At 67.7% G+C, this 115,343-nt stretch carries 92 protein-coding genes, 1 tRNA gene and 1 pseudogene (1 of these 94 cut by a window edge); 32 read left to right on the top strand and 62 right to left on the bottom strand.

All coding sequences use genetic code 11. From position 1 onward, the window contains the following. The 3 genes from ASE89_RS10260 to ASE89_RS10250 all read right to left on the bottom strand — a co-directional run. Nucleotides 1-388: the 5' end (the start) of an alpha/beta hydrolase family esterase gene (locus ASE89_RS10260; RefSeq protein WP_056677010.1), read on the bottom strand. Its footprint begins 482 nt before the window's first position; 388 of the gene's 870 nt are visible here — the first part of the coding sequence; the start codon lies at nt 386-388; its stop codon lies beyond the left edge, outside the window. Nucleotides 389-500: 112 nt separating this feature from the next. Then, nucleotides 501-782, bottom strand: a complete 282-nt coding sequence (locus ASE89_RS10255; protein ID WP_056677007.1) for a hypothetical protein — start codon at nt 780-782, stop codon at nt 501-503. Nucleotides 783-969: 187 nt separating this feature from the next. After that, complete coding sequence (locus tag ASE89_RS10250) at nt 970-1,605, bottom strand: TetR/AcrR family transcriptional regulator (protein ID WP_056677004.1); 636 nt, start codon at nt 1,603-1,605, stop codon at nt 970-972. 64 nt (nt 1,606-1,669) lie between these two features. Here ASE89_RS10250 and ASE89_RS21510 point away from each other — a divergent pair, with 64 nt between their 5' ends. Next, a complete protein-coding gene (locus ASE89_RS21510) occupies nt 1,670-4,138 on the top strand; it encodes an alpha/beta fold hydrolase (protein WP_082451387.1) in 2,469 nt (822 codons plus the stop codon). A gap of 28 nt (nt 4,139-4,166) precedes the next feature. On the opposite strand, the gene ASE89_RS10240 is transcribed toward ASE89_RS21510, so the two are convergent. The 9 genes from ASE89_RS10240 to ASE89_RS10200 all read right to left on the bottom strand — a co-directional run bounded on the left by ASE89_RS10240 (nt 4,167) and on the right by ASE89_RS10200 (nt 14,144). Beyond that, nucleotides 4,167-5,903, bottom strand: a complete 1,737-nt coding sequence (locus tag ASE89_RS10240) for a hypothetical protein (protein ID WP_156363407.1) — start codon at nt 5,901-5,903, stop codon at nt 4,167-4,169. An 11-nt stretch (nt 5,904-5,914) separates the two neighbouring features. After that, nucleotides 5,915-7,000: a protein-glutamate methylesterase/protein-glutamine glutaminase gene (locus ASE89_RS10235; RefSeq protein WP_056676997.1), complete on the bottom strand. Its 1,086-nt coding sequence runs from the start codon at nt 6,998-7,000 to the stop codon at nt 5,915-5,917. 3 nt (nt 7,001-7,003) lie between these two features. Then, nucleotides 7,004-7,858: a CheR family methyltransferase gene (locus ASE89_RS10230; protein WP_056677306.1), complete on the bottom strand. Its 855-nt coding sequence runs from the start codon at nt 7,856-7,858 to the stop codon at nt 7,004-7,006. A 91-nt stretch (nt 7,859-7,949) separates the two neighbouring features. Beyond that, on the bottom strand, nt 7,950-8,426 hold the full coding sequence (locus tag ASE89_RS10225; RefSeq protein WP_056676996.1) for a chemotaxis protein CheW: 477 nt from the start codon (nt 8,424-8,426) through the stop codon (nt 7,950-7,952). Between the two features lie 126 nt (nt 8,427-8,552). Beyond that, a complete protein-coding gene (locus ASE89_RS10220; protein ID WP_156363420.1) occupies nt 8,553-9,068 on the bottom strand; it encodes a chemotaxis protein CheW in 516 nt (171 codons plus the stop codon). A gap of 2 nt (nt 9,069-9,070) precedes the next feature. Further along, entirely contained in the window at nt 9,071-11,083 is a 2,013-nt protein-coding gene (locus ASE89_RS10215; RefSeq protein ID WP_056676990.1) for a chemotaxis protein CheA, read from the bottom strand. After that, the gene (locus ASE89_RS10210) at nt 11,080-11,448 is read right to left on the bottom strand and encodes a response regulator (protein WP_031439694.1); all 369 of its coding nucleotides are present in this window, start codon (nt 11,446-11,448) and stop codon (nt 11,080-11,082) included. Before ASE89_RS10210 ends, ASE89_RS10215 begins: the two co-directional genes overlap by 4 nt. After that, entirely contained in the window at nt 11,445-11,756 is a 312-nt protein-coding gene (locus tag ASE89_RS10205) for an STAS domain-containing protein (protein WP_082451385.1), read from the bottom strand. The genes ASE89_RS10210 and ASE89_RS10205 overlap by 4 nt, the downstream gene beginning before the upstream one ends. Nucleotides 11,757-11,975: 219 nt before the next feature. After that, nucleotides 11,976-14,144: a methyl-accepting chemotaxis protein gene (locus ASE89_RS10200; protein ID WP_056676988.1), complete on the bottom strand. Its 2,169-nt coding sequence runs from the start codon at nt 14,142-14,144 to the stop codon at nt 11,976-11,978. Nucleotides 14,145-14,444: 300 nt separating this feature from the next. Between ASE89_RS10200 and ASE89_RS20345 the strand changes: the two genes are divergently transcribed. Further along, nucleotides 14,445-14,642: a hypothetical protein gene (locus tag ASE89_RS20345; protein ID WP_043157026.1), complete on the top strand. Its 198-nt coding sequence runs from the start codon at nt 14,445-14,447 to the stop codon at nt 14,640-14,642. Then, complete coding sequence (locus ASE89_RS10195; RefSeq protein ID WP_056676984.1) at nt 14,639-15,298, top strand: UPF0149 family protein; 660 nt, start codon at nt 14,639-14,641, stop codon at nt 15,296-15,298. Before ASE89_RS20345 ends, ASE89_RS10195 begins: the two co-directional genes overlap by 4 nt. Nucleotides 15,299-15,368: 70 nt before the next feature. Here ASE89_RS10195 and ASE89_RS10190 read toward each other — a convergent pair whose 3' ends face one another. From ASE89_RS10190 to ASE89_RS10160, 7 genes are all read right to left on the bottom strand, one after another. After that, on the bottom strand, nt 15,369-16,481 hold the full coding sequence (locus ASE89_RS10190) for an alkene reductase (RefSeq protein ID WP_056676981.1): 1,113 nt from the start codon (nt 16,479-16,481) through the stop codon (nt 15,369-15,371). 333 nt (nt 16,482-16,814) lie between these two features. Next, nucleotides 16,815-19,157 carry a xanthine dehydrogenase family protein molybdopterin-binding subunit gene (locus ASE89_RS10185; protein ID WP_056676978.1) on the bottom strand — a complete coding sequence of 781 codons (2,343 nt, stop codon included), beginning with the start codon at nt 19,155-19,157 and terminating at the stop codon, nt 16,815-16,817. Then, nucleotides 19,154-20,143: an FAD binding domain-containing protein gene (locus ASE89_RS10180; protein ID WP_056676975.1), complete on the bottom strand. Its 990-nt coding sequence runs from the start codon at nt 20,141-20,143 to the stop codon at nt 19,154-19,156. The genes ASE89_RS10185 and ASE89_RS10180 overlap by 4 nt, the downstream gene beginning before the upstream one ends. Beyond that, nucleotides 20,140-20,670, bottom strand: a complete 531-nt coding sequence (locus ASE89_RS10175; RefSeq protein ID WP_056676972.1) for a 2Fe-2S iron-sulfur cluster-binding protein — start codon at nt 20,668-20,670, stop codon at nt 20,140-20,142. The genes ASE89_RS10180 and ASE89_RS10175 overlap by 4 nt, the downstream gene beginning before the upstream one ends. A 188-nt stretch (nt 20,671-20,858) precedes the next feature. After that, nucleotides 20,859-21,302, bottom strand: coding sequence for a VOC family protein (locus tag ASE89_RS10170; protein WP_168427624.1), 444 nt, complete (start codon nt 21,300-21,302; stop codon nt 20,859-20,861). Between the two features lie 189 nt (nt 21,303-21,491). Beyond that, nucleotides 21,492-24,527 carry a TonB-dependent receptor gene (locus ASE89_RS10165; protein ID WP_156363405.1) on the bottom strand — a complete coding sequence of 1,012 codons (3,036 nt, stop codon included), beginning with the start codon at nt 24,525-24,527 and terminating at the stop codon, nt 21,492-21,494. 212 nt (nt 24,528-24,739) lie between these two features. Further along, nucleotides 24,740-25,486, bottom strand: coding sequence for a FadR/GntR family transcriptional regulator (locus ASE89_RS10160; protein WP_031439703.1), 747 nt, complete (start codon nt 25,484-25,486; stop codon nt 24,740-24,742). A gap of 276 nt (nt 25,487-25,762) precedes the next feature. Here ASE89_RS10160 and ASE89_RS10155 point away from each other — a divergent pair, with 276 nt between their 5' ends. The 6 genes from ASE89_RS10155 to ASE89_RS10130 are packed head-to-tail and all read left to right on the top strand — an operon-like array spanning nt 25,763 to nt 34,014. Beyond that, nucleotides 25,763-27,160: a 3-keto-disaccharide hydrolase gene (locus ASE89_RS10155; RefSeq protein WP_082451383.1), complete on the top strand. Its 1,398-nt coding sequence runs from the start codon at nt 25,763-25,765 to the stop codon at nt 27,158-27,160. A 13-nt stretch (nt 27,161-27,173) separates the two neighbouring features. Further along, on the top strand, nt 27,174-28,484 hold the full coding sequence (locus ASE89_RS10150; RefSeq protein ID WP_056676961.1) for a Gfo/Idh/MocA family protein: 1,311 nt from the start codon (nt 27,174-27,176) through the stop codon (nt 28,482-28,484). Nucleotide 28,485: 1 nt separating this feature from the next. Then, on the top strand, nt 28,486-29,340 hold the full coding sequence (locus tag ASE89_RS10145) for an FAD:protein FMN transferase (RefSeq protein ID WP_236701699.1): 855 nt from the start codon (nt 28,486-28,488) through the stop codon (nt 29,338-29,340). Then, nucleotides 29,337-30,608 (top strand): Gfo/Idh/MocA family protein, encoded by a 1,272-nt coding sequence (locus ASE89_RS10140; protein ID WP_056676955.1) that lies wholly within the window; start codon nt 29,337-29,339, stop codon nt 30,606-30,608. The genes ASE89_RS10145 and ASE89_RS10140 overlap by 4 nt, the downstream gene beginning before the upstream one ends. A 14-nt stretch (nt 30,609-30,622) precedes the next feature. Beyond that, nucleotides 30,623-31,780: a Gfo/Idh/MocA family protein gene (locus ASE89_RS10135; RefSeq protein ID WP_056676952.1), complete on the top strand. Its 1,158-nt coding sequence runs from the start codon at nt 30,623-30,625 to the stop codon at nt 31,778-31,780. Further along, entirely contained in the window at nt 31,777-34,014 is a 2,238-nt protein-coding gene (locus ASE89_RS10130) for a GH92 family glycosyl hydrolase (protein WP_082451382.1), read from the top strand. The genes ASE89_RS10135 and ASE89_RS10130 overlap by 4 nt, the downstream gene beginning before the upstream one ends. Nucleotides 34,015-34,027: 13 nt before the next feature. Here ASE89_RS10130 and ASE89_RS10125 read toward each other — a convergent pair. After that, nucleotides 34,028-35,178, bottom strand: a pseudogene (locus ASE89_RS10125) (cellulase family glycosylhydrolase). Nucleotides 35,179-35,435: 257 nt separating this feature from the next. Here ASE89_RS10125 and ASE89_RS10120 point away from each other — a divergent pair. Continuing rightward, nucleotides 35,436-36,335, top strand: a complete 900-nt coding sequence (locus ASE89_RS10120) for a 2-dehydro-3-deoxygalactonokinase (protein ID WP_056676950.1) — start codon at nt 35,436-35,438, stop codon at nt 36,333-36,335. Beyond that, on the top strand, nt 36,332-36,967 hold the full coding sequence (locus tag ASE89_RS10115) for a 2-dehydro-3-deoxy-6-phosphogalactonate aldolase (RefSeq protein WP_056676947.1): 636 nt from the start codon (nt 36,332-36,334) through the stop codon (nt 36,965-36,967). The genes ASE89_RS10120 and ASE89_RS10115 overlap by 4 nt, the downstream gene beginning before the upstream one ends. Nucleotides 36,968-37,000: 33 nt before the next feature. Here the strand turns inward: ASE89_RS10115 and lldD are convergent, their stop codons facing one another. The 5 genes from lldD to fucP are packed head-to-tail and all read right to left on the bottom strand — an operon-like array spanning nt 37,001 to nt 42,391. Then, on the bottom strand, nt 37,001-38,134 hold the full coding sequence (gene lldD, locus ASE89_RS10110) for an FMN-dependent L-lactate dehydrogenase LldD (RefSeq protein ID WP_056676944.1): 1,134 nt from the start codon (nt 38,132-38,134) through the stop codon (nt 37,001-37,003). Nucleotides 38,135-38,141: 7 nt separating this feature from the next. Then, entirely contained in the window at nt 38,142-39,431 is a 1,290-nt protein-coding gene (locus ASE89_RS10105) for an L-fuconate dehydratase (RefSeq protein WP_056676941.1), read from the bottom strand. Continuing rightward, complete coding sequence (locus ASE89_RS10100) at nt 39,428-40,276, bottom strand: fumarylacetoacetate hydrolase family protein (protein ID WP_056676937.1); 849 nt, start codon at nt 40,274-40,276, stop codon at nt 39,428-39,430. Before ASE89_RS10100 ends, ASE89_RS10105 begins: the two co-directional genes overlap by 4 nt. A 43-nt stretch (nt 40,277-40,319) precedes the next feature. Further along, nucleotides 40,320-41,060, bottom strand: a complete 741-nt coding sequence (locus ASE89_RS10095) for an SDR family oxidoreductase (protein ID WP_056676935.1) — start codon at nt 41,058-41,060, stop codon at nt 40,320-40,322. Next, nucleotides 41,057-42,391 (bottom strand): L-fucose:H+ symporter permease, encoded by a 1,335-nt coding sequence (fucP, locus tag ASE89_RS10090; protein ID WP_236701698.1) that lies wholly within the window; start codon nt 42,389-42,391, stop codon nt 41,057-41,059. The genes ASE89_RS10095 and fucP overlap by 4 nt, the downstream gene beginning before the upstream one ends. Before the next feature lie 118 nt (nt 42,392-42,509). On the opposite strand from fucP, the gene ASE89_RS10085 reads away from it, so the two are divergent. Both ASE89_RS10085 and ASE89_RS10080 read left to right on the top strand, forming a co-directional pair. Next, nucleotides 42,510-43,364 (top strand): amidohydrolase family protein, encoded by an 855-nt coding sequence (locus ASE89_RS10085; protein ID WP_056676929.1) that lies wholly within the window; start codon nt 42,510-42,512, stop codon nt 43,362-43,364. Beyond that, complete coding sequence (locus tag ASE89_RS10080; RefSeq protein ID WP_056676926.1) at nt 43,361-44,137, top strand: SDR family oxidoreductase; 777 nt, start codon at nt 43,361-43,363, stop codon at nt 44,135-44,137. Before ASE89_RS10085 ends, ASE89_RS10080 begins: the two co-directional genes overlap by 4 nt. A gap of 4 nt (nt 44,138-44,141) precedes the next feature. On the opposite strand, the gene ASE89_RS10075 is transcribed toward ASE89_RS10080, so the two are convergent. Then, entirely contained in the window at nt 44,142-44,480 is a 339-nt protein-coding gene (locus ASE89_RS10075; protein WP_056677292.1) for an L-rhamnose mutarotase, read from the bottom strand. Nucleotides 44,481-44,530: 50 nt separating this feature from the next. Then, complete coding sequence (locus tag ASE89_RS10070; RefSeq protein WP_056676923.1) at nt 44,531-45,343, bottom strand: IclR family transcriptional regulator; 813 nt, start codon at nt 45,341-45,343, stop codon at nt 44,531-44,533. Between the two features lie 144 nt (nt 45,344-45,487). On the opposite strand from ASE89_RS10070, the gene ASE89_RS10065 reads away from it, so the two are divergent. Continuing rightward, on the top strand, nt 45,488-45,808 hold the full coding sequence (locus tag ASE89_RS10065; protein WP_056676920.1) for a hypothetical protein: 321 nt from the start codon (nt 45,488-45,490) through the stop codon (nt 45,806-45,808). 31 nt (nt 45,809-45,839) lie between these two features. Here ASE89_RS10065 and ASE89_RS10060 read toward each other — a convergent pair whose 3' ends face one another. From ASE89_RS10060 to ASE89_RS10025, 8 genes are all read right to left on the bottom strand, one after another. Continuing rightward, nucleotides 45,840-47,090 (bottom strand): histidine-type phosphatase, encoded by a 1,251-nt coding sequence (locus ASE89_RS10060; protein WP_056676917.1) that lies wholly within the window; start codon nt 47,088-47,090, stop codon nt 45,840-45,842. Further along, complete coding sequence (locus ASE89_RS10055) at nt 47,090-49,999, bottom strand: TonB-dependent receptor (RefSeq protein ID WP_056676914.1); 2,910 nt, start codon at nt 49,997-49,999, stop codon at nt 47,090-47,092. Before ASE89_RS10055 ends, ASE89_RS10060 begins: the two co-directional genes overlap by 1 nt. A gap of 80 nt (nt 50,000-50,079) precedes the next feature. Further along, nucleotides 50,080-51,006 (bottom strand): FecR family protein, encoded by a 927-nt coding sequence (locus tag ASE89_RS10050; protein ID WP_236701696.1) that lies wholly within the window; start codon nt 51,004-51,006, stop codon nt 50,080-50,082. A 7-nt stretch (nt 51,007-51,013) separates the two neighbouring features. Continuing rightward, the gene (locus ASE89_RS10045) at nt 51,014-51,520 is read right to left on the bottom strand and encodes an RNA polymerase sigma factor (protein ID WP_056676911.1); all 507 of its coding nucleotides are present in this window, start codon (nt 51,518-51,520) and stop codon (nt 51,014-51,016) included. An 84-nt stretch (nt 51,521-51,604) separates the two neighbouring features. Next, entirely contained in the window at nt 51,605-53,017 is a 1,413-nt protein-coding gene (locus ASE89_RS10040) for an efflux transporter outer membrane subunit (protein WP_056676905.1), read from the bottom strand. 10 nt (nt 53,018-53,027) lie between these two features. Beyond that, nucleotides 53,028-56,204 carry an efflux RND transporter permease subunit gene (locus ASE89_RS10035; RefSeq protein WP_056676903.1) on the bottom strand — a complete coding sequence of 1,059 codons (3,177 nt, stop codon included), beginning with the start codon at nt 56,202-56,204 and terminating at the stop codon, nt 53,028-53,030. 134 nt (nt 56,205-56,338) lie between these two features. Beyond that, on the bottom strand, nt 56,339-57,607 hold the full coding sequence (locus tag ASE89_RS10030; protein ID WP_056676900.1) for an efflux RND transporter periplasmic adaptor subunit: 1,269 nt from the start codon (nt 57,605-57,607) through the stop codon (nt 56,339-56,341). A gap of 370 nt (nt 57,608-57,977) precedes the next feature. Then, nucleotides 57,978-58,847, bottom strand: a complete 870-nt coding sequence (locus ASE89_RS10025; protein ID WP_156363419.1) for an oxygenase MpaB family protein — start codon at nt 58,845-58,847, stop codon at nt 57,978-57,980. 122 nt (nt 58,848-58,969) lie between these two features. On the opposite strand from ASE89_RS10025, the gene ASE89_RS10020 reads away from it, so the two are divergent. Both ASE89_RS10020 and ASE89_RS10015 read left to right on the top strand, forming a co-directional pair. Next, entirely contained in the window at nt 58,970-60,781 is a 1,812-nt protein-coding gene (locus ASE89_RS10020; RefSeq protein WP_056676892.1) for a DUF885 domain-containing protein, read from the top strand. Nucleotides 60,782-60,792: 11 nt separating this feature from the next. Further along, on the top strand, nt 60,793-63,435 hold the full coding sequence (locus ASE89_RS10015; protein WP_236701695.1) for a M1 family metallopeptidase: 2,643 nt from the start codon (nt 60,793-60,795) through the stop codon (nt 63,433-63,435). On the opposite strand, the gene ASE89_RS10005 is transcribed toward ASE89_RS10015, so the two are convergent. Continuing rightward, entirely contained in the window at nt 63,432-65,621 is a 2,190-nt protein-coding gene (locus tag ASE89_RS10005; protein ID WP_056676887.1) for a penicillin acylase family protein, read from the bottom strand. The genes ASE89_RS10015 and ASE89_RS10005 overlap by 4 nt on opposite strands. Before the next feature lie 82 nt (nt 65,622-65,703). After that, nucleotides 65,704-66,987, bottom strand: a complete 1,284-nt coding sequence (locus ASE89_RS10000) for a DEAD/DEAH box helicase (RefSeq protein ID WP_031396629.1) — start codon at nt 66,985-66,987, stop codon at nt 65,704-65,706. Between the two features lie 560 nt (nt 66,988-67,547). On the opposite strand from ASE89_RS10000, the gene ASE89_RS09995 reads away from it, so the two are divergent. Next, on the top strand, nt 67,548-70,694 hold the full coding sequence (locus tag ASE89_RS09995) for a TonB-dependent receptor (RefSeq protein WP_056676884.1): 3,147 nt from the start codon (nt 67,548-67,550) through the stop codon (nt 70,692-70,694). Nucleotides 70,695-70,799: 105 nt separating this feature from the next. After that, nucleotides 70,800-72,467: a glycoside hydrolase family 43 protein gene (locus ASE89_RS09990; protein ID WP_056676880.1), complete on the top strand. Its 1,668-nt coding sequence runs from the start codon at nt 70,800-70,802 to the stop codon at nt 72,465-72,467. A 95-nt stretch (nt 72,468-72,562) separates the two neighbouring features. Here the strand turns inward: ASE89_RS09990 and ASE89_RS09985 are convergent, their stop codons facing one another. From ASE89_RS09985 to ASE89_RS09965, 5 genes are all read right to left on the bottom strand, one after another. Next, a complete protein-coding gene (locus ASE89_RS09985; protein WP_031394795.1) occupies nt 72,563-72,943 on the bottom strand; it encodes a hypothetical protein in 381 nt (126 codons plus the stop codon). A 121-nt stretch (nt 72,944-73,064) separates the two neighbouring features. Then, a complete protein-coding gene (locus ASE89_RS09980; RefSeq protein WP_031440721.1) occupies nt 73,065-73,718 on the bottom strand; it encodes an alpha/beta fold hydrolase in 654 nt (217 codons plus the stop codon). A gap of 66 nt (nt 73,719-73,784) precedes the next feature. After that, a complete protein-coding gene (locus ASE89_RS09975; protein WP_056408458.1) occupies nt 73,785-75,086 on the bottom strand; it encodes a CitMHS family transporter in 1,302 nt (433 codons plus the stop codon). Between the two features lie 164 nt (nt 75,087-75,250). Beyond that, entirely contained in the window at nt 75,251-76,756 is a 1,506-nt protein-coding gene (locus ASE89_RS09970; RefSeq protein ID WP_056676877.1) for an OprO/OprP family phosphate-selective porin, read from the bottom strand. Then, nucleotides 76,753-77,841 (bottom strand): ABC transporter substrate-binding protein, encoded by a 1,089-nt coding sequence (locus tag ASE89_RS09965; RefSeq protein ID WP_056408451.1) that lies wholly within the window; start codon nt 77,839-77,841, stop codon nt 76,753-76,755. Before ASE89_RS09965 ends, ASE89_RS09970 begins: the two co-directional genes overlap by 4 nt. 113 nt (nt 77,842-77,954) lie before the next feature. Between ASE89_RS09965 and ASE89_RS09960 the strand changes: the two genes are divergently transcribed. Together ASE89_RS09960 and ASE89_RS09955 are read left to right on the top strand one after the other, a co-directional pair. Continuing rightward, nucleotides 77,955-78,620 carry a response regulator transcription factor gene (locus tag ASE89_RS09960; RefSeq protein ID WP_031439546.1) on the top strand — a complete coding sequence of 222 codons (666 nt, stop codon included), beginning with the start codon at nt 77,955-77,957 and terminating at the stop codon, nt 78,618-78,620. Continuing rightward, nucleotides 78,610-80,010 (top strand): sensor histidine kinase, encoded by a 1,401-nt coding sequence (locus ASE89_RS09955; RefSeq protein ID WP_056676873.1) that lies wholly within the window; start codon nt 78,610-78,612, stop codon nt 80,008-80,010. The genes ASE89_RS09960 and ASE89_RS09955 overlap by 11 nt, the downstream gene beginning before the upstream one ends. Before the next feature lie 11 nt (nt 80,011-80,021). Here ASE89_RS09955 and ASE89_RS09950 read toward each other — a convergent pair whose 3' ends face one another. From ASE89_RS09950 to madL, 14 genes are all read right to left on the bottom strand, one after another. Further along, nucleotides 80,022-80,480 carry a MarR family transcriptional regulator gene (locus tag ASE89_RS09950; protein ID WP_056676870.1) on the bottom strand — a complete coding sequence of 153 codons (459 nt, stop codon included), beginning with the start codon at nt 80,478-80,480 and terminating at the stop codon, nt 80,022-80,024. Then, a complete protein-coding gene (locus tag ASE89_RS09945) occupies nt 80,477-81,664 on the bottom strand; it encodes an HlyD family type I secretion periplasmic adaptor subunit (protein WP_056676868.1) in 1,188 nt (395 codons plus the stop codon). Before ASE89_RS09945 ends, ASE89_RS09950 begins: the two co-directional genes overlap by 4 nt. Beyond that, on the bottom strand, nt 81,661-83,823 hold the full coding sequence (locus tag ASE89_RS09940; protein WP_082451381.1) for a type I secretion system permease/ATPase: 2,163 nt from the start codon (nt 83,821-83,823) through the stop codon (nt 81,661-81,663). The genes ASE89_RS09945 and ASE89_RS09940 overlap by 4 nt, the downstream gene beginning before the upstream one ends. Beyond that, on the bottom strand, nt 83,820-85,148 hold the full coding sequence (locus ASE89_RS09935) for a TolC family protein (protein WP_236701694.1): 1,329 nt from the start codon (nt 85,146-85,148) through the stop codon (nt 83,820-83,822). Before ASE89_RS09935 ends, ASE89_RS09940 begins: the two co-directional genes overlap by 4 nt. 114 nt (nt 85,149-85,262) lie before the next feature. Beyond that, the gene (locus ASE89_RS09930; protein ID WP_056676863.1) at nt 85,263-92,759 is read right to left on the bottom strand and encodes a BapA/Bap/LapF family large adhesin; all 7,497 of its coding nucleotides are present in this window, start codon (nt 92,757-92,759) and stop codon (nt 85,263-85,265) included. Between the two features lie 241 nt (nt 92,760-93,000). Then, nucleotides 93,001-93,879 carry a hypothetical protein gene (locus ASE89_RS09925; protein WP_056676860.1) on the bottom strand — a complete coding sequence of 293 codons (879 nt, stop codon included), beginning with the start codon at nt 93,877-93,879 and terminating at the stop codon, nt 93,001-93,003. Between the two features lie 35 nt (nt 93,880-93,914). Then, nucleotides 93,915-94,127 (bottom strand): CsbD family protein, encoded by a 213-nt coding sequence (locus tag ASE89_RS09920; RefSeq protein WP_056676857.1) that lies wholly within the window; start codon nt 94,125-94,127, stop codon nt 93,915-93,917. Next, complete coding sequence (locus ASE89_RS09915; RefSeq protein ID WP_056677280.1) at nt 94,124-95,656, bottom strand: PAS domain S-box protein; 1,533 nt, start codon at nt 95,654-95,656, stop codon at nt 94,124-94,126. Before ASE89_RS09915 ends, ASE89_RS09920 begins: the two co-directional genes overlap by 4 nt. A gap of 4 nt (nt 95,657-95,660) precedes the next feature. Beyond that, nucleotides 95,661-96,026 carry a CsbD family protein gene (locus ASE89_RS09910; protein WP_056676854.1) on the bottom strand — a complete coding sequence of 122 codons (366 nt, stop codon included), beginning with the start codon at nt 96,024-96,026 and terminating at the stop codon, nt 95,661-95,663. A gap of 39 nt (nt 96,027-96,065) precedes the next feature. Further along, a complete protein-coding gene (locus tag ASE89_RS09905) occupies nt 96,066-96,395 on the bottom strand; it encodes a hypothetical protein (protein ID WP_056408426.1) in 330 nt (109 codons plus the stop codon). 94 nt (nt 96,396-96,489) lie between these two features. Further along, nucleotides 96,490-96,684, bottom strand: coding sequence for a hypothetical protein (locus ASE89_RS09900; RefSeq protein ID WP_056676852.1), 195 nt, complete (start codon nt 96,682-96,684; stop codon nt 96,490-96,492). A gap of 156 nt (nt 96,685-96,840) precedes the next feature. Next, the gene (locus ASE89_RS09895; protein ID WP_056676849.1) at nt 96,841-97,530 is read right to left on the bottom strand and encodes a GntR family transcriptional regulator; all 690 of its coding nucleotides are present in this window, start codon (nt 97,528-97,530) and stop codon (nt 96,841-96,843) included. Nucleotides 97,531-97,534: 4 nt separating this feature from the next. Continuing rightward, entirely contained in the window at nt 97,535-98,299 is a 765-nt protein-coding gene (madM, locus tag ASE89_RS09890) for a malonate transporter subunit MadM (protein WP_056676846.1), read from the bottom strand. A gap of 11 nt (nt 98,300-98,310) precedes the next feature. Further along, on the bottom strand, nt 98,311-98,754 hold the full coding sequence (gene madL / locus ASE89_RS09885; RefSeq protein WP_056676844.1) for a malonate transporter subunit MadL: 444 nt from the start codon (nt 98,752-98,754) through the stop codon (nt 98,311-98,313). 165 nt (nt 98,755-98,919) lie between these two features. Between madL and mdcA the strand changes: the two genes are divergently transcribed. From mdcA to ASE89_RS09840, 9 genes are all read left to right on the top strand, one after another. Then, nucleotides 98,920-100,566, top strand: a complete 1,647-nt coding sequence (gene mdcA, locus ASE89_RS09880; RefSeq protein ID WP_082451380.1) for a malonate decarboxylase subunit alpha — start codon at nt 98,920-98,922, stop codon at nt 100,564-100,566. A gap of 11 nt (nt 100,567-100,577) precedes the next feature. Next, nucleotides 100,578-100,895 (top strand): malonate decarboxylase acyl carrier protein, encoded by a 318-nt coding sequence (gene mdcC, locus ASE89_RS09875; RefSeq protein ID WP_056408413.1) that lies wholly within the window; start codon nt 100,578-100,580, stop codon nt 100,893-100,895. Next, the gene (locus ASE89_RS09870; protein ID WP_056676841.1) at nt 100,892-101,851 is read left to right on the top strand and encodes a biotin-independent malonate decarboxylase subunit beta; all 960 of its coding nucleotides are present in this window, start codon (nt 100,892-100,894) and stop codon (nt 101,849-101,851) included. The genes mdcC and ASE89_RS09870 overlap by 4 nt, the downstream gene beginning before the upstream one ends. After that, nucleotides 101,838-102,554, top strand: coding sequence for a biotin-independent malonate decarboxylase subunit gamma (gene mdcE, locus ASE89_RS09865; protein WP_056676838.1), 717 nt, complete (start codon nt 101,838-101,840; stop codon nt 102,552-102,554). The genes ASE89_RS09870 and mdcE overlap by 14 nt, the downstream gene beginning before the upstream one ends. Then, complete coding sequence (gene mdcG, locus ASE89_RS09860) at nt 102,554-103,183, top strand: malonate decarboxylase holo-[acyl-carrier-protein] synthase (RefSeq protein WP_056676835.1); 630 nt, start codon at nt 102,554-102,556, stop codon at nt 103,181-103,183. Before mdcE ends, mdcG begins: the two co-directional genes overlap by 1 nt. Then, nucleotides 103,180-104,016, top strand: a complete 837-nt coding sequence (mdcB, locus tag ASE89_RS09855; protein WP_056676832.1) for a triphosphoribosyl-dephospho-CoA synthase MdcB — start codon at nt 103,180-103,182, stop codon at nt 104,014-104,016. Before mdcG ends, mdcB begins: the two co-directional genes overlap by 4 nt. Further along, complete coding sequence (locus ASE89_RS09850) at nt 104,013-104,924, top strand: acyltransferase domain-containing protein (protein WP_056676830.1); 912 nt, start codon at nt 104,013-104,015, stop codon at nt 104,922-104,924. Before mdcB ends, ASE89_RS09850 begins: the two co-directional genes overlap by 4 nt. 152 nt (nt 104,925-105,076) lie before the next feature. Then, entirely contained in the window at nt 105,077-105,652 is a 576-nt protein-coding gene (locus tag ASE89_RS09845) for a GAF domain-containing protein (protein WP_056676828.1), read from the top strand. 52 nt (nt 105,653-105,704) lie between these two features. After that, nucleotides 105,705-106,043: a hypothetical protein gene (locus ASE89_RS09840; RefSeq protein WP_056676824.1), complete on the top strand. Its 339-nt coding sequence runs from the start codon at nt 105,705-105,707 to the stop codon at nt 106,041-106,043. A 128-nt stretch (nt 106,044-106,171) separates the two neighbouring features. Here ASE89_RS09840 and ASE89_RS21150 read toward each other — a convergent pair whose 3' ends face one another. The 4 genes from ASE89_RS21150 to ASE89_RS09820 all read right to left on the bottom strand — a co-directional run bounded on the left by ASE89_RS21150 (nt 106,172) and on the right by ASE89_RS09820 (nt 110,039). Beyond that, nucleotides 106,172-106,831 carry a PEPxxWA-CTERM sorting domain-containing protein gene (locus ASE89_RS21150; RefSeq protein WP_236701693.1) on the bottom strand — a complete coding sequence of 220 codons (660 nt, stop codon included), beginning with the start codon at nt 106,829-106,831 and terminating at the stop codon, nt 106,172-106,174. A gap of 1,187 nt (nt 106,832-108,018) precedes the next feature. Next, nucleotides 108,019-108,094, bottom strand: a tRNA-Ile gene (locus ASE89_RS09830). A 123-nt stretch (nt 108,095-108,217) separates the two neighbouring features. Further along, nucleotides 108,218-108,484 (bottom strand): hypothetical protein, encoded by a 267-nt coding sequence (locus tag ASE89_RS09825; protein WP_031393308.1) that lies wholly within the window; start codon nt 108,482-108,484, stop codon nt 108,218-108,220. Between the two features lie 154 nt (nt 108,485-108,638). Next, entirely contained in the window at nt 108,639-110,039 is a 1,401-nt protein-coding gene (locus ASE89_RS09820) for a M20/M25/M40 family metallo-hydrolase (protein ID WP_056676817.1), read from the bottom strand. 104 nt (nt 110,040-110,143) lie between these two features. On the opposite strand from ASE89_RS09820, the gene ettA reads away from it, so the two are divergent. The 3 genes from ettA (at nt 110,144) to ASE89_RS09805 (ending at nt 114,047) form a co-directional block, all read left to right on the top strand. Further along, nucleotides 110,144-111,823 (top strand): energy-dependent translational throttle protein EttA, encoded by a 1,680-nt coding sequence (gene ettA / locus ASE89_RS09815; RefSeq protein WP_056408757.1) that lies wholly within the window; start codon nt 110,144-110,146, stop codon nt 111,821-111,823. Between the two features lie 250 nt (nt 111,824-112,073). Beyond that, nucleotides 112,074-113,267, top strand: coding sequence for a sensor histidine kinase (locus ASE89_RS09810; protein ID WP_236701692.1), 1,194 nt, complete (start codon nt 112,074-112,076; stop codon nt 113,265-113,267). Nucleotides 113,268-113,333: 66 nt separating this feature from the next. Next, nucleotides 113,334-114,047, top strand: a complete 714-nt coding sequence (locus ASE89_RS09805) for a DUF3108 domain-containing protein (RefSeq protein WP_156363404.1) — start codon at nt 113,334-113,336, stop codon at nt 114,045-114,047. 17 nt (nt 114,048-114,064) lie between these two features. Here ASE89_RS09805 and ASE89_RS09800 read toward each other — a convergent pair whose 3' ends face one another. Both ASE89_RS09800 and ASE89_RS09795 read right to left on the bottom strand, forming a co-directional pair. Beyond that, nucleotides 114,065-114,835: an NYN domain-containing protein gene (locus ASE89_RS09800; protein ID WP_031439510.1), complete on the bottom strand. Its 771-nt coding sequence runs from the start codon at nt 114,833-114,835 to the stop codon at nt 114,065-114,067. A 10-nt stretch (nt 114,836-114,845) separates the two neighbouring features. Next, entirely contained in the window at nt 114,846-115,226 is a 381-nt protein-coding gene (locus ASE89_RS09795) for a DoxX family protein (protein WP_056676811.1), read from the bottom strand. Nucleotides 115,227-115,343: the final 117 nt, after the last annotated feature.

Raw genomic sequence — 115,343 nt, 5'->3', positions numbered from 1 at the left:
TTGCGACAAGCCGGTCGATCAGCCCCGTCAGATACCGGACATCGTCGCGCGCGCCGCGTGCGGGCATGCTGCCCGTGACGGTCGGCACGCCGGGGATGTTCCAGACAAAGCCGCGATCCGCGGCGATACCACCATCGGGCGCCGCGACGACGAAGCCGTGGCGATCCGCCGTGTCGGCGAGGTGGCTGTCGCGCAGCATCTCTGCGCCCGTGCCGGTGCTGCCGTGGAGCAGGACCACAAGCGGCACGGGCCCGGTCACACCCGCCGCGGGAAGGTGAAGCATCGCGCGTTCAGGCAGGGCCTCGATGCTGCCAGGACGGCACTCGGCGCGCGAGACACCCGCAACGAAGCAGAGGGCAAAGGTAATAAGCAGACGAAATACCACCATGTGTCCGATCCTCGACGTCAGCCATCCGCGCTGAAAAGTCCCTGTAATAGCAAAGGACGCGTGTCCAGACGCGCATTGCGTCCTGCGTCGTCGGTGGATCGAGGCCTTGGCGCTAGGATTGCGGCAGGTTGGCGAGGCGGCGTTCCACGCCGTTCCAGAACCGCTCGAGCCGATCGAGCGCGTGTCGCTTGATCCGGTTGACCTCGTCCTCGGTCATGACCTGTACCCCGGTTGCCTGAAGGCTGCCGAAATCCTCCAGCATGCGATGCGCAGTCGCCTGACAGGCCCTTACCGGATCAGCGTCGCTGGCGAGCAGCAAGGCATACAGGTTTTCCAGCACGAAGCCCTGTGCGGCCAGCGCGCCGGCCACGGCTTCGGCAAATTCGTCGTCCACTGGGCATCTCCGTCCGCCGTGCCGCGGTGTGTAGCGAAGCGCTAAGCGTTCGGAAACCGCGCAGATCGAGCGTGTTGCAGCGATGACGTCGTCGTCACGACCGCCGCGGAGGATCAGGTGGCTGATGTGGGCGGTGGAGAAGGACAGGGGGCCTCCTCAGATCGGGCGTTCCCGTGACATCGCGCCGCTAATCATCACCCGCGCGGCTGACCAGCATCCGGCAGAGTGGCTCGACCGTGCGCACGACCCTCGACACGGGTTCGTCGCAACCCCGGGCGACCCAGTCGCGCGCCACCGCAAGGAGCCCGTGCATGGCGCCGGCGCGGCACAGCGGCTCGATCGAGCCGGGGACATGAGTCGGCACCAGCGTGCCGGCGATCAAGTCGGCGAAGCTGGCCATCGAGCGTTCGAACAGCTCGTCGACCTGCGGGTCGATGCCGGACAATTCCGACAGGAAGACGCGCGCGCTGGCCGGTTCGTCGCGCAGCAGGTCGTAATAGGCGGTCAGCAGCGCGATCAGCCGATCCTGCGGCGTGCCTCCCGCCGCATCGGCGGCCGCGGCGACCCGCTGCGTCACGAACTGCGTGACCTCGCCGAACGTCGCGAGAAGCAGCGCGTCGCTATTGGCGAAGGCCTCGTAGAAATAGCGCGGGGTCAGCCCGGCCGCGCGGCAGACCGCGGTCACCGTCGTGTGACGATAGCCCTGCTCACCATAGAGCGCGATCGCGGCGCGGATCAGCCGGCTGCGCCGCTCGACGCGGCGCTCGCTCGCCGATGCACCGCCATAGCGCCGTCCGTCCTGGCTTGCCGCCCCTGATTTCAAGTGATAACTCCTGTTTCCAGATAACGGCGATTGCTGTCGCATCCTTCTATCGGAGCACTCCGGCATGGCAATTGAGACTGCGTCCATCCCCTCCGGCTCGGGCACCGCGGAAGAGCTCGACATCGTGATCGTCGGTGCGGGTCTGTCGGGGATCGACGCGGGCTATCGCTTCCAGACCGAATGCCCGGGCAAGAGCTACGCGATCCTCGAGGCGCGCGATGTGATCGGCGGCACCTGGGACCTGTTCCGCTATCCCGGCATCCGTTCAGATTCGGACATGTATACGCTCGGCTTCCCCTTCCGCCCCTGGCCGAGCGACCAGGCGATCGCCGGCGGCGACGCGATCCGCGACTATATCGCCGACACGGCGCGTGAATTCGGGATCGATGCACATATCCGCTTCGGCCGTCGGGTCGTTCGCGCCGCCTGGTCGTCCGCCGATGCGCGCTGGACGGTCGAGATCGAGCGGGATGGTGCCGCGTCGGAGCGGATCGTCTGCCGCTTCCTGTACATGGGCAGCGGCTATTATGATTATGACGCCGGCTTCACGCCGCCCTTCGAGGGGGTCGAGGACTATGCGGGGCAGCTCGTCCATCCGCAGCACTGGCCCGCCGACCTCGATTGGACCGGCAAGCGCGTGGTGGTGATCGGAAGCGGTGCGACCGCGGTGACGCTGGTGCCGTCGCTCGCCGAAAAGGCCGCGCACGTCACGATGCTGCAGCGCTCGCCGACCTATATCGTCTCGCGCCCGTCACAGGACGGCTTTGCGCGGTGGACGCACCGGATGCTGCCCAAGACGCTCGCCGACAGCGCGACCAAATGGAAGAGCGTCGGACTCGGCATCGCCACCTACGCCTATGCGCGCAAGCGCCCCGATCACATGAAGGCGCTGATCCTGAAGGGCGTCCGCGCTCAGTTGCCCGAGAATTACGAGGTCGAGCGCGATTTCGAACCGCGCTACGATCCGTGGGACCAGCGTATCTGCCTCGTCCCCGATGCCGACCTGTTCGAGGCGATGCGCGGCGGCAAGGCGGAGATCGTGACCGATCACGTCGCCCGCTTCACGCCGACCGGCATCGCGCTGCGATCGGGCCGCGAACTGCGCGCCGATATCGTCGTCACCGCCACGGGCCTCGTCCTGCGCCTGCTGGGCGGTGTCGAGCTCGTCGTCGACGGGCAGGTCGTGAACCCCGCCGACCGGCTGATCTACAAGGGCATGATGGTGAGCGACGTGCCGAACCTGGCGCTCGCCTTCGGCTATACCAATGCATCCTGGACGCTGAAATGCGATCTGTCGGCCCGCTACGCCTGTCGCCTGCTGCGGCACATGGACGCGAACGGCTATGATATGTGCACACCCACGCACGACGATCCATCGGTGACGCCCGAGCCGATGCTCGGTTTCACCTCGGGCTATGTCCAGCGCGCCAATGCCATCCTGCCACATCAGGGGTCCAAGGCGCCGTGGAAGGTGCACCAGAACTATGCGCTGGATCTCGCCGCGCTCAAATTCGGCAAGCTGGAGGACGGAACGATGCGGTTCGACAAGGCGCGCGGTGCCGCCACTCCGGTGCCTGTCGTAGCACAGCGCTCTGCCGTTTCGATCGGCGCGGTGACGGCCGCGGCGGCGATCGCGGCAGTCGGCGGTCTTGCGCTGTTTGCGAAGCTGAGCCAGCGGCGGACCGAGCGAATGATACCCGCCGACGGCGCCTTCATCGACGTCGATGGCCGCCGGATGCACTATCTCGACCGCGGCACCGGACCGACGATCGTGATGATCCATGGCCTTGCCGGGCAGATGCGCAACTTCAGCTATGCGCTGCTCGACCGCCTCGCGACCGACTACCGCGTGATCCTGATCGACCGGCCCGGCTCCGGCTATTCGGCGCCCGGCGAGACCGCGAATATCCGCGCGCAAGCCGCCCAGATCGCGCGTTTCGTTGCGGCGCTGGAGCTCGAGAAGCCGCTGGTTGTCGGCCATTCGCTCGGCGGCGCAGTCGCGCTCGCGCTGGCGATCGATCACCCGGAAGCGGTCGGTGGCTTGGCGCTGATTGCGCCGCTCACTCAGCCGCAGGACAGCGCGCCGAGCGCGTTCGCGGCTCTCGCGATCGTCTCCCCCGCCGCGCGCAAGGCGGTGGCCTGGACGCTCGCCACACCCGCCGCGATCCTGGCGGGCGAGAAGGGCGCGGCGGCGGCGTTCGCGCCCGAGGCCGTGCCCGGCGATTTCGCGACGCGCGGCGGCGGCGCGCTGGTGTCACGGCCGGCAAATTTCGAGGCGGCCTCGGCCGATCTCGTCGCCGCCAATGACGACCTGCCCGACATGGTCGCGCGCTATCACGGCCTCTGGCTCCCGATCGCGATCCTCTACGGCCGCGACGACCAGATTCTCGATCCCGAGGTGCATGGCGCCCGCTTCGCCGACATGGTGCCGCACGCCGCGCTGACGCTGATCGACGGCGGCCACATGATCCCGGTAACGCGGCCCGACGAAACCGCGGCGTGGATCAGGACTCAGGCCGATCGTCTCGGCTGATCGACCCAGCCTGGGGCGCGCCGCGATCTCAGAACAGACCGTCGCAGTCGTCCGCCTCCTCTGACAGCGCAGCGACCTCGGCTTCGGGCTGGTCCTGGGATGGCGAAAAGCGGGCGTGCACCTGGCGTTCGCGTGCCATCGTGTAGAGTGCGTTTATCGCGTGAAAAAGCTGCTCACCGGTGGCCGAGATACTCTGGCTCGCTTCGACCAGCGGCATCGCCAGTGCATCGAGTTTCGCGTTGATGCGCGCCAGCGGCTCGGCAAACGCGGTTTCGCAGTCCAGCGTGCTGGTCATCGCCGCGACGATGTCGTGGATCGCACCCGCATCACGGTCGAGGCCGGACATGCCCTGACGCGTGAGCAACGCCCCCGCGCGAATGACCGCGAGCGCTTCGGGCAGCGACCCTGCCGTCGCTTCGTTGCCATCGGTGGGCGAGCCGATCGCGTCGGCGGCGTCGCTCAGCTGTTCGAAGGCGCTGGCGATCGATGCCGAGACAGCCTCCAGGGTGTTGACGGCACAGCGGATCTCGGTCGCGATACGGGCCAGCCCGTCGCCCTCGCGACCCATGCGGAACGAGCGCAGATCGGAATTCCACGCCATGATCCGCACGCCGCTCGTGACCCGGTGGATCGTCGTCAGCCGTTCGCCCAGGCGTCTGACGGTGGAGGAGGCTTCCGATCCCAATTGCGTCGACCGCATGTCGGCGTCGCGCAACTGCGCGGTGACCGCATCGACATCGGCGACGCTCTGCTCAAGCAGCTGCAGGAACGCGCCATCGCTCGTCCGCTCGACGCCGCTCGATTCATGCGGTGCCACCATCGTCGCGACCTGCGTTGCGATCGCGCGGAAATTGCCGCCCAACAGACGCGATTCCTTCTGGAGATCCGCGGCCGCGTCGGCGACCTGTGCCGCGAGCATCGCCATCACTTGGCCTTCGAGCGCGCTGGCGGCAGCCGGGTCGCCCGCGCGATTGAGATCGTCGACCGCCGTACCGAGCAGGCTGCAGGCCTGCGCGACATGTTCGAGCCGCTGCCGGGTGATGTCGCCGATCTGCAATGCGCCGTGCGCCGCGGACAGCTTGCTGCGAATGTCGCGGGCAATCGTTGCGATCGTCTCGGCACGCCGCGCGGCCTCGATCTGGTTTTGCTGGAGTCCGATCGCGTCCGCGGCGAGCTTGTCGGGAACATGCGGGCACAGGCGCGCGCATTCGGACGCCAGCACGCGGTTCACATCGACGACGCAGGGAACCGTCGATGCGAGCTGCCCGACCTCCTTGCTGATCTCGTGGATCTCGCGCTCGCTGACGTCCAGTTCGGCGACCATCGCGTCGGCGAACTCGGCAAAACCGTGCGCGCCAGCGGCCGCGACTTTCAGATACTGCCCGCAGATCTTCAGCAGATCGAGCGTCCGGTCGACCCGCCCGATCTCCGTCTGTACCGTTCCGCTCGCCTGCTGAAGGATGTCGAGCGAATGCTGCCGCGTCCTCTGTCGTGCGGGTAGGCTGGCGAGCTGGTCGGCATTGGCCTGCATCGTCGCGACCGCGCGGTCGGCGGCATCCCGGTCGAGCGCATTGGTGACGCTTTCGAGGCTGCCGATCAGGTTCCCGACCGTGTCATAGGCGCGTTCCAGCGAACGCCCGGCATCGACGAAGCGCTGGTCGAGCCCGCTCGCCACGCTCTCGAGCTCGGTTGCCAGCACGCTCCAGGCCGGCATTTCGTCGCCGTCCCGATCGGACTCGACAGCCCTGTGTTCGACCCGTGTCATCGTCCTAGCCCCTATTGTGCCGTTGCGTGCAAGACGTCGCGGGCGATGTGATGCAACGGGACGACCCGATCGACGCCGCCCAGCGCGATCGCTTCCTTGGGCATGCCGAAGACGATCGACGTCGCCTCGTCCTGCGCGAAGGTGCGGCCGCCCGCCTGTTTCATCTCGAGCATGCCGCGCGCGCCATCGTCGCCCATGCCCGTCATGATGACGCCGATCGCGTTCGTCCCCGCAGCGGTCGCCGCCGAGCGGAACAGGACGTCGACCGACGGCCGGTGACGCGAGACCAGCGGCCCGTCGCGGACCGCGACGAAATAACGGGTCCCGCGCCGCTCGATCATCATGTGCTTGCCGCCGGGGGCGATCAGGACGGTGCCCGGCAGGACGGGATCGCCGTGCTCGGCTTCCTTGACGGTCACGACGCACAGCGTGTTCAGCCGGTTGGCAAAAGCGCGCGTGAAGTTTTCCGGCATGTGCTGAACCACGACGACACCGGGCGTGGTCGCGGGCAGCGCCATGAGAACTTCGCGCAGGGCCTCGGTTCCCCCGGTCGATGCGCCGAGGCACACCACGCGCTCGGTGGCGCGGTTCATCACGCGACCGCTCGGAGGCGGCAGGACCGCGTCCGCGGTGAGCTTCTGCTCGAGCCGACCCGGCCGGCTGCCATTGGACGACCGCAGCGAGACCCGCACGCGCGCCGCCGCCTTGATCACGTCGCGGATCTGGAGATTGTGATCGGCGAGATGCTCGGCGAGCCCGGCACGGGGCTTCACGATGACGTCGACCGCGCCCGCCTCCAATGCCTGCAGCATCGCGTCGGAGCCCTTTTCGGTGACCGACGAGCACATCACCACGGGAAGCGGGCATTGTGCCATCAGCTTCTTTAGGAACGTGATCCCGTCCATGCGCGGCATCTCGACGTCGAGCATCATCACGTCGGGCACTTCGTCCTGGATGCGACGGGCCGCACTGAACGGATCGGCGGCGGTGCCCATGACGGTGATCTCTGGGTCCTCCTCGAGAATCGCCGCAAGGGCATGCCGTGCGACCGCGGAGTCGTCGACGATGAGCACACGGATCTTTCCGGAGATGGCCATGGATCAGCTCCGCTGGAAAACGGTGTGGGCGACGGGCACGAGCGGGAGGTCGTGCCCCGTGATCGATTCCGAATGCCCCAGAAACAGGTAGCCACCCGGCGCGAGCCTGCTGACGAGCTTCGAGACGACCTCATGCTGGGTCTGCTTGTCGAAATAGATGAGGACGTTGCGGCAGAAGATCAGGTGCATCGGCTCGCCGACCGGATAGACCTCGTCCATCAGGTTCAGCCGGGCGAACGCGATCGCCCGGCGCAACTCGGGTATCACGCGGACTTCGCGGCGCGCCGGATCACGCGATTCCATCAGATATTTGCGCCGCAGCGCCGCCGGAACGGGCTCTGCGAGATCGGCGGGGTAGATGCCGCGCCGGGCGATCTCGAGCACCTCGGTGTCCAGATCGGTCGCCAATATGCTGTAGGCGATGCCGCGGCGCGTGGCGGCAAACTGGTCGAGCAGCATCGCGATCGTGTAGGGCTCGGGCCCGGTCGAACAGGCGACGCTCCAGGCGCGGATCGTCCGCAGATAGGTCGCTTCCAGGCCGGGGAGGGCGACGTCGCGCAGAAAGTCGAAATGGACCGGTTCGCGGAAGAAATCCGTCTTGTTGGTCGTCACCGCATTGATCAGGTGGATGCCTTCCTGATCGAGATTATTGTCCGTCAGGACATGGCGACAATAAGCCTCGAGCGTATCGAACCCCAGCGCGCGTTGCCGGCGCCGCAACCGCCCTTCGAGCATCGTCCGCTTGCTCGCCGGCATCCGGATCCCGGCATAGTCGAAGATATAGTCGGCGAGCTGCGCGAACTCGCGCGGGCCGATCTGGTCCGAGGCGCTCGGCGTAGCTTTGACGATCGGGGAGATGAAGGACACGGAAGCCAGCTCCAGAAATGACGAGGGACCGTTCGAGGCGGCACCATGAGGATTGGGTGTCAGGGGTCGCGACGCGACCCCGTCATGCGGCGCTGGCGTGCAGGACGCTGACCTCGGCGCTGGAGAAGATCTGCGCGACATCGACCAGCACGACGAAACCCTCGGTCCGCTTGACCACCCCCGCAATATAGCGCGACGGCCAGCGGACGCCCATATCGGGCGCCGCGCCGATCTGGCCGCGGTCGAAGGTACTGACCTCCAGTACCCGGTCGACGACGAGGCCTAGGACCAGGTTGCGCCCGTCGACGGGGACATCGATCACGAGGATCCGCGTGCTCGGCGTCGGCGCGACCGGCGGCAGGCCGAGGCGGCGTCGCAGATCGATCGTCGTCACGCCCTCGCCGCGAAGATCGGTCAGTCCCAGCAGATAATCGGGGCCGTTCGGGATGTGAAAGGTCTCGGTCCAATCGAGGATTTCGCGGACTAGCGTGACGGGCACCGCAAAGGTTTCGGCACCCAGCCCGAAGGTCACGGCCTGCAGCTCTCCGGTGACGCTCATGCCACACACCCAGCACAGGCTGCGGAGTGGGGGCGTGCCGCACCACCTGGCCGGGACTCGCGGGACCGATCAGTGGCCGTCGCCGAGCATCGTTCGATTGACCCGTACATGTCGGTCCTTCCAGCGTCAGAGAAGTGCCGGCGCGAGCACGGCGGGGGTGGCGCGGCCACCGAGCAACGGGTCGAAGATCCGCGCGATGTTGGCGAGGACGATGACGCCCTGCGGCGTACGCACCAGCTCGCGGATGAAATCGCGACGCCAGCGCAGGCCGACCGTGGGCGGGGTCTCGCTGGCGTCGCGGTGCAAGGTCGCCACCTCGTGCACCTTGTCGGTGCGGATGCCGATCTGGGTCGGGACACCGTCGACGTCGAGCTCGACCACCACGATCCGGCTGTCCATGGTCGATTCCGCCGAGGGCAGGCCGAACGCCAGGCGCAGGTCGGCGATCGGGATGATCTTGCCCCGAAAGTTCGCGACGCTCGCGACCAGCCGGTCCGCACCCGGCACGACCGTTTCGGGCAGCAGGTCCAGGATCTCCCGGACTAGGACTGCCTCGACCGCGAACTTCTCGGCTTGCAGATCGAACGTCAGCACCTCGAGCCGGCCGTCTTCGTCCCACTGGGTTTCCGTCGTGTCTTCCATGGTCATGCAACGGCGCGAAGCCGCTCCTCCTGATGCTGGCCCAGCGCGACGAGCTGGACGACGTCGAGGATCAGCGCGACGCCGCCATCGCCGAGGATCGTCGCGCCGGCGAAGGTCGGGACGTTGCAGTGCACCGCCGACATCGGCTTGATCACGGTCTGGTGGCTGCCGATGATCTGGTCGACCACCAGCCCGACCCGCTCGGTGCCGGTCGCGATGATGACGATCTTCTGGTGGACGCTGGGTTTCGTCCCCGTGGCGAACATTTCACGCAGCCGGACGAACGGAACGAGCCGATCGCGCAGCGTGATGAAGCTGCGCCCCCGCGAACGCAGGTCTTCCTCGAGGCTGAGTTCGATGCATTCCTCGACCACGGCGAGCGGGATGACGTAGCGACCGTCGCCGACCCGGATCAGCAGCCCGTCGATGATCGCGAGCGTCAGCGGGATTCGCAGCGACATCGCCGACCCCTGGCCCGATACGCTCGCGACCTCGATCGTACCGCGCAGGCTCTCGATCGTGCGCTTGACCACGTCCATCCCGACGCCGCGGCCCGACAGGCTGGTGATCTGTGGCGCGGTCGAGAAGCCGGGATGGAAGATCATCTGGAGCAACTCCTGGTCGCTCACGACCTGTCCTGGTTGGAGTAGCCCGTGTGCCTCGGCCTTGGCGCGCACGCGCTCGCGGTCGATCCCGTGGCCGTCGTCGCGGATCGTGATGACGACCTCGCCACCCTCCTGACGTGCGGACAGCCGCACCTGCCCGACCTCGGGCTTCCCTGCGGCAAGCCGCCGCTCGGGCGGTTCGATCCCGTGATCGCAGGCGTTGCGGATCAGGTGGATCAGCGGATCGGCGAGCCGTTCGATCACCGTCTTGTCGACCTCGGTCGTCTCGCCGTCGGTCGACAGCTCGATCGTCTTGCCGGTATCGCGCGCGATGTCGTGGACGAGGCGGCGGAAGCGGCCGAACAGCGTGGCGACGGGTACCATGCGGAGCACCATCACCGTGTCGCGCAATTCGCTTGCCAGCCGCTCGATCTCCTCGGAGATGGAGCGAAGCGCGACGTCCGTCGCATTGCTGCCGCTGCTATGCGCGAGCTGCGACAGCCGGCTCTGGACGATGACGAGTTCGCCCACCCGGTCCATCAGCAGGTCGAGGCGTTCGGCGGGTACCCGGACGCTTTCGCCGGTCTTAGGCGCGCCCCGGCCGTTCGGGGTGGTGGCCGGGTCGCGATCCTGCGCCGGTGGCATCGTGTCGACCCGTGGGGGCGGGAGCGCAGACGGCGTCGTGCCCGCGTCAGGCGGCGGCGCGGCATCCTCCACGTCGTCGCACGACGTGTCGCCGATCGCCTCGATCTGAAGGTCGAGGTCGTCGAGCACGAAGATGAAGACATCCTCGAGGTCATCCCGCGACACCGCGCCACGCACTTCGATATCCCAGCCGATATGGCATTCGGTCGGCACCAGCTCGGCAAGCGGCGGCACCTGGTCGGTCCGCGCGACGATCCGGCAGTCGCCGAGCGTGCGCAATTCATCGAGCAGCGCGAGCGGGTTGATGCCATTCTGCATCGCTTCGGGGGGCAGGCGGAGCGACAGCCGCCACCCCTGCACGACGGGCGGTGCCTCCGGCGTCGGCGCGGGCGCGCCGTCCAGCGCCGCCTGCAGCTTCGCCAGGATCGCGTCGCCTTCCGCCTTGCGGTCGGTCGCGTCGCCTTCGATCAGTGCGCGCATGTGATCCTGCGCGGACAGGATGACCGCGATCAGCTGCGGCGTGGCGGGGGTCAGGTTCTTGCGGACGCGGTCGAAGGCGGTCTCGCAGTGATGCGTGAAGCTGGCCAGCGCGTCGAAGCCGAACATCGCGCCCGAGCCCTTGAGCGTGTGCAGCCCGCGGAACACTGCGTCGATCAGCTCGTGATCGTCCAGCCGGTGACCGAGGTCGAGCAAGCCCTGCTCGACCTGTTCGAGGACTTCGCCCGCCTCGACGCGGAATGCGGCGACGGGGTCGTTCTGGCTCACCGTCCGAGGACCTTGCGCACGACCCGGATCAGCTGTTCGGGGACGAACGGCTTGACCAGCCAGCCGGTCGCGCCGGCGGCCTTGGCCTGCTGCTTCATCGCATCCTCGGATTCGGTGGTGAGGAACAGGATCGGGGTACCGCATTGCGCGGGGTTCTTGCGCAGCGCGCGGATCATCGACAGCCCGTCCATGTTGGGCATGTTAAGGTCGGTGATGATCATGTCGAAGCGGCTGCCACTGGCCTTGCTCAGGCCCTGCGCGCCGTCGGCGGCCTCGCTGACGGTGTAGCCAGCCCCGGTCAGCGCCATGCGGATGGCGACGCGTATGCTGGTGGAATCATCGACGATAAGGATGGATGCGCTCATCGCGGCAAATCTCCGTGAAACCAGAAATTCTGATCGGCTGATGGGATATCGGTGAGGAAGCCCGCGCGCTCGAGGAGCGCCGCCAGCGCGTCGTGCACCGGCATTGCAAGGCGCAGGGACTTGCCGTCGCGTTCGGCCTGACGGCGCGCCGCGTAGACGAGCTGCAAAAGGCTGACATCGGCTTCGGCAACGGCGGAGAGATCGAGTTCGATCGCGTCATGCTGCTCGAGCTGTGACGCGAGGTCCGCGGCGAACGGCACCACCGAGCTGGTCGTGACGGTGGCCGGTACAAGGATGATTTGCGCCATGCGTTCCCCCATTCTCTCCGACCGGCAGCGTCGCGCGGCCGGGTCCGCTAGTTCATTATAGACGGCGGCCAAGAGGTCCGTTCCGGACCCATCGCTTATTTTCGATCAGGTCGTCATTAACGCCGCAAGGCGACCGCGCCCGACGGCGCGATCGCCTCACCACAGCGTCAGCGGTTGCGTCTGATTACCGGCTAGGCCGCCCGTCTCAGCAATCCGCGGTCAGGCCGCCTGCGCGCCGAAAGCATCGTCGTCGGCGTCGGTGCCACCCTTGATCAGATCGAGCGCGAAGCCGTTCACGCGGGCCTGCTGGTCGGCGATCGAGTTCGGCTTTGGCCGCTTGGCCTTGGCGCTTGGCCGTGCGGCGATCGGGCTGCGCGTGCTCACCTTGCGCTGCACGGCCGGGGCCGGCCGCCGATGGCTAATATCCGCGCCGCCACCGGTCCGGAAATAAGCGATGCTGGCCTGGAGCTCCTCGGCCTGCGAGGCAAGTTCTTCCGACGTCGCGGTGATCTGTTCGGATGCACCGGCATTCTGCTGGCTGATCAGGTCGAGCTGCTGGATCGCCTCGTTGATCTGTGCCGCGCCGATATCCTGTTCGCGGCATGCCGCGCTGATCTCGGCGACGAGTTCGGCGGTGCGGCTGATGTCGGGCACCAGCTTGGTCAACATGTCGCCGGCTTCGGTCGCCGCTGCGACGGTCTGCGACGAGACCGATCCGATTTCTGCCGCCGCGACCTGACTGCGTTCCGCGAGCTTGCGGACCTCCGAGGCGACGACGGCAAAGCCGCGGCCATGTTCGCCCGCGCGCGCAGCCTCGACCGCGGCGTTCAGCGCGAGCAGATCGGTCTGGCGGGCAATCTCCTGGACGATGCCGATCTTCTCCGCGATCGTCCGCATCGCGTTGACCGCGCGCTGGACCGCGATCCCGCTGAGTTCGGCGTCCTTCGCAGACTGGCGGGCGATCTTCTCGGTCTGCGCGGCATTGTCCGCGCTCTGCTTGATGTTGGCGGCAATCTCTTCCATCGCCGAGGACGCCTCTTCGGCAGCCGCCGCCTGCTCGGTCGCGCCTTGCGAGACCTGCTCGGAACTTGCCGACAGCTCCTGGCTTCCGGCCGAGACATTGTCGGCCGCGCCGCTGGCCTTGCCGACGACGTTGCGCAGCTGCTCGATCATCCGCACCAGCGCCTGGCCAAGGACATCCTTGTCGGACATGGGCTGGTGCGACACCGCCAGATCGCCATCGGCAATCTTGTCGGCCAGATCGGCACTCACCCGCAGATTGTCGACCATCCGCACGATCGCCTGTCCAAGCGTATCCTGGTCGGACAATGGCTGATGCGCAAAGCTCAGATCACCGTCGGCGATCTTGTCGGCGAGACTGGCGCTTACCCGCAGATTGTCGACCAGCGCGTTGATGGAATCCTTCATGCGGCGGTGGTCGCCCTGGCAGGGGATCTCGACCATCTCGCGCAGGTCGCCGACGCTGGCGAGGTTCAGGACGCGATTGCCCTCCTCGATCGGCAGCAGCGTCGCGTCGAGCATCGCGTTGATCCCGCAAACCAGTCCGGCGAAATCCCCGACGAAGCGCGTCTCGTCACCGCGCTGGCCGAGTTCGCCCGCCGTCGATGCCTTGATCAACCGTTCCACCTCGCCGATGATGTCGCGCAGGTTGCGCCGCAGCGTCTCGACGGTGTCGTTGATGAACGCCTTCTTGCCGGGAAAGGCTTCGAGCGGCGCGTCGAAATTGCCTTCGCCAAACGCCTTGATGCAGGCCATCGCCTTCTTTTTCACGGCGATGTGGTTGGCGACCATGGTGTTGACGCCGCGTGCCATGGTGCCGAAGTCACCCTTGAACCGGTCGGCCGCGACGATGACGTCGATGTCGCCCTTGTCGTGCTCGGAGGACATGTGGTTCAGTTCGCTGATCAGGCCCTGCAGATTTGCGCGCAGCGTCTCGATCGTCTCGTTGATGAACGCCTTCTTGCCGGGGAAACGCTCTAGCGGGGCGGCGAAATTGCCCTCGCTGAATTCCCTGACGCAGGCCATCGCGGTTCTTTTGACCGCGATGTGGCTGCCGACCAGAAGGTTGAGCCGTTTCGCCATAAGTGCGAACGTCCCGTGAAACTCGTCGACCGGCAGCATGGCGTCGATATCGCCCTTGTCATGCGCGGCGCTCCAGTCGTCGATCCGGGCGCTCAACTGGCCAACCGGGCGCAGCGCGCGATCGAGCATCTGGTTGATCGCGCAAAGCACCGTCTGGGTCTGGCCGTTAGCGAGCGACGTATTCGCCCGCTGCGAAAAGTCACCATCGGCAAACATGCTCTCGAGGCGCGCCAATTCGGACGTGAGGACGTCTGAGGAGACGCCGCCGAGGATCTTTGCCAACATCAACGGATTCCTTTGTGCTGCATCATGTAAATCAATAGCTCAAACAACATGACGGCCATTTGCCGTCGTCTGAATCTCACATGTCACGCCGATCTGGCCGCCAATCGCGGAATCGGGGGACCGCCCATCAAGGTCAGCTTGATTATAGAGTGGTCAGGGCGGGGACGGTTTGAAGCGCACGACAATTTTCAAGATTGCGATCCGGTGCGCCGGGTGGCTGCCACCCGCACGTCGATGCGTGCCGGATCATGGACGTGGTCTGCGCCTGTAAATCCTGACCGGTTCTGCTAGTGGACGGCGATGCTCAAAATACGAACCAAGCGCCAGGGAATGGTGACGGCGCGCGCGCTCGATCGCCTCGTGGCCGTCGAGGCCTCGGTGAATGCTCTTGGCGACGAGGATCTGCTCGATCTCGCGGACATCTTCGCTGCGGGCGAGGCGACCCCGCTGCGCGAGATGGCGCAGGCCGAGATGCGCCGCCGCGCGCTCAGCCTGTGAAGCGATTCCCTTCACGCTTCCGGCGCCTCGATGGTGCGCTGGCCGATCTCGCCGTCGAGGAACCGATGTTGCTCACCGAGCTCGACGGCTTCCTCACCGGGCTGCTGATATCCCCGGAGGCGATCGCGCCGGGCGAGTGGATGACGGTGATCTGGGGAAGCGAGTCCGACCGCACGCCGCCCTTCGAGGATCCGCTCGACGTGCAATGGTTCGCCGATGCGGTGGCGGCACGGCGTGATGAGATTGCGCGCGACCTTGCCCGCGGCAAGCTTCAGCCGATCTTCGACGTCGATGAGCGCGACGGTGAAGTTCTGTGGGAATATTGGATCGACGGCCTGACCGATGCGGTCGCGCTCCGCCCCGAGGCCTGGGATGCGCTGGCCGACGACCCCGCAAGGGCGGCCCCGTGGTCGCAGCTGGCAACGCTGATCGCGGTCGCAGGCAATGAGAGCGACCTCGACAGCGTTGAGATCAACGCGCTTCAGGACCGGGCGCCGGCCGAACTGACCGACGCCGTTCAGCGCCTGTACGCAGCGCAGGTGAGCGTCGCCGGTCCGTCGTCACCCGACGTATCGGCGACGACGGCATCGAAAGTCGGCCGCAACGATCTGTGCCCTTGTGGTTCGGGGAAAAAGCACAAGCGTTGCTGTGGCTGATCGGGGACGTGGGCGGCACGATGCGTGCCTGCCCCGCGTCCCCTCGGGCAACTCCAGACGCTCTGCCGGATTATGAGAGCTCGATCTTCCCGTTCATGCCGGGCCAGTCCGAATAGCCGACGGCGCCGCCGCCATACCAATATTGCTTTGGCGCCTCGGCCAGCGGTGCTCCGGTGCGCAGCCGGTCGACGAGATCGGGATTGGCGAGGAAGGGGCGACCAAAGCTGAACAGGTCGGCATTGCCTTCCGCCAGCGTCTTTTCGGCAAGCTCCAGCGTATACTGGTTGTTGGCGATGTACGCGCCCGAGAAACGCTTGCGCAGCGCCTGGAAGTCGACGCCGTCCGGCACGTCGCGCGTCTGCTGGGTCACGCCTTCGATATCGTGGATGTACAGCAGCCCGATCTCCGACAGGGCATCGACAAACGTGTCGAAGGTCCGCCCGACCTGGCTGTCGAGCGGCGTCTTGCCGGGCTCGGTCGTGGCGGGCGAGATGCGGATCCCGACGCGGTTTGCACCCCAGACATCGACCACGGTGCGCACCACGTCGAGCGGGAAGCGCAGCCGGTTCTCGATCGAGCCGCCATAGACGTCGCTGCGCTGGTTGGTGCTGTCGCGGATGAACTGTTCGAGCAGATAGTTGTTCGCGGCATGGACCTCGACGCCGTCAAAACCCGCGGCCTTCGCCTGTTCGGCAGCGCGGCGGTAATCCTCGACGATCGCGGGGATCTCGTCCGTCTCCAGCGCGCGTGGGGTGACGAAATCCTTCATCCCGTCATTCGTGAAGGCCTGGCCCTCCGCCTTGATCGCGGACGGCGCGACGGGGAGCGCACCATCGTGGAGATCGGGGTGCGAGATGCGGCCGGTGTGCCACAGCTGAAGGAAGATCGCCCCGCCACGCCGGTGGACGGCCTCGACGATCGGCGTCCATGCGGCGACCTGCGCGTCCGACCAGATGCCGGGCGTCATCGCATAGCCGCGCGCCTGCGACGAGATGTTGGTCGCTTCGCTGATGATGAGGCCGGCATCGGCACGCTGCGCATAATAGTCGGCGGCAAAGTCGGGCGGGACACCGTCGTCATTCGAGCGGCTGCGCGTCAGCGGCGCCATGACGATACGGTTCTGCAGTCGCAGGTCGCCGATCTTGACGGGCTGCAGGACGGGGCTGTCGGTCTGGTCGGACATGATCTGATCTTCCGTGGGAGTGGGGAGTAGCGGGGGCAGCAAGCTGTAACGCGCGAGCAGCCGCTAGATCCCGGCGCGGCGGCGAGGAGGGGCGTCGTCGCGGCAGAATGGGACGACCTTCCGGATCCGGTGGCGAGAAACGGGCGCGAGTGTCGATGCTCGACCCCGACGGGATTTAGGCGATCACGGGCGGCTGCCGCTGCGGAGGCATCCGAAATTGCGTCACGAAGGCGCTCGAGGCCGCAAACGGTTCGAAACGCGGCGGCGGGACCGCACAGCGCCGGTCGGCGACTGCCCGACCGGCGCGTGTCGCGCTTCCCCTATAGGGCTACCCTATAGCAGCTTGTCGAGGGTGATCGGCAGATCGCGGACGCGCTTGCCGGTGGCGTTGTAGACCGCATTGGCGACCGCCGCCGCGACGCCGGTGATGCCGATCTCGCCGATCCCGTGCGCACCCATCGGTGTGCGGGGATCGGCGATATCGGTCCAGATGACGTCGATCTCCGGAACGTCGAGGTGCACGGGGATGTGGTATTCGGCGAGGCTTGGGTTCATGATCCGGCCATTGCGTTCGTCGAACTGCGTCTCTTCCATCAACGCCATGCCCAGCCCCATGATGATCCCGCCGCGAAACTGGCTCTTCGCCGTCTTGGGATTGAGGATGCGCCCGCAGTCGAACGATCCGAGGATGCGGCTGACGCGTGTCTCACCGGTAACCGCATTGACCCGCACCTCGCAGAAGATCGCGCTGTGCGAGTGCATCGACCAGTGCATCAGTTCGAGCGGCTGCGATGCCGCGGCGGTGACGGTGACGCTGTCGCGCTGCGCACGCGTCAGGATCGAGGCGTAGCTTTCCCGCTGCGTCGGATCATCGATCTTCGCCAGCCCGCCATCCTCGCTGCCGACCGTATCCGCCGACAGCCCCGCAAGGGGCGAGTCGTTGCCGGCCAGCTTGAGCAGCTCGGCGACCAGCGCGTTATGCGCCGCGATGACGGCCGCACCGATCGCCGCGGTCTGCTGCGATCCCCCCGCCATGATCGCGCCCGGGATCGAGGAGTCGCCGTAGCCGACCTCGACCTGATCGAGCGACAGACCGAGACGCTCCGCGCCGACGATCGCGGTGGTGGTCGAGGTTCCCATGCCCATTTCTGCCGCCGCGACCTCGATCAACGCGCGCACGGCATCGCCCTCACGCGTGAGGGTGATACGCGCCTGTGCGCCGGGCATCCGGTAATAGGGATAGGTCCCGGTCGCGCAGCCCATTCCGATCTGCCATTCGCCATCGCGGCGCGTGGCCGGTTCGACACTGCGATCCGCCCAGCCGAAATGATCCGCACCGTTGCGCCACGCCTCGACGATATGGCGCGACGAGAAGGCAAGCCCCGACGTCGGGTCCTTGTCCGGCTCGTTCAGGATCCGCAGCTCGACCGGGTCCATGCCCAGGTTGACCGCGAGTTCGTCGACCGCGCATTCCAGCGCGAAGGTACCGACCGCCTCGCCCGGTGCGCGCATGAAGGTATTGGCCAGCATGTTCATCCGCGCGATATCGACCTGCAGGCTGATATTGGGGCAGGCATAGGCGGCGCGCGTGCCGAGGATGAACGGCTCGGGCATGTTGTTGTGCGGCGTCATGATCGACAGACCGGTGTGGACCAGTGCGTCGAAGCGGCCGTCCGCGGTCGCGCCGATCGCCACCCGCTGCTCGGTGAGCGATCGCCCGCCGACGACGCGGTACACGCCCTCGCGCGACAGCGTGATCCGCACCGGACGGCCTGCCAGCTTCGCCGCGGCGGCACCGATGATCTGGTGATCCCACAAGCCTTTGCAGCCAAAACCCCCGCCGACATAGGGCGAGGTCAACCGGACCTTGTCGGGCTTGAGATCGAAGACCTCGCCGATCGTCTGCGCCTGTGCGGTGACCATCTGGCTCGCGTCGTGAATCACCAGCGCGCCGTCGATCCATGCGATCGTCGCGGCATGCGGTTCGATCGGGTTGTGGTTGTGGCGCGGGGTGCGATAGAGCTGATCGACGACATGCGGCGCGGTGGCGAGCGCGGCGTCGGCATCGCCGATCCGGTTGTGCAGCGGCTGGCCCATGAACAGGCCCGGTTCGCGACCGTTCGCTTTCGCGTCCTCGAGGCTGGTCGTCGATGGCTCCGCGGCATAGGTGAAGCCGAGCAGCGAGGCGGCATGGTCGGCCTGCTCCTGCGTCTCCGCTAGGACGCAGGCAATCGGCTGCCCGTTCCAGTGGATACGGTCGTCCTGCAGGATCGGCAGGTCGGCGGGGCCCACCGCGGTCGGGGACGAGCCGAACACGCCCGGTGTGTTCATCCGTGGCGCGTTGAGGTGGGTCATCACCAGGACGACACCCGGCGCGGCTTCCGCGGCCGCGCTGTCGATCGCCGTGATCCGACCGCGCGGGATCGTCGCATAGGCGAGTGCCGCATAGGCCATGTCGTCGAAGCGGAATTCCGCTGCGAAGCCTGCCTCGCCCTTGACCTTCAGCGCGCCGTCGCGCCGCGATACCGGTGTGCCGATCAGCCCGTGCTTGTGCGCGATCAGCGGATCGGGCCGGCCGCCGGGGATCCAGCTGTCGGCTGCCAGCGGAACGAGCTTCTCCATCGCGCCCTGCATCAGGCCCTGCGCCGCCTGCTTTGCGGTATCGATGATGCTCATGCCACGTCTCCCTTCGCCAGCTCGGCCAGCACCGCGGCCAGCGTTCGCTTCGCCAATTCAGGCTTGAACGCATTGTCGCGAAGCGGCCGCGCATTGGCGAACTCCGCGGCTGCGGCCGCCCGGAAGGCGGCCTCGCTGGCCAATTGACCGCGCAGCGCGGCCTCTGCCTTGGTCGCGCGCCATGGCTTGTGCGCGACGCCGCCGAACGCGATTCGGACGTCGGCGATCCGGTCGCCGTCCATCTCGATCGCCGCGGCGACCGAGATCAGCGCGAAGGCATAGCTCGCCCGGTCGCGCACCTTGCGATAGGTCGATCGGGCCGCAAAGCCGAGCGGCGGCAGTTCGATCGCCGTGATCAGCTCGCCCGCCGCCAGCACGGTGTCGAGGTCGGGCCGATCGCCGGGCAGGCGGTGCAGCTCGCCAAAGGGCAGCGTCCGCGCGCCGTCGCGTCCTTCGATATGCACGACAGCGTCGAGCGCGGTCAGTGCAACGCACATGTCGGAGGGATGCGTCGCGACGCAGGCATCGGACGCGCCGAGAATCGCGTGGATTCGGTTGAACCCCTCACGGGCATCGCACCCCGTACCGGGCGCGCGCTTGTTGCAGTGCGATCCGTCGGTGTCATAGAAATAGGTACAGCGTGTACGCTGCAGCAGGTTGCCGCCGACCGTCGCCATGTTGCGGATCTGCGCGGATGCCCCCGCGAGGATCGCGCGCGACAGCATCGGATAGCGCGTCCGCAAGCCGTGATGCTCGGCGACCGCGGTGTTGGTGGCGGCCGCGCCGATCAGCAGTCCGCCCTCTGCCGTCTCGGTGACTGCGGCGGACAGGCGGGTCACGTCGACCAATGTCTCGTGGCGGGCGACGGTCTCACGCATCAGGTCGACGATATTGGTGCCGCCGCCGAGAAAGGCCGCGGTCTCGCCCGCACCCAGTCGTACGGCATCGTTCACGGTATCGGCGCGCAGGTAGGTGAAGGGAGTCATGCCGCCATCTCCGCGCTCGTCTCGGCGGTCGGCGCTGGCGCGATCGTCGCCTGGATCGCATCGATGATGCCGTTATGCGCGCCGCAGCGGCATAGATTGCCGCTCATCCGTTCCTGGATCTCGTCGCGGGTCAGGATCACGTCGGCGGCGAGGTCGGCGCTGACATGGCTCGGCACGCCACGGCGGGCCTCCGCGGCCATGCCGATCGCGGAACAGATCTGCCCGGGCGTGCAATAGCCGCACTGGAAACCGTCATGCTCGATGAACGCTGCCTGCAACGGATGGAGCGTCGCGGCCTCGGCGAGGCCCTCGATCGTCGTGATCTGACGCCCGTCATACTGGACCGCCAGCGCGAGGCAGGACAGGATCCGCTCGCCATCGACCAGCACCGTGCAGGCCCCGCACGCGCCCTGATTGCAACCCTTTTTGGTGCCCGTCAGGTGAAGCGTCTCCCGGAGGTGATCGAGCAGCGAGATACGGGAATCCGCCGGTCCCGGGACGGCGTTTCCATTGACAACGAACGACATGGCGATCTCTCCTGTGGCGCACCGCGCCGAGGGGCAGCGTACACCAGTTTATGTGTCGTGCTGATGTCTTTCAGGGGCCGGGGTGCAGCGCAAATCCAAAAAGACCAAACAGCGGGCTTGGCTCTCCGGTAAGGCAGGCGGCCAAGAGAGGCGCCGCTCGATAACCTCGGTCTCGATCGGCTGCCAAGTCATTGTGGCGCAGCGCCGCGCGCGTCCCCGATCTCCAGCCAATAGCCATCGGGATCCTGCGCATAGATCTGGCGGACGCCGTCGAACCGGAGCTGCATCGTGTGCGGTGTGCCCGCAAGGTCGGTCCAGACGCGTCCGTGCTGGTCCAGCCAGGCAATGACGGTAGCGAGATCGTCGACGTGCAGCGCCAGATGCTCGTTCCGGTTCGAGGGTTTCGGCGCCGTACGACCGTCGAGAATGTGGAGTGCGAGGCCGTTGCCCAGATCGAGCCAGCGGCGGTTCTTGAGCGGCGTCGGGATGATCCGCAAGCCGAAGGCCTCGTGGTAGAAGGTCGCGCTACGATCGATGTTCGCTGCCTGGATCGCGACATGCTCGGCGGTCGCCGCGGGCGCCGCTGTCGTTTGCAACGCTGCAAGGGCTAGAAGAATGGATGGCACGATCATGAGGCCTGATCCCTGAAATATGTGGTCAGCGCGTGTGTGACGATGAAGGCCCGGACCCATGCGGCGCACCGTCTGCGCCGTAGTCCAATAAAGAACCGGGTGCGCCGCACGTGACGTGCAGCGCACCCGGAGATCGGGTCGACATCGGCAAGGGGGGCGGCACCGATATCGACCAGAACCGTGAAGTCCTCAGAACTGGAAATTGACCGCGAGCGCGTAGGTGCGGCCGAAATAGGACGTGTAGAGCGGGTCCTGACGCACCGTGTCGACGGTCAGGCGATTGGTTTCGTCCGTGATGTTCGATACTTCGGCGATCAACTTGATATGCTCGTTGAGGTTGTACGAGGCCGATGCGTCGACGAAGATCGAACTCGCATTTGCGGTCGAATCCGCGTCGACCGAGCCGCTGGGGACGGCGGTCAGGAAGGCCGCGCGATAGTTGACCGTCGAGCGGATGCTGAACTTGTCGTCTTCGTAATAGAGCGTGCCGCTTGCCGTTTCGGGCGACAGCCCGACCAGCGGCGCGGTCCGGGACAGCGTCGGCGAGATGACGTAGTTGATGTTCGACCGGACCCGCGTGAAGTTGCCGAGCGCGCCGAAATTCCGCAGCACGCCGGGCAGGAAGGTGAAGGGCAGCTGGACGTTGACCTCGAACCCGCGCAGCGGCCCGCCCTCCGTATTGTTGCTGCGCTGGACGGTGAACACGTCGGTCGGGCGCAACTGCGTTCCGTTGAGCAGCGTCAGCGGCAGGCCGATATCCTGGAACGCGACCGCCTGGCTGGTCGTCTGGATATAGCTTTCGATATTCTTGTAGAAATACGCGACCGAGATCAGCGAGCCCTTGGCGAAATACCATTCGAGCGCCGCGTCGAACGTGTTGGCACGGATCGGTTCGAGGAAGGGATTGCTGAAGGTTGCGGTCTGGATGACGAGATTCGCGGAGCCTGCGGGGATCAGCTGCCCATAGGCTGGACGCGACATCACGCGCGCGACCGAGGCGCGCGCGATCAGCTCGGGCGTGATGTCGAGCGCGAGGTTCGCCGACGGCAGCCAGTCGTCATAGCTGCGGCCGACCTCTGATATCACGAACCGCGAGGGATAGAGCGACCCCGCGGGCGCTGCCGAGGTGATCGGGCCATAGGTGTCGAGCTTGGTATGGACGTATCGTACGCCCGCGTCACCGCGCAGCGCGAAGGGCAGCGAATTGGCGGTGTTGAACTTCACCATCGCATAGCCCGAGGCATATTTCTCATCGACGCCGCCATATGTGCCCTTGGCGCATTCGAGGCTGCAATAGACATAGTTGTCGAGCCCGACCGCGTCGCGGAACTTCTCGGGATCGATCGAGACGAAATCCTGCAACAGCCCGTCCAGGTTGCTGCCGATGCCAGTCGTCACGGTGGTGAGGCTGGCGAGCGTCACGCCCGACGGCAAGGCAAGCGGCGTGTTGGTGGCGAGCTGCCGCTCACGCGCGGTATATTTGTTGGTGCGATACTGGCCGCCGATCTGCAGCGTGAAGTCGGGTGCGGCCTCCCATTCGCCGTTGAGTTCGAAGGTCTTGCTCGTGATCGTGTTGCGACGGATGAAATTCGACAGCTGGCCGCGCTGGTCGCCGTTGGCGAGCGGCGGGCCATATTGGAAGAGCGCGGGATTGGTCGTGTCGATCCCGTAGCCGATCTTCGGAATGTCGGGATTGTCGCGGAAGTCGATCGAGAAGTCGCGCGTGTCGTTGGCATCGATTGCGACCTGTAGGCGGTCGACGTCGAGCCGCGACTGGTTGATGCCGGCCAGACCATAGACCCGGACGGTGTCGGAGAAGCGGTGGTCGAGGTTCAGATTGACCTGGCGATAGGTCGAGGTGAACTTCTCCTGCTGCATCTCCGACCGCAGATCGACGCCGTCGAACAGCCCGTGGATCAGCGACCCATTGTCATCGACCTCGATCTCGCGGACCGACGTCAGCGGCTGGCCGTTGTTCGAGATCGCGCGCCCGAACGAGCGTGCATCGAAATAGGTGTCGAGCCGATCCACCTTGAACCGCGAATACAGCCCGTCGAGCGAGATGTCGGTATTGTCGCCAGGCTTCCATTGCAGCGTCAGCGTGCCCGCGAGACGCTGCTGTTCCTGGTCGCTTTTCGCCGGTCGCGGCAGGCGGGGGAGATAGACGCCGCCGCCCGGGCGACCGTTCACCCCGGTTCGGCTCATGACATAATCATAGGCCGCCGCCGTGCTCGTGCGCGGATTTCCGGTGCTGCAATTATTGGCGTCTGCGCCGATCGGCGTGCCGTTCGGCTGGGCGTAGCCGGCGGTCGGACTGTTCGTCGCGGCCCCGCGAAAGCTGTAGCCGACCGGGGTGCAGAAGGGGAAGATCACGCCGGCATTCGCGGTGCCCGCAGGCTGCGCCTGGCCATAGACCGTGGTCGGCACGACATCGGCCGCCGAATAGGCATATTCGGCGATATGGCGCTTTGAATAGGCGATGCTGCCGAGGATGCCGAACGTGTCGCCGAACTGCTTGGAGACCAGCGCGGACAGGCGCGGATCGGCCTTCTTGCTGATGTCGTTGTAGATGCCGCGCGCGGTGCCGGTGAGCACGAAGCTCTTCTTCTGGTCGAACGGCTTGGGCGCGCGCAGGTCGACCGTCGCGCCGAGCGAGCCCTCCTCGACATCCGCCGACAGCGTCTTGCGGACCGACAGTGCTGAGAAGATTTCGGTCGGGAAGGTCACGAAGTCGAACGAACGGCCGGTCGCGACGCCGCCGCGAATGTCGGTGCCGCTGACCTGCGACACACCTTCCATGCCGTTGATGCGGACGCGCGTGAACTGCGCGCCGAGGCCGCGGACCGAGATGTTGCGGCCCTCGCCGCCGTCACCGCGCGACAGCGCGACGCCGGGGATGCGCTGCATCGACTCGGCGAGGTTGGAATCGGGGAACTTGCCGATATCCTCTGCGACGATGCTGTCGATCGCTGCGGTCTCGTTACGCTTCTGGTTGAGTGCGTTGTTCAGCGAGGCGCGGAACCCGGTCACGACGATATCGGCGTTTTCCGGCTCGGACGTTGCCTGGGTCGGGTCGACGGGATCGGGTGAACTCGTCTGGCTGTCTGCTGGTTGCGGCACCTGGCTGCCCGCGGTTCGCTGGGCCATGGCCGGCGCGGCGATCAACAGACCAATGACGCTCGTCGAGATAAGCAGCATGCGCTTATCGAAGCTCTTGTGGCTCAAGGACCCTCTCCCGATAGGCCGGTCGCGCTGAGTCGGCGCGGCCCGACATTTTGCCGCCCCAGTTTTCTAGGGTCGACGTAGGTCGTCAGGTATCAGGGCCGCAGAAATATGACAATATGGAATCATTTGGTCAGGCAATTAGTTTGACCAATATTTTGAGGCGCATCCGTAACCGCGATTTGACAGCATGCACCTCTAGACGCGGGGGCGGGTCAGACCGAGCGACGGGCCAGGGCACGGCGGCGCTGGACGGTCGCAGCCCGCGCGCGTTCGACCGCTTCGGTCTCGGTGACGTCGAGCAGGTGGTCGATCACACGCGCAAGGTGATCGCGCATCGCGTTGCGCGCGTCGACCGGCGAGCGGGCCTCCAGCGCGGTCAGGATCCGGCCGTGTTCGGCCATGCGGTTCTCCGTGCCGAGGCTTCCCGCCTTCGCCAGAACCTCGCGCGCGAGTGGCGAGCGGAAGCGCATGTCCCAGAAGTCGGCCACCGCGGAGATGATCACCGCATTGCCGGTCGCCTCGGCGATCGCGATGTGGAACCGGCGATCCGCGTCCTCTGCCGCGATCGTGTCGTCCTGATCCATCTGCGCCAGCAGACCGCGTAGCTCGACGAGCTGCTCCTCGGTGATCTCGGTCGCGGCGACCGCAGCGACCTCACCTTCGAGCAGGCGGCGCGCCTCGGTGATCTCGAATGCGCCGATATCGAGTTCCTGCTCCGAGTCGTTCGATGACGATGCCAGCACGAACACGCCCGAGCCCTTGCGGGCCTCGACCATGCCCTTCATCTCGAGCGCTATCATCGCCTCGCGGATCGTCGGGCGACTGACCTGGAACCGCTCCGTCAGATCGCGTTCGGCGGGCAGGCGACCGCCGACCTGAAACACGCCGTCCGCAATGTCCGTCATGATCGCCTGCACGATCTTGCGGTAGAGTTTACCGCCGCCTTCAGCGTCCTGCATTGCATTCCTCGTTCGATCGACGGCAGCCTGAACAGCGGCGCCGTCCCCTACATCGCGCGGACACCGGCATCGTCAAGTCCGGTAAGCCCCGAACCAGCGGAAACTTCGATAAAATGCCTTACAATCTGTTTGCATGTGGCCCGACCACAAATTAGGGTTGGTTTTGGAGAGACGTACGGCAGCGACATGTCGGCGGTGGAACGATGCGAGACGACCGGACCTGTCCGGATAGGGCTGCCCAGCCCGTGTTCGCAGAAAAGAGAAAAGGGGAGGCGAATGGTTCGAGCACTCGCAATTCTGACCTTGGCGGCCGCACCGTTGCTGCTGCAGGCGTCGGTCGACGCGGCCCCTGCGTCTCAATCCTCCACAGATCAGGCAAAAGCGCCGTGGCGCGACGTGACCCCGCGCGCGGGGCTGGCCGGCTGGCGCGCGACCGGGGGCAACGCGACCTACGCGTTCGAAAATGGCGAGCTGATCGGGCGCGCGGAGCCCGGCAAGACGAATAGCTGGCTCGTGTCCGAGGCGCAGTATGGCGACTTCATCGTCGAATTCGACGCGAAGACCGATCCTGCGCTCAATTCGGGGATGATGATCCGCGGACAGAGCCGGCCCGATTATCGCAATGGCGTCGTGCACGGCTACCAGGTCGAGATCGATCCGTCGGCGCGCGCGTGGAGCGCGGGCATGTACGACGAACAGCGCCGGCAATGGCTGTACACGCTCGGCCGCAACGCGCCCGCGCGGCAGACCTTCCGCTCGGGCGGCTGGAACCACTACCGTGTCGAGGCGATCGGCACGCGGCTGCGCAGCTGGATCAACGGCGTGCCCGCGACCGATACCGTCGACGATGTCGATGCGCGCGGCTTCATCGCGTTCCAGGTCCATGCGATCCCCGACGCGGACGCCGCGCGGCACCCCGAGGTGCGGTTCCGCAACGTCCGCGTGATCACCGATGCGCCGGCGCGCTACGCGATGCCCGCGACCGCGCTGCCGCAGCAGGGCTGGCTGAGCAATAAGCTGTCCGCCGAGGAGCAGCGCGCGGGCTGGAAGCTGCTGTGGGACGGCAAGACGGGTGCCGGCTGGCGCAGCGCGAAGGGGACCGCGTTTCCGACGACGGGCTGGACGATGGCCGGCGGCGTGCTGCGCGTGGACGGTGGCGGCGGCGACATCGTCACGACGCGCGAGTATCGCGATTTCGAGCTGTCGGTCGATTTCAAGCTGGCACCCGGCGCGAACAGCGGGATCAAGTATTTCGTCGATGCCGGCCTGCTGAAGCGCAAGGGCGAGGCACTCGGGCTGGAATATCAGCTGCTCGACGATGCGCGGCATCCCGATGCGAAGATGGGCCGCGACGGCAATCGGACGCTTGGCTCGCTCTACGATCTGATCGCGGCGAAGAACCTGTCCGACCCGGCAAGCCCGGGCAAGCGGATCAATCCGCCGGGCGAATGGAACCGGGCGGTGATCGTGGTGCGCGGCGCGCGTGTCGAGCACTGGCTGAACGGCTTCAAGATGGTCGAGTACGACCGCGGGTCGCCGGCATTCCGCGCGCTGGTGGCGCAAAGCAAATATGCCGGCACCGCCGGGTTCGGCGAGGCCGTGCAGGGGCCGATCCTGCTTCAGGATCATGGCGACCGGGTCGAGTTCCGGTCGATCAAGCTGCGTACACTCTAAGGGGGATCAAGCGATGGACCGTCGGACGATGATAAAGGGCGCGGGCGCGACGCTGGGCATGGCGATGACCGCGCGCAGCTATGCACGGATCAAGGGCGCGAACGACCGGCTGAGCGTCGCGATCGTCGGCGTGAACAGCCGCGGCCAGGCGCATATAAGCGCGTTCACCAAGGTCCCGAACGTCGAGGTCACGCATTTCTGCGACGTCGACTCGGCGGTGCTGGCCAAGCGCGCGGCGGCCTTTGCCGCGAAGGGCCATGCCGCGCCGCGGACCGAAGGCGATTATCGAAAGTTGCTCGACAACAAGGCGATCGACATCATCACCGTCGCGACGCCCGATCACTGGCACGCCAAGCTGGCGGTCGACGGGATGAAGTCGGGCCATCACGTCTATTGCGAGAAGCCGATCGGCATCGCGCCCGCCGAGGGCGAGGCGATGATCGCCGCGCAGAAGAGCACGGGGCGCCAGCTCCAGGTCGGCAACCAGCAGCGGTCGAGCCCCGAGACCCGGCAGCTGCTCGCGCTCGTCCAGGCGGGCGAGCTGGGCGACGTGTACGAGGCGCAGACCTGGTACGCCAATAATCGCGGATCGATCGGCAAGGGGCAGCAGGTCGCACCACCCGCGACGCTCGACTGGGACATGTGGCAGGGCCCGCGCCCGCGCGCGGCCTATCGGTCGAACCTGGTGCCGTATAACTGGCACTGGTTCTGGCAATATGGGACGGGCGAGCTGTGCAACAACGCGATGCACGAACTCGACGTCGCGCGCTGGCTGATGGGCCTGACCTATCCGACGAAGGTCGAGGCGAAGGGGGCCAAGCGCTTCCACGCGGGCGACGACTGGGAGATGTACGACTCGCTGTCGCTCGACCTGAACTACGACGACGACCGGGTGATCCGCTGGAACGGGCAGAGCTGCAACGCGATGCAGACCTATGGCCGCGGCCGCGGCGTGCTGCTGCTCGGCACCAGGGGATCGGCCGTGGTCGATCGCAACGGGTTCGAACTCTATGATCTGGCGGGCAAGTCGATCCGGCAGGTGATGGCCAAGGCGACCTCGGAAACGACCGGCACGGTCGGCGAGGGGGTGCTCGACGTCTATCACGCGAACAATTTCGTCGACGTGATCCGCGGCAAGGCCGCCACGCTCAACTCGCCGATCACCGAGGGGCATATCAGCACGACGCTCTGCCATCTGGGTAACATGGCCTATCGCACCAACAGCGTGCTGACCGTCGATCCCGCAACCGGCAAGCCGAGCAACGCCGAGGCGATGAAGCTGTGGTCGGTCGCCTATGAACCCGGCTGGGAGGTCAAGGCCTGACGTGGGTATCGCCGCGCGGGTCGAGCGCTTCGTCGCGATGGGGACGCGGATCGAGCTTCACGTCTTCGGTGCAGGGTCTGCGGATGCGATCGTCGCCGCGCGACGTGCGATCGAAAGCGTCGACGACGCGCTGACGATCCACCGGCCGTCGCCGACGACCGCGCTCAACGACGAACTGCTCGCCGGGCACGGCGTCGCGATCGACGATCCGGTATTGATCGACGCGCTGGTCGCGATCGACGAGGCACATGCACTGACCGAGGGCCTGTTCGATCCGGCGGCGGATCGCCGGTTCGCCGGGGCGGGCTGGGGCGATCTCGTGTTCGACCGCAGCACCGCGCGGATCGCCGCGACCCGGGCGCTCGCGCTCGATTTCGGCGGGTTCGGCAAGGGTTTCGCGCTCGACCGGGCGTGTGCGGCGTTGCGCAAGGCGGGCGTCGTCTGCGCGTGCCTGTCCGCGGGTGAAAGCTCGATCGCGGTAATCGGGGAGCATCCGCTGGGCGGCGGGTGGCCGTTCGCGATCCCCGATCCGTCGTGCACCGACGCGGTGCTCGTCGAGGTCGAGCTGGTGGACGAGGCGCTGTCGATCTCGACGACGGTCGGCGCGGGGACGCAGGCGCCCGAGCGCGCGGCGATGATCCGCCCCACCGATGGCGGGATCGTGACCGCGGCGCGCTGTACCGTGGCGATCGACCGCAGCGGCGGTGTGGCGGAGGCGATGAGCACCGCGCTGCTCGTCGCCGATGCGGCGCGCGCGCGACGCCTGCTCGACGCGGCGCCGGCGCGGCGATTCCTGTACGATCTTTCCAAGGCCGCGGCGCGGACCGACGACACAGCAAGGATGCAAGCGGCATGACCGACAAGGATTTCGACCTCTCGCGGCGATCGTTCATCGATCGCGTGCTGACGGCGACGGCGGGCGCGGGGATGGCGACCGCCGCACCCTGGGCGGTGTCCGCGGCTTCCGCGGCGGCGGGTGCCGAGCCGGTCAAGTCGAACCCGGTGCGGCTGGGCGTGATCGGCACGGGTGACCGCGGTCGCGCGCTGATCCAGAACATCGCCAAGTCACGCAACTGCACCGTCGTCGCGATCTGCGACAGCTATGCGCCGAACCTCGTCAAGGCGCAGCAATGGGCGCCGACCGCGCGGCGCTTTGCCGATCACCGCGCGATGCTCGATGCGCGCGGGATCGACGCGGTGGTCATCGCGACGCCGCTCGATACGCATGCGAAGCTCTGTTTCGACGCGTTCGACGCCGGGCTGCACGTGTGGTGCGAAAAGGCGATGGCACGGACGATCGCCGATTGCGGCGCGATGATCACGCGCGCCAAGGCGGCGGGCAAGATCCTGCAGATCGGGCATCAGCGGATGTTCCACCCGACCTACCTGAACGCGTTGAAGCGCGCTCGGGCGGGCGAGATCGGCACGCTGACGCAGATCCGCGCGAGCTGGCACCGCAACAATGCCTGGCGCCGCGCCGTGCCCGCCGATGCGAACGACCGGCAGATCAACTGGCGGCTGTACCGCGACCGGTCGGCAGGGCTGATGACCGAGCTGGCGACGCATCAGCTTCAGGTCGGCAACTGGTTCCTCGATGCGGTACCGACGCGGGTGATCGGGTCGGGCAGCATCTGTTTCTGGAAGGATGGCCGCGAGGTCTATGACCATGTCGCGCTGATCTACGAATATAGCGGCGGGCGGAAGCTGATCTACACCTCGCTGCTCAACAATGCGCGCTATGGCTGCGAGGAGCAGATCCAGGGCAGCAAGGGGACGATCGAGCCCGAGCTGGGACGCATCTATCAGGAGGTGCCCGCCAAGGTGCTGGCGTTGCAGCGGATGCACAAGGACGTCGCGCGCGGGCACAAGCGCACCGTGCCGATCGGCGGCGCGACCTGGTTCCCCGAGCTGCCCGTGACGACGCCCGGCGAGTCGCTCGGCTGGGGCGAATATGACGAGACGATGCTCCAGTTCGAGGGCTTTGGCGAGGCGGTGCGCGCGGGCAAGCCGCTGCCCGGCCTGTTGCGCCAGGCCTATCAGGCGAGCGTCGCGTCGCTGCTCGGCGAGCAGGCGATGGACCAAAATCAAGCAATGACCTGGCCGACGAACCTGGTCGCGATCTGAAAGGGGATAGAGCTGTGAGCGACACCAACCGCCGGGGACTTCTCGGGCTCGGACTGACCGCCGGACTGGCCGCGGGCTTCGCCGCCGACGCGTTCGCGCAATCCGCCACGCGCGGCGACGCGCCGACCGAAGCGGCGATGGCCAAGCCCGCGCCCGAAGCCAAATACCGCGTGCCGTTCGCGGTGATCGGGATGGACCACAACCATATCTATGGCGTCACCGACGCGGTGATCCGCGGCGGCGGCGTGCTGACCGCTTTCTACGCGACCGATCCCAAGCAGATCGCGATGTTCCGCAAGCGCTATGGCGACATCAAGCTGGCGCGGTCCGAGCAGGAGATCCTCGACGACCGCGCGATCAAGCTGGTGTGCAGCGCGGCGATCCCCGTGCTGCGCGCGCCGCTGGGCATCCGCGTGATGCGCGCGGGCAAGGATTATCTGAGCGACAAGGCCGCGGTCGTGACGCTGAAGCAGCTCGCCGACGTCCGCCGCGCGATCCGCGAGACGGGGCGCAAGTTCGCGATAATGTATTCCGAACGGCTCGAGGTGCCCGCTGCGGTGATGGCGGGGCAGCTCGTCCATGACGGCGCGATCGGGCGTGTGATCCAGACGATCAACCTCGCGCCGCACCGCCTGTCCGCGTCGAGCCGCCCCGACTGGTTCTGGGATCCGGCGCGCAACGGCGGCATCCTGACCGATGTCGGCAGCCACCAGGCGGACCAGTTCGTCTATCTGACGGGCACCAAGCGCGCGCAGGTGCTCGCGTCGCAGACGGGCAATTTCGGCAATCCCGCGCATCCCAAGTTCGAGGATTTCGGCGACATGATGCTGAGCGGTGATGGCGGGGCGGGCTATGTCCGCGTCGACTGGTTCACGCCCGACGGCCTGTCGACCTGGGGCGACGGCCGCCTCTTCATCCTCGGCACCGAGGGCTATATCGAGCTGCGCAAATATGTGGACATCGCGGGACGCCCGGGCGGCAACCACCTGCTGATCGCGGACAAGAAGGGGACGCGCTATCTCGATTGTTCGAAGGTGCCGCTGCCGTTCGGGCCGCAGTTCGTGACCGACCTGGTCGAACGCACGTCGGTGGCGCAGGATCAGGAGGGCGCGCTGCTCGCGGCCGAACTCGTGCTGACCGCGGAGGCGCGTGCGACTCCGGCGAAGCGATGACGGCGTGCCGCGGTGCGGCGGCCCGCACGGTGCTGCATGTCATCGGGGTCGGCCTGGCGCTCGCGGCGGCCCCACCAGCCGGAGCGGGGCAGGGTCGCGATCCGCTGCCGCTCAGCGACTATGTCGATCCGCTGATCGGTACCGGGGACGACGACGCGGGCGACACGATCCCGGGGCCGACGCTGCCCGCAGGCTCGATCCACCCGAGCCCGAACACGATCACCGCGACGACCAGCAATGCGGGCTATGACCGCGCCGCACCGCTGAGCGGGTTTGCGCAGCTGCATACGCAGGGGTCGGGCGGGGTGCCGAGCTATGGCACGTTCCTCGTCTCGCCGCAGACGGGGCCGCTCGCGACGACCGAGGCCGAGCATCTCTCGCCCAAGCGCGACGAGCACGCGCGGGCGGACGGCTACCGCGTGACGCTCGCGCGCTATGACACCGACGTCGAGATCGCGCCCGCGCACCATGCTGCGCTGTACCGCTTCACCTTTCCGGACAGCGGCGAGGCGCATCTGCTGTTCGACGTGACGCGCAAGATCATGGGCGAGCTCGGCACCGCGGGATCCGAGGTGACGCTGTATCCCGAGCAGGGCAAGATCGTCGGGCGAGTCCGCACGCGGCATTACTGGTCGCCCGCGGAGGTCGATATCTGGTTCGTCGCCAGGGTCGACGCGAAGCCGACCGCCTGGGGAGTCGAACGCGCCAACGTCCGCACCCCCGGCGCGACGCGCGCGAGCGCGCCCGCCGACCAGCCGCTACGCGCCTGGTGGACGTTCGGCAGCGCGGGTCGCGAGCCCGTCACGATGAAGATCGCGGTCTCCTTCGCCAGCGCGGCGCGCGCAGAAGAGCTGCTCGCACAGGATCTGCCCGGCTGGGACATGGCCGCGGTTCGCAGCGCGGCGGGCAAGGCGTGGAACGATGCGCTGGGGCGGATCACGATTGACGGGGTCGGCGCGGCGGACCGGCGGCGCTTCTACACGGCACTTTACCACAGCGTCATCCAGCCGCGCGACCGCACGCAGGACCAGGCGGACACCGAGCGCGCGTCGCCGCTGTACGACGATCATTATACGCTGTGGGACACGTACCACACGGTCTATCCGCTGATGTCGCTGATCCGGCCCAGCACCTATGCGGGCGTGATCGGATCGTTCGTGCGGACGTGGAAACGCTATGGCGCGGCGGATACCGCGTTCATCGCCGGGCGCAATTTCCATGTCGGCCAGGCGGGCGACGAGGTCGACAATGTGATCGGCGAGGGGTTCCTGCGCGGTGTTCCCGGCGTCGACTGGCAGAAGGCGGCGAACGTCGTCCTGTTCAACGCGTTCGAGCGGCGCCGGCCGCGCTATCTGGTCGACGGCTATTTCGCGGTCGACGATCGCAGCCCCGAGGGCACGCCGCAGCGGTCGCGCTCGGGATCGGCGACGATGGGCATGGCGCTCAACGATTATTATGCGGCTAAGGTGGCGGCAGGCACGGGGCATGCGGCCGAAGCCGCGCTGCTCGGGGTGCGCGCGGGCAACTGGCGCAACGTCTGGGATCCGCGCGCGGCGAGCGACGGGTATACCGGGTTCGTGGGGCCGCGCTTTGCCAATGGGCGGTTTCAGCCGAACGACCCCAAGCGCGGCTGGGACGGCAAGACGCACGACAATTTCGGCTTTTACGAGGGGACGGGCTGGATCTACTCCTATGCTGCGGTCCACGACGTTCCGGGCATGGTCGCGATCATGGGTGGGCGCGCGGCGTTTACGCGGCGGTTGCAGCATGCGTTCGACGCGGGGCTGATCGACTTCACCAACGAGCCGTCCTTCTCGACGCCCTGGCTGTTCAGCGAGGTCGGGCGCCCCGATCTCGCGAGCAAATATGCCGATATCGTCTTCCGGCGATTTACCGCGGACGCCTATCCCGGCGACGAGGACAGCGGCGCGATGAGTTCGCATTACGTGTTCAACCGCCTCGGTCTGTTCCCCAAGCTCGGCAGCGACCTCTATTACCTCCACGCGCCGCACCAGCCGCAGAGCCGGATCACGCTCGAGAGCGGGCGGACCTTCACGATCGTCGCGCGCGGGCAGGGGGCGGGGACGCGCTATATCCGCGCGGCGCGGCTCGACGGGCGACCGCTCGACACGCCGTTCGTGTCGCAGGCCGCGATCCTGCAGGGCGGGACGCTCGAGCTCGAGCTGGGTCGTACGCCGAACGACTGGGGTCGCGCGGCGTCGTTACTGCCCTGAGACACGATCGGCGTCAGCGCCGGTATGCGTCGGGTTCGCCGGGAACCACGGTCTTTGGTGCCGCGCTCAGCCGGCGGATCAGGTCGGTCTCCGCCTTGCGATACGGCGTGCCGTCGGCGCGGAAGACCTCGTGGAACCAGATCGTCGGCTCCTCCATCACATAGGGCTTCTTCCAGCTGTCCCAAGGCAGCCGCGTCTGCGTCTTGCCGTCGACGAACCCCCAGTTCATCATCGCGACATTGTAGCGCTTGGCGATCGGCAGCGAGCCGTCGAACGTCGAACCGTTGCCGCGCGCCATATATTCGGTGCACAGGATCGGCCGGTCATACGGCAGCAACTGGCGCACGCGCGCCTCGAACGTCTCGGGCCAGCTGTAATCGTGGAAGCTGATGACATCGGACTGGCCCAGCTGGAGCGTCTCCATCGGCGACAGCTTGCCACCGGAGTCCAGTCGTCATGCTGCCACACGCCCGACGTCAGCGGCTGCGACGGGTCGGCGTCGCGCGCCCAGTCGAACGCCTGAGCGAGAAGCGCGCGGACAAGCGGTTCCTTGCCCTCCTGGCCCTTATACTGGTCGGCGCCGTTGTCGGGTTCGTTCCAGACGTCCCAGCCAAGGATGCGGTCGTCTTTGGCGAACGCCCCGACAATTCCCTGCACATAGGCCTTGTACGCGGGGTAGCGGCTTTGGTCGCGCAATCCCGGCAGGCCAGGACCCTGCACCCAGCCCGAATTGTGGACGCCGGGGATCGGCGGATGCTGGGGCCCGAGCCTGGGATCGGGATCCCAGCAGCTGTCGAACAGCACGAACAGCGGGCGGATGCCGTGCGCGTGCGCGATCGTCAGGAACGCGTCGATGCGGCGCTTGAAGCCTTCGGGATCCTGGACCCAGAGCTGGTCGTGGAGGAACACGCGCATCGTGTTCATCCCGATCGCTTGGGCGAGGCCGAATTCGTGATCGATCCGCTTGGGATCCCAGGTCGCCGCCTGCCACATTTCGAGCTGGTTGATCGCGGAGGCAGGGGTGTAGTTCGCGCCGACCAGCCAGGGTTGGCTGGCGTACCAGGCCTTGGCCCGCGTCTCGGTCCAGCGCGGGCGTGCATCGGCGGTGCCAACGCATAGCACAGTCGACGTCGCCGCGAGCGCGGCCAGCAATAGCTTGCCCATGTCATCCTCCCCTGTCGGTCATTCTCGTTGCAGATCAGGTACGTCTGGCCGAATTGAACGAAGGCCGGGCCGGTCATCGCGGATACGGCGAGGCAATTGCTTCTTCGTCGCACATAATTATAGGATTAGTAATAGGCGTCGCGCGGGTCAGCGGCGGCCAAGAACGGGAGCCCGGTTCTGGAAAAGCGTTTGTCCTCACCCGATCGGGTGATCGCAGCGATTCAGCTATTCGCCGTCAGCCACGTTAGGCGCGATCGATGAGCTATACCGTCGCTGGCGACTGGGGCACGAGCAACCTGCGGCTCTACCGGATCGAAGACGGTGCGGTCGTTGATCGTGCCGCGGGGCCAGGTATCGGGGACCTTGGCGGCCAGACTCCCGATCAGGTACTGCGCGGCGCGCTCGCAGGCTGGCGCGAAACATCGGAGCCGCGCGCGATCCATCTCTGCGGCATGGTGGGGTCGCGCAACGGCTGGATCGAGATTCCCTATGTCGACTGTCCTGCCGGTCCGGCGACCTGGGCGGCGGGATCGGCGCGCGCAATGGTCGACCGGATCCCCGTCACGATCGGCGCGGGGCTTGCCTGCACGCGCGGCTCTGGCGCACCCGATGTGATGCGCGGCGAGGAAACACAGATCTTCGGTGCGATGGCGCTTATGCCCGAGCTTGCATCCGGGCGTCATCTGATCGCGCTACCCGGTACGCACAGCAAATGGGCGAGTGTCGAGGACGGCCGGGTGACCGGGTTCCAGACGTTCGTGACGGGCGAGCTGTTCGCGCTGCTGCGGCGGCATTCGACGTTGACGCGTGCGGCGGCGGATGATGGCGCGGCCGAGGATGACGCCATCGGTTTCGACGCTGGGCTCGACCGTATCGCCGAGGGCGGGCATTTGCTCGGCGCGCTGTTCGAGACGCGGGCAGCGCAACTGCGCACGGGGGCCAGCGGCCGCTGGGCACTAGGGTTCCTGTCGGGGCTGGTCATCGGCGCCGAGATCGCCGAGATCCTGCCCGCGGCCACCGGCACCATCACGCTGATCGGTGATCCGGCGCTCGCTGACCGCTATGGCCGGGCGCTCGCGGCGCGCGGCCTTGGCGCTACCGTTCATACCGGCGAAGCCTGTGCGCTTGCCGGTCTTGCCTTGCTGGAGACACCATGACCGTCGATGATCTGCTAGCATCGGGCACCGCGCCCATCGTCGCCATCCTGCGCGGCGTCGCACCCGACGAGGTGCTGGCGATCGGCGAGACGCTGGTCGACGCCGGCATCCGCCTGATCGAGGTGCCGTTCAACTCGCCAGACCCGGCGACGAGCATCCGCATGTTGCAGCAGGCGTTCGGCGATCGGGCCGCGATCGGCGGGGGGACGGTGCTCGACATCGCCGCGGTCGAGGCGCTGGCCGCGACCGGCGGCACGATCATGGTGACCCCAAACACCAACCCCGCCGTCATCGCCCGCGGCGTTGAACTCGGGCTCGAGCCCATGCCCGGGTTCGTCACGCCGAGCGAGGCGTTCCAGGCGATCGCCGCGGGTGCACGACGCCTGAAGCTGTTTCCCGCGGTCGCGTTCGGACCCGCTTATCTGAAGGCGGTGCGCGAGATCCTGCCGAAGACCGTCCGTGTCTGGGCAGTCGGCGGCACGGGGGCGGACAATCTCGCCGATTGGCTGGCGGCGGGTGCCGAGGGGATCGGCGTCGGTGGCGCGCTCTACAAGCCCGGCGACAGCGCCGCCACCGTCGGCACGCGCGCCCGCGCACTCGTCGCAGCCTGGCAGGCGGCGCGGTCCGTGTAACGCGGGGCTTGGGTAGCGCGGTCGTCCGCAATCCTAGGCCAGGATAGTCCGATCGATATCGGCGATCCGGCGGACGCCGGTCAGTGCCATTGCGACGCGCATCTCGCGTTCGATCAGCGTCAAGAGCAGGTCGACCCCGGCCTCGCCCCGCGCGGCAAGCGCATAGACCCAGGCACGGCCGAGCAGCACGCCCTCCGCGCCCAATGCCAGCATTCGCACGACGTCGAGGCCTGACCTCACGCCGGAGTCCGCCAGCACCGTGACCTGGCCGCGGACCGCGTCCGCGATTGCCGGCAATGCGCGTGCGGTCGACAGGACTCCGTCGAGCTGGCGGCCGCCATGGTTGGAAACGATGATGCCGTCCGCGCCGATCTTCACCGCCTCGCGCGCGTCCTCGACGTCGAGGATGCCCTTGATGATCAGCGGCCCGTCCCAGGCCGAGCGGATCCATTCGAGATCGGCCCAGCCGATCGACGGATCGAAGTTCGCGCCGAGCCAGCCCATATAATCGTTGAGCCCGCTGTTGCTGCCGAGCACGGGTTCGAGGTTGCCGAGCTTGTGCGGCCGTCCGCGCAGACCGACGTCCCACGCCCAGCCGGGCCGGCCCATCGCCTGCAGGGCGCGCTTCAAGGGGGCGCCTGCGCCGGACATGCCGGAATGCGCGTCGCGGTACCGCGCGCCCGGGACTGGCATGTCGACGGTGAAGACGAGTGCTTCCGCGCCGATCTGTTTCGCCGTGGCGATCAGGTCGCGCATGAACGCCCGGTCGCGGATCACGTAGAGCTGGAACCACAGCGCGCCCGTGCCGCTCGCCTGCTTGACCTCCGACAAGGGACAGATCGAAACCGTCGACAGGCAGAAGGGGACGCCCGCGGTGGTCGCCGCGCGCGCGGCCTGGGTTTCACCGCGCCGATGATACATGCCGCTGATCCCGACCGGGCCGAGCGCAACGGGCAGCGCCATCGTCCGCCCGAACAGCGACGTCGTCAGATCGATGTCGGCAACGTCGCGCAGCACGCGCTGGCGCAGCGCAATGTCGGCGAGGTCGTCGACATTGCGCCGCAGTGTCTGCTCCGCATAGGCGCCGCCATCCGCATAATCGAACAGGAAGCGCGGCAGCCGCCGTCGGGCGGCTTCGCGGAAGTCGTGCGTCGAGGCGATGATCATGACGCGATCAGTATCGCACTTCCGCCGATACCGCATAGCGTTCGAGCGATGCGGGCTTCATCTCGATCGAATAGCCCGGCCGCGTCGGCGGCATATAGGCGGCATCGCGGATGACGCAGGGATCGACGAAATGCTCGTGCAGATGATCGACATATTCGATCACCCGACCCTCGCGCGTGCCCGAAAAGCACAGATAGTCGATCATCGACAGATGCTGGACATATTCGCACAGTCCCACGCCGCCGGCATGCGGACAGACCGGCAGTTCGTGCTTGGCCGCCATCAGCAGGACCGCGAGCACCTCGTTGACGCCGCCGAGACGGCACGCGTCGATCTGCACGACGTCGATCGCGCCCGCGTCCATGAACTGTTTGAACAGGATGCGGTTCTGGCACATCTCGCCAGTCGCGACCTTGACCGATCCGATCCCGCGGCGGATCTTGGCATGGCCCAGCACGTCGTCGGGGCTGGTCGGCTCCTCAATGAACCACGGGTTCGCAAAGGCGAGCGCGTTGACCCATTCGATCGCCTGGTCGACCTCCCAGATCTGGTTGGCGTCGATCATCAGCTTGGCATCGGGACCGATCGCCTCGCGCGCGATCCGCAGCCGGCGGATATCGTCGTCGAGATCGCGCCCGACCTTCAGCTTGATATGATCGAACCCGGCATCGACCGCCTCGCGCGCCAGCCGGTAGAGCTTCTCGTCCGAATAGCCGAGCCAGCCCGCTGACGTCGTGTAGCAGGGAAAGCCCTCGGCCTTGAGCGTCGCGATGCGCTCCGCCTTGCCCTCGGCCCGCTTGGTCAGCAGCGCGAGCGCCTCGTCGGGCGTGATGCAGTCGGTGATGTAGCGGAAGTCGATCGTGCGGACGAGTTCCTCGGGCGTCATGTCCGCGACCAGCTGCCAGACCGGCTTGCCGACGCTTTTTGCCCACAGGTCCCATACCGCGTTGACGACGGCGCCGGTCGCCAGGTGAATGGCGCCCTTGTCGGGGCCGATCCAGCGCAACTGGCTGTCATTGGTGACATGGTGCCAGAACCGCCCGGCATCCGCCGCGATCCAGTCGAGGTCGAGCCCGATGACCCGCTCGCGCAGTGCGCCGATCGCGGCGACGCAGATCTCGTTGCCGCGCCCGATCGTGAAGGTCAGGCCGTGCCCTTCCAGCCCGGCCGTGTTCGTCTCCAGCACGACATAGGCGGCGGAATAATCGGGGTCGGGATTCATCGCGTCCGACCCGTCAAGCGAGAGGCTGGTCGGGAAGCGGACGTCGCGAATACGCAGCCCGGTGATCGTCGTCATGCGCGCGATTCCACGACGCGCTGGGTCTGCTCGCCAAGGCCGTCGATGCCGAGGCGCATGACATTGCCCACCGCCAGATATTTGGGCGGCTTCTGGCCGAGGCCGACGCCCGGGGGCGTGCCGGTCGAGATCACGTCGCCCGACTGGAGGCTCATGAAGCGGCTGAGATAGGACACGATCTCGGCCACCCCGAACACCATCGTCGCGGTGGTGCCGTCCTGGTATTTGTGACCGTCGACCTCGAGCCACAGCCGCAGCGCCTGCGGATCGGGGACCTCATCGGCAGTGACCAGCCAAGGGCCGATCGGGCCGAACGTGTCGCAGCCCTTGCCCTTGTCCCAAGTACCGCCGCGCTCGAGCTGATATTCGCGTTCGCTGACATCGTTGATGACGCAATAGCCGGCGACATGCGCCATCGCATCGGCTTCGTCGATATAGCGCCCGGGCTTGCCGATCACGACGCCGAGTTCGACTTCCCAGTCGAGCTTGGTCGAGCCGCGGGGCATTTCGACCGCGTCGTCGGGGCCGCAGATCGCGCTGGTCCATTTGTTGAAGACGACCGGCTCCTTGGGCACATCCATCCCGCTTTCGGCGGCGTGATCGCTGTAGTTGAGGCCGATGCAGATGAACTTGCCGACCGCGCCGACGCACGCGCCGTAGCGCGGCGTGCCGTCGACCAGCGGCAACGTCGCCGGGTCGATCGCGGCCAGCGTCGCGATCCCCTCGGGCGTCAGCGTGTCGCCGGCAATGTCGCCCACGATCCCCGACAGATCGCGGATCGCACCATCGGCATCGAGCATGCCGGGCTTTTCATGGCCGATCGGGCCGTAGCGTAACAGTTTCATGGAGCGAACGTCCTCTGGTTCTAGGTCGTGGGGAAGGGGGTGGTTAGTTGACCCAGCCGCCGTCGATGACATGGGTTGTGCCGGTGGTGAATGCACTCTCGTCGGACGCAAGGTACAGCGCGAGGGCTGCGATCTCCTCGGGGCGGCCAAGGCGGCCGACGGGCTGGCGCGCGACGAAGGCGGCGGTCGCCTCTTCGAGCGGAATGCCGGCCGCGCTCGCCTGTTCTGCGACACGCTGGCGCAGCGACGGGGAGTCGATCGTGCCCGGGCAGATCGCGTTGCAGCGGACGCCGCGCAGGACATAATCCGCCGCGATCGCCTTAGTCAGGCCGATCACCGCGGCCTTGGTCGTGCCATAGGCGAAGCGATTGGGAATGCCCTTTACGCTCGAGGCGATCGAGGCGAGATTGACGATCGATCCGCTGCCCTGGGCGAGCATGCCCGGCAGGAGGGCCCGGCACAGCCGGTACATCGACGTGACGTTCAGCGTCATCGAAAAGGCAAAGGCGTCCTCGTCGCAGGCCAGGATATCGCCCGCATGGACATAGCCTGCACCGTTGACGAGGATGTCGATGTCGCCGATCTGCGCCGGCAGCGCCGCGACCGCTTCTGCATCGGTGACGTCGAGCATGATGGGCGTGACGCCCGGGACCGTCGCGAGCAGTTCGCCGTTCAGGTCGGCGGCGTAGACCGTCGCGCCCTGTGCGACGAACCCCTCCGCGATCGATCGGCCGATGCCCTGTGCCGCAGCGGTCACCAGCGCGCGTTTACCGTTCAGTCTCAATGGATCGTCCTCATGGTAGGGGAAAGGGGGGCGTCGGTCGCGCCGCGCGCGAACAGCGCGACGACCGCGAAACAGACCAGCGGCAACGCCATCGCGACGTGCAGGCCGCCCGCTGCGCCGGCGATCAGGCCCATCACCGGGGGCACCAGCGCGCCACCGATGATCGCCATGATGATCAGCGAGGAGCCGATCGTCGCGCGCGGTCCGAGATCGCGGACGCCGAGCGCGAAGATGGTAGGGAACATGATCGACATGAAGAAGCTGGTCAGCCCCAGCGCACCGACCGCGATCCAGCCGCCCGACAGCATCGCCACCGCGCAGAGCGCGATGTTGGCGACCGCGCACGCGAACAGCAACCGGGTCGCCGGCAGCCTGTGCATCAGCGCTGCACCGATGAACCGCCCAGCCATGAACAGCACGAGGCTGAGCGACAGGAGATAGGCAGCCGAACGCTCGGGCGTGGCGGGGAGGCTGTCCTTCACGAAATCGACGAAGAAGCTCCAGATCCCGACCTGTGCGCCGACATAGAAGAACTGCGCGACCACCGCGCGCCACAGCCCCGGCGCGCGCAGGACCGTGAACAGCCCGTCATGCGCGCTGTCGTCGGTCTTGGTGTCGAGCGTGGGAAGGCGGACCAGTGCGATGGCGACGCCGACCAGCACAACGATGATCGCCAGCAGCAGATACGGCACTTGCACCATGCGCGCCTCGGCGACGCGATAGGCAACCAGCTGCGCCTGCGGCATCGTCGTCAGCGTCGCCGCGTCATGCTCGACGCCTGAGAAGATGAACAGACCGCCGATCGTCGGGGCGAGCACCGCGCCGAAGCCGTTGAACGCCTGGGCGAGGTTCAGCCGCTGCGAGGCGCGCGCCGGATCGCCGAACGCGACGATATAGGGATTGGCGGCGGTTTCCAGGAAGGCCGCACCTGACGCCAGCACGAACAGCGCGCCGAGGAAGGCCGCATATTCGCGGACTTCGGCGGCAGGCCAGAACAGCAAAGCGCCGATCGCGTACAGCCCCAGCCCGGTCAATATGCCTGCGCGGTATCCGAAGCGGCGCATGACCAGACCCGCGGGCAGCGCCATTACGAAATAGCCGACATAGAAGACGAACTGGATCAGGCCGGCCTGCGCGCGGTTGAGGTCGAGCGCCTTCTGGAACTGGCGAATCAGGATGTCGTTGAAGTTGTTGGCAAGCGCCCAAAGGAAGAACAGGCTGGTGACGAGGATGAAGCCCGTCCGAAATCCCGGCCGGATGAAACGCCCGGTGCTCGTCGCGGTGTCAGCTATGTCGGCCATGTGGCTCGAGCCCTTCGCAGCGTGTGCCATGACATCCTCTCTTCGTCGCCTCTGGTGCGATTGCCGCCATCATAGGCCTTGAGAGAGGTTTGCATATATAAAAAATCATGTCACAGGTGAGCAACAAGTGAAGGGATGCAAAAGCCCGATGGTGAAGAGGATCGATGCGCACCAGCATTTCTGGCGCTATCGCACGGCGGAGTATGACTGGATCCAGCCCGGCAGTGCGCTTGCGCGCGACCGGCTCCCGGTCGACATCCGGCCCGCGCTGGAGGCCGCCGCGTTCGACGGCTGCATCGCGGTGCAGGCCTGCCACAGCGCGGCGGAGACCGACTGGCTGCTCGCGCTCGCGGACGCGACTCCCTGGATCATGGGTGTCGTCGGCTGGGTCGACCTGACTGCGCCCGACGTCGCACCCCAGCTCGACCGTCACGCATCGCGGTCGCTTGTGGGCATACGGCACATCGCGCAGGACGAACCTGACCCGCGCTATCTGCTGCGCGAGGATGTCCTGCGCGGCGTGCGGACGATCCTGTCGCGCGATCTCGCCTATGACATACTCGTCCGCGGGCCGGCACAGCTCGCATGCGTTCCCGACCTGCTCGAAGCGGCCGGGCCGGGGTCGCTGGTGCTCGATCATGGCGGCAAGCCCGACATCGCGGGTGGCGAATGGGGCCCCTGGGCCCGGACGATCGCAGCCATCGCCGCCGTTCCAGGCGTCACCTGCAAACTGTCGGGGCTGGTGACCGAGGCCGATCACGCCGCCTGGTCGCCCACCGACATCGCGCGGTATCTCGACCATCTGCTCGCCTGCTTCGGACCGGACCGGCTGATCTTCGGATCCGACTGGCCGGTGTGCCTGTTTGCCGCCGAGCATGCGGCGGTGGTCGACCTGATCGAAACCTTCGTCGCGCGCGCGTGCCCGGGGCATCGCGATGCGATCTTTGGCGGCACGGCGGCGCGCGTCTACCGCCTGACACCTATCGAGGATGGACTATCATGAAGCTCGGACTCGACGGTAAACTGGTGATCGTCACCGGCGGTGGCGCCGGGATCGGCGGCGCGATCTCGACCCTGCTCGCGGAGGAGGGCGCGATCCCCGCGATCCTCGGGCGCAGCGCGCTCGACCCCGCGTTCGAGGCGAATATCCGTGCGCTTCAGCCCGCGACGATGTTCATCCGTACCGAGATGACCGACGATGTCGCCTGCGCCGCGGCAGTCGCGCAGATCGTCGCGGCGGGGCACGGCATCCATGGCCTGGTCAACAATGCGGGCGCCAATGACGGGATCGGGCTTGAGGCGGGAACGGCGGCCTTCCTCGCCTCGCTGGTCGCCAATGTCGGCCATTATTACGGCATGGCGCATCATTGCCTGCCGCACCTGAAGGCCAGCCGCGGCGCGATCGTCAACATCTCGTCGAAGACCGCGCTGACCGGGCAGGGCCAGACCAGCGGCTATGTCGCCGCCAAGGCCGCCCAGCTCGGCCTGACGCGCGAATGGGCGGCGGCGCTGGTCGGCGACGGCGTCCGCGTCAACGCGGTGCTCCCTGCCGAGGTGATGACGCCGCTCTATCGCGCGTGGATCGACACGTTCGACGATCCGCAGGCCAAGCTCGACGAGATCGCGGGCAACATTCCGCTTGGCCGGCGGCTGACGACCGACCGCGAGATTGCCGATACCGTGGTGTTCCTGCTGTCGGCGCGGTCGTCGCACACGACCGGGCAGTGGATCATCCCCGATGGCGGCTACACGCATCTCGACCGCACGCTGACCTGACCGGTCAGCGCTGCCCGTCGAGCGCGAAGATGCGCTCGGCGAGGAGCCATTTCTCGCCCGGCTGCGCGCTCGGCAACGGACGCTGAAGGCGCGACATCGCGGCTTCCCACGCGACCACGGCGGGATCGGACGCGTCCGCCGCGGCCTTCGCCTCGGGGTCGAAGCCGGGACCGGTCCGCATCATCATCACCAGTCGGTCATCGCGCTGATAGATGTCCATCGCCTCGATTCCTGCCGCCCGGATCGAGGCGAGCACCGCCGGCGGCACCGCGCGGTGGCGATCGCGATACGCCGCGATCAGCGCGGCATCGTCGTGAAGGTCGAGGAAAAGGCAATGCCACATGATATCGTGTTCCATGGTGAGGAGGGGAGAAGGCGACGCGCTTGCAGCAGTCAGCCGTCGGATCCCGCGTCGGGTGCGCCGTGGTCGACGACCCGCTGATACAGCCCGTCGCGGACTTCGGGGGACAGTTGCTCGGCGATAGTGGCGGCGGCGTGGCGCAACACAGCCTGCGACGCTTCCAGCGTCACGCGTGCGCCCGGGCCATCGACGAAGGGCACGGTCAACGCCGCCCGCGCGGACCCCATCACCAGAATCGGCACCGACATGTCGGTGATCGCATTCAGGACGGGACTGGGGGTGGTGTGCAGACCCTTCGCCGCGATCGCGTCCAGCTCCGCCGCCAGCGCCGCCGCATCGAACGCAGCGCCCGCCAGACGCACGTCGTCGAGCATGGCCTGGCGCACATCCGCCGACTGGAACGCCAGCAGGACTCGTCCCGACGCCGAGCGATGCAGCGGCCGGCGATAGCCAACCCGGATCGCAAAGCCCGACAGGCTGGGGGCCTCGAAGCCGACGATCACCACCATCTCGGCACCCGACGCCACCGCCATGTGACAGCTTTGCCCGGTCCGTCGCGCGACCTCGCTCATCACCGGGAGCGCGATGCCGACGAGGTTGCGGACCGGCGGCTGGCTCATGCCGAGCGCGAAGAGCCGGTTGGTCAGCCGATAGCCGTCATCGCCCCGCGCGATATAGCGGTGTTCCTCGAGCACCTGCAGCATGCGGAAGATCTCGCTGACCGACCGGCCGAGCGCGGTCGAGATATCCGACATGTTGAGCGGCGCGGTGGCTGCGGCCAGCAGCTCGAGGATCTCGAGCCCCTTTTTGAGCGCGGGCGCCTGATAGCGCGATTTCGTCGTCATGGCTCCCCCGGTGCGCTTTTGGCGGCTTCTACGATCACCCACGCCAAGAACATAGCGGCTCCGTCGCAGGCTGGTAATTGAGGACCGGCCATGGCGTGCGATCGGACGCATGGCATGCCGTGACAGACCTGCTAAGGCGGCGGCATGTCGAAAAATCTCAGCACTTCCGGTACCATCGACGTCGATGGCACCACCTATGAATGGCGCCTCGAGAGCGAGCCGCAATGGTCGGACGACGACGGATGGAAGGGGATGGTCCTTTCGCTGCTCGAAAAGGACTGCCAGCGTGAGGCGATGCTCGAATTTCCCGCCCCCAAGCGCCTGCTGAAGGGGTTGCCGCGCGGGCGGCTTCAGATCGACGATCCGACCATCTCGCGCGGTATCCGGGCGGCATTGGGCGCAGGCTGGGAGCCGATGTCGCGCGGCAAGCCCGTGGTGTTCGTCGTCGACGCAGAGGGCAATTAAGCGCGCCCCCGCGCTACTCCTTCGGTGGGGGCTACACCTGATCCAGGACATAGCGCGTGAACCGGGGGAGCGGGCAGGGGTCGCCGCAGCCGGGGACCGGGATCGCGACGATCTCGGGCGGTGTCTGCGCCGACAGCGGGATGCGGTAGCGCATCTGGTCGAGCCCCTGCGCGACATAGCGGACCCGCACGATGCTCTTGCCGGTCGCGCCACGACGCCACAGTTCGAACACCAGCCCGCCGCCGGGGGCGGCTTCGCCGGCGCCGTAATCGCGCAGCGCCCAGTCGAGACCAAGCAGCCCGGCGAGCATCGTTACCGTGCCGTCATGGCCGCTGACGACGACGATCTTCTCCGCGTCGCCGATCGGGTCGGCCAGCGCGGTCGCGCCGGCGCCGCGCTGGAGCGTCGCGAGCAGCCGCATCGCGAGATAGCTGCTGGTCTGGCGGCCGACCTCCGGAGTGCGCGTGCGCAGGTCGATGCCGGCCCCATGGACGGTGAGCGCCTTGCCGATCGTCGCTGCGTCGATCCCGCTCCAGCCGGGGAAGGCGAGCCCGTCCGCATAGGCCATGACGAGGCTTTCGGCGATCCCGGCGACCTGCAGGCTGGGCGAGGTGAGGTCGGGCTTGCCCGTCGCGTCGATCCGCATCGTGATCGGCGTATCGCCCAGCCGGCGCTGGACCCGGGTGCGCTCGGTCGTGGAGCACGGGATACGGCGGCATTGCAGCATCAGCGCCTCGAACCGGTCGCGGTCGGGGGTCTGGCGCGCGTCCCACGCCGCCAGATCGCCGTCGACCCGCGCGGAGATCGCCGCGAGCATCCGCGGGGCGTCGAGCGGCGCGAGCGGGGTCTGCGGCGCCTCGAACAGCGGATCGGGCGCGGCCGCCGACTGGTGGATCGGCGCCGCGCACCCCGGGGTCAGGCCGGCGGCGAGCGCGGTCGCGGTCGCCTCGGTGCGCTGCGTGTGGTTCGCCCAGTAATAGACCGCGCAGTCGCTCGCGCCGAGCAGGCCCAGCTGCCGGTACTGCGCCGCGTACCAGCCGCCGAGCATCGTCACGAGCGTCGCGCCATTCGCGGTCAGGTGCCCCGCCGGCACCTTGAAGCGCGGAAAGGCGCGGCGGCTGTAGCGGCCCAGCTCCACGGGGCTCGACATCGCGCTGCGCACGCCGTGGCGCATGACGATGACGACGCGTTCGAGTTTGTCCTCGCGCGGCGGCGGCGTTTGTGCCGGCGCGATGGACGAGGCGACCAGCGCGAGGCCAGCCGCGAGCGAGGCGAGCCGCATCAGAACTTCGCCCTGACGCCGGCCATGAACGTCCGACCGTAATCGGTATAGCCCGCAAACTGGTTGTCGCGGACATATTGCCACTGGACGCCGCCGGCGACGTTGATGCCCTGCACGACGAAGGTCACGTTCGGCGTCACCTTGTACGACATGTCGAAATCGAGACTGCCGAACGCGCTGTCGTTGTTCGCGGCGAGCCCCGCGCCGCCCACGTCGCGCAGCACGTTGCCGCGCCAGCTATAGCTGACGCGCGCACCGACGCGCTCCTTCTCGTAGAAGGCGGTCAGGTTGAAGCTGTCCTTGGCGACTTCTACCAGCGCATCGCGGAAAATGCCGCCGGTCGCCAGTGCATAGGTGCCGCCGGTCTTGGTGTGCGTATAGTTGGCCTGCGCGCCGAGGCCATCGAACGGCGCGGGGAGCATCTTGAACAGCTGCTGATACGCGATCTCGACGCCGGCGACATAGGCGTCGCCGCCGTTCTTGGGCGCGGTCAGGCGATAGGTCTGGCCGTCGAGGACGAAGTCGCGCGTCTGCTGGAACACGAAGGTCGTGATGTCCTTGTAGAACACGCCGCCGACCAGCGCGCTGCCGGGCGCGAAATACCATTCGACCGTGCCGTCATATTGCCAAGCCTCGAACGGCTTCAGCTCGGGATTGCCGCCGACCGCGGTGAGGACGGTCGGGCTCGAATTGATCGTCAGCCGCGGCGCCAGATCGGCGAGCGACGGCCGGGTGATGACCTTCGACGCGGCGAACCGCATCTGCAGATCGGGCGAGACCTCGGCGACCAGGTTGAGCGACGGCAGGAAATTGTCATAGGTCTTGTCGTAGCTGACGGGCAGCGCGACCTTGCCGTCATCGGCATAGCCCGAAGAGGTCTGCCGCGTCCGGGCATAGCGTACGCCGATATCGCCGCGCACCGCGATGCCGCCGAGCGGGAACGCGAAATCGGCCATCGCGTAGCCCGCGACGATCTCCTCGCCGATCGCATAGCTGTTGCGCAGATCGCCGCGCGCAAGCGGTGCGGCGAGCAGCGCCTCCTTGCCAGTGGCGGCGGCGAGGAATTTCGCCGGATCGGGCATCGCCCAGCTGGTCGGCAGGGTGCCGTTCGCGCCCTTCAGGAAATCATCGACCGGGAACGGGACGAAATAGCTCGCGTCGAAATATTTGCCCGCGATGCCGCTGGTGAAATTGATGTCGCGGCGATCATAGGCGCGTGTTCTTTTCTGGTATTTCACCCCCGCACGCAGCGCGCTGACCACGCCGGTCAGGTCGCGCGTGACGTCGAGCTTCGCGGCGCGCTCCCGGTCCTTCGAGCCGTTGACGCGGTATTCGATCCGCCGTCCGGGCAGCAGCGCCGGGTTCGACAGGTCGGCGTTCAGCAGCGTGACGTCGGGCAGCCGGTCGCCCGCCTTGCCGAAATCGAACGTCGTCGGGCCCACCGTACCAAGCAGCCGCGTGCGGTAGATCGGTTCGGGCGTATTCGAATAGGCCTGGCCGATGCTGCCGTCCGCGGCGATCGTCCAGCCGCCCGCCTGCCAGCGGGCATTGGTGCCGACCAGCCAGTTCTTGTACTGGAGCACCGACGTCTCGCGACCGATCTGCGTGGTCGAGGCGGTCGTGGTCGCACCGGTCAGCACGCCGTTCTCGATCACCGCGCTGCCCGGCACGATCCCGCGCGGCAGGTTGGAGCCATCCGCCGCCGAATAGGTCAGCTCGTCATAGGCGACGTTCAGCCGGCTCCACAGCCCGTCGACGTTCAGCTCGAACCGGTCGTCGGGCTTCCATTGCACCGCGCCGTTGATGCCGATCCGGTCGCGGTTCTCGCGCTCCAGCGTCGGGCGGATCGCGGTCGGGATCAGGATCGTGGCACTGTCGAGCGAGCCGTTGCCGTCGGTGTCGATCTTGCCGTCCGCCCAGCCGACGCCGGTGATCCGGTCCTGCCGCGTGGTGCGCTCGTCATAGACGCCGGCGATCAGCGCGCCGAACTTGCCGTCCGTGCTCGCCCAGCTCGCCATGCCCGACAGTCGCGGATCCACCGCGTCGGCGAGGCGCGGCGAACTGGCCGTGGCGGATAGCGACAGCACCGGCTTCTTCAGGTCGAGCGGACGGAAGGTGCGCAGGTTGATCGTGCCGCCGATGCCGCCTTCGTCGAGGCTCGCGCGCGGGCTCTTGATCACCTCGACCGCGGACATGAGCTCGGACGGCAGCGTGTCGAACCGGAACTGGCGCCCGCTCTGGCCGCTGTCGCGAACATTCTCGTTCACCGCGACCGAGCGATCGTTGAGCGTCACCACCTGGAAATTGGCGCCAAGCCCGCGGATCCGGACGAACACGCCTTCGCCGCGATCGCGAACGATCGACACGCCGGGGACGCGCTGGAGCGCCTCGGCGATGTTCTGCGCGGGGAACTTGCCGATATCCTCGGCCTTGACGACGTCGATGACGTTGGTCGCCTTGCGCTTCTGCGCCAGCGCACCGGTCAGGCTGCTCGCATAGCCCGTCACGACGATCTCGCGGGTCTCGTCGTCCGGAGCGGACACAGCGGTCTGCGGCGCTGCGGTCTCGACCGTCGCGGCGACGATCAGCGCGCCATTGGGCTGCTGGCGGACCATCAGCCCGGTGCCGGCGATCAGCCGCTCGACCGCGGCGTGCGGTGCCATCGTGCCGTCGATCGCAGGTGCGGTCCGACCGGCAACCGCAGCGGGTGTGAACAGGATGTCGATGCCGCTCTGGCGGGCGAGCGCTTCGAGCGACCGGCCGAGCGACTGGACGCCGAGATGCACGCGGACGACATTGGTCTGCGCAATCGCCGCGGCGGGTGCAAAGGCGGTCGACAGCGCGGCGCAGGCTGCGCCCATCACGAACGAACGGCGCAGGCGCCGGCGATTGGTCGTCACGGTGTTCATCCCCCCAAGGAAGGCGGCGATACTGCCGCACCTCCTCGACGGGCGAGCCGCGATCTACCCCACCCCGCTGACGCGAATTTTTATCCGCCGAGCAGGACGGCACCGTCCATCGTTCGCAACCGCAAATCCAGCAGCGTCGCGAGCGCACGCCCCAGCGCGACATTGTCGCCCATCCGGTACATGCCGCTGACCTGCAGCCCAGCGACCGCCGGGTCGGCGATCACCAGCCGCGTCGCGCTGTACCGGTTCGCTTCCTCGGCAACCGTCGCGAGCGTATCGCCGTGAAACGCGGCACGACCGCTGGTCCAGGCCCGTGTCGTCGCGATGTCGGGCCGATCGATCACGCCGTTCCGCAACCGCGCTCCGTCGGTCAGGAGCTGCGCAGCGCCAGTCGTCGTCGTGGCAGCGATCGTCGCCCGCCCCTCGATCGCGGTAAAGGCCGCCCCGTCGCGCGCGTCGCAGCGCAGGTCGAAGCGGCCCGCGCCGGCGGTCATCGCCCGGTCGGCCGCGGTGATCGTGAACGGGGTCGCCAATGGCGCCACCGTCAGGTCGATGCGGCCTGGCGTCAGCCAGAGCCGCCGCCGCCGCTCGGTCGCGACCACATGCAGCCGGGTGACCGCGTCGAGCAGCAGGGCCGAGCCGTCGGGCAGCACGATCCGTCGCTGCTCGCCGATCCCCGTCCGATACGGCGTCGCGGCATAGGCTGCCTGGAACACACCGGTCCCCGCGACAGCCGTGACCGCGAGTGCCGCGACCCCGCCGAGCGCGCGGCGGCGCGTCACCACCGGCGCGCGCGACGGTGCGGTTCCGGGCACCATGTCCCACAGGTCGGTGGCGCGCTCGAACCGTGCGGCCTGCTCGGGGTTCGCGGTCAGCCACGCCCGAAAGACGATCGCGTCCTGTGCGCTGACGTCGTCCGCGTTGAGCCGCGCGATCCACTGCGCCGCAGTGCGTTCGGGCGCCGCCTTGTCCGAAAACATCCGGTCTAGGGATTTGCGGCCATGCATTGCGTGCTCACCAATCCTCCGTCCAATCGACCAGGAAGGTCATCGCCTTGGCCATGTGCTTTTCGACCGCACTCTGGCTTATTCCCAGACGCGCAGCAATCTCGCGATATTTATACCCGTCGAGCCGCTGCATCAGGAAGATCTCGCGGGTCCGCGGGCTGAGACGATCGAGCCCCTCGCGCGCCCGGTCGAGCCGCGCCTTCGCGATCAGCACCTCGTCCTGGATCGGCGAACAGTCGCGCAGCCATTCGATCGCTCCCGCGTCCTCGTGTGTGCCACGAACCGCCTCGCGTCGGAACGCATCGCGCCCGCGGTTGACCGCCGCATGAACAAGGAACGCCTCGTCGTTGCGCGGCGCCGCGGGCAGCGTCGCCAGGCTGACATAGGCGTCGTGGAGCAGATCCTCGCCATCCGCCCGCCGCGTCAACCGCTCGACCTGCGCACGCAGACGCGACCACCCCGCCCAGAGGCGACCGGGCCCCGTATCGACCATGCTGAGCTCGGACGTCGCCATCGGCCCAGGCGGTATGCGCCCGCCGGTACAGTTTGATGACGTGCCGGCGACGGATCAGTGACACGCAACGATGCCGCGCCGGTGTTAGCCAGCAGGGCGGCGCGGCGGCTGCCATCCCCCGCCGAGTGCACGGAACAGGTCGACCTGCGCCCCCGCGATGCGGGCGTCGGCCGCGGCGAGCTCGGTATCGGTATCCGCCAGCGTCCGCTCGGCATCGAGGACGTCGAGGAAGTCGATCTGGCCTTCCCGCTGGCGCGCGCGGGTGATGCGCGCGGCGGTGGCGGCGTTGTCGTGCGCGGATTGCAGTTGCGTGCGGCGATCGAGCTCGCGCGCATAGTTGGACAGCGCGGTCTCGGTTTCCTCGAGCGCGGTCAGCACGCTGCCGTCGAAGCTGGCGAGCGCGCCGCGCGTATCGGCCTCGGCGCCGGCGATGCGCGCGCGCGCCGCCGATTGATTGACCGACCAGTTGAGCAGCGGGCCGAGCAACCAGCGGATCGGCCCGCCGGTGAAGACGTCGCCGACGCTGAGCGCGGTCGAACCGATCGAGCCGCCGAGCGCAATCTGCGGATAGAGCTGCGACGTCTGCACCCCGATCCGCGCGGTGGCGGCGGCGAGGCGGCGTTCGGCGGCGTGGACGTCGGGTCGGCGCGCGAGCAATATCGCGCCGTCGCCGATCGGGATCGGCCGGTCGAGACGCGGCGTGGTCGTGCGCGCGCCGGCGCTGGCGGGCAGCTCCTGCGGCGTGCGGCCGGTGAGCGTGGCGAGCCGGAAGAGCGCCGCCTGACGCTCGGCCTCGATCTGCGGGATATTCGCGGCGCGCTGGTCGCGCAGCGCGGCGATCCGGACCTGATCGAGGCGCGCGGCGCGACCCGCGTCGACCCGCTTGCCCGTCAGCGTGTTCGATTTCTCGAGCAGGTCGACGATCCGCCGGGCGACCGCGAGGCGTTCGGCGGACGAGGCGGCGTCGACATAGGCGCGCGTGGTGGCGGCGACGATCGAGACTCGCACCGCGTCGGCATCGGCCTGTGCCGCGCCGACGTCGCCGCGTGCGGCCTCGACGTTGCGGCGGACGCGGCCGGCGAGATCGACCTCGTAGCTGACGTCGAGGCCGACATCGTAGGTGGCGCGCTCGCGGTCGAAGCCGGGCAGGTTCTGGAGTTGCGACGTCCGGGAGTAATTGCCGCTGCCGCTGGCGTTCACCTGCGGCTCGCGATCGGTTTTCGCGCCGCGCAACGACGCGCGGGCGCTGTCGAGGCGGGCGATGGCGACGCGCAGGTCGGTATTCGCTGCGAGTGCATCCGCGACGAGGCCGTCGAGGACCGGGTCGCGGTACATTCGCCACCAGTCGTTATCGGGGGCGGTCGTGACGGTCGCGGCGTTGGCGGTGACGAACGACGCGGTCGCCTTGGGCGGGGCGATCGGCGCGACATAATCGGGGCCGGCGGCGCACGCGGCGAGCGTCAGCGCCGAGAGGCTCGCGAGAAGCAGGGACTTCATGAGGCTGGTCCTATTCGGCGGGCTGAAGGGTCGCGGCGGGGGCAGGACGGCGGCGTTCGAACCGCATCGCCAGCGCCCGTGCGACGACGTAGAAGGTGGGGGTAAAAAGCAGCCCGAACCCGGTCACGCCGATCATCCCGAAGAACACCGCGGTGCCGAGCGCTTGGCGCAGTTCGGCGCCAGCCCCGTCGGCGATCACCAGCGGCACCGCGCCGAGGATGAACGCGAAGCTCGTCATCAGGATCGGCCGCAACCGGTCCTTCGCCGCACGCACCGCCGCCTCGACCGGGGACAGGCCGTCCTGTTCCTCGGCCTGCTTGGCGAACTCGACCACGAGGATCGCGTTCTTCGCGGCGAGCGCGATCAGCACGACCAGCCCGATTTGCGTGAGGACATTGTTGTCCATCCCCCGCAAATTCACCCCGGTCATCGCCGCGAGCAGGCACATCGGCACGATCAGGATGATCGCGAGCGGTAGTGTCAGGCTCTCATATTGTGCGGCGAGCACGAGGAAGACGAACAGCACGGCCATCCCGAAGACCAGCGCAGCGGTGCTGCCGGCCGCCTTTTGCTGGTAGGCGATGCCGGTCCATTCATGCGCATAGCCGGCGGGCAGCGACGCATCGGCGAGCTTCTCCATCGCCACCAGCGACTGGCCCGAGGAATAGCCCTTGGCGGTGTCGCCATCCACCTCGACCGCGGGGAAAAGGTTGTATCGGACGACGCGGTACGGGCCGGTCTTGTCACGGAACGTCGAGACCGAGCCGACCGGGACCATCTGGCCCGAATTGGAGCGCGTCTTGAGGTTGGCGATGTCCGCGGTGGTGTTGCGGAACGGTGCGTCGGCCTGCGCGGTGACCCGGAAGGTGCGCCCCAGCAAGTTGAAATCGTTGACGAACGCCGAGCCGAGATAGACCTGCAACGCCTCGAACACGCGCTCGGGGGGAACGCCGAGCAGATTGGCCTTGGCGCGGTCGACATCGGCGAAGATGCGCGGCGTGGCGGTATCGAAGAAGGTGTAGACCTGCGCCAGGCCCTTGGTCTGGTTCGCCTTGCCGATCAGGTCGTAACTCGTCTTGCCAAGGTCGCCATAGCCGTGGCCGCCCTGGTCCTGCACCATCAGGCGATAGCCGCCGGCCGAGCCGATGCCCTGGATCAGCGGCGGCGGGACGATCAGCAGCCGCGCTTCGGTGATGTCGCCGGTCGCCTTCTGCGATTCGGCCATGATGCTGGCGAGCGTGACGCCGAGCTTCTTGCGCTCGGCAAAGCTCTTGAGCGGGATATAGGCGGCGGCCGAGTTGGGGGCGAGCGTCTGCGACGGGCCGTCAAACCCGGCGAGCATGACCGCGCCCTTGACGCCGGCGAGCGGGAGGATGCGTTTGGCGACCTTCTGCATCACCGCGTCGGTACGCTCGACCGACGAGCCGGGCGGCAGCTGGATGACGGTCAGGAAATAGCCCTGGTCCTGCGCGGGGACGAAGCCCGACGGGGTGACCATGAAGACGCCGACCGTGACCGCGATCAGCGCGGCATAGGCGACCATCATCCGCTTCGGCGCGGCGACGAGGCGTGCGGTGAGGCGGGCATAGCTTTCGCTCATCCGCTCGAACCCGCGGTTGAACGCGTCGCCTGCGCGGCGCACCGTGCGGGTCAGGCGGTTGCCCGAGCCGGCAGGGGCGGTGGGCTTGAGCAACATCGCGGCGAGAGCCGGCGACAGCGTCAGCGAGATGAGCAGCGAGATGATCGTCGCGGTCGAGATCGTCACCGCGAACTGGCGGTAGAACGCGCCCGACAGTCCGGTGAGGAACACGGTCGGGATGAACACCGCGCACAGCACGAGCACGATCGCGACGAGCGCGCCCGACACCTCGTCCATCGAGGTGCGCGCCGCCTCCAGCGGGGACAGCCCGTGTTCGAGGTTGCGCTCGACATTCTCGACCACGACGATCGCGTCGTCGACGACGATCCCGATCGCGAGGACGAGGCCGAACAGCGACAGGTTGTTGAGGCTGTAGCCGAATGCGGCGAGCACCGCGAAGGTGCCGATCAGCGAGACCGGGATCGCCACGATCGGGATGATCGCCGCGCGCCATTTCTGCAGGAAGACGAGGATGACGAGCACGACGAGGATCATCGCCTCGAACAGCGTGTGCTTCACCGCGTCGATCGACTGCGCGATGAATTCGGTCGGGTTGTAGATCACCTTGTATTCGAGGCCCTTGGGAAAGCGCTTCGACATGCTCTCCATCTCGGCGGTGACGGCCTGCGCGGCGCCGAGCGCGTTCGAGCCGGGACGCTGGAAGACCGCGGCGATGACCGTGGGCTTGCCGCTGAGATAGGTGTTGGCGCCGTAATCCTGCGCGCCGAGCTCGACGCGGGCGACGTCCGAGACGCGGACCTGGCGGCCCTGCGCGTCGGTGCGGATGACGACGTCCGCGAACTGCTTGGGGTCGGTCAGGCGCCCTTGCGTCTCGACGTTGAGCTGAAACGCGCTGTTGCCCTTGTCGTACGGCGGCTGGCCGAGCGTGCCGGCGGCGACCTGGACGTTCTGCGCGCGGAGCGCCGCGACGATCTCGCCCGCGGTGAGGTCAAGCGCGGCCGCGCGGCCGGGGTCGATCCAGACGCGCATCGAATAGTCGCGCGCGCCGAACAGCTGCACGTCGCCGACGCCGTCGATGCGGCTGAGGCGATCGCGGACCTGGGTCAGCGCATAGTTGGAGATGTAGCCGCGATCGAGCGAATTGTCGGGCGAGACGAGGTTCACCACCATCAGGAAGTCGGGCGAGGTTTTCCGCGTGACGACGCCCAATCGCTGGACGTCCTCGGGCAGGCGCGGCACCGCGACCGCGACGCGGTTCTGGACGAGCACCTGTGCGGCATCGAGGTCGGTGCCGATCTTGAAGGTGACGGTGATCGTCACCTTGCCGTCGCCGGTCGATTGCGACGACTGGTAGAGCATGTTGTCGACGCCGTTGATCTCCTGCTCGATCGGCGCGGCGACGGTTTCGGCGACCGTCTCGGCCGACGCGCCCGGATAGGTCGCGCTGACGGTGACGGTGGGGGGGACGATGTCGGGATATTGCGACACCGGCAGCGCCATATAGGCGATCGCGCCGACGATCGTGATGATCACCGCGATCACGCCCGCAAAGATCGGCCGGGTGATGAAGAAGCGCGAGAAGCGCATGGTTTGTGTCCTCGATAGAGGGCGCGCGCGCTTTTCCGTTCCCCGGCGGAGGCCGGGGTCCAGTTGGGCGAACCGCAGTGATTACATCGAAACGCTATGCCACCTGGGCCCCGGCCTTCGCCGGGGAACGGTGGTTATCTGGCGAGTGTGGCTTCACCCGAGATGGGCTGGACCGAAGCCGGCGCCGCGGCGCCGGTTGCGACCGCGATCCGGCCCGCCTTCGGCGCAACCGTGGCACCCGGCATCGCCATCTGCGTGCCCTGGATGATGACCCGGTCGTTCGGCCCGATCCCCGAGCGGACGATCCTGAGGCCATCGACCACCGGCCCGAGCTCGACCGGCTTCTGGCTCACGACGTTCTTCGCATCGATCGTCAGCAGTACTTTCCGCGCCTGATCGGTCTGCACCGCGTCGTCGGGCACCAGCAGCGCCTGTCGCGTCCCCGCACTGGCGAGGCGCATGTTGCCGAACATCCCCGGCGTCAGGAAATAGCCCGGATTGGCAAGCACGGCGCGGCCGCGGATCGTGCCCGAGCGCTGGTCGAGACCGTTGTCGGTGAAGTCGAGCTTGCCCTTCCAGCGATGCTCGGTCTCGTCCTGCAACTGGATCTCGACCGCCGCCGGGGTCGCGCCCGGATGCCGCGCGCGCTGCGTCTTGAGGTAGAGCGCCTCCGACCCGTCGAAATTGAAGTAGATCGGATCGAGCGCGTTGATCGTCGTCAGCACGGTGCCGCCGGTGCCTTCGCCGCCCGCGACCTGGTTGCCGGCATCGACGCGGCGATCGGAAATGCGCCCGCCGATCGGCGCGCGAACCTGCGTGAAGCCGACGTCGAGTGCGCGGGCACGTTCGCGCGCCTGCGCGGCGGCGAGTGCGGCGCTGGCAGCTTCGAGCTTGCCACGCAGCGCGTCGACCTCACCCGCCGAGACGGCCTCGTCCGCGACCAGCCGCTGCGCACGGCCGAGGTCGGTCCGCGCGAGCGATAAGGCGCTCTTGGCGCTCGCGACGTTGGCGTGCGCCTCGGCTAGCGCGGCGGCGAATGGACGCGAGTCGATCGTGAAGAGCAGCTGTCCTTTGCGGACGATATCGCCGTCATGGAAATGGACGCCGGTGACTTCGCCCGCGACACGCGGCCGGATCTCGACGCTGCGGCTTGGCGCGAACCGGCCGACATAATCGTCCCATTCGCTGACCTGCCGCACCAACGGGGACGCGACCGTCACCGAGGCGGGCGGGGGCGCCGCCATCGCGGCATCGGGCTGATCGAGCAGCCGGACGCCGATCGCGCCAACCAGCGCGACGGGCACGAGCAGCATCGCGCCGCGCTGCCACACGGGTCTGCGTCGGGGGGCAGGGGCCGCCACCGGTATGGCATCGGCCGTCTTGATCGGGGTGAACACGGTCATGCCGCAACGCTCCGTGGTCGATCGGCTGACGTGAACGTGAATTTGGGATATTCCATGGGATTGCCCCCGTTGTAATGGACATGCGTCACCGATCGTCGGTGCGCGCGGCATCGACAGTCCAGATGACAAGCGTGGACGATATCCGGTCGCCGGCATTACGCCGTAACCGGTCTGAAAACTGCGGAATTCTTGGCGTTCGACTAGGACAGTGTCGGCAACTTCGCTGGCCGGAAGACGATTGACGGACGACAATTTGACCGACCGTCGGCTGGGACTGTTTGTCTACCGGCTGGTATATAAAGCGCCGCGGAAACCTGTCAACCAGATTAACATACCGGCTGGTAGTTTAATCGCGATGGCCGGGGATCGGCTATTGGTCGACAAACGCCCAGCGCAATGTTTTCGCCAGGTTGCGCGTGCCCGACGTGACGACTGGCCGCATCAAGGCGGGCGACCCCGCCAGCCCATGCATTCGCCGCGCCCATTCGGGTAGCAGATCGACCGCGGCCTGCATCACGATACGCTGCACGGGCAGGGCGAGCGGGTTGGCGGGTGTCTGCTCGAGCACGAACCGGGCAACCTCGCGCGTCCGGGCATCCGCGACGAGCTGCGGGCGCATGGTCTGCAGATAACGGTCCGTTCCCGCCAGATCCCGCGGCAGCGATGCGGCGCCGAGCAGTTCGCCGAGCTCGGCGAACGCGGCATAATAGGCGTCCTGCTCGGCCATGCCGAGCCGGCGGTCGCCGAAACGCTGCCACGCGGCGAGGAAGCACCAGGCCTCCGAGACATGGACCCAGGCGAGCAGCGCGGGATCGTCCGCGCGGTAGGGCGTGCCGTCGGGGAGCGTCCCGGCGATGTGCGCGTGCACCGCGCGGACACGCGCGATCACCGCCTCCGCATCGGGGCGCTCGCCATAGGTCGTGACCGCGATGAACCGCGCGGTGCGCCGGAGCCTGCCGAGCATGTCTGTGCGGAAGTTCGAATGATCCCAGACGCCCGCCAGAACTGCCGGGTGCAGCATCTGCAGCAGTAGCGCCGCGACGCCGCCGACCATCATGCTGACCACGTCGCCATGCACTGTGCCGATCACCGCATCGGGCGCGAACATCGCCGCCGCGCTGCGCTGGACCGGTGCCTCGCCGCGCGCCTGGTCGTTGAACAGCGCACGCACCTGCCCGACGATCCGGGCCTTGGCGCCGGAGCTGGCCCGCTCGCGCAGCAGAGTAGGAAGGTCTTTCATCATGGCATGAACGCGCGATCGCCAATTTCGCACCTGACGCTGGAGCGGCCATGCAATTGGCGGTCCGTGATTGCGCTGACGGGATCCGCGCGCGACAAGCACGCATTCGACAGGAGAATGTAATGCGTCTTGCCTTTGCCCTATTGCTGCTGCCCACCGTGCCGATCGTCCTCGCCGCCGCCCCGGTGCCGGTGGAGACGCAGCGCGTCGCGGCACAGGATGCGGCACTGCTCGCATTCCTCGACAAGGCCTATGACGAACAGCTTGATCTTAGCCCGGAATCGCTGACCCAGCTCGGGCTGAAGACGCATTATGATCGGCTCGACGATTATACTGACGCCGCCGCGGTTCGCGCGCAGGCCCTGTCGGAGCGGCAGCTGAAGGCCATGCGGTCGCGGTTCCGCCCCGACGATCTCGGCGAGAGTGCGCGGGTGAGCTACCGGCTGTTCGAATATGAGGTCGACCGCGGCCGGCAATCGCTGCGCTTCCGCAAGCTGCGCTTCCCCGTCACGACCAATGGCAGCCCCGCGGGCGACATCCCGGTGTTGCTGATCAACAACCACAAGGTCGATACGCTCGCCGACGCGCAGGCCTATATCGCACGGCTGCGCGATACCGAGCGCGTCATGCGCGAGGTCAGCACGACGATGCGCGAGCAGGCGGCGGCGGGAATCATCCCCAACAAAGTCAATTTCGCACCCGCCCGCGCCGATGCACGCGCCGTGCTGGTCGGTGCCCCGTTCGACGCGGGCGCGGATTCGACGGTCATGGCCGATTTCCGCAAGAAGGTGACCGCGTTGGCAGTGCCCGCGGCGACCAAGGCGACGTTGCTGGAGGAGGCGCGCGCGGCGCTGACGGGGCCGTTCCGTGCCGGCTATGACCAGCTGTTCGCGACGCTCGACGCGATCGAGCCGCAATCGAAGGGCAATTTCGGGGCCTGGAATCTGCCCGATGGCGCGGCCTATTATGCCGACCGGCTGAAGACCTCGACCACGACCGCGCTGACCGCCGACCAGATCCACGATCTGGGCCTGAAACAGGTCGCCGCGATCCGGCAGGAGATGGAGGCGATCAAGCGCGAGGTCGGCTTCACCGGCACGCTCGAACAGTTCTTCGACAAGATCCGCACCGATCCCCAGTTCAAATATCCCAACACCAGCGCGGGGCGCGAACAGTATCTCGGCGACGCGCGCGGCGTGATCGCATCGGTAATGGCGGCGGCCCCCCGCTATTTCCGGACCCTGCCCAAGGCGCCGCTCGAGGTTCGCGCGGTCGAGAAATGGCGTGAGGGCACGGCGTCCACCGCCTTCTACAACCCGCCGTCGGCGGACGGATCGCGGCCCGGCATCTATTACGTCAACCTGGTCGACATGAACCAGACGCAGAAGGTCCAGGTCGCCGGCATCGCCGCGCACGAGGGCGCGCCGGGGCATCATTTCCAGATCGCACGCCAGCAGGAGTTGACCGGCATCCCCAAATTCCGCAAGTTCGGCGGCTATGGCGCCTATATCGAGGGCTGGGGGCTGTATTCGGAGCGGCTGGCAAACGAGATGGGGGTCTATAAGGATCCCTATGCCCGGTTCGGCATGCTGTCGCTCCAGGTATGGCGCGCGATCCGGCTGGTGCTCGACACGGGGATCCATGCAAAGCGCTGGAACCGCGACCAGGCGATCGCCTATTTCAAGGCGAACAGCTCGGTGTCCGACAAGGATATCGCGCGTGAAGTGGACCGGTATTTCAACTGGCCGGGGCAGGCGACCAGCTACATGGTCGGTCAGCTCAAGATCGCCGAACTGCGCGCGCGCGCTGAACGCGAACTGGGGCCGCGCTTCGACATTCGCGATTTCCACGAGGCCGTGCTGGACCAGGGGGCGCTGCCGCTCGACGTGCTCGACGAACAGGTCGGTCGCTACATCGCCGCGCACCGGCAATAAGGGGCGCGACGATGCATCCGGACACGCCGCGCGAAGCGGACCGCCGCGCCCTGTTGAAGGGCGCGCTCGCACTCCCGGCGATCGGCTGGCCGGGCATGGCGCAGGCGGCCGTCGCCGCCGATCCGCTGACCGGGCCGGGGATATCGCGCTCGCTGGCGCAGCGGCGGGCGGCGCAGGTCGCGCGGGTCCGCTATGCCATCTCGCTCGACGTCACCGCCGCCGACCGTGCGGTCGGATCGGTCGTGATCCGGTTCGACCGGGTCAGGGACAGCGGCGACCTCGTCCTCGATTTCCGCGGAACGATGCTCACCGGGCTGGAGGCGAACGGTGTGGCGGTCCCGGCCACCGCGCGACGCGATGGTCACCTGGTGCTGCCCGCGCGCGTGCTAAAGACCGGAGCTAACAGCGTGTCGGCGCGCTTCGAGACCCCGATCGCGAGCGCAGGCGCCGCGATCATCCGCTTCAAGGACCCGGCCGACGGGCGGACCTATCTCTACACCTTGCTGGTGCCGTCGGACGCCAATCTGCTGTTTCCGTGCTTCGATCAGCCCGACCTGAAGGCCCGCATCCGCTGGGACGTCGTCGCGCCCGAGGGCTGGACGGTGATCGCCAACGGACCGGTCGCCGCGAAGACTCCGACAGGCGCCGCGACCCGCTGGCGGTTCGCGGAGACCGTGCCGATCTCCACCTATCTCGCCGCCTTTGCCGCCGGACCCTGGGTCGGTACGACTTCGTCCCCCGCCGGGGAGCAGCCGATCACGCTCTACGCCCGCCATTCGCGCGCCGCCGAGGTCGATGCCGAGACACAGCTTGCGACCAATCGCGCAGCGGTGCGCTGGCTCGCCGACTGGTTCGGCATCGCCTTTCCCTTCGCCAAGCTCGACCTCGTGCTCGCGCCGGCCTTCCCCTTTGGCGGCATGGAGCATGTCGGCGCGGTCTTCTACAATGAGGACCGCTTCGTCTTCCGCGAACCGCCGACGCTGCCGCAGCGGCTGGCGCGCGACCAGACCATCTATCACGAGATCAGCCACCAGTGGTTCGGTGACCTCGTCACGATGCGCTGGTTCGACGATCTGTGGCTGAAGGAAGGGTTCTCGACCTTCATGGCCGCGCGGATCCAGGCGGACCTGCAACCGGACAGCAACGCCTGGACGACGTTCCTCCTGTCGATCAAGACGCCGGCCTATCGCGCCGACGCGACCAGCGGCACGGCGCCGCTCTGGCAATCGCTCGACAATCTCGATGCGGCCAAGAGCAATTACGGGCCGATCGTCTACAACAAGGCGCCGGCGGTCATCAAGCAACTGGCGTTCTTCGTCGGCGAGGACGGGTTCCGGCGCGGCCTGAACCTGTTTCTCACCCGGCATCGCTATGCCAATGCGACCTGGCAGGATCTGCTCGGCGCGGTGGGCGAGGCGTCGGGCATCGATCTGGCTGCGTTCGGTCGCAACTATGTCCTGCGCGCGGGGCTGCCGCGGATCGAGACCGCGCTGACGCTCGCGCAGGGGCGGATCGATGCGCTCGTGTTGAAACAGCGATCGGAGAGCAGGCTGCCGGGTGATCCGGGCGGCGCCTGGCCGATGAAGGTCCGCGTCCGCCTCGGCTATCACGACCGCGACGACGTCGTGCTCGACGCATGCTTCGAGGGGGCGGTTGCGACCGTCGACAAGGCCGCCGGACTGCCCGCGCCCGACTATGTCTGGGCGAATGACGACGACCAGGGTTACGGCCTGTTCATGCCCGACGACCGGACCGTCGCGTGGATCGCCGCACACGTTGGCAGCGTGACGGACAGCCTCTTCCGCGCGATGCTGTGGAGCGCGCTCTGGGACGTCGTCCGCGACCGCCGGCTGCCGCCCGAACGCTATCTTGCGGTGCTGCTGCGCGAGCTTCCTGCCGAGCGCGACGAACAGATCTCGCGTGCGATCCTGTCGCGCGGGGCGGCGGCGCTCGACGTCTACCTCACCGAGGCGCGTGGCGCGGGGCTCCGGGCGGGCTGGGAGACCGCGCTGCTCGCGCGGATCGACGATGCGGCGATCGGCTATGGACTGCGCAAAGACGCGCTCGATCGACTGATCGCGACCGCGCGGACGCCGCTCGCGCTTGACCGCCTCCGCGCCCTGCTTGACGGCCGCGCGCGACTGGCCGGCGAGCCGATCCGCCAGCCGACACGCTGGGCGATCGTCCGGCGGCTGATCACGATCGACGCACCCGACGCGGGCACGCGCTTCACCGCCGAGCGCGCGCGCGACACCTCGACCGAGGCCGCAAAGGATGCGTTCGTTGCCGAGGCTGCATCCCCGCGTGCCGCCGTGAAGACCGCCTATTTCAAGCGCTATTTCGACGATGCCGCGCTCAACGAGGCATGGGCGAGCGAAAGCCTCGGCGAGTTCAATGCGGACGGGCAGGCGGCGCTGACGATCGGCTTCCTGCGACCCGCGCTCGATCGGCTTCTGTGGATCCGGCAGAATCGCCGCATCTTCTTCCTGCCCGCCTGGATCGACGCGTTCATCGGCGGGCAGGTGAGCCCGGAGGCGCTGCGAGTCGTCGACGACTTTCTTGGCGAGCAGCGGTCGTTGCCAATCGACGTCCGCCGCAAGATCCTGCTGGCGCGCGACGAGCTGGCGCGCACCGTCGCCATTCGAAAGACTTAGCCGCCGGGACGATATCGCCGCGCGACATGCCCCTTTAGCTCGTCGGGGTGGAAATAGACCGGACGCAGCGTGCCGCCGGCGTAGCGCGCGGTCTGGTCGGCGAAGTGTGGGGACGTGATATCGCCGCTCTGGCCGCCGACCATCACCGCCGTCGCCTTCACGCGCGGTCCGAATTCGACGACCGCGACGAAGCTGTTGCCGCTGGTCCCGTAATAGCGCTTCGTCCCCGGCCAGCGCTTGGCGCCGAACGATGCGAGGCTGCCCCATTGCGCGGACGTGAAGGGGATGGGCGTCGATGCGCGCGCATCGTCGAAATGCGGCTGGATCGCGTCGTCGAGCCGCTGGAAGCGGTTGATCGCCTGCCACGGCGTTCGCCAGTCGCCAAAGTCGCGGGTCAGCTGATCGACCGCGGCCGACAGCGCGGCCAGCTTGGCCTCCGGCGTGACGCGCGTGGCGATGTAGTCGGGCACGTTCATCCGCTCAGCCTGTGCGAACCCGCCAACCTCGCGCCACAGCTGATCGCCCCAGAACACCGCAAGGCTGGTAGCCACCGAGCCATAGCCCCAGCGGTGATCCCAGCGATCGAGCAGCGCGATCGGCGCCGCGAGTTTCGCCCGCCGTGGATCGCTGGCAGGCAGCGTCCGCCAGGCGTCGACCAGACCGGGGAGAAGCCGCGCAAAGGCGGGAAGGTAAGAGTCATAGGCGGCGGCACGCAGCGTCTCCGCGGTCCAGCCGCGTTTCCCGGTCAGCAACAGATCTGCATGCACCCCGCGCGCATTGCCGCCGACCTGATCCATGTAGCGGGGATAATCCGCCGCCCGCGGACTGTCGGGTCCGGCCGCGCTCCAGGGCCAGTCATTGGTGTTGTGCACCCAGCCGGTGCGTGGGTTCGCAACGCTCGGCAGCGTGGCGAGCCCGTGCAGCCCGCGCCAGTCGGTCGCCGGGTCACTGCCGTCGACGGGCCGGGTATAGTCGAACCGGTCACTTCTGATCGGCATGAACTGCGGCATCAGGAACGCGATCTCGCCCTTGGCGTCGGCGAACAGCGTGTCGTTTGACGCATTCGCCTTGCGCTGCGCGACCGCCATATAGCCTGCCAGATCGGTCGCCTTGGTCCGCAGATAGCTTTGCTCGAGCGCAGGCACGGGCTTCCACATCAGCGCGGTCGCGATCCAGCGTCCCGCCTTGCTCGCGACGATCGGGCCGTGATGCGTGCGATAGGTCGTGAAGCGGCGCGTGCCCGATGTGCCGTCGGCGTTGCGGACGCGCAGCGTGACGACCCTCGTGGTGACCGGCCGCAGCGCCTTGCCGTAGCGATAGCGATAGCGGTAGCCCGCGTCGCCGCGGACGACCCGTTCGGCGAAGTCATCGACATTGTCGACCGTCGATGACGTGTGCATCCAGCCCGCAGACGGGTTGAAGCCCTGATAGATGAAGAACTGGCCCCAGGTGCTCGCGCCATAGGCGTTGAGCCCCTGGTCGCTCGTCATCTGCGCTTCCGAGCGGAAATAGAAGCTGGTGTGCGGGTTGATCAGCAGCAGCGCATGACCGTTCGCGGTCAGGCGTGGCGCGATCGCGATCCCGTTCGAGCCCGACGGTTCACGCGGTACCATGCCCAGCTCCTCGGGGCTGGGCGGCGTCGGCGTGCCGTAGAAGGTCTTGACGTCGCTCAGCGATATCCGCTCGATATCGCCGCCGATGCTGCCCTCGGTAAAGCTCAGCGCCATCCACGGCTCGAACCGGGTGAGGACCCGTGGCTTCACCTGCGGATGGGTCGCCAGATAATAGTTCAGCCCGTCGGCCCAGGCCTGCATCAGCGTCCGCAACCAGCCGGGGCTTGCCGCATAGTCGCGCTGGAGTTCAGCTGGGTCGACGAACAGCCGCTGCCGCAAATCGGCCCAGACCGCGTCCTCGCCGTCCGCCTCCGCGCTCCGGCCGAGCGCGGTCAGGTAATTCGCCTCGATCCGCGCGAAGTCATCCTCGGCCTGAGCGTAGATCAGCCCGAACACCGCATCCGCGTCGGCTCGGCCGCGGACATGCGGGATCCCCCAATCGTCGCGGGTGATCGTCACGCGTCCCGCCTGCGCCTCCCACCGTGCCCGCTCGGTCGGCGGGGCACTGGGCGCGGTCGTCAGCATCGCCAACAGGATCACCGGCATGCGGGCGTGTCGAACGATCATGGCCATCGCGGCAGCCTAAGCTGCAAACCGGGGAATGACCATGCGTCGCCCCCCGCCGTCACGACGGGGTCGACACGGTGCTCCGCGGTCAGGCGGCCTGGGCGGCCATACGCGCGGCGAGCTTCTCTTCCTCGGTCCACACCTTGCGCTCGCGCGGCGGCTTGGGCGCCTTGACCTGCTTGACCGGGCCACCGCCCAGCACCGGCGCACGCTTGGTCGAGTGACGCGCGACTTCGCAATGCCATTCGTGATCGTCGTGCACGGTCAGCGTGCGCCCGATCTCGCGCTCGACATCGTGCAGCCATGCGCGCTGCTCTGCATCGCACAACGTGACCGCGAAACCGCTGCGGCCCGCACGCCCGGTCCGGCCGATGCGGTGGACATAGCTTTCCGGCAGGCTCGGCAGGTCGTGGTTGAAGACGTGCGTGACCGTGTCGACGTCGATCCCGCGCGCCGCGATGTCGGTCGCGACGAGCACCTGGACGGTGCCGGCACGGAACGCGTCGAGCGCACGCTCGCGCTGGCCCTGCGACTTGTTGCCGTGCAGCGCCTCGGCGGTGATCCCCGCTTCGCCGATGAACGCGCAGACGTCGTTGGCGATGTTCTTCTGGAGCGTGAACACGACCGCCTGGCCGATGTCGGGCGTACGCAGCAGCGCGAGCAGCGCATCCTTCTTGTTCGCGGCATCGAGGAACATCACCGATTGCTCGATTCGGTCGACCGTGGTCGAAGGCGGGGCGATCTCGACCTTCGCCGGATCGCGCAACAGGCTGTCGGCCAGCGTCGCGATCGACTTTGGCATCGTCGCCGAGAAGAGCAATGTGTGCCGGTCCGCGGGCAGGGTCGCGACGATCCGCTCGATCGGCTTGGCAAAGCCCATGTCGAGCATCTGGTCGGCCTCGTCGAGCACCAGCGCCTCAAGCGCCGACAGGTCGCAAAGCCCCTGCTCGACCAGATCGAGCAGACGGCCCGGCGCCGCGACGATGATGTCGACGCCCGCCTCGAGCGCCTTGACCTGGTGAAACTGGCTGACGCCGCCGAAGATCGTCATCACGCTCGGCTTCAGGTGGCGGCCGAAGCTCTCGAACCCGGCGGCGATCTGCGACACGAGTTCGCGCGTCGGCGCGAGGACGAGGATGCGCGCGCCCCCCTTGGGGGCAGGGCGGGGATCGGCGGCGAGCCGGTGGAGCAGCGGCAGCGCGAACGCGGCGGTCTTGCCCGTGCCGGTCTGCGCCATGCCGAGCATGTCGCGGCCCTGCAGCAGCTGCGGGATCGACTGCGCCTGGATCGGCGTCGGGTGGGCATAGCCCTGTTCGGCGAGCGCCTCGAGCAGGAAGGGCGCCAAAGCGAGGTCGGCGAAGGTCGTGGTCATGGTAAAGCGGCGCCTCCGGCGCTGGGCAAGGCCGCGCCTGGTCGGGCTTAGCATTTCGGGAGCGCGCGCTGGTAGGTTTTATGCTGCACTGCGTCAATCTGGAATAGCGGCAACGTGCCAAGGGCATTCGCTTACCGGCGGCAGTGGGCAACCCTTGAGACCAAAATGCGCCACGGACCGCCCCGATCGGACGTCCTTGCCGCCTCCGGGAAGGCCCTGATGGATTGGCCAAACCAAAACCGGCTTGACTCGCTAACCAATCATGGCGAGATACCGGTAACATAAGACTGCGTCAGACGGTTTCATGAGGGAGAGGATGAGTGACCATGAAAGTGTCCGGTCAATGTCGCGGCCGCCAGATCGGCCGGCGGATGCCCCAGGCACGCGTGCCGCTACGGCGCTTGCCCTGAGTCAACTCGGGTAGCCTTGCGCGCCTACCGGCTGATTAAATACGCAAACAGCATCACGTTTTAGCCAAACCGGGACCCGCTTTCCGCGCCCCAGTACCGACTTCGTATGCCGCAACGAACGGCGACGACCCCACAGAGAGGATCCTGATCATGAAGGCATTTAGACAGGCGCGTCTGACGCGTGCAGCCTTGTTGTGCGCTACCACCCTGGCCGTATTGGCGCCGTCGATCGCGCTGGCGCAGACGGTGCCGCCGCCGCAGGAGCAGGTGCCCGAAAATGGTCAGGATCCCGCCCCGGCGACGCCGCCCGCGCCGCAGACCGAGGACACCCAGGGCACGCCCAGCGAGGACATCGTCGTCACCGGCTACCGGTCGAGCCTCGCCAAGTCGACCGACGCCAAGCGCGCGTCGACCGGCTTCACCGATTCGATCTTTGCCGAGGATATCGGCAAGTTTCCCGACACCAACATCGCCGAATCCTTCAACCGCATTCCCGGCATCACGATCACGCGCGACGTGACGGGCGAGGGGACGAATGTCGCGATCCGCGGCCTCGGATCGAATTTCACCAACGTGACGCTCAACGGCGCGACGATCGCGGTCGCGTCGTCGGGTGCGACCGACGCGCAGGGCACGGATCGTTCGGTCGACCTGAGCTTCTTCCCGACCGAATTGTTTACCAAGCTGACCGTCAACAAGAGCTATACCGCCGACCTGCTCGAGGGTGGCGCGGCAGGTAATATCGATCTGCGCTCGGCACGTCCGCTCGACCGCGCGACCGGGTTCCTGAACTATAACGTCCAGGGCACGCGCCAGTCGCCCGAAGACCGGATCGGCGCGCGCGGCGCGCTGATCGGAAGCTGGCGGACCGACACGTTCGGAATCCTGGCCGGCGTCTCGGCACAAAGGTTGTTCACTGATACGCGCGGGTTCGAGACGATTGGCTATACCAATCCGGCGCTGACCGCGGCGCAGTGCGGCGCCACGTCGGGCTGCAACACGACCGGCGGCGGCAACTGGACGATCCCGGCGGTGGTGCCCGCCGGCGCCGGCGCCGGGCTGGTCGCGGGGACGCCGATCGACCGGGCGTTCCTACTCGCGAACAACCCGGGTGCGACGATCCAGCAGATCGACAATGCGCTGCTCCCGCGGCTCGGTCGCACGACCAGCATCCGCGGCCCGCGCGACCGGATCAACGCGATCGTCAGCACCGAATGGCAGCCGACCGATACGCTGCATTTCTACATCGACGGTCTGTACGGCTACAAGAAGAACGAGCTCACGCGTGAGAACATGGCCTGGATCGTCCGCAACGGCGCGATCATTCCGACCAAGCTGACCTTCGACAATCCCGATTGCACGATCGGGTGCGTGGTGACCGGCGGCACGTTTGCAAACGCGCAGTTCTTCAACGAATTCCGCCCCTATACCGAGACCACCAAGCTGGTCAGCATCAACCCGGGCGGCGAATGGGAGATCTCGCCGACGCTCAAGGCCTCGCTGCAGGGCAATTATGCGCGGTCGACCTTCCACCGCGAGAGCCCGACCGTGGGCCTCACCACCCCGCTCGGCGTCGGCAACACGGTCACCTACAGCAACACCGGCGGAATCCCGACGATCCAGAGCGGGCTCGACCTGAACGATCCCGCGAATTTTGGCTGGAACGCGGGCAGCCGGGTCGGCATCCAGGACGAGCGGCGTCTCAACAAGAGCAAGGGCGCGCGCGGCGATCTGACCTGGGGCGGCAAGGCGCTCAACCTGAAGATCGGCGGCGCGTTCGACGACGTGTCGCGGCGGATCCGCGGGTTCGACAACAGCCAGGCGTGGCAGAATGCCGTCTGCGGCAACAATCCCAACGTGTTCGTCGCGTCGCCCAACACCCAGCCGCCCTGCGCAGGCCTCGACGCCCCCGGCGCCGCGCCGGCGGGCTATCCGAGCTATCCCGGCTATGGCACGGGCGCGACCACCGGCCTGGCGGGGCCGGTCAGCTATGGCGGCTCGCTGGTCCCCAATGCGGCGGTGCCCGGCTATCTGAAGCCCGGCCCGGCAGGGTTCGTCACGGTCGACTGGCCGGCCTTTGCCGCCGCCACCAACTATGACAGCTTCCACGATGCGGCGCCCGAGACGGGTGCGGCCAACACCGGCGCCAGCGGCGGTGCGATCCGCGAGGTCGTAAAATCCGCCTTCGCCACGCTCAACGGCGCGCAGCAGATCGGCGACAACACGCTGCGGTTCAATGTCGGTGTACGCTACGTCAACACGATCCAGACGATCACGGGCCGCGTCTCGCTGCCGGATCCGCGCAACACGACCAGCACGGGCGCGAGCTTGCCCGACGGCAGCCGCTACGTGAATATCGTCAGCGAGGTGTCGACGCGCAACGTCTATTCGAAATGGCTGCCCGCCGCGACCTTCGCCTATGACCTTGGCGACCAGGCGGTGGTGCGTGTCGCCGGCTCGCGTACGATGACGCGTCCGGACCCCTCGGCGCAGCTTCCCGGGGTCAACTTCGGTGCGCCGTCGGCGGATCAGGCGAACATCGGCAACCCGGCGCTCAAGCCCTATATGTCGACCAACCTCGACCTCGGTTTCGAATATTATACCGGCCGCGAAGGCGTCGTCAGCTTCAACGCATTCCGCAAGTCGATCGAGGGGTTCACCAACACCGCGATCAACACCGTGCCGTTCGCGGCGCTGGCGCAATACGGCATCACCTTCGACACGCTCAACGCCAACCAGCAGTTCGCGATCCAGTCGCGCGGCGGCCCCGGCGTCGCGCAGGTCCAGGTCACGTCGCAGGTCAACGTCCCCAACAAGCTGACGATCAACGGCCTCGAATTCCAGTGGGTCCAGCCGCTCGACTTCCTGACCCGGATGATCGGCGTCACGGGCTTCGGCTTCAATGCCAATGCGACGATCGTCGATCAGCGCAGCGATGGCCCGGCAACGGCGTTCGGCGTGTCGCCCTTCACCTACAACATCACCGGCTTCTACGAGAAGAACGGCGTGATGCTCCGGGTGGCGACGACCTCGCGTCAGGGCGCACAGAATAGCGGCGCGGCGCAGAACGGTATCCCGGCGGCGGCGCTGTTCGGGACGGACTATACGACCTACGACTTCTCGTCGTCGTTCGATCTCGACAAGATCTTCGGCCTGGCGGGCGCACCGCAGCTGACGGTCAACGTGTCGAACTTCACCGACGCGACGCTGCGGTCCTATTTCCAGTTCGAGAATGCGACGTTCACGCAGTATAAGCCGGGACGTCAGTTCCTGATCGGCCTGCGCGGTACCTTCTAGGACCAACGGTCGGGACGGTCGCCACTGCGCGATCGTCCCGGCAGCCGCTCAAGGACCCGAAGACCAGTCTGTACGCCGCCCGCTCCGGACAAAGGATTCACCCTCATGCGCATGCTCACCCTCGCTCTCATCGCGCTCGCCGGCACCAGCGTCGCGCAGGGCGGTCCGGCACAAACCTCCGCTGTGCCGTCCGACGCATCGCCCCGGTTCAGCCGGTTCAGCTATGAGGGGCGGTCGCCCGGCGCGGCACCATTGCAGCGCAACCAGTATCGCAACCCGATCCTGTCGGGCTATTATCCCGATCCGTCGGTCACGCGGGTCGGCGAGGACTATTATCTCGTCAATTCGTCGTTCGCGCATTTCCCCGGACTGCCGGTCTTCCATTCGCGCGACCTGGTGAACTGGACTCAGATCGGCAACGCGATCGATCGCCCCGATCAGCTCGACTTCACCCACATGCGGACGTCGCAGGCGGTGTTTGCGCCCGACATCTCCCATCACGACGGCGTCTTCTACATCGTCAACACCTGCGTCGAGTGCCAAGGCAATTTCGTCATCACCGCACGCAATCCCGCCGGCCCCTGGTCCGCGCCGATCTGGCTGCCGTTCGAGGGCATCGATCCCTCGATCTTTTGGGAAGGCGACAAGGCCTACATCGTCAACAACCGCGCCCCCGCCGAACCCCCGCGCTATGACGGGCACCGCGCGATCTGGATCCAGGAATATGACTGGCGCAGGGGACAGATGGCCGGCGAGAGCACGCAGCTCGTTAATGGCGGCGTCGACCTGTCGAAAAAGCCGGTGTGGATCGAAGGGCCGCACATCTTCCGCAAGGATGGCTGGTATTATCTGACCGCCGCGGAGGGCGGCACGAGCGTCAACCATTCTCAGGTCGTGCTCCGGTCGCGGACCTTGCGCGGCCGCTATGAGCCCTATGCCGGCAACCCCATACTGACGCAGCGCGATCTCGATCCCGCACGGTCGCGGCCGATCACCTCGGCGGGGCATGCCGAACTTGTCCAGACTCAGACGGGCGAGTGGTGGGCGACCTTCCTCGCAGTCCGGCCCTATGCCGGCGACTATTACAATATCGGTCGCGAGACGTTCCTGCTTCCCGTGACGTGGAAGGATGGCTGGCCGATCATCCTGCCCAAGGGGCAGCGCGTCCCCGAAGTCGCGGCCTCGCCCGGACTGCCCGCGCAGCGCCCGGGACCAGTACCGACGGCTGGGGCCTTTTCCTATGTTGACGAGTTCGACGGCGATCGACTGGCGATGCAATGGGTCGGTGTCCGCACCCCCAAGGCACCCTTTTATCGCCTGACCGGGGGAGAGCTCGTGCTCGGCCGGGGCGCGCCGATGGGCGATCTCGCGGGCGTCCCCGCCTTTGTCGGCCGGCGCCAGCAGCATCACGACGCGACGATCTCGACCACGCTGCGATTCTCGCCGAAAACCGGCGATCGTGCTGGCCTAGCCGCGATGCAGAGCGACAAGGCGCATCTCTTCTTCGGGCTGACTCAGATTGCGGAGAAACCCGTCGTGGCGCTCTATACGACGCAGGAAGGCAAGGAGCAGCTTGTCGCAAGCGCGCCGGTCGATCCGGCGGGCCCGGTCACGCTGACGATCGACGCCACGGGGGGTACGATGCGCTTCAGCTACACGACCGGCACTACGCCGCGCACGCTCGTATCGGATGTCGACGTCCGGTTCCTGAGCACGCGGATGGCTGGCGGCTTCGTCGGGACGCTGGTCGGCCCCTACGCTTGGTCGCGCTGATATCGCGTGGCACCGCTACGTATCATAGCTGCGGGAGCGATGCCGAAATAGGAAAAAGGCGCGGGCCGGCTGACGTGCCGGCCCGCGCCTGAACCTCAGGCCTTCTTGCGCGCGCGCTTCGGGCTTGCGGCTGCGGCGACGTCCTCTTCCTCGTCGGGGCTGTCCTCGCCCGCCTCGGTCAGCGCCTCGCCGAGCGCACGCAGCTTGTCCTGCGACGTGTCAGCCTTTTCCGCGATCTTGGTCGTCGCGGCGCCGAGCCGGTGCAGCAGCGCATGGACGCGGTCGGCGTCCGGCGCGTCCTTCTCGAGCTGCTTGCGCAGCGATGCCAGGTCGCGAAGAATGCCCTTGGCGCCGGGTGTCTCGATATCGGCGAGTGCGGCTTCCCAATCCTCGACCATGTCGGCGCCCTTGGCGGGCTTCGTCGCGTCGAGACCGCGATTGATCGCGTTCATCGTTCCTGCAAATTTGACGGCCATGTCTGCTCTCTCCTAGCCGGTATCGGCGAGCATCAACGCGGTCGGGCGGCGCGAATGTCCCGCCATTCCTATCAACCTGCATCAACATGATCGCATTTTGTTCGGACGCCCGCCGCGTGTGTCAGCGCAACCAGTTGCGCAGCAAGGCGGTGACCTCACCCGGTCGTTCGAGCGGGGCGAGATGACCACAGCCCCGCAGCTCGTGGAACCGCGCGCCCTCGATCAGCGTGGCCAGCGCGCGCGCATCGTCGGGCGTGCAGATCCGGTCGCGATCGCCCACCGCGACGAGCGTCGGCACGTGGATCGCGGCGATCGCATCGCTGATGTCGGGCCGTTCGAGCAGCGCGCGTTGCTGGCGTTCGAAGACCGCCTTGCCGACCCGGTCCGCCATCGCCTGCACCGGGCCCGCCACGATCGCGGTCAGTCGTGGATCGGCATGCGGGGCAGTCGCCAGCAACCCCTGGCCGTCGACCGTCCGCGGACGCATCGTCATCGACGCGCGCGTCCCGAACAGTGCGACACGCAGGACCCGGTCGGGCGCCTGCCGCACCATCTCCATCGCGACATAGCCCCCCAGGCTGACCCCCGAGACCGCGAAGCGCGGCGGCGCCTTAGCGAGCACGCGCGCGGCCATCGCCGACAGCGTGTCGTCCTGCGACAGGTCATGGAACTCGGGCTCGGCGAGCGCGGCAAGATCCATGATCTGCCGTGCCCAGAGTCGCCCGTCACAGCCCATGGCGGGGAGCAGCACGAGCGGGATCGGCGAACGGGTCATGCGGTGTCTCCGGTGGCGGGAAGCAGAGGGCGGATGGCGGGGGGCATCATCGAATGGCCGGACCGGTTAGGCGACGAACGGGAAAGCGAGCGCGATCATGCCCACCACCGTCATCACCGCGCAGACCAGGATCGCCGGCACCAGCGTGAACCGCTGATGATCCGCCAGATCGATCCCGACCAGGCTGACGAGCAGATAGGTCGACGGCACCAGCGGGCTGAGCAGATGGACCGGCTGGCCCATCAGCGACGCACGCGCAATCGCCTCGGGCGCGACGCCGTAATGCGCACCGGCCTCGGCGAGGATCGGCAGCATCCCGAAATAGAAGGCGTCGTTCGAGATGAAGAAGGTGAAGGGCAGGCTGAGCGCGGCGGTGATCGGCGCCATATAGGGGCCCATCGCTGGCGGGATCACGCCGACCACGGCCTTGCTCATCGCCTCGACCATGCCGGTGCCGCCAAGGATTCCGGTGAAGATGCCCGCCGCGAAGATCAGCGACACGACTGCCAGCACGTTGCCGGCATGCGCGGAGATCCGCTCCTTCTGGTCGGCGACGCCCGGATAGTTGACGATCATCGCGATCGCGAAGGCGAGCATCATCAGCACCGACAGCGGCAGGATGCCCCAGACCAGCAGCGTCAGCAGCGTGACGACAAGGGCTGCGTTGAACCAGATCAGCTTGGGCCGGCGCGCTTCGGGATATTGCGACACCGCCATGCCGGTGAACGTGTCGGTCGCGGTGATGCCCGCTTCGCCCATGCGCGCGCGTTCCTTGCGGCCGAAATACACCGCCAGCCCGACGAGGAAGGCGAGCCCTGCGATCATGCCGGGGATGAGCGGCAGGAACAGCGTCGCGGGATCGAGCTTCAGCGCGCTCGCCGCGCGTGCGGTCGGCCCGCCCCACGGCGTCAGGTTCATGATCCCGCTCGTCGTCATCAGCAGGCAGACGAGATACAGGCGGTTCATGTCATAGCGCTTGTACAGTGGCAGCAGCGCGGCGATCGTGATGATGTAGGTGGTCGAGCCGTCGCCATCGAGACTGACGAGCGCGCACAGCACGACCGTGCCGATCAGGATCCGCATCGGATCGCCGTGCACCATCCGGATCAGCCGTCCGACCAGCGGATCGAACAGGCCGGTATCGGTCATCGTCGAGAAGAACAGGATCGCGAACAGCAGCATCACGCCGGTCGGCGCGAGGTTCTTGATCCCGTCGATCATCATCGGGCCGAGACCCGCGGCCTCGCCGGCGAAGACGCCGAAGATCGAGGGGATCACGATCAGCGCGACCAGCGGCGTCATCTTCTTGGTCATGATCAACGTCATGAACGTGGCGACCATCAGGAAGCCAAGCAGGGCAAGGTTCATCGCATCGTCCTAGAAAAGGGCGTGAAAAAGGGGGGTGGGGGCAAAACCCCCGTCATCCTGACGAACGTCAGGATCCAGGGTTACGGAGCGCCATCCTGCCTCGCTCTGGATCCTGACTTTCGTCAGGATGACGGAGCGGTAGATGCCGGAGACGGCGCGTCGCATCAGAACGTCACACCGACGCGCGCGCTGACCGTCTGGCCGCTGTCGTTGCCGACATAGTCGCCCGCACGATTGTCGGTGTTCCACTGGATCGCGTTGACCTGGAACCTGGTGAAGCTGTTGAGATACCAGTTCACCCCGACCGTCGCGGCCCAGCCGTCGCCGCCGGTCAGCAGGTCACTGTAATCGAGGCTCTCGTACCGCGCGGTCAGTTCGATCGCGCCGACGCCGCCATCGAAGGTGGGTTTGAGCACCTTGGGCTGGCCGAAGCTGCCGAGCCGCGGGTTATAGGGCGGCAGGTCGCCGGTGAGGAAGAGACCACCCGACACGCTCCACGCCTTGCTGACGAAGTCGGGCCGTCCACCGTCGAGCCGCGCATTGCGCTGGCCGGCTTCGCCCATCACCCACAAGGGCCCGCGATAGCCGCCGAGCTCAACGCCGTACCCGGTCGTCCCGGTCCCGCCGGTCAGCGGTCCGCTCGACACGCGCAGCGCGCCGTTGAACCGCCCGCCGATCACCGTGTTGCGGGTCAGCGTGCCCGCGACGGACGACAGCGATTCGTCGAACCCCCAGAGCCCGACATGAAGCACGCCGGTGTCGGACTTGATCGGGTTCCAGTGCGCGCGCCCGAGGACGGTGCGGCTGTCGCCGACCGTCTGCGTGCCGTCGATCCGGTCGCCGGTGACGGTGACCGACGCGTGGCCGGTCTTCCAGAAGATCCGCGGCATGACGCCGATGCCGTAGAAGCCGCGCTGCGGAATGATCGCGGTGGCGACCGTCGTGCGCTCGAGGAACGGGGTCGAGTCCGACCCGGTCGATCCTTCGAAGCTGCGGTCGTTGAACAGATGACCTGCCCGCACGTCGTAATCGAGACCGGGCGTGATACGGTTGCGCCAGCCGACGAACGCGGTGACGACGTCGACCTCGTTTTCGGAAAAGTCGCTTTCGAACTGATAGAAGAAATGCGTGCCGACGCCGCCTTCGAGACCGAGGCGCAGCGCGCGCATCCCCGTCGTCGTGATGTTGCGGCCGTCATATTTCGACCCGAAGCTTGAGCTCACATCGGTCAGGATCCGGCCGCGCGGCTTGAAGGTATAGACGCCGTCCGCCGAGTGGAAGACCGGCAGGCCGGCACCCCATTCGGTCGTCAGGCCCGATGGATTGTCGCGTGCCGCCACGGCCTGCGCGACGCTGCGGTCGGCGGGGCCGGGAGGCGCGAGCTGTGGCGCGAACGGCACGGTCCGCCGGGGCTCGCCGGTCTGCGCGAGCTGTGGTTGCGGTGCTGCACCGGTCGGCTGGACGGAGGCTGCGGGCGGGGCCGCCTGCGCGACGACTGCATTGGTCTCGAGCCGGTCGAGCCGGGACTTGAGCGTGGCGATCTCGGCCGCCTGCGCGCGGACCAGTGCGGCGAGGTCGGCGTCGCCGGGCGCCGGTGCCCCGGTCTGGGCGAGCGCGGGTGTCGCGATGATCAGCGCGACGAGAGCGCAGCCGGTACGAAATGGGGTCATCGGGAAGAGGCTCCGTTGGCAAGAAGGGCGGTCCAGTCGCGCAGGAAGCGCTGGCGTTTGAGATGATCGAGCGTGACGAGAAGCTGCGGTCCGACCCGGATCGGCCGGGCCTGCGCGGCGGGAAGGCGGCGCGCGGGGACGTCGGTGCGGACCGGCCAGAGGCTGCGCTTGGCGAGCAGCGACTGGCCTTCGCGCGACAGCAGGAAGTCGAGGAACAGCTTGGCGGCCGCCGGGTGCGCGGCTTCGCGCGCGATGAACGCGATCCGCGACGTGACGATCGTATAGTCCTTGAGAAACGCGACGCCGATCCGCGGATCGGTGCTCGCCCGCTCGAGCGCATAGGAGCCGATGACGTTGTAGGCGATCGCCTGCCGGCCCTCGGCGACGCCGCGCAGCATCGGCTCGCTGGTCCGTGACAGGACCGGCTTCGTAGCCGCGATCGCCTCCAGCAACGACCGCGTGTCGCGCGTGATCGCCATGTCCTCCGACAGATAGAGATAGCCGACATTCGAGCGTGACGGATCGAAGGTCGTCACGCGCCCGGTCAGCGCGGTGCGCTGCGTCCGCAGCAGCGCCTCCAGCTCGGCATGCGTCCGCGGCACGCGCGCCGGCGGCAGCAGCCGCTTGTTGTAGACGATCCCGATCGGCTCGGCGGTGACGCCGAAGCCCATGTTCTTCCAGACCGAGACGGCGGGCAGCGCGGGCTTTTCGGGACTGGCATAGCTTTGCGCGAAACCGTCGTTGATCAGCTTGACCTGCAGATCCATCGCCGACGACCAGACCAGATCGGCGGACAGGCGCCGCGCGCGCGTCTCGGCGACGAAGCGGCGATACATTTCGGTCGATCCGAGATCGGCGTAGAGGACGGTGATGCCGGGATAGCGTTTGCGAAACGCGGCGACCACCGGCAGCAGCTCGGCGCGATCGGCATTGCCGTAGATCCGGACCTGCCGTTCGGCGCGTGCGCTTTCGATCAGCGTGTCATAGGATCGGGGATAGCCCGCCGGACGCTGCGCCGATACCGCGGTCGCCGCGAACCCGGTCAGCGTGGCCAGCAATCCGATCGTGAGAACCATTCGTGCCATCGTCACCTCTCCTCGCCTTCCGTCTCTGTGTTCGGATAGGCAGTAGCGGTGGAATACGAATCGAAGCTGTCACCAACCTTTCACGCCCTTTTGAATCAACGAGGTAAGCCGATTTGCGCATTCTGCTGATCGAGGACGACGCCGCGCTGGCGCGCAGCATCGCGGCATTGCTGCGGGCGGGCGGCAATGCGGTCGATCATGTCGCGAGCGGCGAGGAGGCTCTCGGCATCGTCGCGGGCGAGCCCTATGCGCTGGTCATCCTCGATGTCGGGCTGCCCGGGATCGACGGTTTCGCGGTGCTCGAGACGCTGCGGCGACGCGGCGAGCGTGTGCCCGTGCTGATGCTGACCGCACGCGATGCGCTGGATGATCGCGTGCGCGGGCTCGATCTCGGTGCGGACGACTATCTGCGCAAGCCGTTCGACCCCGAGGAGCTCGAGGCGCGGGTCCGCGCGCTGGGACGACGGCGCGGCGGCGACCCGCTCCCGGTGCTGAGCGTGGGGAGCTTGACGATGAACCGCTCGACGGGCGATGCCGATATCGCCGGCCGGGTGCTCGACCTGCGCCGTCGCGAACGCGCGGTGCTCGAGGCGCTGGCGATGCGCGCGGGCCGCGTCGTGCCGCGCGAGCTGCTGATCGGCGAGGTGTTCGGGTTCGACGAACCCGTCGGCGGCAACGCGATCGAGGTCCATGTCACGCGGTTGCGGACCAAGCTCGCTCCCGACGGACCAGGTATCCGCACCGTCCGCGGCGTCGGCTATATGCTCGATGCCGGCTGAGGCGCGTGCCCCGGCGCTGCGGACGCGCCTGCTGGTGGCGGTGCTCGGCCCGCTGCTCGCGGCGGCGATCCTGATCGGCGTGGTGGGCGCGACGCTGATCACCGACGTCGTCCGGCGCACCAGCGACCGCGTGCTCGGCGGCGCGCTCGGCGCGATCGCGGAGACCGTGCAGGTCGAGCGCGGCGAGGTCACGCTCGATCTGCCCGCCGCCGCGTTCGGGATGCTTGAGAATGCCGAACGCGACAATGTCTATTACCGCATCGCGGTCGGCGGCGACCTGCTCACCGGCTATGCCGATCTGCCCGCACCCGATCCCGCGGCGCTCGCGGTCGATGTGCCCGCCTACCGCTTTGCGCGCTATCGCGGTCAGCGGATCCGCATCGCCGAGGTCCGTCGCGACCTGCCGCGGATCGACCGGCCGGTGATCGTGCAGATCGCCGAGACGATCGACAACCGGTCAGCCCTGACCCGTCGTCTGATGATCGCGCTGCTGATCGGCGAATGCGTCCTGGTCGGTGGCGCCGCGCTGCTGCTCCGCCCGGCGCTGGGGTGGAGCCTGCGCCCGCTGGCCCGGTTGCGCGGTGCGATCGAGGCGCGTGACAAGCGGGCGCGGCCCGACTTCTCGCCGCTCGACACGGGGCCGCTGCCGCGCGAGCTCCGCCCGCTCGCCGGCGCGTTCGACCGACTGCTCGCGCAGCTCGATACCGCGACGGTCGGCGTGCGGCGCTTCACCGCCGACGCGTCGCACCAGATGCGCACGCCGCTTTCGGTCCTCAAGGTTCAGGTGGCGCTCGCGCGGCGCGGTTCGGGCGCCGAACGGCATGAGGCGCTCGACGAAATCGCCGATGCCGTGACGCGGCTCGAACGGCTCGTCACCCAGTTGCTGGCACTCGCGCGGGCGGAGGAGGCGGGGGTGTCCGCCCCGCTCGAAACCGTCGACCTGCGCGAGGTGGCCGCCGCGGTCATCACCCGCCAGATCAACCAGGCGATCGAGGCGGGGATCGACCTCACGCTCGAGACAGATCCGGTCGAAACCTACCAGGTACCCGGGCACCGGACGCTGATCTTCGAAATCCTGTCGAACCTCGTCGACAACGGCATCCGCTACAATCGCCGCGGCGGTACGGTCACGGTCAGCCTCCAGACGTCGCGCGGGGAGACCGCGATCGCGGTGATCGACGACGGCCCGGGCATCGCGGACAGCCAGCGCGAGGTCGCGTTCGACCGCTTCGTCCGTCTCGGCGCACCGGGCAGCCCGGAGGGCAGCGGGCTCGGGCTCGCGATCGTCCGCTCCGCCGTCGCGCGGTTGAACGCGACCGTCGGCTTCGGCGCAGCGGACCGCGGCACGACGATCGTCGTCCGCTTCCCCGGCACCGCCGCGGCCGGCTGACGCCGCGCCCGTCAGCCGCGCAGCTTGCCCGGTGCGAAGGATTTCGGCGCCACCGCCGGGGCCGCATCCCCGGCGCCGCGATCGAACAGATGGTCGAGCATCGCCGCCATCGCCTTGTAGCCGGTATCGGTCAGGCTGACATGCACCCGCCGGTGATCCGCGGGATCGACGTGGCGTCGCAGCAGCTCGGCCTGTTGCAGCCGATCGATCCGCCGCATCGTCCCCGCTGCACTGCCCCCCGACATCAGCGTCAGATCCTTCACGCAGAGCGTCTCGCCGGTGGCGGCCGCAATGAACAGGTCGATCATCATGTCCCAGGCCGGATCGACCAGCAGGTCCTGCGGCAGGAACGCGCTCATCGTCGCGCGCAGCTGGCGGGCCTGGCGCGCGCGGGCGAGCAAGGCGGGGGCGATCGGTCTCGGGGCGCCGGCGCCGGGTGCGCGCAGGTTGCGGCGTGCGACATCGGTCATCGTTCGCGCAGCGCCTCCCGCGCCCGGTTGAGGGGTTTGACGAGATACTGGAGCACGGTCTTGCTGCCGGTATGGATATCGACCGTCGCGACCATGCCGGGGGTGATCGCGAACTTCGCGCCGGCCTTGTTCGTCAGCATATCCGCCTTGGTCCGCACGAACACGCGGTAATAGAGGATGTCGGGCTTCACCTCGTCGCGGATCGTGTCGGGCGAGATGCTGACCACGCTGCCCGTCAGGCCGCCATAGATCGAATAGTCATAGGCGGTCACCTTGACGCTCGCGGACTGGCCGGGGCGGATGAAGGCGATGTCGCGCGGCTGGATCCGCGCCTCGATCAGCAGCCGGTCGTCGAGCGGGACGATCTCCATCAGCTTGCCATTGGGCGGCACGACGCCGCCGATCGTCGACACCTCGATATTCTTGACGACCCCGCGCACCGGCGAGCGCAGTGTGAGGCGCGAGAGCGTGTCGGACCGCCCCCGAACCACCGGTGCGAGCGAATCGACCTGTTCGGTGACCTTGGCCAGATCCTGCCGCGCCTCGACCATATATTGCGATCGCAGATCGGCCTTTTTGAGCTCGAGCTCGGCCCGCTGGCGTTGCAGCCGCAACACCTCGACATTGCTCGCCGCGCCGACCGCGATCAGCGATTCCCCGATCCGCACCTCGCGTCCGATCAGCGCCAGGCTCTGGTCGATCAGCTGGATCGACGATTGCAGGCTGCGTCGCCGGGTGTCGTGGAGCCGCGTCTCGGCGGCCTTCAACTCGGGATAGCGGTCGAGTTCGGACGCGAACGTCAGCGGCGTGCCGTTCGCCTCCGCCTGAAGCCGCGCGACGCTGGCCAGCGCGGCGCGATATTTGGCGGCGGTCTCGTCGACGGTCGACCCCGCCTGCGTCGGATCGAGCTGTGCGAGCAGCTGCCCCGGGGTGACGATATCGTCCTGACGCACCGGAAGCTTGGTCAGGATCCCGCCCTCGAGCGACTGGATCACCTGTTCGCGGCTGGTCGGCACGACGCGCGCTTCGCCGGTCGCCACCTCGTCGAGTGCCGCGAACCACGCCCAGCCAAGTGCTGCCACGAACAGCGCGGCGAGGATCCAGACGAGCCGCGTCGCGGTCGCGAGCCGGACGCTGCCTTCGCCGCCGAAAAGGTGGTCGTCGTCGATCGCCCGCGCGCTCATGCCGCCGCACTCCGCGTCCCGCGCATCTGCGCGAGGATCTGGTCCTTGGGGCCGTCGAGGACGATGGTGCCGTTGTCGATCACGATGATCCGGTCGACGATCTCAAGCATCCGCATCCGGTGGGTCGCGACGATCAATGTACGCGTACGGCTCCACGCCCCGAGCCGCGCGATGAAGTAGCGCTCCGTGCCCTCGTCCATCGCCGCGGTCGGCTCGTCGAGCAGCGCGACGGTTGGCTGGCGCAGCAGCAGCCGCGCAAGCAGCAGCCCCTGGATCTGCCCACCCGACAGGCCTCTGCCACCTTCCTGCACGACATGGCCGAGCCCGTCGCGCAACCGCCGGACCATAGTGTCCGCGCCGACCATCGCGAGCATCTCGCTAATCTCCCTGTCCGACGCCATCGGCGCGCCGAGCGTCAGGTTCTCCCGCAGCGTCCCGTGGAACAGCCGCGAGGTCTGGGTCAGCAGGCCGATGTCGCGGCGGACATCGGCGGGATCGACCTGATGCAGCGCGAGGCCGTCGAGCAGCACCTCGCCCGACACCGGCTGCAGCATCCCCGACAGGCCCTGAAGCAGCGTCGACTTGCCCGCGCCGTTGCGCCCCAGCAACGCGATCCGCTCGCCCGCCGCGATGTCGAGCGTCTGGACCGTCAGGGCAGGGGGGGCGTTGGGGTCGGCATAGGTGAAGACCGCGGACCGCAGCGCGAAGTCGCCCTGGACGACGGGCAGCGGGATGCGGTGATACGCGTCGGCGGTGTCGACGGGCAGCGCCATGATCTGGTTGAGGCTGCCCATCGCCACCTTGGCGTGCTGGAACCGGCTGAGCAGCTGCGTGACCTGGGCCATCGGCGCCATCATCCGCGAGCCGAGGATCGAGGTCGCGACCAGCACGCCGGTGGTGATGTCGCCCGCGATCACGAGCGGCGCGCCGACGAAGATGATCGCGGCATAGACGCCGTTCTGGACGCTCTGGGTCCACACCGACAGGCCGTTGGTCAGCCCGCGCAGCCTGAGCTGCGCCTCGCCCGCGACCGCGGTATAGTGGTTCCACTGGTGGTGGAACCGGTCCTCCGCCTGCAGCGCCTTGATGTCCTCAATGCCCTGCACCGATTCGACCAGCATCGCGTTGCGCAGCGAGGATTCGCGCATCGATTCGGTCGCGTACATCCGCAGCCGGCGTTGCGCGAGCAGCCCCGGCAGCAGCAACAGGACCAGCGCGGCGAGCGGCACCAGCGCCAGCGCGCCGCCGACATACCAGAGCACGCCGAGGAACAGCAGGAAGAAGGGCATGTCCGCGACCGTCGCGACGGTCGTCGAGGTCAGCATGTCGCGCACCTGGTCGAGGTCGCGCAGCTGCGAGATGAACGTCCCGGTCGAGGTCGGGCGCGCGCGGTTGCGGACCCGCAGCGCGTGACCGAAGACCCGGTCCGAGATGCGCAGATCGGCGCGCTTGCCAAGCACGTCGACGATGTTCGTCCTGAGCCGTCGCAACACGAAATCGAAGCCGATCGCGATCAGCACCCCGACGAACAGGATCGTCAGCGTCGGGATCGAGCCCGCCGGCACGACGCGGTCATAGACCTGCATCGAGAACAGGACCCCTGCGAGCCCCAGGCAGTTGGTCACGACCGACGCGACCATGACATGGCCATAGGAGGGGGCGTCGGCCATCAGGATGTCGCGCAGCCAGTGATCCTGGAACGGGCGGATATAGGCGTCGATCCGCGTGTCGGGCGCCGAGCGCGACGGCCGGGGAATGACATAGCCGGTTGCGCCGGCGGTCAGCTGGTCGATCGGCAGATGCGTCGCTCCACCCCGGTCGCCCGGCACGATCAGCCGGGCCTGGCCCTCCGCGTCGATCCCCTCGATCAGCGCGATCTCGCCGTCGCGCAGCCGGACGATCAGCGGCAGCCGCCAGCTCGTCAGCCGCATGCCCGCGGCGGGGACGAGCTGCACGCCGAGCCCGGTCGCGCGCGCCAGCGTGCGGATGCGCGCCTCGTCGTCGTCGCCCAGCTCCCAATGGGCCGCGAGCCGCGCGCGCTGTTCGGACAGCGGCAGGCGATAGTGGCGGGCAACGCGGCCAAGCAGGTCGAGCCAGCCGTCGATGCCGGCCCCCGGTCCGCCCGCCGGCACCGCGAACGGCACCCGATCGGCGGTCACAGCGTCACCCCGCGCACCGTCGCGCCGGACAGCGCAAACGCGTCGCGCATCCGTCCCGACAGATACAGGCAATCCACCTGGAGGCTGCGCAGGGTCTGCGCGACGTTCACCGCCTCGAACCGGACCTGCTGGAATTCCTGTTCGGCGTTGAGCAGGTCGACGAGCGTGCGCGTGCCCATTTCGAGATACTGGATCCGGTACAGCCGGCCCGTCTCACGCATGTTGGTCTGGCGCGATTGCAGCGTGGCGACGACCTGCGACAGGCTTTCGATCTGCTGCCGCGCCTCGGCCAGCCGCTGGCTGCTCTCGTTGCGGACCCGGCGCGTGGCAGCCTGGGCCGCCTCCAGTTCGAACGCCGCGCTGCGCGCACGCGCGCGCGTGACCCCGCCCGCGAAGATGTTGCTCGAGACGCGCAGGCCGACATTATAGATGCTGCGATTGCCGAGCGGCGCTGTCACGTCGGTCGAGGCGTCGCCGCCGATCGACAGCGTTGGATAGCGGTCCGCGCGGCTGCGACGCAGCGCGGCGGCGGCGCGGTCCGCCTGCGCCTCGGCGGCCATGACCAGCGGCACCGTCTCCCAGGCGGGCACCGGACCCGAACAGCTCCGCATCAGCCAGTCCGGAACGTCGGCGGACACCGCGGCGGGCGGGGCGTCGCGACCGAGCAGGAAGGCCAGATTGCTCGCCCAGCGGCGTTCCGCCGCCTCGACCGTCGCGAGGCTCGCCGTCGCCGCCTCGACCCGCGCCTGCGCCTGCAGCGCATCCGATCGCGTCGCGGCACCAAAGGCGGTACGCTTGCCGACAAGCTCGCTGATCTCGCGGATCCGGTCCGCCTGCTCGGCCGCGATGATCCGCTGTGCGGACGCGCGCTGATATTCGATCACGGCATAGGCTGTGTCGCGGATCAGCGTGTCGACCGCGAGCAGCATCTCGGCACGCCCGACCCGCGTCCCGGCGCGCGCGCCCGCGATCTCGCTCGACACCTTGCCGAAATCGAACAGCATCTGCGACGCGCCCAACTGGGGTCGCGGCCGCAGGGTGCCCGATACGCGGCTGTCAAACCCGCTGCCGATCCCGGCGCTGACGGTGGGGAGATAGCCCGCGCGTGCCGCCTTCACCTCCTCGCCGCGCGCCGCCAGCGCGCCCGCTGCCTCGGTCAGCGACGGATGCCAGGCGACCGCTTCGCGTGCCGCGGTTTCGAGCGTCACCGGACCCGGCGTCGCGGGGCTAGGGGTGTCGACCGCTTGCCCGGCGTTGCACGGCACAGCCGCCAATAGGACGCCCGCGGCCAGCGATCGCATCGCGCTCATAGTGGAAGTGATCATTGCGTCCCTGTCCTCTGCTGGCACCAGCAAAGGACAGGGGTGCTTAACGAAACGTATAGAGTAAACAGTCTTTAAGTTGCTGAAATGGTTCTAGAAAAGACCAGTTTCGAATGCTTATACAACCTGACTGGTGACAAGTCCGTTCTGATCCTGATCCGGGATAGTGGCGAGGTAATCGAACGGATCGACGACGGTGGCGATTTCCGTGACGACGATCGGATCAAACGAAACCGTATCGGGCTCTTCTCCAGTCAATGCTTGTGGTTCCTCTGCAAGATACTGTGACAGCACGTCCTCCAATTCGCCCTGACCCTCGAACAGATCATAGGTGGCGAGCCCGATCACCGGCCCGGCCGCCGCGAACGCGCCCGATTCGACGCTCTGTGCCGTCAGCGCGTCGAGCGGGATGACGTCGAGGTCCCCGGTCTCCACCAGCGCCGTCAGCTCCGCGAACCCGTTTGCGTCCGATGCGACCGATGCGAAGCCTGCCGCGGCGGCGGGTCCGTCGCCGGGCACGTCGATCGTCACGGTCAGCGTCGCGGTGGACAGCACGCCATTGGGCTGGACGAGCTGATAGGTGAAGCTGTCGGTGAGATCGACCGCGGAGAAGCCGAGCGTCGCGCTGGGCTGATAGGCATAGCCCCCGGTCTCATCGATTTGCAGCGTGCCATATCGGCCGGTCAGCGTGACCGGAGTGTTGCCGATCTCGGCAAAACCGCTGCCGCGATCGACGCGGATCGCAGCGGAGCTGGTATTGGTCGTGTCATTGTCGAGCAGATTGCCCGTCGCGGTCTCGCGCGTCGCCAGCGTGTAATCGTTGAGGAACAAGGTGCTCGAGCCCAGCGAGACCGTGGTGCCGAAACTCCCGACGCTCAGCGCAGCATTGCTGCTGACCTGGTAGGAATAGCTGCCGCTGGGCAGGTCGTCGAAGGTGAAGGTCGCGACGCCGCCGAGCCCCAGGTTCAACGCCGTATTGATGGTGCCGGTGCGAACGACGACTCCCTCGGCGTTGCGCACGCTGACGGTATAGGCCGGCAGTACGGACACCAGCCCACCCGTTCGCGCGGCGACGATCGTGATATCCGACACCGCGGCGGGGGCGACGGTGAAACTGCCGGTGCCCGTGCCGGTGACCTGCCCCGTCAGGATGGTCCCGGTCGACGGGAAGTCGAACGTCCGTGCGGGCGGCAGCGTGGTGACGACATTCTGGAACGTCACGTCGGCAAACGCCTGGTCGGCGACCGCAAGCGGCGCGCCGGTGATGTCCGGGCTGCCGATCGCGATCGTCAGCGTCGCGGTTTCACGCTCGCCATCGGCCGGGTCGACCAGCGTGTAGGTAAAGGTCTCGGTCCGCCCGATCGCGCCGGCATTCGCAACGGGGGTGTAGCTGTAGCTGCCGTCGGGGTTGATCCTCAGGCTGCCCCAGGCGCCGGTGACGCTGCTCCCGTCCGGTCCGACGTCCGTCGTCACGCCATTGACCGTGACGCTGGCGACGCGGGTTCCGGGACCCGTGACGTCGATCTCGCCACCCGGGCCCGCGTCGGTGATGACGTTGCCGCTCGCCGCGATGGGCGTTGCACCGGCAATATCGGTGAAGTCGGAATCGATCCCGGCGACCGACAGATCGCCGAGCAGCCCGACGCCCGCCGTCCCCTGGAAGGTCAGGAAGGCCCGGTACACGCCCGGTCCCAGCGTCTCGGTCGCGCTGAGATTGCCGTTGAGCAGACCGATCTCGAGCAGCGAGGCAGGCCCGCTGCCGGTGACCGCGACCCACTGTGTCCCCACCAGCCGCTGCACGACCACCGCATAGTCGCTGGCGGCGCCGATCGTTGCCGCCGCGTCATAGGTGAACCGTGCATCCAGGCTGTGGCCCTCCGCCACCGAGAAGCGAACGTTGCGAACCGCGAGCACCTCGGCGTCGAGGTCGACGAGGCCCAGCGAGACAAGGGCGAGATAGCGGGCGCTCCCCAGATCGACCGGGGCCGTGGTCGGCAGGAGATCGAGTCCGGCGGCGTCGACATTGCCGAACGCGGCGATGTCGAACGGCGCGGCGATGCTGGCCGGGACCGAGACATTGCCCGTGGCATCGGCCTGGGTGACGCTCAACGTCCCGCCCGCCGCCTGTGCCGGCACCAGCGTGACCGTGTACCGACCATCGGCATCGACGGTCGCGACGCCGATCAGCGTGGCATCGGGACCGCGAACCTCGACCCGTGCGCCGACCTCGCCCGTCCCGGTCAGCGTCGTGCCGTCGTTGGTGATCGCCGAAATGATCGGCGGCGGCGGGGCGGTGATGTCGGGCGCCGCGACGGTCGCGACGGCCGAGACATTGCCGGTGGGATCGGCCTGGCTCGCCGACAGCGTCTCGCCGTTGACCGGCGCCGGGCTCAGCTGCGCGGTGTAGCTGCCATCCGCCGCGACCTGTGCGGTGCCCAGGATGACGGCACCGAGACGGATCGTCACGGTCGCACCCGGCTCGCCGATCCCGCTCGCCGTGCTGCCGTCCGGTGCGATCGTGACGACGGGCAGGGCGGGCGCGGTGTAATCGGGCGCGATCAGCGCGATCGGCGCCGAGACATTGCCCGCAGCGTCAGCCTGTGTCGCGGCCAGCGTCTGGCCATCGGTCTGCGCGGGCGTCAGCGTCACCGCATAGGCGCCGTTCGCGCCGACGATCGCGGTGCCCAGACTGGTCGTGTCGGCCGCGCGGATCGTGATCGTCGCGCCCGGCTCGCCCGTGCCCGTGACGACGCTTCCCGTCACATCGAGGGTTGCCGTGGGGGCGGCGGGGGCGGTCCGGTCGGGCGCGACCGCGGTGGCGGGCGGCGAGACGTCGCCGTCCGCGTCGGTCTGCGTGACGCGGACCGTCTCGCCGTCGATCCGAGCGGGGACGAGCGCGATCCGATAGCCTCCGTCCGGACCGGCGACGCCGGTGCCGATGATCGTCCCGACCGCATCATAGACGGTGACCGCGGCACTGGCATTCGCCGTCCCCGCCACCGCAGCGCCATCCGGGTCGACCGCGGCGCTCGGCGCATCAGGCGTGGTGTCCGCGACGAGGTCCGGTGCGGTCGCGGTCACGATGGGCGAGCCGTTTCCGGCAACGTCCCGCTGGTCGACCCCCAGCACTTCGCCGTTGGTCTGCGCCGGATCGAGCGGCACCGTATAGGTGCCGTCGCCCTGGACGACGGCCTGACCCAGCACGCGGCCCAGCGGATCGCGGACGGTCACCGTCGCTCCCGCCTCGCCCGTACCGGTGAGCGTGAGTCCATCAGGCGCGACGGTGGCCAGCGGCGCGGCCGGCGCGGTCAGGTCGGGCGCGGTCAGTGTGGTTGCGGGCGACGGATTGCCCGCGGCATCGGCCTGCGACACGCTCAGTGTCTGGCGGTCGATCTGCGGGGTCGCGAGCGTGACGCTATACTCGCCTTGCGCGGTGACGATCGCGGTTCCCAGCGGCGTACCAAAAGCATCGCGGACCGTCAGCGTCGCGCCGGGCTCGCCGGTGCCCATGACGACCGATCCGCTCGCGTCGAGCATCGCGACGGGCGCAGGCGGCGCGGTGATGTCCGGGGCCGTCACGCCGGTCGACGCGGAGACATTGCCCGCCGCGTCGGCCTGCGTCACGGCGAGCCTCTCGCCATTGGCCTGCGCCGGGGTCAGCGTTGCGGCATAGCTTCGGTCCTCCGCGACGATCGCGGTACCGATCACGATGCCCGCCGCGTTGGTGACGCTGATCGTCGCACCCGGGGCGCCGGTACCCGTCGCAAGACTGCCATCGCCGCTGATCGTCGCGGTGGGGGCGTCGGGTGCGGTGGTGTCGGGGGCCAGCAGCCCCACCGGAGCCGAGACATTGCCCGCGCTGTCGGCCTGGACGACCGACAGCGCCTCGCCGTCGAGCTGCGGGGGGACGAGGGCGACGGCATAGGCGCCGTCGGCGGCGACGATGGCGGTCCCGAGCGTCGCTCCACCAGGCGCGGTGACGGTCACCGTCGCGCCGACCTGGCCCGATCCGGTGACGACCGAACCGTCCCCGCTGATCGTCGCGGTCGGCACGCCCGGCGCGGTGATGTCGGGGGCGATCGCGGTGGCTGGTGCGGACACATTGCCCGCCGCATCGGTCAGCGTCACGCTCAGCGTCTCGCCATCCGCTTGGGCGGGGTCGAGCGCGACGCGGAAACCGCCATCGGCGGCGACGGTCGCGGTACCGATCGCGGTGCCGGATGGATCGCGCACGATGACGCTCGTCCCGGCCTCCCCCGTGCCGACGAGGCTGCTACCATCGCCCTCGACGGTCGCCGTCGGCGCTGCGGGGGCGGTGACATCAGGCACTGCGACTAGCGCGGGGGCCGAGACATTGCCCGCGGCGTCCGCCTGCGTCACCGCAAGCGTCCCGCCATCGCGCTGCGCCGGATCAAGGATCACCGCAAAGGCGCCGGCGGCGTTGGCTGTCGCGGTGCCGATCACGGTGCCGTCGGCATCGCGCACCGTGATCGCCGCGCCGGCGTCGCCCGTCCCGGTCAGCGCCGTGCCCGTCTGGTCGAGCACCGCGCTGGGGGCGTCGGGCGCGGTCAGGTCGGGGGCGATCGCGGTCGCGGGGGGTGAGACATTGCCGTCGCCGTCGGTTTGCGTCACGCGGATCGTCTCGCCGTCACGCAGCGCTGGGACGAGCGCGATGCTATACTGTCCGTCGCCCGCGGCGAGACCCGTCGCGATCACCACGCCATCGGCATCGAACAGCGTGACCGTCGCGCCCGCTACCGCGCTCCCCGTCACGGCGCTGCCGTCGATGGTGATCGTCGCGGTCGGTGCATCGGGGCCGAGATCGGCGACCAGATCCGGCGCGACGGCGGTCGCCTCGGGCGAGGCATTGCTCGCGGCATCGACCTGCCGCACGCTCAGCGTCTCCCCGTCGATCTGCGGCGGAGTCAGCGTGACGGTATAACTGCCATCGCCCGCGACGATGACCGTGCCGATCACCGCCCCGACCGGGCTGCGCACCGTCAGCGTCGCACCCGCTTCTCCGGTTCCGGTCAGGCTTGCGCCATCGGCAGCGACCGTCGCAGTCGGCGCGGCCGGCGCAGTCTGGTCGGGTGCGATCAGCGCGGTCGCGGTCGAGACATTGCCCGCGGCATCCGCCTGCACGACCGAGATAAGCTGGCTGTCGATCTGCGGCGGGACGAGCACGACATCGTAATTGCCGCGCGCATCGACGATCGCCGCGCCGATCTCGGTATCGTTCGCGTCGCGGACCGAGATCCGGGCGCCGGGCTCGCCGGTGCCGCTCACGATCGTCCCCGTCGCATCGAGCGCGGCAGCCGGGGCCGCCGGCGCGGTCACGTCGGGGGCGATCAGCGACAGTGGGGACGCGGCATTGCCTGCGGCGTCCGTCTGGATCACCGCGAGCCGTTGGCCATTCGCCTGTGCCGGGTCGAGCAGCACGCTATATTGCCCGTCGACCCCGACCTGCGCGGTGCCGATCGTGGTGCCGGCAAGGTCGCGGACCACGATCTGCGCGCCAGGTTCGCCCGTCCCCGTCACCAGCGTACCGTCCCCGTTGATCGCGGCGACTGGCTGCGCCGGCGCGGTGAAGTCGGGCGCGATCGTGCTCGCCGTGCCCGACACGTTGCCCGCGGCGTCGCTCTGGACCGCCTCGACCCGTTCGCCATCGGTCTGCGGCGATCGCAACGTGATTTCATAGCGTCCGCCGGCGTCGACGCTTCCGCTTCCGAGCACAACGCCGTCCTCGCCGGTGATGGTGACGGTCGCACCGGGCTCGCCCGTGCCGGTCGCGATCGTGCCGGCGCCGTCGAGCGCGATCGTCGGTGCCGCCGGCGCGGTGAGATCGGGCGCAACGACCCCGACCACGGGCGAGGCATTGCCCGCCGCATCCGCCTGGCTGACGCCCAGCGTCTCGCCATTGGTCTGCGCCGGCGACAGCGGCACCGCAAAGCCGCCGTCCGTCCCGGCGGTCGCGGTGCCGATCACCACGCCATTGGCGTCGGTCACCGTCACGGTCGCGCCCGGCTCTCCGGTCCCGCTGAGCAGCGTACCGTCGCCGTTCACCGCAACGGCGGGGGTCACCGGCGCGGTGAGGTCGGGCGACGCGATCTGCACCGCAGCGGAGACATTACCCGCAGCGTCGGTCTGCGTAACGGCGAGGCTGCCGCCACTCGCCTGCGCGGGCGACAGCGGCGTCGTGAAGCTGCCGTCCGCCGCCACGACGACGCTGGCGATCACAATGCCCGCAGCATCACGCACCATGACGGTCGCGCCCGCTTCGCCGCGCCCGGTGACGGTCGCGCCACCAGCGTCGATCGCCGCCTCGGGCGCGCCGGGTGCGGTGGTATCGGGTGCAGTGATCTGCACGGCGGGGGAGACGTTGCCCGCAGCGTCGGTCTGCGTGACGGCAAGGCTGCCGCCATTAGCTTGCTCCGGTGACAGTGGCGCAGCGAAGCTGCCGTCCGCTGCCACGACGACGCTGGCGATCACATTGCCCGCAGCATCACGCACCGTGACGGTCGCGCCCGCTTCGCCGCGCCCGGTGACGGTCGCGCCACCAGCGTCGATCGCTGCCTCGGGCGCGCCGGGTGCAGTGGTATCGGGCGCAGCGACTTGCACGGCGGGGGAGATATTGCCCGCTGCGTCGGTCTGCGTGACGGCAAGGCTGCCGCCATTGGCCTGTGCGGGCGACAGCGGCGTAGCGAAGCTGCCGTCCGCTGCCACGACGACGCTGGCGATCACATTGCCCGCGGCATCACGTACCGTGACGGTCGCGCCCGCTTCGCCGCGCCCGGTGACAGTCGCGCCACCAGCGTCGATCGCCGCCTCGGGTGCACCGGGAGCTGTGGTATCGGGCGCAGTGATCTGCACGGCGGGGGATACGTTACCGGCAGCATCGGTCTGCGTGACGGCAAGATTTCCACCATTGGCCTGCGCTGGAGACAGCGGTGCCGTGAAGCTGCCGTCCGCCGCCACGACGACGCTGCCGATCACAATGCCCGCGGGATCGCGCACGATGACGGTCGCGCCGGCCTCGCCGAGCCCGGTGACGGCCGTGCCGTCACCTGCGATCGTGACGCTTGGAGCGGCGGGGGGTGTCGTGTCGGGTGGGGTGATGACGGGCGGGGTCGTCACAGGTGGGGTGGTGACGGGCGGGGTGGCCGGATCAGGCTGGGTCGCGGGGGTATCCGAGCCGCCGCCGCCCAGTGCCGCCGCCGCGCCGCCTGCCGTGACCACCCCGCCCAGCAGGGCAGCGGGCAGCGCGAGCGAGCCCCCACCGCCGCCGCCCGCCGCCGCGACCAGATCCTCGGGATCCTCGAGCGGGACGAAGCGCGGCGCGCCCGGCGCGACGCGCGCCTGCCACATGGTGCCGCCGGGTTCGTTCAGGACGAGATCATGCGGTGCGACCCCGGCATCTTCAGGATGGAAATTGGCGACCTCGACATGGTCCCCATTGGTCAGGCGGACGATGAGCGCATTGCCCTCGCGCTCGAACCCCGCGACCTCGGAGCGGGCAAGATCGAGCCGGACGACGCTCGGCGCATCGAGGCTGACGGCCTCTCCCGATACGCGCGTGACGGCCCCGGTTGCCTTCGAGATGACGTGTACGTCCATGCTTCATCCTCCTGTGCGGGTCAGCAGCGCCGCGGCGCCGACGGCCCCAGCGGGCACGTCGACGACCTTCGAAACTGCTGACTTCTCGAGAGGGACAAAGCCTGGCGCGGTCGGGGGGCCGCAACCATTCCGCTATCGGAATCAATTCCGCGGCCAAGGTCATGGCACGGCAGCGCGCGGGCCAAAAAAAGGCGCCGCCGGAGGATCCGGCAGCGCCCGAGATAGGCTCGGCGTATCGCGATCAGATGCGGCGGCGCGTCGCGGCGGTCGCGCCGGCCCCTGCGGCGGCGGCACCGATCAGCAGCGCGATCACCACCATGAACGACGTGCCCGCAGCGGCGCCGGCGGCGGTGTCGGTCGCCGACTTGGCGGTCGCGATCGTCTCGTCCTTGGTCTTGACGAACTGCGCCTTGGCGCGCGTCACCTGAGCCTGGGCTTGGGGACGGGCGATCTTGCGCTGCGCGGCGACGATGTCGACGATGCGGCTCTCGGCACGCGCGCCGTCCGGCCCGCCGCGGGCGAGTGCGGGAAGCTGCTTGGCGACTTCCTTCTGCGCCTGTTCCGACGTCATCTGAGCAGGATCCGACGGTGCGTCCGACAGATAGGCGGCCGCCTCTTCGCGGACGTCGCCCGTATCGACGCCGGCGACGTCGGCGACCTTGGGCGCGGCGGCACCGATCCCGGTCCCGGCTGCGGTCGCGACCGAGCCGACGGTACGGAAGGCGCCGCCGATGATCCCGCCGACCGCCGAGGTCAGCAGGTACAGCGTCAGGATCAGCGTCACGCCCCAGACCACGAGACCGTGGACGAGCCCGTCAAATCGGTCATGTACGCCGGCAACACGCGCCGCGGCATAGCCGCCCGCGCCAAGCGCGATGATCGTCGTGACGATCCAGTACAGCCCGGCACCGATGCCGAAGCCTGCCGCGCCCGGCGTCGTACCCTCAACCGGGTCGACCAGCGTCAGGCCGATGCCCGTGCCGAGAATGCCCAGCACGAGCTGGACCGCGATCGCGAGGACGACGCCTGCAAAGATCGCCCCCCAGGATATGCGGCTGGGCGTCTTCGCAAGACGCAGGTCATCGGCCGGCAGAACGCCGGGTGTCGTGGTGATCGTCATAGATGCTCCTGTTGAATAATGTGCCCGCGACGGCGTCAGTCGGCGCCGTCGCGGTCGATGGAATGGTCCGCGTCATGCGGCTCGGCCTGGGCCTGCTTCGCGCCGGCCTTGCTTTCGCGGCGGCCGCTGCGTTCGACACCGGGGTCGCCGATGATCTTGCCGATCGCCTCCTGGACAGAGCCCTTGGCCTGGCGCGCACGTCCGGTCTTGCTGTCGGCCTTGCCGCCTGATGTCGTGTCGTCGGTCATGCTGCGACCTCCTTGCTTGCCGCATCGGCCGGATGACGCGCGGGCAGCGAGTCTCCGTCGAAGCCGCGCGCGCGCGCCCAGGCTGCGGCGGCGTTGCGGCGGTTGACCCCGATCTTCGAATAGATCCGCGCGACGTGATTGCGCACGGTGTTGCCCGAGACGTCGAGCGTCCGCGCGATCGACTTGTCGTCGAGCCCGCGACAGATCAGCGCCAGTACCTCGCGCTCGCGCGGAGTGAGCTCGTCGAGCCCGACGCCGACCGGATCGGCCTGCGGCGTCCGGATCCGCGCGAGCTTCTCCATGATCGACCGGCTGAGCCAGCTCGTATCCTGCATCACCGCCTCGATCGCATGGACCAGCTCGCGCTCGGATGCCTTGCGCGTGCTGATGTCGCGCATCGCCCACAGCATGCACGGTTCGCCGCCGAGCTGGATCGGCTCGCTCGAGACGATCCCGTCGATCACCTGACCCGATTTGAGCCGCAGGCGAAGCTCGCGGTCGCGGATCGGCCGGTCGGCGGCGATCTCGCCCTCGATCTCGTGCTGGATCGCACCGGTCTCCCACAGATCGACGACCCCAAGCGGCTGGTCGACGATGTCCGCCGCCGTATAGCCGGTCAGCTCGGTGAACGCCTCGTTGACGTCGCACAGCCGGTGGCCGTCGCGCGTGCCGATCGCCAGCGCGACCGGCGCGAGCGAGAAGGTGCGCGTGAACCGGTCCTCGCTGTGGCGCAGCGCGGTCTCCGCCTTGCGCCGCGGTTCGAGGTCCGCGAAGGTGAACAGCATGCACGGTTGCTCGGCCAGATCGATCGGCTGGCCTGCGACGATCACCAGCTTGGTCCCGCCTTCGGGCAGGTCGAGCTCGGCCTCCATCTGCGGAATCGTCCGGCCCTCGCACAGCCGTTGCTTCGCCACGTCGCGCTTGTCGGCATGCGCGAGGATGTCGAGATCGTAGAGCGTGCGCGCGAGGACCCCGTCGCGCTCATGCCCGGTCATGTCGAGAAAACCCTGATTGACCTTCACGAACTTCAGATCGCACAGCCGGCAGATCAGCGCGGGCGCGGGGTTCGCGTTGAACGATTGCTCGAACCGGTCTTCCGCCTCGAACTGCGCCGAGACGTCCTGGATGACCAGGACGAGGCATTCGGGCTCGTTCTGGTCGTCGGTCAGGACGAGGCTGCGGACCTGGTGGACCCAGCGCGGGCTGTCCTCGCCCGCGACCGCCACCTCGACCACCACCTGCGAAAACGCCTCGCCCGACACGACGCGTTCGATCGGATAGTCGTCGTCGCCCAACCGGTGGTTGTTGCGATAGCGCAGCTGGAACTTCGCCCGATACGCGTCGACCGTCGCCCCCAGCTCCTCGACCGCGTCGACCCCGTGCATTGCGAGCGCCGCGGCGTTCGCCCACAGGATCGACTGGTCCGGATCGATCAGGATCACGCCCTCGTCGAGCCCCGCGATGATCTGGCGCAGATGGCGCAGATCGGCGGAGTCGCGCAGCGACTTGAGGGCGGGGGCGGCGGTCATCGGATCAGTCGCGCTGGCCGTGGACGAGCCAGGCCAGGCCATAGCCGATCGCGGCGGCGCCGAGTGCCCAGAGCAACGGTGCGTCCTCGGCGGATTCCTGCACGGTCCGCGCGCCCTGTCGCGCCAGCCGGCCGGCGCGATCGGCGGCCTCGCGAACGTCGCTGCCGAGCTTGTCGGCGAGCTCCGGGGCGCCATCGACGACATCGGCGACCGCGGACTTCGCGCGGCCATAGAGATTCTGTGCGCCGCCCGCGACCTGATCGACGACGCCGTCGACCTGCCAGTCACCGCTGCTGACGGTATCGCCGATCGTCTTCTCGACCTTGCCGCCGACATAGCGTGCGCCGCCCTGAAACTCGTCCTTGTTCATCGTCTTGTCCTTCTCGAAAATGGGAAAACGTCATTCGGCTCAGGGCAGGACACGGCAGGCTGCCGCGGCCTTGCCGACCTCGAGCGCGATCGCCGGATCGCGCAGTTCGGAGGCGACACGGATCAGGTCGGACGGCGTCAGCGCCCCCGGCGTCGTGTCGTTCTGCCGATACGCCGCGGCCGCCTTGCCGAGCCGCTGGAGCTGTCCGAGCGACAGGCGCGACTGGAGCCGCTCCCCGACGCAATCCGCGCGCGGCGCGTCGAGCCCGTAGCGCTGCAACCCCGAGGATATCCGCGTTGCCGGTGCCGCACAGCCGACGACTGCCGTCATCAGCACAAGCGAGGCGATCGTCGCAGACAGGCTTTTCATGATCGGGCTCCCGACATTCCAGGAGCGCAACTGCTCCCGGATCGGACGCATAAAGCGTGAAACGAGACGTAAGTTCCTGGTATTTATGCGCTAATCATGGGTACTCATATACTAGCGGATCGGCCGCCCGCGCCCGGTACAAGCGCGCGAACCGGCGATGCAGCGTCACCGTGCTGGCATCGGTCGCCACGCTGGCGCGCCGCTCGTGCCAGTCGGCGCGCGCGTGAAAATAGGCGGCCTCTCCGGCCCCCCCGGTCTGCGGCGGCCGGTCGTCGTCCTGATCCGTCATCGTCCTGCTTTTCTCAATGGTCGTCGCCGCGACCTTAGGCCGTCAGCGCCGCCGCCGCGTGATCGGAAAGGACCAGTGCGCTGGGTAGATATCCCAGTCGGCGCCGCGCCCGTCCGGCGGTCGCCCTCACGCGCGGCGGAAGCCACCCCGCCGCGATCATCCCGCCGGCTTGGCGTGCGCGGCGTCCTGGTGCGCGATATAGCTGTCGAGCGCGCTCGCGGCATTCAGCATGTGCGCGCGCATTCGCCGGGCCGCCTCGTCGCCATCGCCCTCGGCGATCGCGCGCATTACCGCGTCATGCTCCGCGCGCGAGCTGGCGAGGCGGCGGTCTTGGCGCAGCTGCATCCGGCGGAAGGCGTTGAGCCGCGTCCGCACCGCGATCGCCTGGTCGGCGAGGAAGTCGTTGTGCGCCGCGCGGTAGATCGCCTCGTGGAACTCGCGGTTGAGCGCGTCATAGGCGTCGACATCGCCGGCCGCGACCGCCGCCTCGCTCGCCTCATGCACCCGCAGCAGCCGGCTGCGTTCGAGCGGCGTGATCCGGTAGGTGGCGAGCCGGACGCACACCGCCTCGAGCTCCGCCATCGTCTCGAACATGTCCATCACCTCCTCGGCGGTGACATGGCGGACGATGACGCCGCGGCGCGGGCGGACCTCGACCATCCCGCTGGTCGCGAGCTGCCGCAGCGCCTCGCGGACCGGCGTGCGCGACGCGCCGTAGCGGTCGGCCAGCTGCTGTTCGTCGAGCATCGTGCCCGGCGCGAGCTCGCCCGACGAGATCGCATCAGTCAGCGCGTTGCGGATCCGGTCGGACAGCAGCCCCGTGTCTTCGCTCTCGATATCCGCCACGCTGTCAGCCCCCCACGATCGCGCGGACGATCAGATAGAGGATCGACGGCGCCACCAGGCACCCTAGCCCGGTATGGAAGGTCGCGGTCAAGGCGCCATAAGGGACGAGCCGGCGATCGGTCGCGGCGAGCCCGCCCGACACGCCGCTGACCGTCCCCATCAGCCCGCCGAACACCATCGCGCTGCGCGGGTTGTTGAGCCCGATCAGCCCTGCGACCAGGGGCGTGCCGACCATCACCATCACCGCCTTGAACACGCCCGTCGCGATCGACAGCGCGATGACGGGCGAGCTCGCGCCGATCGCCGCACCCGTGACCGGCCCGACGATATAGGTGACCGCGCCCGCGCCGATCGTCGTCATCGACACCGCATCGGTATAGCCGAACGCCGCCGCAACCAGCGCGCCGACAATGAACGGCAGGATCGTGCCGAGCAGCAGCGCGACGACGCCAATCAGCCCCGCCTTCTTCGCCTGTTCGACATCGACCTCGCACGCGGTCGCGACGATCGCGAAGTCGCGCAGCATCGCGCCGCCCATCAGCCCGATTCCGGCAAGCATCGGCAGGTCGGCGAGCCCCTTGTGCCCGCCGGTCGCGATCCCGCCCCAGAAGGCGAGCGCGAGGCCGATCAGGATTGCGATCGCCGAGCCATGGACCCGGCCCATGGTCAGCTTGGCGGACAGGATGTTCGACAGCCACATGACGATGCCGACGACCGCAAACGCGGTGAGCAATGCATTGGCGGTCAGGACCTTGGTGATCATTTCCATGCGTTCGGTCCTTAGCGCGGGGTGATCGGGGCGGGGGATCCGGCGGCGATCGCCATCGCGGCTTCACGCGACTCGCGCGCCTCGATCTCGTCCATCGTCTCGGGCGTGCCCGACAGCCGGCTGATGATCGCGACCGCGCTGAAGCACAGCAGCAGCGCGCCGACGCCCGCGATCAGGACGATCGGACCGCCCTCGACCGCGGCGACGACATCCTGCTGCGCCGCCATCGCGACGACGATCGGGATATACAGCGCGCCCCAGAAGCCGATCCCGCGCGACACGCCTTCATTGTAGCGGCCGCGGGTCTTCAGCCACATCCGCGCGGCGATCAGCAGGATCATCGCGATGCCGACTCCGCCGACATTGGCCTTCACGCCGAGCAGCACGCCAAGGCCTTCGCCCAGCAATTGCCCTATCAGCGTACAGATCGCGAGCAGCGCGACTCCGGCGATCATGCGCCGCGTCCCGCATCTGCGGCGGCAACGGGTAGGGACTCGCTCATGGCATATCCTCTCAATGTATTCGATCTGGCGTCTTATACGCCGTCAAGTATGCACAGGGTTGCCTTTGGAGCAATAGCGAATACAAGAGGGTCAGAATAAGCGTCAGGAGGCGATGCGGTGCGGCAATGGAATACGCGCAAGCAGATGCGCGAGGAGCGGATCGCGGCGGGCCAGGGCTTTGCCACCGGCAAGCTGGTCGATCCCGAAACGCTCGTCGACTTTCTCGAAGCGGTGCTCAGGCCCGGCGACCGGGTCTGCATCGAGGGCGACAACCAGAAACAGGCGGACGTGCTGGCCCGGGGGCTGGCCGCGATGGATCCCGAACGGATCCACGACCTGCACATGGTCCAGTCTGGCGTCGTCCTGCCCGAGCATCTCGACGTCTTCGACAGCGGGATCGCGAAGCGGCTCGATTTCTCCTATTCCGGCCCGCAATCGGCACGGATCGCGAAGATGCTGTTCGGCGGCAAGATCGAGCTCGGCGCGATCCACACCTATCTCGAACTGTTCGCGCGTTATTTCGTCGACCTGACGCCGCAGGTCGCGCTGATCGCCGCGGTCAGCGCGGACCGTCACGGCAATCTCTATACCGGCCCCAATACCGAGGACACGCCGACCGTGGTCGAGGCGACCAGCTTCGGCAGCGGCCTGGTGATCGCGCAGGTCGGCGAGATCGTCGATACGCTGCCGCGCGTCGACATCCCCGGCGACCAGGTCCATTTCGTGCTCGACGCGGGGCGACCCTTTTATGTCGAGCCGCTGTTCACGCGCGATCCGGCCGCCATGACCGAGACTCAGATCCTCACCGCGATGCTGGCGATCAAGGGGCTCTATCAGCCCTACGGTGTGCGCCGGTTGAACCACGGCATCGGCTTCAACACCGCGGCGATCGAGCTGCTGCTGCCGACCTATGGCGAGAAGCTCGGGCTGAAGGGCAAGATCTGCACGCATTGGGCGCTCAACCCGCACCCGACGCTGATCCCCGCGATCGAGGCGGGCTGGGTCGAGCAGGTCCACTGCTTCGGCTCCGAAGTCGGCATGGAGGATTATCTCGCCGCGCGGCCCGACATCTTCTTCACCGGCCCCGACGGCTCGCTCCGCTCGAACCGTGCCTTCAGCCAGACCGCGGGGCTGTATGCCTGCGACATGTTCATCGGCTCGACGCTGCAGATCGACCTCGCCGGGCACAGTTCGACGATCACCGCGAACCGCATCGCCGGCTTTGGCGGAGCGCCCAACATGGGGTCGGATGCGCGCGGCCGGCGCCATCCCAGCGCACCCTGGTTGCAGGCCGGCGCGGAGGCGGATCCCGACACCGCGGCACCCTTGCGCCGCGGCCGGAAGCTTGTCGTCCAGATCGGCGAGACGTTCGGCGAGGGTAACGCACCGCTGTTCGTTGAGAAGCTCGGCGCGCTCGAACTGGCGGAGAAGCTCGATCTCGATCTCGCACCGATCATGGTCTATGCCGACGACACCACGCACATCGTCACCGAAGAGGGCATCGCCAACCTGCTGCTCTGCCGCAATGCGGACGAGCGCGAACAGGCGATCCGCGGCGTGGCGGGCTTTACCGAGATTGGCCGTGGCCGTGACAAGGCGATGGTCGAGCGGTTGCGCGAGCGGAAGATCATCCAGCGGCCCGAGGATCTCGGCATCGACCCGCTCGACGCGAACCGCAACATGCTGGCCGCGCGTTCGATCAAGGACCTGATGCTCGCCTCGGGCGGGCTCTACCGGCCGCCGAGCCGGTTCCGGAACTGGTAGGGGATAGAAGCATGGAAATCCTGCATTTCGATATCGCCGCGCCCGTGCCCGCGGGCGGCACGCGCGCGATGGCGCTGGTCGGCGTGGTCGCGTCGGGCAATCTGGAAGTGCTGGTCGAGCGCGGCGCCGCGGCCGATCGGTGCGCGATCGAGATCAGCACCGCGGCGCACGGCTTTCGCGATCTGTGGGACGCGGTGGTCGCCGATTTCGTCGGCCGGCGCGCCGCCGGCGGCCTGCGGATCGCGATCAACGATGGCGGCGCGCGACCCGATACCGTGTCGCTGCGCCTCGCCCAGGCCGTCCGCATGATCGAGGAGCCCGAAGCATGAGCAACCGTCATCAAAGCTGGTACGAGGCAGGCGCGCGCGAGCGGATCGCGGCGCTGGTCGATACCGGCAGCTTCACCGAATATGTCGGCCCCGAGCGGCGCGAGACCAGCCCGCATCTCGGCATCTTCGACCTGCCCGCGCAGTTTGACGACGGCATCGTCGTCGGCGCTGCGACCGTCGACGGCACACCGATCCTGATCGCCGCGCAGGAGGGCCGCTTCATGGGCGGCGCGTTCGGCGAGGTGCACGGCGCCAAGCTCACCGGCCTGCTCAGCGCCGCCAAAGCCCTCAACCGCGACGTCGTGATCGCGTTCGACACCGGCGGCGTCCGTCTGCAGGAGGCCAATGCCGGCGAGATCGCGATCGCCGAGATCATGCGCGCGATCACCGAAGCGCGGATCGCGGGCGTGCGCGTCGTTGGACTGATCGGCGGCCGCGCGGGCTGCTATGGCGGCGGCGGGTTGATCGCCGGCTGCTGCTCGACGCTGACCATATCCGAACAGGGGCGGATCAGCGTCACCGGCCCCGAGGTGATCGAGACCAACAAGGGCGTCGAGGAATTCGACTCGCGCGACCGCGCCCTGGTCTGGCGGACGATGGGCGGCAAGCACCGGACGCTGATCGGCGGCGCGGACCTGTTCGTCGACGACGATGCCGCGGCGTTCCGCGCGGCGATGCTCGCGGCGCTCGGGCGACCAGCCAAGGCGGGTTCCGTCCGGGACGCCTCCCCCCTCCCGTTCGGGAGAGGGGAGCGACCCGGTCTCGATCTGGCCACTCTGGACGCGGAGCAGGACCGCCTCGAACGCCGCATCGCCCGGTTCGGCGACGCCGCCGACGCGACCGACATCTGGCGCACGCTCGGCATCGATGACCCGCAGGCGGTCCCCGACATGCCTTCCGCCGCCTTCGCGACCCTTGCCGCCCAATACCGGGAGAGCGCCGATGACGCCCGCTGAGATCCTCGATTCGCTGTTTCCGGCCGGCCATGATGTCACCGCGGAGGGCGACCTGCTGTTTGGCCGCGGCACATCGCCCGACGGACGGGTCGTGCATGTCATCGGCGCCACCGCGCGCGCGCCGATCGGCATCGACCAGGCGATCCGCCTGTCCGCCGCGGTGCTCGCGATTGCGCGCAGCGACGACGAAGCGCCGATCCTTTTCCTCGTCGACAGCGCGAGCCAGCGGATGAGCCGCCGCGACGAACTGCTCGGCCTCAGCGAATATCTCGCGCACCTTGCCAAGTCGCTCCTGCTCGCCGAGGCGCGCGGCCACCGCACGATCGGCCTGCTCTATGGCGGCAGCGCGGCCGGCGCGTTCATCGCCACCGCGCTCGCCTGCGACACGCTCGTCGCGCTGCCCGGCGCGCATCCCGAAGTCATGGACCTCGCCTCGATGGCGCGCGTCACCAAGCTGTCGATCGATCTGCTCGAGGACAAGGCAAAGACCACCCCGGTCTTCGCCCCCGGCCTCGACAATCTGGTCAGCGTCGGCGGCGTCGCCGAGGTCTGGGATCCGCAGCGCAGCCTGGCGGATCAGCTCGCGGTGCTGCTCGCCACGCCGCGCGACCACGATGCGCGCGCGACGCTCGGGGCAGAGCGTCAGGGCCGGCCCAAGGCCGCGGCGATCGCGGACGAGGTGGACGCGGCGGCGCGACGCTGATGCGTTTCGACCGACACCGGCTGGTCTGGATCGACCCGCAGCGCTGGCCCGCCATCCTCGCTGCGCACGGGCTCGCCAACGCCCCGGCGCTGCTGGCCGATTGGGCCAGGGACGACCGCCCCCTAATCGCGCGGCGGCAGGTCGTCGGCGAACTGCCGTGCCTGGTCCCGCTCGGGCTGCCGCTGCCGCCGTCGATCGGCAAGCAGCGGCTCGCTTTCGCCGTGCCCCCCGACGCGATCCGGGCCGACGCCCCGCCGCCGCTGCTGCGCGATGCGGCGGCGGCGGCACCCCCCGCCTGGCAGGACAGCATCGCCGCGCTCGTCACGCTGGACCCGGACACGCGCTGTTTCGGCAGCCTCGCCTGGGCGCATCTGACCGGGCTGGCCTATCTGTCGCCGGGTTCGGATCTCGACCTGCTCTGGACGGTGGCGGATCAGCGCACCGCGACCGCACGTGCCCGCGCGCTTCTGACGATCGGAGCGACCGCACCGATGCGGATCGACGGCGAATTGCTCACCCCACAAGGGCATGCGGTGCAGTGGCGCGAATGGGCGTCGGACGCCCCCGATCTGCTCGTCAAGGCGGCGCACGCGAACGGCGTGACCCCGCGCGCGGCGGTGTTCGCATGACCGCGCTCGTCGCGACGACACCCGTCGTCGACGCCGACGCGATCGGCCACGCCGCTGCTCTGTGCCTCCGTCGCGAGATCGCGACCTATCCCAAACCCGGCCTCGTCAGCCCGGTGGATGCGGGTGCGCATGACGACATGGATGCGGCGATGATGAACCGCAGCGCCGACGCGCTCGCACCCTATCTCGCCGCGCTGGCCCAGGCGGGCGCCGCGGGCGCGGGGATGGACCGGCTGCGCGCGATCGGCATCGCGGCGGAGGCGGCGATGATGGTCGCGACGGGCGGGGTGAACACGCACCGCGGCGCGATCTTCGGCATGGGGCTGCTCTGCGCCGCTACGGGGTTCCGCGCGCGCTATGGTCTCGTCGCACCGCTCGGGACGATCGTCGCGCAGCACTGGGGCGCGGAGATCCTGCGCGGGCCCGTCGCGCTCCACAGTCATGGCACCACGGTCGCGCGCCGCCATGCCGCGGGCGGCGCACGGGCCGAGGCCGCCGCCGGCTTCCCCGCACTCTACGCCACCGCCTTGCCCGCACTCGCCACCGCGCGGCGCCTGCGGCCCGACGACCGGAACGCGCAGGCGGTGCAGGTCCTGATGACGCTGATCGTCGGCGTCGAGGACACCAATCTCCTCTATCGCGGCGGCCCGTCCGGTCTCGCCTTCGCGCAAGCCGAGGCCCGCGCCTTCCTCGCAGCCGGGGGCATTGCCGCGGCGGACTGGCGCGCGCGTGCGATCGCGGTCCATCACCGCTTCGTCGCCCGGCGGCTCAGTCCGGGGGGCTGTGCGGACCTGCTCGCAATGACGTTCTTAGCCGCGGCGCACGACGCGTGACGCTCGCGCTGCTCTGCTCGGGGCAGGGGCGGCAGGACCGCGCGATGTTCGACCTGTTCGTCGACCAGCCCGCCGCCGCACCGATCTTGGCCGAGGCCGCCGCGATCCTCGGACAGGACGTCCATCAGCTCGTCCGGACCGCCGCGGACGACCGACTCCACGCCAATGCGACGAGCCAGATCCTGTGCGTCGCGCGCGGACTGGCGGCCGCGGCGTGTCTCGAACCGATCGGTCCGGCGCTGGTCGCGGGTTATAGCGTCGGCGAGATGACCGCCTGGGGCATTGCCGGCCTGTGGTCGCCAGCCGCCACGCTGCGGCTCACCGCGGCGCGAGCGGCGGCGATGGACGCGGCTGGCGGCGCGGAGGATGGCCTCGGCTTCGTCCGCGGCCTGCCGCGCGACGCGGTCGAGGCGCTCGTCACGCGGTTCGACTGCGGCATCGCGATCGTCAATCCCGGGCTGCTGTTCGTGATCGGCGGCACCCGCGGGCAGGTCGCCGCCTGTTGCGACGCGGCACTGTCGCAGGGTGCAGCAACCGCCCGCCCGATCGCGGTCCGCGTCGCGTCGCACACCCGTCGCCTGTCCGCCGCGGTCGCCCCGTTTCACGCCGCGCTGCTCGAAGCCCAGCCCGCACGGCCGATCCGGGGTCGTACGCTGATCGGCGCAACCGACGCCACGATCGTCCGCGGCGCCGCCGGCATCGCAGGACTTGCGGCGCAGCTCGACACGACGATCGACTGGGCCGCCACGCTCGAGGCACTCGTCGAACGCGGCGTCGACCGTCTGCTCGAACTCGGCCCCGGCACCGCGCTCGCCGACATGGTCCGCGCCGCCTATCCCACGCTCGACGTCCGCGCAGTCGACGACTTCCGCAGCCCCGCCGGAATCACCGCCTGGATTGCCCGCTGAACGTCGGGAGAGACAAGGGGAGGGTGCCGTTCGATAGGGCGGGCGGTGATGCCAACCCTTTGTTAGCTATTGCTTTATATCGTCATAGGCCGGGCAAACGGACGCTTAGGCTCCCTATCTGCTCGATTGGGCACATAGGGCTAGGATATGATATGTCGATCTCGTTCTACATCATGGCGGATAAGCCGGAGAATGAACGCGAGCGCGAAAGGGCCATTGCGACAAGCAATCTCATCGCAAGTCCGCATGTCGGCAGATTCCGGCCGATCTTGGATGCTGTCCGCGATACCCTGAAGGCAAAGTCCGCAGCCATCACCATCGTCTATCAGGACTCGACCTATGTATTGTCGGCAGCGGGTTTCGAGGCCGGTGTATATAAGAGGTCAACGTCCTTCTGTGCGCATGCCATTCTATCCCCCGACGAACTGACGATCGTTCCGGACGCAGGCGCAGACGAGCGTTTCGCCGGCAACCCTTTCGTGGACACGATCGAGGGCATTCAATTCTATATCGGTGCGCCGCTACGCGACGAAGACGGCACCGTACTCGGGGCGCTGTGCGTCTTCGATGAAAAACCTCGTGACTTCATCACGGACGACGACAGGGCGCGGATCATCGCGTTGAAGAAGGAAGCAGAGGCGATTGTCCACGCCATAAGCAAGCAGACCGACGTCGATCGCGAAGGCGATAAGGAAGTCCAGCCTTCGATGCAAAGCCAGCGATCGTGATGGCCACGTGTGCGCAACAACGTAGACTGCCCGGACGTGCGTCGAAATGAATATGTATCGCAAAATCGCGAGCGATATCTCGCCGGCGCTGATCGAACGTCGTTGCGCATCCCGGCATCTCATCAACCTGGGGGCGCTTCTGATCACCCCTCTGGGCGAAATGATACCCGCGACCGTGACGGGCGTCTCCACGCGTGGTTTTCGGGTGAAAGCGGATTATGGCGTGACAATCGGCCGATCGGTCTGCCTCGCCATTCCGGGCCTGCCGAGATATGTCGGGTGGGTCGCCTGGTCCTATCTCGGCGAATTCGGGCTGGAGGGTGCCCAGGAAATTACCGAGGACGCCGTCGAGCATATTGTCGCACTAGGCACCCCTTCGGCGATTATATAGTTCAGCAAGCTGCAGGATCCTCGATGCCCTCATTCTGGGGTCAGAAATCAGACGCAGATGACGCTGGACTGAAAAGCCGCCGACCATTGAAGGGCGGCGGCTCTATCTGGGATGAACTGCCATCGAGATCAGGCGTAAACAGTACCTGTGACGACTTTACCGATGCGCCGGCGGAGGCTGAAGCCAACTCCCCCGAAGCCGACGAGCATCATGAGCCACGTTGCCGGCTCTGGAACCGCGCCGATCGAAACGGTCGCATTCTCAGGTGCAAAATCCGTAATCTGGTTGACGTTACCCACACCGTTTCGGGGCCATAGATTAAACCCATATTGCATTGGCCCAAAGCCCGTGCTCGGCAGCAAGGCGAGCGGAACCCGCGCTGTCAGCATGTTTCCAGCGATGGAAATACCAGCTGGGTCCAAGGCGTTTGGACCGACCGATCCGGTGCCGGTCTTCTGTATCACGATGGCCTGATTGAAGATCACATCGGGTTGACCGATCGAGGCAAAAGGCCTGGCGATGCCTGTACCGGTGTTGACGCCGAAAATGTACAGACCCGCCGTCTGCGGATCGATATCCCCGGCAAAAGTGGCGCCTAGCGTGAAGAATTGCGACATACTGTCGTAATTGACCGAGAAGCCTGTGACGTCGAGATCTGCAAAACGTGGACCCGCAGTATATGACGGAATGAAGTCGTCGGTCGGGTCCATGATTGATACAGCTGCAGCGGGTGTCGCACAAATTGCCGTCAATCCAAGCATTCCGACTATGATTGCCTTGTTTATCATGGGACTATCCTCGAAAGTCGGCAACCAGCGTCGCCATTCTTTCCTTATCATACTCCGGAATTCTCGACGATAATCCTAATGGCTTAAGACGCACTACTCCAATCGGATTATAGGAGACCTCCGCATATCCTTGGATTCGTCGGTTATTTGATGCGGAATTCCCTGAGCAAGCCGCGGGAGTGGTCCAGGTTCCCCTACCGATCGGGAAAGGTGCAGGTGCTCCACTTCCCGACGGAAGTTTTCCAGCCCGATCGTGACGGATGCGGTGTCGCAACTGGCGGCGGGCGCTGCGCCTCATGATCTTACGGATGAAAAGCGCCATCGGACATGCATGATCGTGATCGATGACCAGAAACCGCATCGCGTCTGGCCATGCAGCCGAAGGTGCAATCTGAAGCTCTGAACGTCGCGGCGACCGAAGGGAGGGTGCTCATCGACGGACCCGGCCTTGCCGCCACGCGCGGCATAGAGGCGGCGTCCGTCCCTTCCGATCAACTGGTTGGTAGGTGCAGGTCGGCCCGTCGTCAGTCGCTCGACGCGCGCGGTCGGCTCCCCGGTCGAGCCCGTCCTCTTCCGGATAGAACGCGTGTGGATCCTAACCCAGTTCCCGCTTCATACGTGTTTGAGCTTGTGAGCGGCGTACCCGAGAAAGAGAAAAGCTGCGACGGAAGAGCTGGCCCAGCCCACCAGGATCATTACCATTGAAACACCCTCTGCTCCGCGGCGCGTTTCGCACCGTCATAGCGCGCAATAAGTCCTGTTTTTGTATGGTTAACAAGACACGAAGAGTGACCCAACAGTCATTTATTTGACGACGGGCTACGTGGGTCATTGGTGACGTCCAGCCCCCCCGAGCTGCTTGAATTTCCGAATCCTCACGCGTTCCCGGGCTGTGGAGTATAGGAGCCGCAGGATCCTGTCAGACTGCGCGAGACAAGGCGTTGCCGCGCATCATGTGCGGCTGCGGCCGGGGGGTTTGGAAATCGCCGGCTGCATGTTCGGATGGCCTTGCGGGGGTATCGGATGCGGGCAATCCGAAAATACCCCCTGAGCCGCCCCCGGAACGCCTGATCTGCGACGGGTAGTTATGGAATGCCTGACAAGAAAACCGGGGAGATGTGGAGCATTGCTGCGGCTTATTGCGGCGATATGGAGACTGAGATTATGGAGACTGAGATTTTTGAAATTGGTGGGCCCGGCAGGAATCGAACCCGCAACCTAGCCGTTATGAGCGGCCAGCTCTAACCGTTGAGCTACAGGCCCCACCGCCGCCTGCGTTAGCGCAAGCGTTTCCAAAGAAAAAGGGTGCCAAAGAAAAAGGGCGCTCCCGAAGGAACGCCCTTTCCGACTCTAAAACGCTGTCGAGCGCAAGCGCCCGACAAGGTCTTAGTTCATGTTGTCGGTCTTCTCGTCGGCAGCATCGCGGACGTTGTCTGCTGCTGCGTTCATGTTGTCGGCTGCGTTCTCGAGCACGTCGGTTGCGACAGCGTTCGAGGTGTTGTCCGCCATGGCGTCCATGTTGTCAGCCTGCATTTCCATGTTGTCAGCCAGCATGTCCGCGTTGTTCTCAACTGCGGCGGCTTCTGGCGACTTGCTGCAGGCTGCGACGGACATCAGGCCGGCGGCAGCAGCGATCAGAACGATCTTCTTCATTCGAATGCTCCCAAGCATAGTTTCACTCGCGGCCGACCCGATTGCCGTCGCGAAGCCCCGTCAAATAGCGGCCCCCGACCGGCGGTCAATCCGCTAAATTCATCGCCCAGCAAGCTTTGCGACAGTCCGATGACGGGCGGGTTGCCGCAACTGGTCACTTTCTTGGCACGACCGAGCCGATTTCCTCGGGCGCATTGGCCACGATCGCGAGCATCGTCGTCCACGCCGCGACGTTCTGGCGAAGCTGCTCGGGATCGACCCGGTCGAGCGTGTCGTCGGGCGTGTGATGCGTGTCGAAATAGCGCGTGCCCGACTGGTTGAGGTCGATCGCCGCGACGCCCAGCGCCATCGTCGGGCCGACATCGGTGCCGTCACCGCCGACCCCTGCGCCGCGCGCGATGCCGAGCGGGGCGAGCGCGGAGGCGAGGCGATCGGCGACCGGCTTCGCGCTGTCGGGCAGGTTGGTCTCGAACCGCCAGACGCGATCCGCGCCGAAATCGGATTCGCCCGCGGTCGCGTGGCGCTCGGTCTTGTGCGCCTCGGCATAGGCCTTGCCGCCAAAACCGCCGACCTCTTCGGCGCCGAACCAGACGACGCGGATCGTGCGCCGCGGGCGCGGGCCGTCGAGGATGCGCTTGGCAGCCGCCGCGGTGATCGCCACGCCGCTCGCATCGTCGATCGCGCCCGTGCCGAGATCCCAGCTGTCGAGATGCCCGCCGACCAGCACGATTCCCGCCTTGGGATCGGTCCCCGGCACTTCGGCGATCACGTTCCCCGATTCGTGCGTACCCGTCATCCGCGGGGTCAGGACGAGCGTCATCGTGATCGGCTTGCCGCGCGTCGCGATCCGTTCGATCAGCTCCGCATCGGGCACCGACAGCGCCGCCGACGGGATCGGCGTGACGCCCTCGGGGAAGTTGGTCGTGCCGGTATGCGGATTGCGGTGGTGGTCGGTGCCGATCGAGCGGATCACGGTCGCGGCTGCACCCTTGCTCGCCGCCATCGCCGGCCCCACGAACCGTGCAGGGCCGAACGCGCCATAGCTCGACCCGTCCTGCGTCGGCTCCATCGCATTGCCGACATAGGCGATCTTGCCGGCAAGGCTCCCCGCGGGCGCCGCCGCCAGGTCGCCATAGGTCTTGAACACCACCACCTGCGCGGTGAGCCCGCCGACCGGCGTCGCACCCGAATTGCCGAGCGCGGTCAGCTTCAGCGCCTGCGGGAAGGGCGACAGGATCGACCCCGTCTCGACGCCGCGCACCCAGACGGGCATCTGGTACGGCTCGATCCGGACGTTCTTGAACCCCAGCGCCTTCAGCTTCGTCACCGACCAGGCGCGCGCACGCGCCTCCGCCTCGGTCCCCGCCAGCCTGGGTCCGATCTCGGTCGTCATCCCCTCGACGATGTCATAGGCGACGTCGTCCTTGAGCGCGGCATCGCGGAGCGCTGCGACCTTCGCGTCGACCGGGGCAGGGGCGGGTGGTGCGGTCCGCTGTGCCATGAGAGGAACGGACAGGGTGGAGGCGGCCAATACCGCGAGCGTGTGCTTCATCATCCGCGACAGCCTATGTCGCCGCTCCCCGTTTGCCAACGGCCCGCCGCATCGCTATCTGCGCACGTCAAATCCCGCCTCATTCAAGCATGGAGCTCGGCACCCACATGGCCGTCCAGTATACCTACGTCATGAAGGGTCTGACCAAGACCTTCCCCGGTGCCGCAAAGCCCGTCCTCAACAACATCCACCTCCAGTTCATTCCGTCCGCCAAGATCGCGATCATCGGCCCCAACGGGTCGGGCAAGTCGACGCTGATGAAGATCATGGCGGGCATGGATCCCGACTTCACCGGCGAGGCCTGGGCGGCCGAGGGCGTCAATGTCGGCTATCTCGCGCAGGAGCCGCAGCTCGATCCGACCAAGGACGTGATGGGCAACGTCAAGGACGGCGTCCGCCCCGTCGCCGACCTCGTCGACCGGTTCAACGCGATCTCGGCCGAGATGGGCGATCCGCAGGACGACACCGATTTCGACGCGCTGATGGAGGAGATGGGCGATCTCCAGGCCAAGATCGACGCGGTCGACGGCTGGGCGCTCGACAGCCAGCTCGAACAGGCGATGGAGGCTCTGCGCTGCCCGCCGGGCGATGCCTCGGTCGAGAATCTCTCGGGCGGCGAGAAGCGCCGCGTCGCGCTCTGCAAGCTGCTGCTGGAGAAGCCGCAGATCCTGCTGCTCGATGAGCCGACCAACCATCTCGACGCCGAGAGCGTGTCGTGGCTCGAGAACTACCTCAAGGAATATACCGGCAACGTCATCCTCGTGACGCATGACCGCTACTTCCTCGACAACGTCGTCAACTGGGTGCTCGAGCTCGATCGCGGCCGCTACTACACCTATGAGAGCAACTATTCGGGCTATCTGGAGAAGAAGGCCCAGCGCCTCAGCCAGGAAGAGCGCGAAGAGGCCGGCAAGCAGAAGGCGATCGCCGACGAGCTGGCGTGGATGCGCCAGACCCCCAAGGCGCGCCAGACCAAGTCGAAGGCGCGTATCCGCGCGTTCGACGAGCTGATGGAGAAGCAGGAGAACCGCGTCGCCGGCAAGGCCGCGATCCTGATCCAGCTGCCGTCGCGTCTCGGCGGCAAGGTGATCGAGGCGAAGGGCCTGACCAAGTCGTACGGCGACAAGCTGCTGTTCGACGGTCTCGACTTCACGCTGCCGCCGGGCGGCATCGTCGGCGTGATCGGCCCGAACGGCGCGGGCAAGTCGACGCTGTTCAAGCTCATCACCGGCCAGGAAACCCCGGACACGGGCACGATCGAGGTCGGCTCGACCGTCAAGCTCGGCTATGTCGACCAGAGCCGCGACGATCTCGATCCGAACAAGAATGTCTGGCAGGAAATCTCCGACGAGCTCGAGATCTTCCGCTTCGGCAAGCAGGAAATGGGCACGCGTGCCTATGTCGGCGCGTTCAACTTCCGCGGGCAGGACCAGCAGAAGAAGGTCGGCCAGCTCTCGGGCGGCGAGCGCAACCGCGTCCACATGGCCAAGATGCTCAAGGAGGGTGGCAACGTCCTCCTGCTCGACGAGCCGACCAACGATCTCGACGTCGAGACGCTGCGTGCGCTCGAGGAGGCGCTCGAGACGTTCGCCGGCTGCGCGGTGGTCATCAGCCATGACCGCTTCTTCCTCGATCGCCTCGCCACGCACATCCTCGCCTTCGAGGGCGACAGCCATGTCGAGTGGTTCGAGGGCAATTACGCATCCTACGAGGAGGACAAGCGCCGCCGCCTCGGCGACGCCGCCGACCGCCCGACGCGTCTGGCGTACAAGAAGCTCACGCGCTGAGCTTGTGAAACCCGCCGCGGCCCATGTTTCCGGGCTGCGGCGGGCGTCCACCTACCATCCAAACTCCGTCATCCTGACGAAAGTCAGGATCCAGGGTCACAGGCGGCCCGCTTGATTGCTCTGGATCCCGACTTTCGTCAGGATGACGAGGGTGGTGTAGGACCGAGCTGGTGCCTGCCACGCAAGCGCCATGTTGATCCCCTAACCGGGGTCGGTAGGAGACATATTGGTCCCCACGAACGGAGCAGGCGTGACAGTTATCGAACACTCCCCCGGTGGAGATGCCCCCCCGGGTGCCGGGGAGCTGCAATACCGGCTTCGCCAGCAATCGATACTGGCCGATTTCGGGATCGAGGCGCTGCGCGCGCGCGATCTCGAACCGATGCTCCAGCGTGCCACCGAATTGTGCGGCGAGGGGATGCGCTCGAAATACTGCAAGTTCCTCGAATATCGCCCCGAACAGGACAGCCTGTTCGTGCGCGCGGGGATCGGCTGGGCGCCGGGCGTGGTCGGATCGGCCGAGATGCGCACCGATCTCGCCTCGCCCGCGGGCTTCGCGCTCGAGACCGGCCAGCCGGTGATCTCCAACCATCTCGAGAATGAGGAGCGGTTCCGTACGCCCGCCTTCATGGCCGAGCACCATATCCGCCGCGCGATCAACGTGCTGGTCGAGACGTCGGGCAAGCGCTTCGGCGTGCTCGAGGTCGACAGCCCCGACGAGGGCAAGTTCGAGCCCGCCGACCTCGCCTTCATGCAGGGGTTCGCCAACCTGATCGGCGTCGCGATCGAGCGGCAACAGGCCGAACAGCGCTTGAGCGACGCGATGGAACATCAGGAGCTGCTCACGCGCGAGGCGAGCCACCGCGTCAAGAACAGCCTCGCGCTCGTCTCGGCGATGCTCAACCTCCAGATGCAGGAGGATGACGACCCGCGCATCACGCGGCTGCTCGGCGACGCGCAGGCGCGCATCACCGCGATCGCACAGACACATGACCAGCTCTGGCGTGGCGAACAGGTCGGGATCGTCGCGCTCGACGATCTCGTCTGCGGAATCGCGACGGGGCTGGCCGAACAGGCGCCGCTGCACCGGATCGACTGCGACATCGACGCGATCCGGATCAGCGCGGATACTGCGATCCCGCTCGGCCTGCTCGTCACCGAGCTCGTCACCAACGCGATCAAATATGCTTACGGCGAGGGTGGCGGCGTCATCGCGGTGACGATTCGCAACGCCGACGGCCGGATCCTGCTGACCGTGTCCGACGACGGCGTCGGGCTGCCCGCCGATTTCGACCTCAAGGCCGCCTCGCGCAAAAGCCTCGGCATGCGGATGATCGGCAGCCTTGCCCGGCAGTTGCGCGGCACGATCGTGATCGAGAATGCCGCGCGCGGCACCTGTGCGGTCCTCGACATCCCCGATCCGAGGATCGTGCTTCCGGACTGATCGCTTGACGCGTGTATGATGTCCGTAGCACACCTCTCCCACAATGACGGGGTGGGGATGATGGACATGCTGATGATGCTAGCTGCCGCAGCGGCTGCGGTAACCGCGCCGCAGGGCGACAGGGTCAAGCCGGTCGACCAGTGTTTCGCGATCTACCGCCCCGGCTCCCCCGCAGGCACGCAGGCCGCCGGAACATCATCCGACCAGACCGTCATCGGCGCAACCCGCCAGGTCATCCGCGCCATCCGCGTCGGCGGTCGGCCGGCCTGGGATATCGTCGTCCATCAGCGCGTACCGATGGCGAATTTCGCGATGCGCGATCACTTTGTCCTGAACCGCGACGATCTGACGCCGATCACCTTCGACAACAGCCGGAGCGGGGTCGAGCATGTCGCGCTTCGCTACACCCCCGGTCGCATCGTCGGAACGAAGACCGACAAGGCCGTCGTCACGCCGATCGACGTCGCGGTGGCGGGACCGATCTGGGAGGGCAATCTCTGGGGCGTGACGTTCGGCGCCTTGCCGCTCGCGATGGGCAGGAGCTTCTCGCTGCCCTTCTACCAGTATGACGGCGGGATCGGCCGCTTCACGCTGACCGTCACCGGCAGCCAGAGCGTCGCGACACCGACCGGGCCCGTCGACGCCTGGACCGTCGCGGTTCTCAAGGACGGCAAGCCGAGTACCACCACGCTCATCGCGAAACGCGACGCGCGTGAACTGGGCAGCTTCGCCGCGCGGGGCGGGACGAAGCTTGGCGGCGACTGCACCGGTCTCGACTGAGCGACCGGTGCGGGCGCTCAGCGGACCCGCTTGACGTAGATCCGACCGCCGTCACGGCGTTCGGTCTGGAAATTGGGCACCGCCTCGATCAGCTCGGACAGATGGTTGAAGCCATAGTTGCGCGCATCGAAGCTCGACCGGTTGCCCGCACGCTGCCCGAGCTCGGTCAGGCTCTGATAGCCCTTCTCGTCGCGCTTGCCCGCGTTGTACGCGTCGATCAGCAGCTTGATCAGGTCCGACCCGATCGGCTCGCCGCCGCGCGACCGGCGCGCGGCCGGCGCGGCGGGGGCAGGGGCCTTCTCGCCACCGATCGCGGGCGGCAGCGACAGCGGCATCGGCTCGGACTCGTCGTCGAGCGCGCTGACGTCGATGAAGCGCGTGCACGCCTGGCGAAACCCCTCGGGCGTGCGGCTCGTGCCAAAGCCATAGACGGGCACGCCGTCCTGGCGGATCCGCATCGCCAGCGGCATGAAGTCGCTGTCCGACGACATGATCCCGAACCCGTCGATCCGGCCGCGGAACAGCAGGTCCATCGCGTCGATCGTCATCTTCATGTCGGTCGCGTTCTTGCCCTTGGTCAGGTCGAACTGCTGCTGCGGCTCGATGCCGTGCTTGATCGACATGTCGCGCCAGCCTTTCAGCGCGGGCTTGGACCAGTTGCCATAGACGCGCCGGACGTTGACCGTCCCGAGCTCGGCAAGGACGGTCAGCACCGGGTCGAGCGTCGCCGACGAGGCGTTGTCGGCGTCGATCAGCAGCGCGACGTTACGGGTGGTTGTATCAGCCATACCGCCGGGATTAGCCGCGCCCGCGCCCCACGTCCACGCTCCACGCGCCGCCACCCGCTGCGGCGAGGTAAAGGAACACGAAACAATAGAGCACCGCCGCCTCGCCGCCATTGGCGATCGGGAAGGGCCCCTGCGGTGCGTGCGCGAGGAAATAGGCCGCCGCCGACATGCCCGACAGCAGGAACGCCACCGGCCGCGTGAACAGCCCGACGATCAGCAACGCACCGCCCACGACCTCGAGGACGCCCGCGACGTACAGCAACGGAGTCATCGCCATCGGGAAGGGCGGCAGCCCGAAGAACTTGGAAATACCGTGACTGAAGAACACCAGCGCCACGACGATGCGCATCACGCTAAGCAGGCGGGGGGACCAGGTGGCGGGTATCGGCATGCAGAGATCCTCGGTGTCGGTGCGAGCGCGAAATGTCCCACGCACCCGACGCCCGGTCAATTTATGCAAACCGAAACGGATCGTTCGCGAAGATGGCCCCACCAAATCCTCCCCCGC

Source organism: Sphingomonas sp. Leaf30 (assembly GCF_001422525.1).
GTDB lineage: Bacteria > Pseudomonadota > Alphaproteobacteria > Sphingomonadales > Sphingomonadaceae > Sphingomonas > Sphingomonas aerolata.
This window is presented reverse-complemented; position numbering and strand designations above follow the sequence as displayed.

Excerpts from the sequence above, each read along its gene's own strand:
- ASE89_RS09915 (WP_056677280.1), bottom strand. The coding sequence starts at position 95,656 with ATGACCGCCGCCCCCGCCCTCAAGTCGCTGCGCGACTCCGCCGATCTG.
- ASE89_RS09955 (WP_056676873.1), top strand. The coding sequence starts at position 78,610 with ATGCCGGCTGAGGCGCGTGCCCCGGCGCTGCGGACGCGCCTGCTGGTG.
- mdcC (WP_056408413.1), top strand. The coding sequence starts at position 100,578 with ATGGAAATCCTGCATTTCGATATCGCCGCGCCCGTGCCCGCGGGCGGC.
- ASE89_RS10205 (WP_082451385.1), bottom strand. The coding sequence starts at position 11,756 with ATGGCGCAAATCATCCTTGTACCGGCCACCGTCACGACCAGCTCGGTG.
- ASE89_RS09805 (WP_156363404.1), top strand. The coding sequence starts at position 113,334 with ATGCTGATGATGCTAGCTGCCGCAGCGGCTGCGGTAACCGCGCCGCAG.
- ASE89_RS10200 (WP_056676988.1), bottom strand. The coding sequence starts at position 14,144 with ATGTTGGCAAAGATCCTCGGCGGCGTCTCCTCAGACGTCCTCACGTCC.
- ASE89_RS09965 (WP_056408451.1), bottom strand. The coding sequence starts at position 77,841 with ATGGCACGAATGGTTCTCACGATCGGATTGCTGGCCACGCTGACCGGG.
- ASE89_RS10225 (WP_056676996.1), bottom strand. The coding sequence starts at position 8,426 with ATGAGCGTCACCGGAGAGCTGCAGGCCGTGACCTTCGGGCTGGGTGCC.
- ASE89_RS09905 (WP_056408426.1), bottom strand. The coding sequence starts at position 96,395 with ATGAAAAGCCTGTCTGCGACGATCGCCTCGCTTGTGCTGATGACGGCA.
- ASE89_RS09920 (WP_056676857.1), bottom strand. The coding sequence starts at position 94,127 with ATGACCGACGACACGACATCAGGCGGCAAGGCCGACAGCAAGACCGGA.
- ASE89_RS10055 (WP_056676914.1), bottom strand. The coding sequence starts at position 49,999 with ATGAACACCGTGACGACCAATCGCCGGCGCCTGCGCCGTTCGTTCGTG.
- ASE89_RS10185 (WP_056676978.1), bottom strand. The coding sequence starts at position 19,157 with ATGAGCATCATCGATACCGCAAAGCAGGCGGCGCAGGGCCTGATGCAG.
- ASE89_RS10075 (WP_056677292.1), bottom strand. The coding sequence starts at position 44,480 with ATGTGGCATTGCCTTTTCCTCGACCTTCACGACGATGCCGCGCTGATC.
- fucP (WP_236701698.1), bottom strand. The coding sequence starts at position 42,391 with ATGGCACACGCTGCGAAGGGCTCGAGCCACATGGCCGACATAGCTGAC.
- ASE89_RS09945 (WP_056676868.1), bottom strand. The coding sequence starts at position 81,664 with ATGAGCGCGCGGGCGATCGACGACGACCACCTTTTCGGCGGCGAAGGC.
- ASE89_RS09975 (WP_056408458.1), bottom strand. The coding sequence starts at position 75,086 with ATGAACCTTGCCCTGCTTGGCTTCCTGATGGTCGCCACGTTCATGACG.
- ASE89_RS21510 (WP_082451387.1), top strand. The coding sequence starts at position 1,670 with ATGGCAATTGAGACTGCGTCCATCCCCTCCGGCTCGGGCACCGCGGAA.
- ASE89_RS09800 (WP_031439510.1), bottom strand. The coding sequence starts at position 114,835 with ATGGCTGATACAACCACCCGTAACGTCGCGCTGCTGATCGACGCCGAC.
- ASE89_RS09970 (WP_056676877.1), bottom strand. The coding sequence starts at position 76,756 with ATGACCCCATTTCGTACCGGCTGCGCTCTCGTCGCGCTGATCATCGCG.
- ASE89_RS10040 (WP_056676905.1), bottom strand. The coding sequence starts at position 53,017 with ATGAAGTCCCTGCTTCTCGCGAGCCTCTCGGCGCTGACGCTCGCCGCG.
- ASE89_RS10175 (WP_056676972.1), bottom strand. The coding sequence starts at position 20,670 with ATGTCGTTCGTTGTCAATGGAAACGCCGTCCCGGGACCGGCGGATTCC.
- ASE89_RS09985 (WP_031394795.1), bottom strand. The coding sequence starts at position 72,943 with ATGGCCGTCAAATTTGCAGGAACGATGAACGCGATCAATCGCGGTCTC.
- ASE89_RS09795 (WP_056676811.1), bottom strand. The coding sequence starts at position 115,226 with ATGCCGATACCCGCCACCTGGTCCCCCCGCCTGCTTAGCGTGATGCGC.
- ASE89_RS10025 (WP_156363419.1), bottom strand. The coding sequence starts at position 58,847 with ATGAAAGACCTTCCTACTCTGCTGCGCGAGCGGGCCAGCTCCGGCGCC.
- ASE89_RS09950 (WP_056676870.1), bottom strand. The coding sequence starts at position 80,480 with ATGACCGATGTCGCACGCCGCAACCTGCGCGCACCCGGCGCCGGCGCC.
- ASE89_RS10170 (WP_168427624.1), bottom strand. The coding sequence starts at position 21,302 with ATGATCGTGCCATCCATTCTTCTAGCCCTTGCAGCGTTGCAAACGACA.
- ASE89_RS10015 (WP_236701695.1), top strand. The coding sequence starts at position 60,793 with ATGCATCCGGACACGCCGCGCGAAGCGGACCGCCGCGCCCTGTTGAAG.
- madM (WP_056676846.1), bottom strand. The coding sequence starts at position 98,299 with ATGGAAATGATCACCAAGGTCCTGACCGCCAATGCATTGCTCACCGCG.
- ASE89_RS09910 (WP_056676854.1), bottom strand. The coding sequence starts at position 96,026 with ATGAACAAGGACGAGTTTCAGGGCGGCGCACGCTATGTCGGCGGCAAG.
- ASE89_RS09900 (WP_056676852.1), bottom strand. The coding sequence starts at position 96,684 with ATGACGGATCAGGACGACGACCGGCCGCCGCAGACCGGGGGGGCCGGA.
- ASE89_RS10005 (WP_056676887.1), bottom strand. The coding sequence starts at position 65,621 with ATGGCCATGATCGTTCGACACGCCCGCATGCCGGTGATCCTGTTGGCG.
- ASE89_RS10100 (WP_056676937.1), bottom strand. The coding sequence starts at position 40,276 with ATGAAACTGTTACGCTACGGCCCGATCGGCCATGAAAAGCCCGGCATG.
- ASE89_RS09820 (WP_056676817.1), bottom strand. The coding sequence starts at position 110,039 with ATGATGAAGCACACGCTCGCGGTATTGGCCGCCTCCACCCTGTCCGTT.
- mdcB (WP_056676832.1), top strand. The coding sequence starts at position 103,180 with ATGACCGCGCTCGTCGCGACGACACCCGTCGTCGACGCCGACGCGATC.
- ASE89_RS09925 (WP_056676860.1), bottom strand. The coding sequence starts at position 93,879 with ATGACGATCACCACGACACCCGGCGTTCTGCCGGCCGATGACCTGCGT.
- ASE89_RS10190 (WP_056676981.1), bottom strand. The coding sequence starts at position 16,481 with ATGTCCGACCAGACCGACAGCCCCGTCCTGCAGCCCGTCAAGATCGGC.
- ASE89_RS10000 (WP_031396629.1), bottom strand. The coding sequence starts at position 66,987 with ATGACCACGACCTTCGCCGACCTCGCTTTGGCGCCCTTCCTGCTCGAG.
- ettA (WP_056408757.1), top strand. The coding sequence starts at position 110,144 with ATGGCCGTCCAGTATACCTACGTCATGAAGGGTCTGACCAAGACCTTC.
- ASE89_RS10140 (WP_056676955.1), top strand. The coding sequence starts at position 29,337 with ATGACCGACAAGGATTTCGACCTCTCGCGGCGATCGTTCATCGATCGC.
- ASE89_RS09995 (WP_056676884.1), top strand. The coding sequence starts at position 67,548 with ATGAAGGCATTTAGACAGGCGCGTCTGACGCGTGCAGCCTTGTTGTGC.
- ASE89_RS10210 (WP_031439694.1), bottom strand. The coding sequence starts at position 11,448 with ATGAGCGCATCCATCCTTATCGTCGATGATTCCACCAGCATACGCGTC.
- ASE89_RS21150 (WP_236701693.1), bottom strand. The coding sequence starts at position 106,831 with ATGATAAACAAGGCAATCATAGTCGGAATGCTTGGATTGACGGCAATT.
- ASE89_RS10115 (WP_056676947.1), top strand. The coding sequence starts at position 36,332 with ATGACCGTCGATGATCTGCTAGCATCGGGCACCGCGCCCATCGTCGCC.
- ASE89_RS10235 (WP_056676997.1), bottom strand. The coding sequence starts at position 7,000 with ATGGCCATCTCCGGAAAGATCCGTGTGCTCATCGTCGACGACTCCGCG.
- lldD (WP_056676944.1), bottom strand. The coding sequence starts at position 38,134 with ATGATCATCGCCTCGACGCACGACTTCCGCGAAGCCGCCCGACGGCGG.
- ASE89_RS09930 (WP_056676863.1), bottom strand. The coding sequence starts at position 92,759 with ATGGACGTACACGTCATCTCGAAGGCAACCGGGGCCGTCACGCGCGTA.
- ASE89_RS09870 (WP_056676841.1), top strand. The coding sequence starts at position 100,892 with ATGAGCAACCGTCATCAAAGCTGGTACGAGGCAGGCGCGCGCGAGCGG.
- ASE89_RS10070 (WP_056676923.1), bottom strand. The coding sequence starts at position 45,343 with ATGACGACGAAATCGCGCTATCAGGCGCCCGCGCTCAAAAAGGGGCTC.
- ASE89_RS10050 (WP_236701696.1), bottom strand. The coding sequence starts at position 51,006 with ATGCATGGCCGCAAATCCCTAGACCGGATGTTTTCGGACAAGGCGGCG.
- ASE89_RS10085 (WP_056676929.1), top strand. The coding sequence starts at position 42,510 with ATGGTGAAGAGGATCGATGCGCACCAGCATTTCTGGCGCTATCGCACG.
- ASE89_RS09980 (WP_031440721.1), bottom strand. The coding sequence starts at position 73,718 with ATGACCCGTTCGCCGATCCCGCTCGTGCTGCTCCCCGCCATGGGCTGT.
- mdcE (WP_056676838.1), top strand. The coding sequence starts at position 101,838 with ATGACGCCCGCTGAGATCCTCGATTCGCTGTTTCCGGCCGGCCATGAT.
- ASE89_RS10240 (WP_156363407.1), bottom strand. The coding sequence starts at position 5,903 with ATGACACGGGTCGAACACAGGGCTGTCGAGTCCGATCGGGACGGCGAC.
- ASE89_RS10130 (WP_082451382.1), top strand. The coding sequence starts at position 31,777 with ATGACGGCGTGCCGCGGTGCGGCGGCCCGCACGGTGCTGCATGTCATC.
- ASE89_RS10045 (WP_056676911.1), bottom strand. The coding sequence starts at position 51,520 with ATGGCGACGTCCGAGCTCAGCATGGTCGATACGGGGCCCGGTCGCCTC.
- ASE89_RS09845 (WP_056676828.1), top strand. The coding sequence starts at position 105,077 with ATGTCGATCTCGTTCTACATCATGGCGGATAAGCCGGAGAATGAACGC.
- ASE89_RS10220 (WP_156363420.1), bottom strand. The coding sequence starts at position 9,068 with ATGGAAGACACGACGGAAACCCAGTGGGACGAAGACGGCCGGCTCGAG.
- ASE89_RS10105 (WP_056676941.1), bottom strand. The coding sequence starts at position 39,431 with ATGACGACGATCACCGGGCTGCGTATTCGCGACGTCCGCTTCCCGACC.
- ASE89_RS20345 (WP_043157026.1), top strand. The coding sequence starts at position 14,445 with ATGCTCAAAATACGAACCAAGCGCCAGGGAATGGTGACGGCGCGCGCG.
- ASE89_RS09990 (WP_056676880.1), top strand. The coding sequence starts at position 70,800 with ATGCGCATGCTCACCCTCGCTCTCATCGCGCTCGCCGGCACCAGCGTC.
- ASE89_RS10180 (WP_056676975.1), bottom strand. The coding sequence starts at position 20,143 with ATGACTCCCTTCACCTACCTGCGCGCCGATACCGTGAACGATGCCGTA.
- ASE89_RS10080 (WP_056676926.1), top strand. The coding sequence starts at position 43,361 with ATGAAGCTCGGACTCGACGGTAAACTGGTGATCGTCACCGGCGGTGGC.
- ASE89_RS10020 (WP_056676892.1), top strand. The coding sequence starts at position 58,970 with ATGCGTCTTGCCTTTGCCCTATTGCTGCTGCCCACCGTGCCGATCGTC.
- ASE89_RS09935 (WP_236701694.1), bottom strand. The coding sequence starts at position 85,148 with ATGATCACTTCCACTATGAGCGCGATGCGATCGCTGGCCGCGGGCGTC.
- ASE89_RS10150 (WP_056676961.1), top strand. The coding sequence starts at position 27,174 with ATGGACCGTCGGACGATGATAAAGGGCGCGGGCGCGACGCTGGGCATG.
- ASE89_RS10060 (WP_056676917.1), bottom strand. The coding sequence starts at position 47,090 with ATGCGGCTCGCCTCGCTCGCGGCTGGCCTCGCGCTGGTCGCCTCGTCC.
- ASE89_RS10155 (WP_082451383.1), top strand. The coding sequence starts at position 25,763 with ATGGTTCGAGCACTCGCAATTCTGACCTTGGCGGCCGCACCGTTGCTG.
- mdcG (WP_056676835.1), top strand. The coding sequence starts at position 102,554 with ATGCGTTTCGACCGACACCGGCTGGTCTGGATCGACCCGCAGCGCTGG.
- ASE89_RS10120 (WP_056676950.1), top strand. The coding sequence starts at position 35,436 with ATGAGCTATACCGTCGCTGGCGACTGGGGCACGAGCAACCTGCGGCTC.
- ASE89_RS10030 (WP_056676900.1), bottom strand. The coding sequence starts at position 57,607 with ATGACCGTGTTCACCCCGATCAAGACGGCCGATGCCATACCGGTGGCG.
- ASE89_RS10035 (WP_056676903.1), bottom strand. The coding sequence starts at position 56,204 with ATGCGCTTCTCGCGCTTCTTCATCACCCGGCCGATCTTTGCGGGCGTG.
- madL (WP_056676844.1), bottom strand. The coding sequence starts at position 98,754 with ATGATCGCCGGAGTCGCGCTGCTCGCGATCTGTACGCTGATAGGGCAA.
- ASE89_RS09840 (WP_056676824.1), top strand. The coding sequence starts at position 105,705 with ATGTATCGCAAAATCGCGAGCGATATCTCGCCGGCGCTGATCGAACGT.
- ASE89_RS10065 (WP_056676920.1), top strand. The coding sequence starts at position 45,488 with ATGTCGAAAAATCTCAGCACTTCCGGTACCATCGACGTCGATGGCACC.
- ASE89_RS10160 (WP_031439703.1), bottom strand. The coding sequence starts at position 25,486 with ATGCAGGACGCTGAAGGCGGCGGTAAACTCTACCGCAAGATCGTGCAG.
- ASE89_RS09825 (WP_031393308.1), bottom strand. The coding sequence starts at position 108,484 with ATGAAGAAGATCGTTCTGATCGCTGCTGCCGCCGGCCTGATGTCCGTC.